This is a genomic window from Rhizobium ruizarguesonis (assembly GCF_012349115.1).
Taxonomy (GTDB): domain Bacteria; phylum Pseudomonadota; class Alphaproteobacteria; order Rhizobiales; family Rhizobiaceae; genus Rhizobium; species Rhizobium ruizarguesonis.
Genome location: NZ_PQIG01000133.1, coordinates 1 through 111,592, shown reverse-complemented (window position 1 = coordinate 111,592; position 111,592 = coordinate 1). Strand labels below are relative to the sequence as shown.

Sequence of the window (111,592 nt, the reverse complement as noted above, 5' to 3'; positions counted from 1 at the left end):
CTTCACGCTGGAGGAACGGCAGCTGCAATCATTGACCAAGCTCGAGAATATCGACGGCTTCGGCAAGGTCAGCGTCGGCAAGCTCTATGGCGCGATCAACGAGCGGCGCAGCATTGCGCTCCATCGCTTCATCTACGCGCTCGGCATCCGTCATGTCGGCGAGACCACGGCGAAGCTCTTGGCGCGCTCCTATGGCACCTACGAGGCATTCGAGACGGCGATGCGGGAGGCCGGGACACTTTCCGGCGACGCCTGGAACGATCTCAACGCCATTGACGGTATTGGCGAGGTCGTCGCCCGTGCCATGGTCGAATTCTACAAGGAGCCGCGCAACGTTGCGGTGATTTCGGAGTTGATCAGACAGGTAAAGCCGCAGGAGGCCGAACAGCCGGTGACGGCAGGCAGCCCGGTTGCCGGCAAGACCGTGGTCTTTACCGGTTCACTGGAAAAATTCACCCGCGACGAGGCGAAGGCGCGGGCGGAAACCCTCGGCGCCAAGGTGGCGGGATCGGTCTCGAAGAAGACCGACATCGTCGTCGCCGGCCCCGGCGCCGGCTCCAAGCTCGACAAGGCGCGCGAACTCGGTGTGCAGACGATGGACGAGGACGAATGGCTGGCACTGATCAGCGGGTGAGGGGCTGACGGCAAGCCGCCAGCCCCGTTTGCTCACAGCCTGAGCCGCGCCATCGTATAGGCGTCGACATATTCCCCCGATCGAAAGCCGAAAGCCCTTAGCAGGCCTTCCCGTTCGAAACCGAATTTCCGGTAGAGGCCGATGGCGACATCGTTGTCGGTATAGACGGTCAGTTCCAGCCGTTTGATATCGAGCCAGTCGTCGGCGGCGTCGACCATCGCCCCGAGCAGGATCCGTCCGAAGCCGCGGCCGGTGAAATCGTCATGAACGCCCATGCCGATGCTGGCGACGTGCTGCCTGCGACCGCCGAGGCGGTTAAGGCCGCCATTGCCAACGATTTTGCCGTCCTGGGTGACGACGAGGTTGAGTGCGCCCGGCGACGGGTTTTCCATGTGCTTGCGAACTTCCTCGACCCTCTGGTAGGGCGGCCGCAAGGTGCCGGCCCGGTAGCCCGGCAGATTTATGAGATCGGTGATCTCCTCGGCATCGGACAGGCGGACGGCGCGCACGAGGACGCCATCCGGCAGGCGCGCTCGGCCGCGAGGTTCATTCTCTTCGTTTTCGGACATTCATGCTCTCCATCTGTGTCGGGAGGAGAGCCGGTTTCCGAAAACCCTGCTCGCCTCGGCAGGGTTTCGGGATGATGATCGGATCGCTGCTAACGCGCCATCGCTCCCGCGTACCCTTCAAGGGTCGTGGTGTGATGGATAAGCGCTGCCATGGTTACGGAACCGATCATGGCGGCAAGTTTCGATATGCGGGTTAAAAAGTCAACCATGCGTCGTGTCGAATTTGCGCGGCCGGAAGCGGGGCGGTATTCCTGTTCCCGAAGAAACGATTCGGGTTGCTGATTTGAAGACCATCGCGATTGACTTCGAGACGGCGAACGAACAGCGCGGCAGCGCCTGCTCCGTCGGCCTTGCCTGGATCGAGGAGGGCAGGGTGACGCGCGTCGAGGAGCGGCTGATCCGGCCGCGGGAGATGCGCTTTTCCGGGATGAACATCGCAATCCATGGCATCCGGCCGGAGCATGTCGAAGATGCGCCCGAGTTTCCCGAGGTGATGGACGAGTTCGAGGAAGATTTTCGCGGCGCGACGATGATCGCGCACAATGCTGCCTTCGATTTCAGCGTCTGGCGGGCGAGCCTCGATCTCTACCGGCAATCCTATCCGGAGCTTACCTATCTCTGCAGCCTGAAGATGGCGCAGCGAATCTGGCCGCATTTCCTGTCGCACCGGCTGAACCTGATCGCCGAGCATCTCGGCCTGCGTTTCGTGCACCACAACGCTGCCGAGGATGCTGTGGTCTGCGCGGCCGCGGCGATCGAGATGGCGAAAGCCGTCAAGGCCAACGCCGTTCACGCGATACCGGCGCTGATCGGCATGAGGCCCGGCCGGCTGACGGCGCGGGCCTACGAGCCCTGCACCTGCCGGAAAGGCTGAGCCCTACAGCGAGCCCCATTTCTTGCAAAGCATGGGTGCATGCTTATCTAGAATGCGGATTATTCAGGGAGCCGCCATGTCCAGACTGCGCAATCTTCTCCTCGCCGCGTTTTCCTTCTCCGTCCTTTCCGCAGGTGCTGCCTCAGCCGAAGTCGTCGGCAAGGTCGGGGTCGACTGGATCGGCAACGACATCATTGTCGAGGCGGTCTCCGACCCTGAGGTCAAGGGCATCACCTGTCACGTCACCTATTTCGATCGCAGCCTGATCGACCGGTTCAAGAACGGCAACTGGTTCGAGGACCCATCCAATAATTCCATCGCCTGCCGGCAGACCGGGCCGATCGAGATCGGTAATATCGACCTGTCCAAGGATGGCAGCGAGGTGTTCCGCCAGGGCATGTCGCTGATCTGGAAGACGCTGGTCGTCAACCGCATTTACGACAAGACGAACGACACGCTGATCTATCTCGCCCATTCGCGCGAACTGACCGACGGTTCGGCGAAGATGTCGATCTCGACCATTCCGCTCTATGGCCAGAACGTTGTCTGGAAGAATGGGAAGCCGCAATAAGGCGGGGAGGTTCCGGGGTCTCTCGCGCTTGCGATGAAAGACCCCGCCCCAACCCCTCCCCACAAGGGGGAGGGGCTTAACTTGCCGCACCCGCTTTCCAGATCTTCGACGTTTCGAGATGAACGAGGCGGGCGCTCCGGGTAGTCCCTCCCCCTTGTGGGGAGGGGTTGGGGAGGGTCTTCCTAAAAGCTGATCCGATGCCGCTTTGCTCCTGCATCAAACGAAAAAGGCCCGGACGAGCCGGGCCTTCGAATTCTAGATATGAGTATTCCTCAGGCGGCCTGCGTCAGCTCGTCGGCAATGACCGTGTCGAGGTTCAAGAAGCACACCATGGTCTTTTCGAGCGCGACGATGCCGCGGCAGAAGGCGCGCTGGGCTTCCGGGATGATTTCCGGCGGCGGCTGCAGGTCTTCGCTCTTGATGGTCATCATGTCGGAAACCTGCTCGACCAGCAGGCCGACCAGCTTGCCGGCGATGTCGGTGACGATGATCGCCGAGCGCTCGGAGGGCTCGGTCATTTTCATGCCGAGGCGGCAGGCCATGTCGATGACGGGGATCACCGCACCGCGCAGGTTGATGAGACCCAGCACATAGGGCGGGGTGTGCGGCATCGGCGTCACTGGTGCCCAGCCGCGGATTTCGCGGATGGCCATGATGTCGATGCAGAATTCCTGATCGCCCAGGTGGAACGAAACGATTTCGAGATAAGCGCCCGACTGCTTGATGGCGTTATTGTTGTTCATGGTCAGAATTCTTCCCAGTTGTCCCCGGCGGGAGAGGCGATGCAGAACTGCTGTTAAATATAGATGTGACGGCTTAAGTCTTTCCTAACGATATGTATTTTCAGATTACCCGTCGCTCTAAAGGCAAGCTATTCACAAACATGCCATTTTTGATCCGCGCAGATTCCTGAGGTCGGATTTCGTTGCCGTTGCAGTTTCTATCGGTGAGACAATTTATCACCAGTCAGAAAACATATTCTTGAATTGCGCGCGTCCGGTCGAGGCTATAATCACGCGGGGCAAGGGGTGGGCAGCAGATATCCGCCTGGATCGAGGATCATGCCAATGAAGACATTCCGCATCGCCGTCTGGGTCGGTGTCCTGATACTGGCCGGGTTTCTCGGCGCGTACACGCTCAACCTGACGAAGTCGAAGGACGTGGTGGCGGAGGCTCCCTTCGGCGTGCCTTTCACCCTGGTCTCCCAAAGCGGACAGCCGATCACCGAGCAGGCGCTGCGCGGCAAGCCGACGGCGCTGTTCTTCGGCTTCACCCATTGCCCGGAAGTCTGCCCGACGACGCTTTTCGAGCTGAACGGCTGGATGGAGAAGGTCGATCCGAAGGGCGACAAGCTGCAGGCCTATTTCGTGACCGTCGATCCGGAGCGCGACACGCCTGAGATCATGAACGAATACGTCTCCAACGTTTCCAAGCGCATCATCGGCATTTCAGGCCCGCCTGACAAGATCGCCGAGGTTATCAAGGGGTTCCGCGTCTACGCCAAGAAGGTGCCGGTCGACGAGAAGGATCCGAACGGCGACTATACGATGGATCACACCGCCTCGGTCTTCCTGCTCGATTCGGCCGGGCGGTTTTCCGGAACAATCGCCTATGGCGAAAACCCGGACACGGCGGTAAAGAAGCTGGAGAATCTCGTCAACAAGGGGTGATGGTTTCAGCGTGATGGGGCGTTGGCTCGACCGATGGCGGGCAACGGAAACGGGAAAGACCGCCTATCGTGAGTGAAATCCGCCTTTACGTGACGACGACCGAAAGCAAGGCCGAAGAGATCCTCGACCTTCTGAGCGCGGTCTTCGGTGAAGAAGACTTTGCCATCGGCACCACCGAGATCGATGAGAAGAAGGATATCTGGGAAGCCTCGATCTACATGATGGCCGAGGACGAGGCTGAGGTGCAATCCCGCGTCGAGGACGCATTGAAGGCCTCTTTCCCTGATGCCCGGCTGGAGCGGGAAGTCATCCCCGAGATCGACTGGGTGGTGAAATCGCTGGAGGGGCTGAAGCCCGTCCGGGCAGGGCGCTTCCTGGTGCATGGCTCGCATGACCGCGACAAGATCCGCCCCGGCGACATCGCCATCGAGATCGATGCCGGCCAGGCCTTCGGCACCGGCCATCATGGCACGACGGCGGGCTGCCTCGAGGTGATCGATGCCGTGGTGCGCTCGCGCCCGGTTCGCAACGCGCTCGATCTCGGCACCGGCAGCGGCGTGCTGGCGATTGCGGTGCGCAAGCTCAAGAACATACCGGTGCTGGCGACCGACATCGATCCGATCGCGACGAAGGTGGCGGCGGAAAACGTACGCCGCAACGGCATCGCCTCGGGCATCGTCACCAGGACGGCGCCGGGCTTTCATTCGACGGCTTTTTCCGAGCACGGTCCCTTCGATCTCATCATCGCCAACATTCTCGCGCGGCCGCTGATCCGCATGGCGCCGAAGCTTGCGACGCATCTTGCGCCTGGTGGATCGGTCATTCTCTCCGGCATCCTTGCCGGGCAACGCTGGAAGGTGATCGCAGCCTATAGTGGCGCGAGGCTTCGCCATGTCAGAACCATCTGGCGCAACGGCTGGGTGACCATCCATCTCGACCGCCCCTAATGCGCGTCGCATAGAATTTGATTCATGCGACGCGGTTAGCTCCTTGTTTTTATACAAGTCATCCCCAAACCGCTGCACAGTTTTGGGCGGTATGCATCGGATCCCAAAACGGCAAAAAGAAAAAGGCGGTGCCGATGGCACCGCCTTGGACCGGTCTATCCGGCCAATGCCCGCGAGCTCAAGGGGAGGAGCGCTCAAGCGGGCTCTACTGCATTCCAATAGGCCAGTCCGGGAGGGAGGAGACGGACTGGCTTTCAGGCTTAGAACGCGTAGCTGGGGGCGCCCTTGTGGCGTGTGGCCCGCTGGCCGGCGCCGAGCAGCTTGAGGCTGTCCTCGTTCTGCGGGCGGCGGGCGCCGATCACGTGACGCACGGTCTGGCGTTCGCCAGCCTGCACCGGGCTGCTATATGCGAAGCGCGAGAGAGAGGCGGTCATTTCAAGAATTCCTTTGTTATAGGTTCATCGCGAACCGTTCGATGACGCGTATATAGCTATTCTGAAATGCGGAGGCAGAGGGTTTCGCTCATGGGAGCCATGCGGCCAATGCATAAAGCGTGCCAAATTAACTTTTGGCGTCACAGTTCTGTCAAAATGTTGAGCGGCACCAGAGGTTTCGACTCGTTTGGTCGCTTTTTCTCCCCATCAGTTGAAATTTCGCTAACATGGCCGGCATCCCATTAACCGGATTCGTCTCAATCATTCGGGTTTCCAGCATGTTTCAGTCTTTCGAGGTCACTTCCACGCCGCAATTCGGCAGGGATCGCGTATCGGCGCTGCGCGCCGGTTTCGATTCGCTCGGCATTGACGCCTTTCTCGTGCCGCGCGCAGACGAGTTCAACGGCGAATATGTTCCTGCAGGTTCCGAGCGTCTCGCGTGGCTGACGGGCTTTACCGGTTCCGCGGGTATTGCGCTCATCCTGCGCACGCAGGCGATCGTCTTTGTCGACGGGCGCTATGTGACGCAGCTTGCCGAACAGGTCGACGGTTCGGTTTTTTCGGGCGGCGATCTCGTCAACGAACCGCCGCATCTCTGGCTTGCCGCAAACGGCGGTAAGGGCCTGCGGCTCGGCATCGACCCCTGGCTGCATGCGGGTGCCGAGGTGCGCCGGCTGGAAAGAGCCCTTTCCCAGATCGGCGGCACGCTGGTCTTCCTGCCGCACAATCCGCTCGACAGGCTTTGGAGCGACCGGCCGGCCGAGCCGCTCGGCGCGGTTAGCATCCAGAACGTCGCGCAGGCCGGCGTGCTGGCGAGAGAGAAGATCGCGACGATCGCCGCCGATCTTTCGAAGAAGAATCTTGCGGCGGTGTTGATCGCCGATCCCTCTTCTGTCGCCTGGACCTTCAATATCCGCGGCGCCGACGTGCCGCACACGCCGCATCCGCTGGCGCGCGCCATCATCCATGCCGACGGCCGGGCCGAGCTCTTCCTCGACAAGCGCAAGACCGGCATCGAGCCGGAGGCCTATCTCGCGCAGATCTGCACGCAGCTGCCGCCCTCGGCGTTGGAGGAGAGGTTGGCTGCCGTTTCGAGAGATGGCGGCCGCGTGCTGATCGACCCTGATATCGCCGCCTATGCGCTGGCGGAGATCATCCGCAAGGCGGGCGGCGAAGTGGTGGAGGGCGCCGATCCCGCCAAGTTGCCGCGCGCAGTGAAGAACGACGTCGAGATCAACGGCTCGGCCGCCGCGCATCTGCAGGACGGGGCGGCGATGGTGGAATTCCTCTATTGGCTGTCGCAGACAAAGCCCGGCACGGTGAGCGAGATCGCCGCCGCCGATCATCTCGAAGCGGCGCGTGCCCGCGTCGGCCAGAGCATGCAGAACCCGCTGAAGGACATTTCCTTCGACACGATTTCGGGAGCCGGCGAACATGCAGCGATCATGCATTACCGCGTGACGACCGAGACCAACCGGATGATCGAGGCCGGCGAACTCTTTCTGATCGATTCCGGCGCGCAATATATCAACGGCACGACCGACATCACCCGCACTGTCGGCATCGGCGCGGTATCGGAGGAGCATCGGCGCTTCTTCACGCTGGTGCTGAAGGGGATGATAGAGATCAGCACGGCACGTTTTCCGAAGGGCACGCGCGGCTGCGACCTCGATCCGCTGGCGCGCATCGCGCTGTGGCGGGCCGGCGCCGATTTCGCTCACGGCACGGGCCACGGCGTCGGCTCCTATCTCTCGGTGCATGAGGGGCCGCAGCGCATCTCCAGGCTTTCGACGCAGGAACTGCTGCCCGGCATGATCCTTTCGAACGAGCCGGGTTATTATCGGCCCGGCAGTTTCGGCATCCGCATCGAGAACCTGATCTATGTGCGCGGGGCCGAGGAGATCGAGGGCGGCGATGCGCCGATGCTCGGATTCGAGACGCTGACTTTCTGCCCGATCGACCGCAGCCTCGTCATTCCCGAGCTTCTGACCCATGACGAGCTGCACTGGTTCAACGACTATCATCGCCGCACATGCGAGGCGCTGATGCCGCTCATCCACGATCACGATGTCAGGGCGTGGCTCGAAAACGCGACGCTGCCGCTGGAATATTGAGAAAACGGCATTACAGCGTCGGCGACGCTGTAGCACCTTGAATTTCTGCGCCGGCTTCGGGCCGGCGCTCAGGCGCCGATCGTGTGGCGCCAAGTCATCACGACGATCCAGGCGGCGACCAGCATCCATGTATGGGTGAAGCGCAGGCCGATGAAGAGGGCGACGATCAGCGCCAGCTTCGATTCCCAGCCGCCGATGAAGAAGGCGGGTGCGACGAGTGTCGTCAGCACGGCCGCCGGCACGGCATTCAGCGCCGCCTCCATGCGCGGGGGGATGCTTTTCATTCGGGTGATGAGGATATAGCCGCCGATGCGGGTGGCGAAGGTGGCGGCGGCTGCTGCGAGGATGACGAGCGCCATGTGAAGATCGAATTCCATGGCTCAGACCTCGTGCACTTCGGATTGGAGGGCGTCGGCTTCCAGATCCTGCGGTTGCGGCGGCAGCGGCAACAGGGCGGCGAGCACGATGCCAACGGCGGCACCGAGGCTGACATGCCAAGGCGAGCCGACGTAGCGGTAGGCGAACACGGATGCCACCGCACTGACGAGCGCCACAGGCAGGAAATTGTCTCGCTTGCGGAAGCCGAGGACGATGCCGAGGAAATAAGCCGGCAGCAGGATGTCGAGGCCGATGGCCTTGGGATCGCCGATGAAGCCGCCGAGCATGCCGCCGGCGATGCTGATCAGCACCCAGGGAATGTAGATGATGATGGCAAAGCCGAAATACCAGGCGAAGGTGAGTCGCCGGCCGGCCTCGGCGCGCTTGACCGCTTCGGCGAATTGTGGATCGACGAGCAGGAAAAAGGTAAAGAATTTCTGCACCGGCGTGAAATGGCCGATGTAGCGAGCCAGTGCCGCCGAATAGAGCACGTGGCGGAAATTGACGGCGAGGATCGACAGCACGATCAGCCAGGCGTGGACATTGTGACCGAAGAGTTCGATGCCGACCATCTGGCTGGCGCCGGCATAGACGGTGGCGCTCATGAAGGCGGCTTCGGAAAGCGACATGCCATTTTCGACCGCCAGCGCTCCGAAGAGAGCGCCAAAGGGCGCCGATGCCAGCGCAACGGCGGAGCCGCCCCGCAAACCTTCAACAAAGTCGGCGCGATTCATGTGATCTTGTCCAGTTGGAATTCAAGTTTTCCCTTATGGTCTACGGCTTGCGACGGCAATTGAATTTCCTTGATTGACCAATCGATTTTGCTGAACCATCAAGGTCCCGATCGCATTCGGCAAAGAGGCAACCATGAAAAAGATCGAATTTTCCAAGGAAGAAAAGGCTGAGATCGTTTCGCGCATCCGCGCTTATTTCGGCCGGGAACTCGATCCCATCGGCGCATTGCCGGCCGAATTCCTGCTTGACTTCTTCGCCGAGGAGATCGGGCCGTATTTCTACAATCGAGGGCTGAGAGATGCCCAGGCCGCCTTATCGACGAGAATGGAACACCTGGCCGAAGATATTCATCTTCTTGAGAGGGAGCAAAAATTCTAAAGCGCGTCGCGATCTTTCAGATTCGCTCCCTGCACTTTAAGTCTTTGTTTTTACGCATGCCGTTGTCGCAAAACCGCTGCACATTTTTGCGCGACATGTTTTAGCGCCTTAAAATCAAATCGGCCTTCACTTAACGGCAAATTATTTCTGCGCCGATATGGTCGTGACGCTTTTGTTCACCGGATTGCGTGTTATTTGGCCTTGATTGTCTCCGTTATCGATGAACCTCGATCCGCCAAGCTCGGCAAGGCGTTGATCTTTATGGTCTGGCTTGCGCTGGCGTCTGCGCTTTGCTGGTCCGAAACGGTCTGGCGTGACGAGGTTCGTGCATTGTCACTCGCCCTTCAAGGGGACAATTTCATCGATATGCTTCGCCAGATGCATGGTGAGGGCCATCCTGCTGTCTGGTATATTCTGCTGCGCGCCGCCTATGCCGTGGTCGGCTCACCTGTCGTCCTGAAGATCGTCGCACTGACGATTGCAGCGACTGCGGCCTATCTTCTTGTTTTCAGGCTGAAACTGCCGCTTTCCATCATGCTGTTGGCGCTGTTCAGTAGCTTTTCGATTTTCGATTATGCCGCGATGTCGCGAAATTACGGCATCAGCATGCTGGTGATTTTCCTTATCGTCCTGAGTTGGGAGAAAGGAGCGCGCAACGGGATATTGCTCGGCCTGTTGTTTGCCTTGCTGGCAAATACGAACGTCCATTCGGTCGTCCTCGTCGGCGGCTTCCTTGCCTATTGGTTTTTCGATTTAATTCTGGCCCGGCCAAGGCCGCCTTTGGCGGCATATCGGGCGTTTGTGACAGCCGCTGCCATTGCCGCAGTTGGAATTATTCTATGTTTCGTAACAGTCTATCCGACCTTCAATGATACGGGGCAGAACGATCTCAGCGGCGAGAATTTCGCTTTGCTTGTCCTTCGTGCTCTTGCCCTGACCAGTTCGCATTTTATGGCGTTCTATCCCAACAGCGTCCTTGAACTGGTCGTGGCGTATCCGTTGGCCGCCCAGATTTTCGCAGCGTTGATGTCCGTGCTCATCTACGGCAGCCTGTTGGCGCTGGCGAACCGGTGGCCGGCGATGATCGCAACGGGACTGGTTCTCTTGGGGCTTTCGCTGCTTTTTACGCTTGTCTATCCCGGCGGATACAGACATCAGGCGCTCTGGCTGGTTTTCATGATCGCGATCACCGCCTTGACCATAGACTCTCAGCGCGACGGGGCGGGCGTTGCCGGCATCGAGGCTGCTGGCGGCATCGTAACGTTCGGGCGCCTGTGCTTCCTGATATTGCTGGCGCTACAGGTCGTGTCCGGCATGGAAAAGGTCCATCAGGCCTTCATAGCCGAAATACCCCTGAGCCGAAGCAAGGATCTCGGTGCGTTCATTCAATCGCGCCCCGATCTCAAGGATGCGGTCATTATGGCGGATCCCGACTATCTGGTGGAAGCCTTGCCCTATTACGTCCCCAACCGCACCTATCTTCTGCGGGAGGAGCGGTTCGGCGCGATCGTGCGATATACCCGGAATGCGCGGCTTTCGCTCAGCCTTGCCGATATTCTGCAAACGGCACATCGATTGCAGCAGAGTGAGCATGTCCCTGTTGTCATCCTTCTTTCACAGCGGCTTGATCAGATTACTGCGCCCGTTTCCCTGCGTGAAAGCTACGTTTGGCGGTTGTCTCTGACGCCGGAAGACATTTCTGCTTTCCAGAGCGCGACAAGCCTCGTCAAGCGCTTCGGCACGGTTGCCGGAAGCGATGAGACGTTCGACGTCTACGTCCTGAAATAAGATGCCAGCCAGCAGGTTATTTGCACACGTCCACGCATTTGATCATTGTGACATGCGTCCGCATTCCGTCGATTGCGGCGGTAACACCTTCAGGAGTGGTGCCACCGTTGCAGCGCGACCAGACGAACAAGGGCCCGAGCCTATAAACGGGACGCGACGGCGCCTGCGGCCCCGCAATCGCAAAGGCACGGTCAGCCTTCGCGCTTCATCCGCTCCCGGCGTTCGATCTCAGCCTCCGAGGGCTGCGCCAGCTCGAATGTGCCTGTCTTGATTGCGCCGGCACGCTCGTAGACGCTCATGATGACGCCCGTCGTCGAGATCGTGTTGGCGGTGAGCTTCAGCGCCTCTGGCTTGGCGCCTTGACCGAACAGGCGTTTGCCCGGGCCGAGGACGAGCGGAAAAGTCAGAAGCCGGAATTCGTCGATCAGGTCATGCGCCAATAGGGTCTGCAACAGGCCGCTGCTGCCCTGTGTCAGGAGGACGGGACCGTCCTGTTGCTTCAACCGGGCGATTTCGGCGGCGGCGTCGCCACGCAGGGCGACGGAATTTGCCCAGGTGAGCGGCTCCGTGGAAGTGGTCGCGACATATTTGGTCACGGCGTTGAAGACCTTGCCGATTGGATCGTCTTTCCCGACGAAGGGCCAGTGCGCGGCGAAGATTTCGTAGGTCTTGCGGCCAAGCAGCAGTTCGAAGGGATCGGTAAAGATCCCGCCCATGAACTGGCCCATCGGCTCGTCCCAATAATTGACGGTCCAGCCGCCCTGCGTGAAACCGCCGGTCGGATCCTCCCGCGGCCCGCCCGGCGCCTGCATGACACCGTCCAAACTGACGAAGGCTGCAGCAACAAGCTTTCTCATCTCTCAACTCCCATTGTTGGTGTGTTCAGAGCCAAGGACGGATTAGCTTACATTGATCCGACATCCGACGCGGTTTTTTCGGGCGGTATCCGAGCTGAACTAGCCGGCCAAGGCCTTGGCGCTGTCAATGATCGTGATGCCATGCGCCCGCATCTCCTCGATGGCGGCGACGACGCCTTCGCGCGTGATGCCGCGGCTTGCGTCCTCGATGAAGCGCACGTGGATACCAGGCATCATCTCCAGCGCGTCGAGCGCGGAAAACTTGACGCAATAGTCGGTCGCCAGCCCGCAGACGTCGAGGTCGGTGACGCCCTGATCCTCGAGGAAATCGGAAAGTCCGGTCGAGGCATCGCGGTCATTGTCGCGGAAGGCCGAATAGCTGTCGATATAGGGATTCTCGCCCTTCTGCTGGATCAGGTCGATCTCTTCGGATTTGAGTTCGGGATGCAGTTCGGCATCGAGCGTACCCTGAATGCAGTGGTCGGGCCACATCATCTGCGGCTTGCCCGACAGTTCGCCCATCTCGAAGGGGGCGGCACCCGGATGGGCGGAGGCAAAGCTGCCGTGGCCCGACGGGTGCCAGTCCTGCGAAGCGACGATCAGGTCGTATTTGCCGCTGTCGATCAGTCTGTTTGCGACGGGAACCACCTTGTCGCCGTCAGGCACCGGCAGATTGCCGCCTGGACAGAAGCCGTTCTGAATATCGACGAGCAGCAGCGCTTTCATCAAGGCCAATCCCTTCGCTTTATTGCAGTGTAAGACGCCATGCACACTGAATGGATCAACTAGTGGATTTCCAGGCGCGGACGCGCAAGTGCTAATTCTGGCGCTAGCGGTAGTAAGTCGTCGAAACAGAATGCTCTAATGCAATCATTGCGATAGCTGGCGGCGGTTCTCGTGTTGAAATGGAACGGAGGGGGAAGGCGCGTGCATGATTTCCGGATCGCAGACACGGCCCGCGACGGCGGCAATTGTCGGCAAATCGATCGGCCTGCGTAGGACGCTTTTGTGCGGCATCGATGGATCGAGGCTCCCCCGGCAGAGCCCGGATCTCGGCCGGCTAGACCGCCGCCACGTCTTCGGCTGCGGAGTCACCTGCTGCGGCGGAAGTGCCGTAGGTATTACGGTAGGCCTGGAGGGCCGTCTGCATGTCGCTCAGCACCTTGGTGAGGAGCGGATCGCTGTCGCCTGAAGTCTTGATGCTGTTCGGATCGGCGGCAAGAAACTCGGACTCGGTTAACTTGCCGTCGCCATTCGTATCCATCGCGGCGAAGACACCCTTGGAAGCGTCGTCGCTCTGATCGCTGCCGTCGCCCTGATCGTCACTGCCGTCGGTCTTCTGCATGGACAGCATCAGCGACAGGATGTCGGCGGTGATCTTCTTGACGATGTCGGTGCTGCTGTCGTCGCTGTCGGTCGACGCCGTGGCTGATGTCGAGGACTGCGAGGCGGCGGCCAACTCGTCCGCCGAAACGACGCCGTCGCCATTCTTGTCCAGACTGGAAAGCGGAGACTGATATTGAGTTAATGTGCTGCCGAGAGATGAAACACTGGTCACTTGAACCTCCTTCGAAAAGTTCGTCGTGAAGCCCGCCTTTCATGGGTGGGCAGCCTCTGGGCTAAGCTGATTTGCGCAAGGCGTCAAAGCGACGTTTTGACAGGGCAGAAGTGCGATTGACGGCGCGGGGCGACGCACGTTAACCTTTGGGTTACCAAAGTTTTTTCATTGGAATTATTGGCTTTTTTAGCGATTTCTTCGTCTGGGCGCGATCAAATCCATGCCCATGTTTGTCTGAAATTGCCGTAACGCTGCGTGCGGAGGAGCCATGGGCGGAGTGCCCGGGTTTGCGCGGCTGCGACATTTCGTCTGCTTCCTGTGAGGGCGATGTCAGGCCGAGCTTGCTCCGGATCATGATTTCTGCCTTTCTTACCCTCAGCAGCAAGCCGGAACCGAAGCCATGTCCGAGCCCGATCCAGACGAAAAGATCGATGCGACGTTTCGCAACGGGTCGCTGACAGCGGCCGGGATCATCCTCGGTTTCTCGCTCAATTTCATCAGCGTCTGGGTTTCCAACCCCAATGACTGGAGCCGCATCGATATTCTGCCGATGCTGTTCCTGACCTTGGGCATCGCCGTCCAGGTGAAGGTCTTTGCCGATCTGCTGGCGCGAGACTCCCTGATTGCCACCAAATATGACCGCTCTCGCCGGCTCTTTCTGATCGGACTGGGGATCGTCGCGGCGGGAATGGGCATCGCGCTCGTCAACGATATTCTTGGGCTCGGAAAGATGCGGATGCTCGGGTAAACGTTCTCGCGTCGTGCCGAGGTGAGATCACACGCGCTCGACGAACCCGTCCAAGACCCGCTTCTGTCCGGCCCGGTCGAACTCGATCGTCAGCTTGTTGCCTTCGATGCCGGTGATGTTGCCGTTGCCGAATTTCAGGTGGAACACGCGGTCGCCGAGGGTGAATCTCGACGGTTCCGACGAGGTCGATTTCGCCACCAGTTCGCCCTCGATCGTGCGTCCCTTCGGGCCGCTCTCGCCGTAGCCGATGCGTTCGACGGCGTGGCCGGAGCGAGTGCCCCAGTTGTCGCGTGTGGCGTCGGTTTTGTTGGCCTGGGCGCGTTTCCAGCCGGGAGTGGAATAGGAGTTGGCGAAGGGCTCGGCCTTGTCGAAGCGGGACTGGCCGTAGCCGCCGCGGCCGTACCCGCCGTAGCTCTGCTCCATTTCGGCGACCTCGACATGGGTTTCCGGCAGTTCGTCGAGGAAGCGTGAGGGCAGGGTGGATTGCCAGAGGCCATGGATGCGTCGGTTGGAGACGAACCAGATGTGGCAGCGGTGCTTGGCGCGGGTGATGCCGACATAGGCGAGGCGGCGTTCCTCCTCCAGGCCGGCGCGGCCGCTCTCATCCAGCGAGCGCTGGTGCGGGAAGAGGCCTTCCTCCCAGCCGGGCAGGAAAACGGTGTCGAATTCCAGGCCCTTGGCCGAGTGCAGCGTCATGATCGAGACAGCGTCGAGGTTCTCGTTGGTCTCGGCATCCATCACCAGGGAGACGTGTTCGAGGAAGCCGCGCATCGACTCGAAGCTTTCCATCGAGCGGATCAGTTCCTTGAGGTTCTCAAGGCGGCCCGGCGCTTCGGCGCTCTTGTCGTTCTTCCACATGTCGGTATAGCCCGACTCTTCGAGGATCTGCTCGGCAAGTTCGGTATGCGGCGTGTTTTCAAGCAGCTCCTGCCATCGGCGGAAAGATTGAATCACGTCGAAGAGCGCCTTTCGCGCCTTCGGCTTCAGCTCGTCGGTCTCGATGATGTCGGCGGCTGCCGCAAGCATCGGAATATCGCGGGCACGCGCATAGTCGTGCAGCGCGCGCACCGTCGTATCGCCGAGGCCGCGCTTCGGCGTGTTGATGATGCGCTCAAAAGCGAGGTCGTCGGAGGCTTGCGCGACAAGGCGGAAATAGGCCATGGCATCGCGGATTTCCAGGCGCTCGTAGAAGCGTGGGCCACCGATGACGCGGTAATTGAGGCCGAGAGTGACGAAGCGGTCTTCGAATTCGCGCATCTGGAAGGATGCACGTACGAGGATCGCCATGTCGTTCAACCGATGCTTGCCGCGCTGAAGCTGCTCGATCTCCTCGCCGATGGCGCGGGCTTCCTCCTCCGAATCCCAGGAGGCGTGGACTTGGACCTTGACGTCGTCGGGATCGGAGCGGTCGGTGAACAGCGTCTTGCCGAGGCGGCCTTCATTATGGGCGATCAGATGGGCGGCGGCGCCGAGGATATGTTCGGTCGAACGGTAGTTGCGCTCAAGCTTGATGACCTTGGCGCCGGGAAAATCCTTTTCAAAGCGCAGGATATTGTCGACCTCCGCGCCGCGCCAGCCATAGATCGACTGGTCGTCGTCGCCGACGCAGCAGACGTTCTGCAGCTCGCCCTTGGGGCGCTGGGCGAGAAGCCTGAGCCACATGTATTGAGCGGTGTTGGTGTCCTGGTATTCGTCGACGAGGATATAACGGAAGCGGCCGTGATATTCCTTCAAGAGATCGGGGTTCTTGCGGAAGATCGCGATCGGATGCATCAGCAGGTCGCCGAAATCGCAGGCGTTCAGCGTCGTCAGGCGCGCCTGATAGGCAAAATAGAGATCGCGGCCGCGGCCATTGGCAAAGGCGCGGGCGTCGCCCTCGGGGATATCGGCGGGGCCGAGACCCTTGTTCTTCCAGGTATCGATCATGCCGGCGAACTGCTTGGCCGGCCAGCGCTTGTCGTCGAGGCCCTCGGCCTGGATGATCTGCTTGATCAGGCGGACGACGTCGTCGGTATCGAGAATGGTAAAATCGGAGCGCAGGCCGACGAGCTCGCCGTGGCGGCGCAGAAGTTTGACGCCGATCGAATGGAAGGTGCCGAGCCAGGGCATGCCTTCGACGGCGCCGCCGACGAGCAGCGCGATGCGCTCCTTCATCTCGCGGGCGGCCTTGTTGGTGAAGGTGACGGCGAGGATCTGCGAGGGGAAGGCGCGGCCGGTGTTGAGAATATGGGCAATGCGGGTGGTGAGCACCCGCGTCTTGCCGGTGCCAGCGCCGGCCAGCACGAGGACGGGGCCTTCCAGCGTTTCGACGGCTTCGGTCTGCTCGGGGTTCAGCCCGGCGAGGTAATCCGGCCGCTTGCCGCCGTCGCGAGCCGCCATGGCGCGGGCGGCGATGCCGCCACCGGCGGCGGGCGCGCTTTCGGCGGGGGCGGCAGGCGGCTGCGGCTTGCGCGCCATCTCGCCCGGCTCTTCGTCGAAGAAGGGCATATCGTCGAAACTATTGCTCATGGCGCGTAATGTAGTGATTCGGGAAGGAAAGACCAGAAAAGATGTTCTGCTTTCATTCCTGAGCCGGCGCTATTCCAGGCGGTATGTTGCGGGCGGCAAGGCCGCCGCCGAGCCCGGCTGCGGTCGCCATGCGGGCGAGCGGGCTAAAAATTTCCGATCGGAGTGTGTCGGAACCGGTGCCGGTGGGGCGTCTTTGGGTCATCGGACAGCAGTCCGGATCAACACCCGTCAACAAGGAGGCCGTTTCATGCCGAAGGTCGTTTCAAATCTCTGGTTCGCCGAGGAAGCGCGCGAAGCCGTCGAATTCTACGTGTCTGTTATCCCGGACTCCAGGATCGGCCGCACTACTATATTGCCGGCGGAAACGCCGAGCGGGCCTCCCGGCAGCGTCGAGCTGATCGAGTTCACGCTCGCCGACCAGGCCTTCCTGGCGATGAAGGCCGGCCCGCTCGATAGCTTCAACCATTCCTTCTCGATCGCAATTCTCGTGGAAAGCCAGGCCGAGATCAATCGGGTATGGGAGGCCTTCCTCGCCAATGGCGGCACGCCGGAGGCCTGCGGCTGGCTGAAGGACCGCTGGGGCCTTTCCTGGCAGATCGTGCCGCGCATGCTGTCCGAGATGATCGCCGACAGCAACCGCGAGCGGGCCAGGCGCGTGACCGAGGTGATGCTCGGCATGGTCAAGATCGATGTCGCTGCATTGGAGAAGGCGTTCAACGGTTGATTCGCGCCGGTGGCATATAATTACGATGCCGGGCGCATGGCCGCGTCGCGCTCGTCGCCATCATGTCGGTAACGGACCGACACGACGCGCTGCCCAGCATCGGCTTTTGCCCTTATTGGCCGCCGATTGTCGATTTTTCCAAGGCTCGAATCACGGGCGACATTGCACACCCTTTTCATCTTTCTGTCACGTCGCGAAATGTGCTGATACCGCAACGGCCCTTTTCTCAACTACAATAAGAGACAGTTTCGTAGAGTAAAAAATAACCGGTGCATGCACGTTTTTGTGCATTGCCAGAAACAGCCGGTGAGCGTGGAATATACCTGTGAAACTATTGATTCTTAGGAATGTCGTGGCCATCTCCTTTGGTATGACGACCTAGAGCCTGTGGCATTAACCTTGAATGGAGGGCCCATGCTGAGTGAATCCGTATTTGATGCGTTCACCCGCAGCTATGATGCGCGTCGCGAAACCGATATGTCGATCACGGAATATCTCGACCTTTGCAAAAAGGAACCGCTTGCCTATGCCAATGCGACCGAGCGCCTGCTCGCCGCGATAGGCGAGCCGCAGATGGTCGACACCGCCAGGGACACCCGCCTCGGCCGGATCTTCATGAACCGGACCATCCGGATCTATCCGGCCTTTGCTGGCTTCCACGGCATGGAAGAGACAATCGAACGCATCGTTTCCTTCTTCCGGCACGCGGCGCAGGGGCTCGAGGAGCGCAAGCAGATCCTCTATCTGCTTGGCCCGGTCGGCGGCGGCAAGTCATCGCTGGCGGAGCGGCTGAAGCTGCTGATGGAGGTTCATCCGATCTACGTGCTGAAGGCGGGTGAAGAGATAAGCCCCGTTTTCGAAAGTCCGCTCAACCTGTTCGACCCGGACACGATGGGATCGCTCCTCCAGGAGCAATACGGTATTCCCTTGCGACGCCTGAACGGACTGATGAGCCCGTGGTGCCTGAAACGGCTCGACGATTTTGGAGGCGATATTTCCCGCTTCCGCGTCGTCAGAGTACAGCCTTCGCGGTTGCGCCAGATCGCCATCGCCAAGACCGAGCCTGGAGACGAGAACAATCAAGATATCTCGTCCTTGGTCGGCAAGGTCGATATCCGCAAGCTGGAGACCTATTCCCAGAACGATCCCGATGCCTACAGCTATTCGGGCGGGCTCAACCGCGCCAATCAGGGCGTGCTCGAATTCGTCGAGATGTTCAAGGCGCCGATCAAGATGCTGCATCCGCTGCTGACGGCGACGCAGGAGGGGAACTATATCGGCTCCGAGAATATCGGCGCCATACCCTTCTCCGGTATCGTCCTAGCGCATTCGAACGAAGCGGAATGGCAAACCTTCAAGGCCAACAAGAACAACGAGGCCTTCATCGACCGTATTTGCGTGATCAAGGTGCCCTATTGCCTGCGCGTCACGGAAGAGCAGAAGATCTACGAAAAGCTGATCGAGGGATCGGAATTGGCCGATGCGCCATGCGCTCCCGCGACGCTCGAAATGCTGGCCCGCTTCTCCGTGCTTTCGCGTCTGCGCAAACATGAGAATTCGACATACTTCTCGAAGATGCGCACCTATGACGGCGAGAGCCTGAAGGAGACGGATCCGCGCGCTCGCAGTGTCCAGGAATATCGGGATGCCGCTGGCATCGACGAGGGCATGGACGGCATATCGACCCGCTTCGCCTTCAAGGTGCTCGCCTCCACCTTCAATCACGACACCACGGATATCGGCGCCGATCCGGTTCATCTGATGTATGTGCTGGAGCAGTCGATCCGTCGCGAGCAGTTTTCCGACGATGTCGAGAAGCGCTACATGGAGTTCATCAAGGCCGATCTTGCGCCACGTTACGCAGAGTTCATTGGCAATGAGATTCAGAAGGCCTATCTTGAGTCCTATGCGGATTACGGACAGAATTTGTTCGACCGCTACGTGGATTATGCCGATGCCTGGATCGAAGACGTGGACTTCAAGGATCCCGATACCGGCCAGCTTCTCGATCGCGAGCTCCTCAACCAGGAACTGACGAAAATCGAAAAGCCGGCGGGAATTGCCAATCCGAAGGATTTCCGCAACGAAATCGTCAAGTTCTGCTTGAGATCGCGGGCAGCCAACGGCGGAAAGAATCCGTCATGGACGAGCTACGAGAAAATCCGGGAAGTCATCGAGAAGCGAATGTTCTCGCAGGTCGAGGATCTTTTGCCGGTCATTTCCTTCGGTTCGAAGAAGGATTCGGAAACAGAAAAGAAACACAGCGAGTTTGTCTCGCGCATGGCTGCGCGGGGCTACACGGAGAGGCAGGTTCGGCGCCTCGTCGAATGGTACATGCGCGTCAAACAGGCAAGTTAATGTGGAGCCAATATGCACATTGTCGACCGTCGGCTAAATCCGCGCGGTAAAAGTCTGGAAAATCGGCAACGGTTTCTTCGGCGCATGAAAGGCGCCGTGCAGCAGGCGGTAAAACGTTCTCTGCAAAACCGGAACATTCGCGATGTGCTCGACGGCGGGGAAATCAGCCTGCCGATCGATGGAATGGCCGAGCCGAACTTGAGAAGGGGCGACGGCGGCATTCGCGACCATATCCTGCCTGGAAACAGGGCCTTCGTCGAAGGCGACATTCTTCCGCGCCCGCCGGGGAGTAGGGGCGGTAAACCCAAGGATGCGGGCGAAGGCGACGGCGAGGACGGCTTCCGTTTTGTGCTGACGCGCGAGGAATTCCTCGATGTGTTCCTGGACGATCTGGAGCTGCCCGACCTTGCCAAGCGGCGTCTGGCCGAAACCGAGGAGGAAACTCCCTTCCGTGCCGGCTATTCCGTGTCGGGATCGCCGTCCAACATCGCCGTCGGTCGCACGACCAGGCTCGCGATGATGCGCCGTGTCGCGCTTCACCGTCCGCGCCGCGAAGAAATCGAAGCCCTGCAGCGGCAGATCGAGGAATGCGAAGACGACGAGAGCCGGCTGGCGCTTGAGGCAAAACTCAAATCCCTGACGGAAAAAAGCCGGCGCATTCCCTATATCGATCCGCTCGACGTGCGGTATCGCCGCTTCGAAAACGAGCCGAAGCCTGTGGCGAAGGCCGTGATGTTCTGCCTGATGGACGTCTCCGGCTCGATGTCGGAACACATGAAGGATCTGGCCAAGCGGTTTTACCTGCTGCTCTACCTTTTCCTGTCGAAGCGCTACAAGAAAGTGGAGATCGTCTTCATCCGCCATACCGACAAGGCCGAGGAAGTCGACGAGGAAACCTTCTTCTATGGTCCGGCAACCGGCGGCACGCTGGTCTCCAGTGCGCTAGCGGCAATGCGGGCGATCATCGCGGCACGTTTCGATCCGGCGGAATGGAATATCTATGGCGCCCAGGCCTCGGATGGCGACAACGCCCATTCGGACGGGAACCTGAGCGGACAGCTGCTGCGCGAGATTTTGCCGCTGTGCCAGTATTTCGCCTATATCGAGGTCGGCGAAGAAGGCGGTGACTCCTCTGTATCCCGCTCACCGCTTTGGATGCTCTATGACGGGCTCCGTCCCGAGCTGCTGCCGCTTTCGATGCGCAAGGTCTGCCGGCGAAACGAAATATTCCCTGTTTTCCACGATCTCTTCCAGAAACGTGACGCACAGTCGAAGGTGACGCCATGACCATGACGATGAGGCCAAGAGAGCGGCTGTTGTTCGAGGGGGCCGACTGGGATTTCGCAACCCTCCAGCGCATCCACGATGCCTGCGAGGAGATCGCGCTCGGCGAACTCGGCCTCGACGTCTACCCGAACCAGATCGAAGTCATCACCTCGGAGCAGATGCTGGATGCCTATTCCTCGACCGGCATGCCGCTCTTCTACCGCCATTGGTCCTTCGGTAAACACTTCGCGCATCATGAAACCTTCTACCGCCGCGGGATGCGCGACCTTGCCTATGAGATCGTCATCAACAGCTCGCCCTGCATCTCCTACCTGATGGAGGAGAACACAGCGACGATGCAGACGCTCGTCACCGCGCATGCGGCCTTCGGCCACAACCATTTCTTCAAGAACAACTATCTCTTCAAGCTCTGGACCGATGCGGAGGGCATCCTCGATTACCTCGATTTCGCCAAGGGCTATATCACCCGCTGTGAGGAACGTTACGGCGAGACGGCTGTCGAGCGCACGCTGGATGCAGCCCATGCGCTGATGTCGCACGGGGTGCATCGATACGCGGGCAAGACCACGATCGATCTTCGCCAGGAGGAAAAGCGGCAGCAGGAGCGCCGCGCCCACGAGGAGCAGATGTTCAACGATCTGTGGCGCACGGTTCCCGTCGGTAAGGCCCGAAAGGCGGGTGACATCGGCCTGGAAAAGCGCCGCGCCGCCCTCGGTCTTCCGCAGGACAACATCCTTTATTTTCTTGAAAAGTCGGCACCGCGGCTGCAGCCGTGGCAGCGCGAGATCCTTCGCATCGTCCGCCACGTCGCACAATATTTCCATCCCCAGCGGCAGACCAAGGTGATGAACGAGGGAACCGCCACCTTTGTCCACTACCAGATCATGACCCGCCTTCACGAGCGGGGGCAGATCAGCGACGGAAACTTCCTCGAATTCCTGAAGTCGCACGCCAACGTCGTGTTTCAGCCAAGCTATGACGACCGGCGGTTCTCGGGCTTCAACCCCTATGCGCTCGGTTTTGCGATGATGCAGGATATTGAGAGGATCGTCACGAAGCCGACGGAAGAGGACCGCGCATGGTTCCCCGATATCGCTGGACGAGGCGATGCGATGGCCGTCTTGCGCGACATCTGGGCCAATTACCGGGACGAGAGCTTCATCAGCCAGTTCCTGAGCCCCAACCTGATCCGGCAGTTGCGGCTGTTCCATCTCTACGACGATCCGGAGCAGACCGAGGGAGTGCTGGTTTCGGCGATCCACAATGAGCGCGGATACCTGCGCATCCGCCGCCAGCTCTCCCGCGAATATGATATCGGCTGGACCGATCCGGCAATCGATATCGTCGACGTCGATCTCGCCGGCGACCGCCGGCTGTTGCTGCAGCACATCGTTATGAATGGCTGCTATCTTCAGGAAAATGACACGAAGCTCGTCCTGCAGCATCTCGCCGATCTCTGGGGCTATGACGTATTGCTTCAGGAAATCGATAGTTCCAGCACGGTGGCGAGAGAACACGCGGCGAGCCCGCGCAAGATCGTTCAATAATCACCGGTTATGCTGACGGGCGATAATGAGCAATTATCGGTGGCAACAAACACAAAGCCTTAGTAGTTTACCACCGTTGCAATCGCCCACTTGATCTCGACCAGTTTCAGCCTTTGCAGCGATCTTTCCGGAGGTCGATAGCGCGGAGACGAGAGACGATGAGTGAAACGCGGCGCAAGCTGACGACGATCTTCTGTGCTGACGTGCAGGACTATACGCGGCTGATGGGGACTGACGAGGAGGGGACGCTTGCGAGCCTGAAGCGCTGCCGGGAGGCGATGGGGCGGCTGATCGAAAGCCATGGCGGCCGCGTCATCAATACCTGGGGCGATGGGCTGATCGCCGATTTCCCGAGCGTGGTCGAAGCGGTGCGTGCGGCCGTCGACACCCAGAATGAACTCGCGGGCTTCAACGCCCGCCGCCCGGCCGACGGGCGCATGCTCTTCCGTATCGGCATCAATCTCGGCGATGTGATCGTCGAAGGCGACGACATCTACGGCGACGGCGTCAATATTGCGGCGCGGCTGCAGGCGTCGGCTGCAGCCGGCGGCATCGTCATATCAAGTTCCGTTTACGACCAGGTCCGCAACAAGGTGGCGGTCGGCTTCGAGTTTCTCGGACCGTTGATGGTGAAGAACGTCGATGAAGGCGTGCCGAGCTACGCGGTGAAGATCGGCGACGCCAAGGACGAGACGCCGCCTGCTCAACGATCCGGCTCCGCGCGTCCGCAGCCGCAGCCGGCGGCGGTTATTGCGGCTGATATGGCCGAGGCAAGCCCGGCACCGCGTGGACGCAGGCTGTACGGCGTGCTCGCCGTCATCGCCGCTGTCCTGATCGGCATCAATCTGCTGTCATGGCAGGGCGTTTTCTGGGCGCGCTTTCCCGTGCTTGCGCTGGCCGTCGTCGCGGCGCTCGCCTGGAACCGCGACCAGACACTGTTCAACCGCAAGATCACCTCGCTGGCGATCGTGGCGCTCGGCATTGCCGGCATCAACCTCTTCACCTGGACGGGGCAGTTCTGGGCGGTGTGGCCGATGCTGGGGATCGCGGCCGTCATGGGCGTGCGGTGGTCGATGCGCCGGTAGACATCCAACCCGCATCGTCGGAGATTTGTACGATATCTCGCCCGATAATCGGCGGTGTCAAAGACATGGGCGAGTGTCCGTTCAAGCAAAAGTGAGCGGCCGGGTTATTTCCATTCTTTGCTGATATTACAAATCGGTAATGCCGGCTGCTTATGCTTGCCGGTAAGCTGTAAACGCGCGATATTGTCGCATCAGACGGGAATCTTCATCCCGCAGCGCCTCTTTCGACCGACCCTGGTCCAACCTCGAGTCCCTCTGGAGACGTGAATGGCCTTTTGGAAGCAGTTTATACTGTCGCTCATCGTCATTGTTGCCGGCTTTGCCGCGTGGGTTTTCTTTGTGCCCGGCGCCGGCGATACGATGCGCGACGCAGGTATTCCAGACAGCATCGTTTCCAAGATCGCGCCGAAGGCTGAGGAGACGGCGGATGCCGACGCTCCCGCCCGGGCGCAAGGGCAGCAGCGTGGCGAGGGACAAGGTCAGGGGCAGGGACAGAACCGCCGCAATGGCGGCGGGCGCAACAGTGCCATTCTCGTCGCGACGCAGGCTGTCGTCCAGGGCGTCGTCAACGACCGGCTGAACGCCATCGGCACGGGCGACGCGATCCGCTCGGTGGCGGTTACGCCGCAGGCATCGGGCACGATCCGCGAAATCCTCATCAAGTCGGGCGACAGGGTGAACGCCGGGCAGGTGCTCGCCAAGCTCGACAGCGAGGAGCAGGTGATCGCTCGCGGCCAGGCTGATGTGGCGGTCAAGGCCGCCGTCGAAAAATCCAATCTCTATCACAACATCAAGTCCAGCGTGTCGCGCATGGACGTCTTCGATTCCGAGATCGCCGAGCAGGGCGCACGGCTGCAACTGCAGGCCGCCGAGCTCAATCTCGCACGGCGCAATATCACCGCGCCGATCGACGGCATCGTCGGCATCGTACCGGTCAATATCGGCGACAACGTCACGACGAGTATCCCGATCGTCACGCTCGACGACCGTTCGGAAATCCTCGTCGATTACTGGGTGCCGGAGCGCTTCGCCAATACGGTGTCGGTCGGTCAGCCGGTCGAGGCGATGTCGGTGGCACGGCCGGGACAGGTCTTTTCGGGCGTGGTCGAAGCCGTCGACAACCGCATCGACGCGGCAAGCCGCACGCTTCGCCTGCGCGCCAAGATCGACAATAGTTCGGATGAACTGCGCGCCGGCATGTCCTTCAACGTCAGCATGAAATTTGCCGGCGACAAATATCCGGCGGTCGATCCGGTCTCCGTGCAGTGGGACTCGCAGGGCTCCTTCGTCTGGCAGGTCAACGACGACAAGTCACGCAAGGTGCGGGTCAGCATCGTGCAGCGCAACCCGGATTTCGTGCTCGTCAAAGCCGACCTCAAGGACGGCGACGTGATCGTCACACAGGGACTGCAGCGCGTGCGTGAGGGTGGGGCGGTGCGTGTGAGCGCCGATGTCGCCGCGAATGCGGAGGTCGTCACCCGATGAGCGTGACCGAGATTCATCAGGACAGAGCCTCGGGCAAGCAGAGCTTCACCGCACTTTTCGTTCGCCGGCCGATCCTGGCGCTGGTGTTCAACACGCTGATGGTTGTCGCCGGCCTTGCCGCCTATGTCGGCGTCGAGGTGCGCGAACTGCCGGATGTCGACCGTCCCGTCGTCACCGTGCGCACCACCTTCGATGGCGCATCGCCGCAGACGATCGACCAGGAACTGACCAAGGTGATCGAGGGGGCGGTCGCGCGCGTCAGCGGCCTGAAATCGATTTCGTCTACTTCTTCCTTCGGTCAGAGCCGGGTGACGCTGGAATTCTCGGATGCGATCGATCTCTCGGTCGCCGCCAACGACGTGCGCGACGCGATCGGCCGTATTACCCAGAACCTGCCCGACGAAGCGGATGCGCCGCAGATCGTCAAGGCGGATTCGGATTCCTCGGCGATCATGCGCCTTGCCGTCACCTCCACCAATCTCAACATGGACGACCTGACCCAGCTCGTCGAGAATGAGGTGATCGATCGCCTTGCCTCCGTCGACGGCGTTGCCGACGTCGAGGAATATGGCGACCAGGAGAAGGTCTTCCGCGTCGACGTCGACCAGGGCGCGCTTGCCAGCCGCGGACTTACCATCGGCGACCTGACGAAGGCGCTCGACAACGCCGCACTCGACGTGCCGGCCGGCTCGCTGAAGAGCAATACGCAGGATATCGTAGTGCGCGCCACCGCCAACCTGCAGACGCCGGCGGATTTTTCCAATGTCATCCTGCAGGATCGCGTTCGGCTCGGCGACGTCGCGACGGTGATGCTTGGGCCACGCGATGGCGAAACGGCGCTACGCTCCAACGGCAAGCCGGGCATCGGCCTCGGCATCATCCGCCAGGCGCAGTCGAATACGCTGAACATCTCGACCGGCATCAAGGCGGCCGTCGACCACCTGTCGAAGACGTTGCCCGAGGGCACGACGATCGCCATCACCAGCGACGATGCCGTCTTCATCCAGGGCGCGATCCACGAGGTGGTGCTGGCGCTGATACTCGCCGCCGTCATCGTCACCGCCGTCATCTATCTCTTCCTGCGCGATTGGCGGGCGACGCTGATCCCGGCGGTCAGCATGCCGGTGGCGCTGATCGGCACGCTGGCGGCAATCTATATGGTCGGCTTCTCGATCAACATCCTGACGCTGCTCGCGATCGTGCTGGCGACCGGCCTCGTCGTCGACGATGCGATCGTGGTGCTCGAAAATATCGTGCGCCGGCGCGCCGAAGGCATGGGGCCGCGCGCGGCTGCGGTGCTCGGTACGCGTGAGGTGTTCTTCGCCGTGATCGCCACGACGGCGACGTTGGCGGCGGTGTTCATTCCGCTCTCCTTCCTGCCGGGACAGGTCGGTGGTCTCTTCCGCGAATTCGGCTTCGTGCTCGCCTTCTCGGTCGGTCTGTCGTCGATCGTGGCGCTGACGCTGTGTCCGATGCTTGCCTCGCGCATGCTGACGAAGCCGATGCTCGAAGATCACGGCGCGCTCGGCCGCTTCGGCGGGGCGCTTGCCAATCTCTACAAATGGGCTCTGCACGGCTGTCTCAACGCGCCCTTCGTCGTCATCCTCTTCTCGGTGATCTTTGCCGGTGCGGCACTCGTTGCCTTCTCGACGGTCAAGAGCGAGCTGACGCCCGAAGAGGACCGCTCGATGGTGATGATGCGGCTGACGACGCCGCAGGGATCGAGCCTCGAATATACCCGCGACAAGATGCAGCTCGTCGAGGAATATCTGCAGCCGCTGGTCGACAGCGGTGACATCCGCAACGTCTTCTCGATCTCCGGGCAGGGCGGTTCGCTGAACAGCGGCTTCATGGTGCTGACGCTCGCCCCTTGGGGAGAACGTGATAGGACGCAGACGGAGATCGTCGGCGATATCAACCAGGCAGCCTCCAGGGTGCCGGCGCTGCGCGGCAATGCCATCTCCTCCAACAGCCTGCGCATCCGCGGTGCCGGCAGTGGTCTGCAGATGGCGCTGATCGGCAACGATCACGAGGCGCTGACGGCGGCGGCCGCCAAGCTGGTTCGGGCCCTAGAGGCCACTGGCCAGTATGATACGCCGCGCCTGACCAACGAGCCCAGCCAGGCGCAGGTATCGGTGGCGATCGATCGCGAGCGTGCATCCGATCTCGGCATCGACATAACCGGGCTCTCGACGGCGATCCAGTCACTGCTCGAAGGGCGCTCGGTGGTCGACGTCTTCGTCGACGGCGAATCCTATCCCGTGCTTCTGACCTCGACGACGCGGCCGATCGACGATCCGACCGACCTCGAGAACGTGTTCCTGAAGACAGGCGACGGCAAGATCGTGCCGATGTCGGTCATTGCCACGATGAAGGAAGGGTCGGTCGCGCCGCAGCTCAACCGCGAGCAACAGCTCGCCTCCGTCGCGATCACCGCCGGCCTCAGGAACGGCATGTCGCTCGGCGATGCCGTCAGCCAAGTGACGACGCTTGCCGAGCCGCTGCTGCCGCCAGGCTCTCGCTTGCTGCCGCTGGCGGAAGCGGCGACTCTCGAAGAGAATTCGAGCGGCATGGCGCTGACCTTCGGCTTCGCCATCGTCATCATCTTCCTGGTGCTGGCCGCGCAGTTCGAAAGCGTGCTGTCCTCGCTGATCATCATGTCGACGGTGCCGCTTGGTCTTGCCTGCGCCGTCTTCGCGCTTGTTATCACCGGCTCCAGCCTCAACATCTACAGCCAGATCGGCCTGGTGCTCCTGGTCGGCGTCATGGCGAAGAACGGCATCCTGATCGTCGAATTCGCCAATCAGCTGCGCGACCGGGGCGAGGATGTCCGGTCCTCGATCGAGAAGGCCTGCGCGCTACGCCTTCGCCCTGTGATGATGACGATGATCGCCACCATCCTCGGCGGCGTGCCACTGGTCTTTGCCCATGGCGCTGGTGCCGAAGCGCGTATTGCACTCGGCTGGGTGATCGTCGGCGGTCTCGGTTTCGCGACGCTGGTCACGTTGTTCATCACGCCGGTCGCCTATCTGCTGCTTGCCCGCTTCGCCAAGCCGTACGCCCATGAGGAGGCGCGCCTGCACGAAGAGATGTCGGTCGCCACGCGGCCGCGCGCTGCGCCCGACGACGAGCAGCTACAGGCCGCCGAATAAGGCCTTCATCCGATTTCGAACGCTGCCGGACCTGCTGCATCGTGCCTTAAATCGCAATCGATTTAAGGACAAAATTATGCGGCAATTCGAAGTGCTGCAGCGTCCTTTGCGGGCCTGACAAGACGCGCGACGCCGCAATCCGGCGGCGTTTCTCTTGGTGTATGAAACCTTGTAAAATAAGCTAAATTACTTCTGAAGTTTAGTCGTTTATTAAGCATAAACGGCAATGATTGTTACCAGTAACCGACTGGTCTTCTTCGTTTCTTGGAGGCCGCAACGCGCTGGAACTCCAGCGACCCCGGACATGAGAGTCCGTGCGGACGGTTCATTTCTTGTGCAGTTTGCGTCCTGTTGTGTTTTTGGAGCTTAGTTTCGTGAGTATTTATCAGCGCGTCTCGGTGGATGCGGCGCTTCATGTGCTGCGCGATATCAACCGTAATATGGCGGTCACGCAAAACCACATCACCACCGGCATGCGTGTCGCGGAGGCCAGAGACAATTCCGTCTACTGGTCGATCGCCACCACTGCTCGAACCGACAACAAGGCGGTTTCGGCGATCCAGGATGCACTCGGTATGGCAGCGGCGACGATGGGAACGGCCTATACCGGCGTTCAGAATGTCATCGACGTCGTCTCCGAAATCAAGGCCAAGCTCGTTGCCGCGACCGAAGACGGCATCGACAAGAACAAGGTCAACGAAGAGATCAAACAGCTGCAGGAGCAACTGCGCAGCGTTTCGGAATCGGCTACCTTCAACAGCGACAACTGGGTGGTCCTCACCAACGATGCGACGCCGACGCAGCCGCGCCAGATCCCGGCCTCCTTCATCCGCAACGCCGACGGCACGATCTCGGTCGGCATGCTGAGCTACCATATCGACACGACGCCGAGCGGGAGCACGACCTCCAAGGACGCGCGCTACCTGATCGACGATCGCGCCACCGGTTCGGGTGAATACGGCGTGCTGACATCGGCCTATTTCGCCACCGAGCTCGGCGCCTCGCAGGACTATGTGCTGATGCAGAGCAAGAACGGCACCACCACCGGGCAGGTGGTGATTTCGCTCTCGGCCAGCACGACGAAAGGACAGGTCAGCGAAATGATCAGCGTCGTCGATGCAGCGCTGACGCAGCTGACGACGGTCGGTTCGGCTTTTGGCGCGCTGGAAAAACGCATCAATCTGCAGAACGACTTCGCCACGAAACTGCATGACAACATCACAGCCGGCATCGGCCGGCTCGTCGATGCCGACATGGAGGAGGAGTCGAGCAGGCTGCGGGCGCTGCAGACGCAGCAGCAACTCGGCCTGCAATCGCTTAACATCGCCAACGCAACTTACGATACCGTGCGGCAGTTGTTCCAGAATTTCTGAGGCCAGACTCTCTTCATCCGAAACGCGTGACATCGAACTCCGCAGGCGGGAAGTGCTTCCCGCCTGCGGAGTTTTCACAAATTCCCGTGGAGGCTCAGGGACGGTGTCCACCAAAACTGGTGATAATCAGCGCATTCCGGCAACATGGCTGTGTTTCGACGTCCGAATTTGCCGTATCAGGAGAACATCTTCATTTTCTTGCCGCAATCCTTGCCATTTGCTCGGATCAGTCGAACGGAGACCGTCCTGTCCATGATCAAGAAATTCCTACTTCTAGCTATTGCCGCAAGCTATCTCAGCGCCTGCACGACGACCGATCCCTATACCGGTGAACAGAAGGTTTCCAATACGGCCGGCGGCGCCGCGCTTGGCGCCCTTGGGGGCGCGCTCGTCGGCGTGGCTGTCGGCGGCGGCGGCCACGGCAAGCGCAATGCGGCGTTGATCGGCGCAGGCGTCGGCGCTCTCGCCGGCGGTGCGATCGGCAATTACATGGACCAGCAGGAATCCGAGCTTCGCGCCCAGCTCGAAGGCACCGGCATTTCGGTGACCCGTAACGGCGACAACATCATCCTCAACATGCCCTCGAATATCACCTTCGACGTCGATCAGGACGCGGTAAAGCCGGGCTTCTATCCGACGCTGAATTCGGTGGCGATCGTGCTGCGTAAGTTCAACCGCACGCTGATCGACGTCAACGGCCATACGGATTCGACCGGCAGCCTGCAGCATAATCAGGACCTGTCGCAGCGCCGTGCGTTGTCGGTTGCCGATTATCTCGGCGGCCAAGGCATCGACCAGCGCCGCGTCTCCGCCGTCGGTTTCGGCCCGTCCCAGCCGGTCGCCTCCAATGCGAACGAGGCCGGCCGCGCGCAGAACCGCCGCGTCGAGATCCAGATCGCGCCGATCACACAGGGCTGATTCCGGCTCGTATGCGTTTGCGGAAAGGCCGGGTCACTCCCGGCCTTTTTCGTCAGTGCTGCATCGTCGCACCCTTGGTGATTTTGTCGACGATCTTCTTTTCGGCGCGCAGCGCGATGCCGATCACCTTAGCATCTTCGGGCGCAAATTCTGCGAAGACGGCGCGGTTGGCTGCGTCGTGGCCGGTTGCAAACATTTCCTCGATAAAGAGCGAGCTGGTGATATCGCGCTCCAGCGCGCGGCGATGAATGGCTGATATGGTCGCCTCGTCTGCAGAAAGCACGATGATCGGCTGGATCGATAGCGGATTGTAGAGATTGCCGGCGCGGTCCCTGTAGGCTTCACCGATGATCTCCGGATGCCCGCCGGCGATGCCTGTCATCAGGAAGGCGGTGACGTTCAGCTTCTGCCAGCCGGCAAGATTGTTTCGCAGGACGACGGCAATTTTGGTATCAAACATCAGACGGTCTTTCACCTATCTACGGGTTATGGAGTATCGGCGCGTTGAACCAGGATTTACATCCGCAGATCTCCGAAGGTCTTGAACGTTTGTGCGCGGGATCATCCGGCAATGGCATCCTTGCCGCACCGGCCTTTCCCGGCATCGAGCGCATCGAGGCGCAGTTCTCCGGCAATGCCTTCGAGCCGCACCGGCACGACACCTATGCTCTGGGCGTGACGCTGAAAGGCGTACAGACCTTCCGCTATCGCGGCGAGCGGCGCTTCAGCCTGCCGGGGCAGGTGATCGTGCTGCATCCCGATGAGGAGCATGATGGCGGGGCGGGGACGGAGGACGGGTTGCAGTACCGCATGCTCTATCTGGAGCCATCGTTGCTGCTCGAATGCCTGGAAGCCGATGGCGTCGGCCTGCCTTTTGTCGATGAACCTGTTATCGGCGATCCCGCGCTGGCGGGCGTGCTGCTGGCAGCACTCGGCGAACTCGACCGCGAACTGGACGCGCTTTTCGTCGACGATTTCGTATCGCGGGTCACCGGCGGGCTGTCCCGGCATGCGCGCATGCCGCGCCGGCCGCTGGGTCTCGTCGCCTGGCGGCAGGCGCGGGCGGCGCGCGACTATCTCGAGGCGCATGCGACGCGGGCAGTACGCTCCGGCGAGCTGGAGGCGGTGACGGGGCTCGACCGTTTCGCGCTATCGCGGCATTTCCGGGCGGCCTTTGCCACCAGTCCGCATCGCTACCTGCTGATGCGGCGGCTGCAGCGGGCGCGGGCGATGATCGGCGCGGGCGAGGGGATTTCCGATGTGGCGGCGGCAACGGGCTTTGCCGACCAGAGCCATCTCAACCGTCATTTCAAGAAGGCCTACGGCATGACGCCTGGCCAGTGGGTAGCGCTCGCGCATAACTCCGCGCCGCGCTCTGGATTCATGCGACGCGCTTTAAGTCTTTGATTTATGCATGTCGTTATCCCAAAACCGCTGCACATTTTTGGGCGATATGCATCAAGCGGGATTTTCCGCAAGGCCGGAACGGCGCGCGATGAAACGGGCGAGCATCGGGCCGATCATCAGGATCACCAGGAAACGGCCGGTCTGCATCGCCATGACGAAGGGCACGTCAACATCGCTGGAGGCGGCGATGATGGCGACGGAATCGGCGCCGCCGGGGCTGGTGGCGAGATAGGCCGTTAGCGGGTCTATGCCGGCGAAGACGTGAAGCGCCACGGCCATGCAGCCGCAGAGCGCCATCAGCAGCACGATGCATGCCGATACCCTCGGCAGGGCGCGCGCCACGTGCTCGATGATCGAGCGGGTGAAACGAAGGCCGATGCTCCAGCCGACCAGTGCATAGGCGATGGCGAGCAGCCACATCGGCAACTCAATTTTCAGCAGGCCCATGCCCTGCAGCAGGGCGCCGAGAAAGAGCGGCACGATGATTGAGCCGCCCTGGAGGCGCAGGCGCCGGACGCCATAGGCGCAAAAGGCGGCAAAAGCCATCGTCGCCGCGAAGGCCGGCCAGTCGATCTCGGGAAAGAGGACAAGCGGCGGCTCGGCGCCGTCGGCTGCCACCCACAGGCGCGAGATCACCGAGGCGCCGACGGCGACGAAGACGACGCGCAGATACTGCATGAAGGCGACGAGACGGGCATCGGCGCCATAAGCTTCCGACATGATGACCATGGCGGAGGCGCCGCCCGGCGAGGAGCCCCAGACCGCGGTTGTTCCCGGCAGCACCTGCCAGCGCGTCAGCAGCCAGCCGAGGCCGGTGGCAATGGCGATGACCGAGAAGATGAACAGCAGAAAGAGCGGCGCGTCTTTCGCCATGGTGCCGAGAATATTGGGAGTGATGGTGCGCGCCATCATCAGGCCGACGAGGACCTGGCCGAATTGCAGCGGCCAGAAGGGCACACGAAGCTTTCCCTTGCCGACGGTCAGCGCCAGCGCGATTGCCGCGACCATCGGCCCGATCAGCAGCGAGGCCGGCAGGGCGAAGAGTTCGAGGAAGACGACGAGAGCTGTGGAAAGCGCGAGCAACAGCGCCCATTTCGGCAGGCCGGCATCCCGCAGCAGGCGGCTTGCGTCGCTGAATGGCATGGATTCCCGTATCTTTCCTGGCCGGTGCCAAGCCCTGAGGCTGAAGGTAGGGGAAGCTCCGGCATGACGAAGAGAGGCCGGCTGCAGGAGCCGGCCGGCGCGGGTCCGGTATAGGTGGGTGGCACGGCGGCGGTCAATTGCGAAATCTGGCTTCCTGGCGTCTTGGAATGCGAAACTGATTCATGCGGCCGCTTCAAGTCGTTGTTTTCATGCAGATCGTCCTCCAAAGCCATTGAACGGTTCTGAACGAGATGCACTAGAAATGCACATGGCTGACGAGAAAATCGAGCAGCGCGCGTACGCGCGCCGGCAGCGGGCCACCCTGGCCCATATAGAGGGCGTAGAACTCTTCGAGATCGCCGGGATTGGCCTCTTCAAGCACCGGCACCAGGCGCCCGGCATCGATATCGGCGCGCACGGTGAAGTCGGCAAGGCGGGCAAGGCCGGCGCCTGACAAAGCGAGGTGGCGCATGGCTTCGCCGTCTCCCACCTGCACGCCCGGTGTGATCGGGATGGTCACCGTCTGGCCGTCCTCGCGCAGCGGCCAGCCCTCGATGGCGCGGGCATAGGAAAAGCCGATGCGGCAATGGCGGCGGAGATCGGCGGTCGTGCGTGGTTTGCCGTGACGCGAGAGATAATCAGGCGACGCGACGATGATCTTGCCGGTGGCGCCAAGCTTGCGGGCGATCAGGCTGGAATTCTTCAACGGGCCGGCGCGGATCGCGACATCGGCGCGCTCTTCCATCAGGTCAACTATCCTGTCGGTATGGGAAATATCCAGCGTCACGGCCGGATGAAGCGCCATGAAGGCAGGCACGAGCGGCGCCAGCAGATGGTTGCCGAAGGAGCCGCTGGTGTTGATGCGGATGCGGCCTGAGGCTTGTTCGCCCGTCGAGGCTTGATGTTCGGCCTCGGTGATATCGGCAAGGATGGCGATGCTGCGCTCGTAGAAGGCGCAGCCTTCCGGCGTTAGCTGCAGCCTTCGCGTGGAGCGGTTGACGAGGCGGGCGCCGAGGCGTGTCTCCAGCCGGGCGACGAGCTTGCTGACGGCCGACGGCGTCATGCGCCGGGCCGTGGCGGCCGCGGAAAAGCCACCGCGCTCGACGACACTGACGAAGACTTCCATTTCGCCGGAGCGATTGATGTCCTGACGGCTCATGATGAATTCAAGTCACAAATGTTTTGCCGGTGGGCAATCTATATCATCGAACCGCTAAGGTCTATCTCATAGGAAAGACAGGAGACAGGTCCATGGACTACAGAAATCTCGGCGCATCCGGCCTCAGAGTACCGGTCTTAAGCTTCGGCGCGGGCACATTCGGCGGCAGCGGCCCGCTGTTCGGCGCCTGGGGCAATACCGATGCCGAGGAAGCGCGGCGCCTCGTCGACATCTGCCTGGAAGCCGGTGTCAATCTCTTCGACACGGCCGACGTCTATTCGGCCGGCGCTTCCGAAGAGGTGCTCGGCCAGGCGATCCGCGGCCGGCGAGACGCTGTGCTGATCTCGACGAAGACGGCACTGCCGATGGGCGAGGGGCCGCAGGACTGGGGAACGTCGCGGGCGCGGCTGATCCGCGCCACCGAGGATGCGCTGCGCCGGCTCGGGACCGACTATATCGACCTGCTGCAGCTTCATGCTTTCGATGCCTCGACGCCGGTCGAGGAGGTGCTGTCGACGCTCGATGGGCTCGTTGCAGCAGGCAAGATCCGCTATGTCGGCGTTTCCAATTTTGCCGGCTGGGAACTGATGAAGTCGCTCGCCGCCGCCGAGCGCCACGGCTATCCGCGTTATGTCGCCCATCAGGTCTATTATTCGCTGGCAGGGCGCGATTACGAATGGGAGCTGATGCCGCTTGGCGCCGACCAGGGGGTCGGAGCCTTCGTCTGGAGCCCGCTTGCCTGGGGACGGCTGACCGGCAAGATCCGCCGCGGCCAGCCGCTGCCCAAGTCAAGCCGGCTGCACGAGACGGCGCAATACGGCCCGCCCGTCGACGACGAGAAGCTGTTCGACATCGTTGAGGTGCTGGCCACCGTCGCAGCCGAGACCGGCCGGACGGTGCCGCAGATCGCCATCAACTGGCTGCTTAACCGGCCAACGGTGTCGAGCGTTATCATCGGCGCCCGCAACGAGGAGCAGCTCAGGCAGAACCTCGGCGCAGTCGGCTGGAGCCTGTCGAAGGAGCAGATCGAAAGGCTCGACGCCGTCAGCACCCTGACGGCGCCCTACCCCTATTTCCCCTATCGGCGGCAGGAGGGTTTTGCGCGGCTCAATCCGCCGATCGTCTGAGGCGCCGGGGGCGGCGGGTTTGGCTATAACAAGCGGCCTACAACAAAAGGGGAATGAAATCTTCTGCCAATCTTAACTGGACAGCCGCTTTGACTTGCCGCATACCCAGCTAACCTGCGGAACACGATATGGTTTCCGCGGAATAGCAGGGAGATCAAAGGGATGGCGCTGAAGGACGCAAAGGCCGGCACACGCAACGAGGTGGGTATCGCCGCCGTGCTTGGTATTCTCAAGCAGAGCTTCGGCGAGCGCTTCCAGACAGGCCAGTCCTTCCGCGAACAGCATGCCCATACGACCACCTATATCCCAGCGCAGCTGCCGGACGGCGTGCTCTTTGCCGAGAGTGCCGAGGATGTGAAGGCGGCGGTCAGGGCGTGTGCGACCCACAAGGTGCCGGTCATCGGATTCGGCACCGGCACCTCGCTGGAGGGGCAGATCAATGCCGCCCATGGCGGTATTTCGATCGATTTCAGCCGCATGAACCGGGTGCTCGAGGTCAATCCCGAAGATCTCGACTGTACCGTCGAGCCGGGTGTGACACGCGAAGCGCTGAACATCCACCTGCGCGATACGGGCCTGTTCTTCCCGATCGATCCCGGCGCCAACGCCTCGATCGGCGGCATGGCCTCGACGCGGGCGTCCGGCACCAATGCCGTGCGCTACGGAACGATGAAGGACAATGTGCTTGCCGTCACCGCGGTCACCGCCAATGGTGAAGAGATCCGCACGGCCCGGCGCGCCCGCAAATCTTCGGCGGGCTACGACCTGACGCGGCTCTTCGTCGGCGCCGAGGGCACGCTCGGCATCCTGACCTCGGTGACGTTGCGCCTGCAGGCGATCCCGCAGAAGATCGCCGGAGGGGCCTGTGCCTTTCCGAGCATCAAGGCCGCTTGCGATGCCGTCATCCTGACGATCCAGATGGGCATTCCGGTGGCGCGCATCGAGATCCTCGACACGGTGCAGATGCGGGCCTGCAATGCTTATTCCGGGCTTTCCTATGCCGAAAGCCCGACACTCTTCCTCGAATTCCACGGCACCGACGAGACGGTGCCGCTGCAATCGGCAGCCTTTGCCGAGATCGCGGCGGAATGTGGGGGCGGCGAATTCCTGTGGACCGCCAATGCCGAGGAACGGACAAAACTCTGGAAGGCGCGCCACGACGCCTATTGGGCCGCAAGGGCGCTGGCGCCCGGGCTTGCCGCACTTTCGACCGATGTTTGTGTTCCGATATCGAGGCTCGCCGATTGCGTTTCCGCTACACAGGCGGATATCGAGGAGCACGGGCTGCTGGGGCCGATCGTCGGCCATGCCGGAGACGGGAACTTCCATGTGCTGCTGTTGTTCGACGACAGAAGTGCCGAAGACATCGCCATGGCTGAGAGCTTCGTGCAGCGACTCAACCAGCGGGCGCTCGACCTGGACGGGACATGCACCGGCGAACACGGGATCGGGCAAGGCAAGATGGCGTTTCTGGAACAGGAGCTTGGCGGCGCTGTGGATCTGATGCGACAGGTGAAACAGGCGCTCGATCCGGACGACATCTTCAATCCCGGCAAGATTTTCCACCATGGCTGAAAACGGAATATTCTCATGAACTTGGGCCTTGCCCCCGGCATGAATAGCGCTAGAACAGGATGATGTTGGGCCGGCTCAACCTAAAATCTGAATCCTGTTCTCAAATAAAGAGTTAGAGCATGATGTCGTCCGAAAACCGCTCACACTTTTCGGCATCATGCTCTAGTGTCGGCAACAGAATCCCGAATGGAGACGCTTTGCATTGGTAGGCCGGTTCCTCGTCTTTCTGGGGGGAGTGATCGTCGTAGTGCTGTTTGTGGCGCTGCTTGCGCCGCTGTTCATCGACTGGACGGATTTCCGCAAGAATTTCGAGGATCAGGCAAGCCGCATTATCGGCAAGAAAGTCACGGTCTACGGGACGGTGGATGCGCGCCTGCTGCCGTTTCCATCGGTGACGCTGCATGACGTGCGCGTCGGCCAGGAGGCGGACGGCACGCCGATCGTCAAGGTCGAGCAGTTCTCCATGGATGCGGAGCTCGCACCTTTCCTGTCGGGTGAAGCGCTGATCTTCGACATGCGCATCGTCAATCCGAAGGTGCGCTTGAGATTGCTCAAGGACGGCACGCTCGACTGGATGCGCGGCAGCCGCGCGGAAATACCGGCAAGGACCGTCGTACTCGAAAACGTGCATGTCAGCGGCGGCGAGGTCGAATTCATCGACGACCAGTCGGGCCGCTCGCGTCGCATCACCGGCCTCAATGCGGAAATGTCGGCAAAGTCGCTGGCCGGTCCCTGGCGCATCGAGGGCGACGCTGCGCTCGACGGCGAGCATGGCGGCTTCTCGATCTCGAGCAGTCAGCCGGACGAGAAGGGCGTGCTGCGCATGCGCACGAGGCTCTCGCCGGACAAGCATCCCGTCAGCGTCGATCTCGACGGCGAACTGAAGCTCGTCGACAGCAAGCCGAACTATCAGGGCCAGCTTTCGGCCGCGATCGAAATCCGCAACAGCGCCAAGCCTGCCAACAAAAAAGAGCAGCCGCCGCGCGTCAAGGGCCGCTTCGAGCTCACCAATGAACGCATCCGCATTCCTGAATACCGGATGGAGATCGGCCCGACGGACGATCCCTATGTCATAACCGGCGAGGCGACGCTCGATACCGGCAATGCACCGGAATTCCTGTTGACCGCTGATGGGCAGCAGATCGACGTCAACCGCATCGGCAATCAGGGCGCGTCGGGCAAGACGACACGGGATCCCGCTGTTTCGGCGCGCCAACGGCTGAATTCGCTGATCGATATCGTCCGGCAGGTGCCGATCCCGCAGGTGCCGGGCAAGGCGAGCGTCAAACTGCCGGCGATCGTCGCCGGCGATACGACGCTGCGCGACGTACAGCTGGAGCTCGAACCGGCCGGCACCGGCTGGATGATCGACAGCGCCACCGGCACGCTGCCGGGGCGCACGCAGGTGGAAGGCAAGGGCAAGCTCCTGCTTGAGGGCGAAGCTTCGTTCAATGGCCAGATCGTGGTGGCCTCCAGCCAGCCGACGGGGCTTGCCTCCTGGCTTGCCGGCTCGGTCGATCCGGCCATCCGGCAATTGCGGCAGGCTGGCTTTTCCGCCAATGTCAGCCTGACGCACGAATTGCAGCGTTTTGAAAATCTCGAGATTGCCATCGGACCGGCGACGCTGAAGGGTCGGCTGGAGCGCCAGGCGATCTCCGGCCAGACGCCGACGTTGTCGGTGGCGCTGAACGGCGATACGCTCGATCTGGACGCGCTGCAGGCGCTGAGCGGGCTCATGACCGGCCCGGATGCCGGCGATAACGTGCTCGACCACAAGATCGCCGCCCAGCTCAAGGCCGATAAGTTCACGGCCTTCGGCGTCGACGCCGAGAATGTCGAGACCACCTTTACGATCGCCGATGGGGCGCTTGCCGTCGACCGGCTGTCGATCAAGAACATCGCAGGCGCCGAGCTGACGGCGACGGGCAGGGCGGAGGGCTCGCTGCTCGACTACAAGGGCGCCGGCGAAATCACCTTCAAATCGGCCGATCCCGGCGGGTTCTTCACCATGCTGCGCGAGCACCTGCCGCATCACCCGGTGCTCGACCGGCTGGTGCGCAATGCCGGCTGGTACGGCAATACGGCGCTACGCGGCGCACTGACGCTCGGCGGCGACGAGGGCAACGCGCTGACCGTGACGCTTGCCGGCGTGGCGAACGGCAGCCGCGTCAATCTCGACTACCGCATGTCCGACCTCTTGGCGTTGACCGGCAACGGCACGACGAGCCTCGAGGCGACGCTCGAAAACGCCGTGCCGTCCATCCTGTTCGGTCAGGCCGGGCTCGACCCGCTGCCGGTCGATGTCGGGGCCAATGGCCGTCTGACGCTCAAGGTGAAGGCATCGGGCAACGATCCCGCCGATGCGGCGCTGAGCTTTGCGACCGACCGGACCTCGCTCACCGCCAACGGCAAGGTCGATGTCCGGCCGGAGAGCTTCATGAACGGCCACATCGCACTGTCGCTCGACAGCGCCGATATCGACCCCTATCTCATCATGAACGGCATCGCCCTGCCGCAGACCGGAACCGGGTTGCCGCTCGGCCTGCAAGTCAATGCAGCGGTCGATAGCGACAAGATCGTCCTTTCGGATCTTAAGGGGCATGCGGCCGACAACGAATTTTCAGGTGCGCTGACCGTCGACCGGAAGGCTGCGAAGACGACCGCGAGCGGCGGCCTGACGCTCTCTAAGGCCGATGCCGGCTGGCTCGGCGAGGCGTTATTCGGCCAGATCGTCGATCCCGCCAACGGTCAGCTGACGACGGCGCCGCTGGGGCTGCCCGTCTTCAAGGATCTCGACGTCAACGTGAAGCTGACGGCCAAGCAGTTCTGGCCGGGCCTGCCCGAAACGGCGGTGTCGGACTTCACCAGCAACGTCGCCTACAAGGGCGACGAGCTGCAGCTCAACGACATGGCCGGCAACTGGGACGGGGGAAAGCTTTCCGGCAACCTGCTCTTCACCAATGCCAACGGCACCGGCTTCCTGCAGACGAAGCTTGCGCTTGCCGATTCCGATCTTTCCGGCGTCGTCTGGCTGCGCGACGGCGCGCCGATCGCCAACGGCAAGTTCGGATTGTCGCTGTCGATGGAGGCCTCGGGCAAGACGATCGGCGAGATCGCCAGCTCGCTCAATGGTTCCGGCGAACTGAGGCTCGGCGATACCAGCATTCGCGGGCTGAACCTTGCCATCCTTCCGCCGCTGCTTGCCGCGACCGATACGATGCAGGAGCAGATCAACGCCGGCAAGGTGCATCCGATCATCGAAACGCTGCTCAGCAACGGCGAGGCGAAGCTGCCGCCGCTCGGCGTTCCCTTCAACATCACCGACGGAACGCTGAGGGTGCAGAATGTCACCGTCGCCAACGATCTCGCCCGCATCACCGCCGATGCGCAGATCGCGCTGCCGGAAGAGCGGGTCAGCGCGACGCTGGGTGTCGGGTTCAATCCGGGCACGGAAGCGCTTTCCGGCGCCGAGCCGGCGCTCAAGCTGAATTTTTCGGGCATGCTGCCGTCACCCGGCAAGACGATGGATGTGACCGATATCACCAGCTATCTGTCGCTGCGCGCCTTTGAGCGCGAGCGTCGGCGGGTCGAGCGACTGCAGGCGATCGTGCTCGAAAAACAGCGGCTGCGCCGCGAGGTGGCGCTCTATCGGTTCAACGACGCCGAGCGCATCAAGGCGGTCGAGATCGAGCAACAACGGCAGGCGGAGGAAGAGCGGCTGCGTGCACTGGCGCAGCAAGCAGCCGCCGAGAAGGCCGCTGCCGAGGCAGAGGCTGCACGCGCGGCGGAAGCCAAAGCGAAGGCAGATGCGCAAGCGAGGGCTGCCGCTGAGGCGGAAGCGGCACGGCGCGGTGGGCAAGCGCAGCCCGGTCCGCTCAATTTCGACCAGTTACCGGGCGTTCAGGCGCAGTGAGATTGCATAGAGCGCCGCGCGTCTTTTCAGACGCGCTAAGGACGCTCTATCACTTTGAATCTGCGCATAATCCTTTCCGAAAATCGATTCCGATTTTCGGGGTTATGCGCTAGAATTTGATTCATGCAAGGCGCTCAGATCTTTGTTTTCATTGATTTCGCGCCCCAAATCGCCCCACGGTTTTGTGCAATATGCATGAGGCCCGTGTCACGGCTGGCGGTCGCCGCCGGCCTTCAGCCATGAAAGCACATGCAGCCGCAGCGCCGAGGACAGGTTGCTTTCAGCAGGACGGTGGTCGTCGATCTCGGAGATCAGGGCGGCGAACGGCATCGAACGGCTTGCGGCGATCGTCTTCAGCTCGGCCCAGAACTCATCCTCCAGCGAGAAACTGGTGCGATGGCCGTGCAATGTCGCCGAATGCTTGCGGATCATGAAGCGGTTTCACATCCCGGTTAGAGCGCCGTGCGTCCGAGAGGACGCGCTAGGGGCGTTCCATCAAATCATGCGTGGGTTGGCGGATCGATTCAAGGAAAGCACGCAAGTGGCTGATCGCAGAATCTATTCCGGTTTTCAAGCTTTGCGTGAAACCATCACGCGCCGTCGTCATCCGTTTCGATTCGACCGTCGCGATGGGCTTTGTCAGCCTTGTCGTTCAGGCTGCGGGTCAGTTGCTTTTCGGCCTTGGTGCGGCCGAAGGAGATGCGGTTCTGCTCGGCCTGCTGCTCCTTTTCGGAGCGGGCCTGCTTCTTGCGGAACTGGCGCAGATTGATGATTTCGGCGCTCATGCGGTTGCCTGATTTCCCCATGAAAAAGGGAGGCTTGGCCTCCCTTTAAATCACTGCTTCTTGCGGAAGGAGTCGAGTGAGACGACGGAGCCCGGTTTTTTCTCCTCGCCGTCGGTGGGTTTTGCGCCCGCGGCGTCGTCGGGCTTTCCAACAGCATCCACCGGATAAGCGGTGATTTCACCGGACGGCAATTCCTCGCCGTCGGCGAGAGGCACATCGAATTCGAGCTCGAAGTTGACGGAGGGATCGTAGAAACCACGGATCGCATTGAATGGGATGACCAGCTTTTCCGGAACGTCCGAGAAGGAAAGGCCGATCTCGAAATGCGTTTCAGTGATCTTCATATCCCAGAACTGGTGCTGGATGACGATGGTCATCTGCTCGGGGTATTTCGACTTCAGGTGCTGGGAGATCCGCACGCCGGTCGCGCCGGTGAGGAAGGTGATGAAGAAGTGATGATCACCGGGCAGGCGGCCCGTAGCTGCGACTTCCGCCAAAACCTTGCGGATGACGCCGCGAAGTGCATCCTGTGCCAGAATGTCGTAGCGGATATGATCCTGCCCCATGCTTTTCCTGTCTTTCGTCGGTTCGGAGTCTTTTCACAAGGTTGTATGCCACGTCCGGGCGCCTTGGGAAAGACCGGAGCCGAGTCACGTTTTTAAGCAGCATACATGATTTCGGCGGCAGGGAGAAGGTGAAGGCTTCTGTTGCCAGGTGCCTTCGGACCCCGCCTAGAGGTGCGAACCACTAGGACTTTGATTGAAGTGTCACACCGCGATTAAGCAGCGAGACGAGCTTCCGCATAGTTGTCGTTTGCAACTACAATTTTAGCCCGATAACGGCGGTACAATGCCGAGCAAAAAGACGATCTTTACACCCTTGTCGATCCTGTTTCGCCCCCATCAAAAGCCGGCCTTTAAGACCGCCGGTTTTTGGTGGAGGCGCCGGGTACCGCCCCCGGGTCCAATAGGTTTATTACACCGCTCATTTATCGCCATAGCCGGCCCGAAAGCCGACAGGGGTGATATAGTGGTTTCCTCAGCCCAAGGAAAGGGCAAACGTCATAAAAGCGTTATGCGTCCCATCAGAAACATTGGGAAAATGCCCGCCGGTGATTGGTTTCCCGGTTCCGAAGGCTTAAATTAGCCGAAACGGAATCAGCGCGACATGAAGCAATATCTCGATCTCTTGAATCATGTGATGGAAAAGGGCTCCGACCGGGGCGACCGTACCGGCACCGGCACGCGTTCGGTCTTCGGCCATCAGATGCGCTTCGACCTCGAAGAGGGCTTCCCCGTCCTCACCACGAAGAAGCTGCATCTGCGCTCGATCATCCACGAGCTTCTCTGGTTCCTGAAGGGCGAGACGAACATCCGCTATCTCAAGGAGAACGGCGTTTCGATCTGGGACGAATGGGCCGACGAAAACGGCGATCTCGGGCCGGTCTACGGCGCCCAGTGGCGCTCCTGGCCAGCGCCCGACGGCGGCCATATCGACCAGATCGCCAATCTGGTCAAAGGCATCGTCAACAACCCGAATTCGCGCCGCCACATCGTTTCGGCCTGGAATCCGGCCGAGGTGGACGAAATGGCGCTGCCGCCCTGCCATTGCCTGTTCCAGTTCTATGTGGCTGACGGCAAGCTTTCCTGCCAGCTCTACCAGCGCTCGGCCGATATCTTCCTCGGCGTGCCGTTCAACATCGCCTCCTATGCGCTGCTGACGATGATGGTGGCTCAGGTGACCGGACTGAAGCCTGGCGATTTCGTCCACACGCTCGGCGACGCCCATCTCTATCACAACCACTTCGACCAGGCGAAGCTGCAGCTGGCGCGCCGGCCGAAACCGCTGCCGTTCATGCGCATCAATCCTGATGTGAAGGATATTTTCGGCTTCACCTTCGACGATTTCGAGCTGATCGGCTACGAGGCCGATGCCAGCATCAAGGCGCCGATCGCCGTCTGATCCGGGACATTTCATGGCTGACATCCGCAGGACCATTATCGCCGCCGTTGCTCGCAACGGCATTATCGGCCGCGACGGCGACATGCCGTGGCGGCTTTCGAGCGATCTCAAGCGCTTCAAGGCGCTGACATTGGGCAAGCCTGTGGTGATGGGCCGCAAGACTTACGATTCGATCGGCAAGCCACTGCCGGGACGACCGAACGTCGTCATTTCGCGGCAGGCGGCGATAGACCATGCTGATGTGAGCATGACACATTCGCTGCCCGAGGCGATAAAGGCGGCCGAAAGGCTGGCGCTCGAAACCGGCGTCGACGAGATCTGCATTCTCGGCGGTGGGCAGGTTTATGCCCAGGCGATCGGTCTTGCCGACCGGATGTGCATCACGCATGTCGAGGCCGATCTTGACGGAGACGCGTCGTTTCCCGCGATCGATCCCGATATCTGGCAGGCAGGGGAGGCGATCGCGGTTCCAGCCGGCGAGAAGGACAGCTATCCCACGCGTTTCATCGTCTACGAACGCCGACACGCCTGAAAATGAACTATTTTCCAATTAAATTGACCAAGTTTCTCACGCTGCGTTGAAAGCCGATGCGGCGATACCTATAACGGTCACCAACGCGTCCGCCGGTCAGCCCCCACGGTTTCGGATGCGTGGAGACTTAACGAACAACGAGGTTTTGATGCCCTGGAGCAATCAGAATGGCGGCGGCGGCCCTTGGGGCGGCGGCGGCGGTAATAATCAGGGACCATGGGGACAGGGGCCGAACCGGCCGCGCGGTGGCGGCGGCAAGGGCGGACCGCCCGATCTGGAAGATATCATCCGGCGCGGCCAGGACCAGCTGCGCAACATCATTCCCGGCGGCTTCAACGGCGGCGTGGCGGTGATCGTCGCGGCGATCGTCGCCGTCTTCTGGCTGATCCAGTGCATCTACGTCGTGCAACCGGACGAACGCGGCGTCGAGCTGCGGTTCGGCAAGCCGAAGGACGAGATTTCGATGCCGGGCCTGCATTTCCACCTGTGGCCGATGGAAACCGTGGAAACGGTCAAGGTGACCGTGCAGCAGCTGAATATCGGGGCGACTTCGGCATCGTCTTCGAATGGCCTGATGCTGTCCAGCGACAAGAGCGTCATTAACGTGCAGTTCGCCGTCTTTTACACGGTGAGTGACCCGAAGGCCTATCTCTTCAATGTCGAAAATCCGGCAGAGACCCTGCAGCAGGTTTCCGACAGTGCCATGCGTGAAATCGTCGGCCGGCGTCCGGCGCAGGACGCCTTCCGCAGCAATCGCCAGCCGATCGAAGTGGATGTGCTCAATATCCTGCAGGACACGATGAACCGCTACGGTGCAGGCGTGACCGTGACCGGCGTGACGATCCAGAACGTGGCGCCGCCGCGCGAAGTCGCCGATGCCTTCGAAGAAGTGCAGCGTGCCGGCCGTGACCGCGACAGCACGATCGAAGAGGCCAATCGCTATACCAACCAGAAACTCGGCCAGGCGCGAGGCGATGCGGCGCGAATCCGTGAAGATGCCGCCGCCTACAAGGACCGTGTCGTGAAGGAGGCCGAAGGTGAAGCGCAGCGTTTCACGGCGATCAACGACGAATATTCCAAGGCGCCTGACGTGACCCGCAAGCGGTTGTACCTCGAAACGATGGAGCAGGTGCTGAAGAATTCCCGGAAGGTCATCATCGATGAGAAACAGGGCGTCCTGCCCTATCTGCCGCTCAATGAGCTCGGCAAGCCGGCGCAGCAGGGAGGTTGAGTCATGACATCGAACAGACTTCCCATCATTCTCCTCATCCTCGCCTTCGTGCTGGTCGGGCTCTATTCGTCCATCTTCGTGGTGAATGCGCGCGAGCAGGCCATCGTCGTCCGTTTCGGACAGATTCAGACGGTCAAGACCGAGCCTGGCATTTACTTCAAGCTGCCTTTCGGCTTCATGGATGCCGACCGCGTTCAGCTGGTCGAAAAGCAGGCGCTGCGGCTCGATCTCGACAATATCCGGGTTCAGGTCCAGGACGGCCAAACCTTCGATGTCGATGCCTTCGTGATCTATAACATCTCGGATGTCCGCCGCTTCCGCGAAACGGTATCGGGCGATCGCGAAGCCGCGGAAGCGCGGTTGAGAGCGCAGCTCGATTCATCGCTTCGCCGCGTCTACGGTCTGCGTGACTACAATGCCGCGCTCTCGGAAGAGCGTGTCGCGATGATGCTGGAGATTCGCGACGATCTGCGCACAGATGCCGAAAATCTCGGTCTGCATATAGACGACGTTCGCATCCGCCGCACCGACCTTTCACCGGAAGTTGCTCCCAACACCTATAATGCCATGCGTTCGGAACGCCTCGCTGAGGCCGAGCGTATCCGTGCGGAGGGCAATGAGGAAGGCCAGCGGCGCCGGGCCATCGCCGACCGTCAGGTCGTCGAGCTCACCGCAGGCGCCCAGCGCGATGCGGAAATCCTTCGAGGCCAGGGCGATGCGGACCGCAACCGCGTCTTCGCCGAAGTCTTCAGCAAGGATCCAGCCTTCTTCGAGTTCTATCGCTCGATGGCGGCCTATTCCTCTGCTCTCTCGTCGCAGGACACGACGCTGGTGCTGTCGCCGAATTCGGAATTCTTCCGCTATTTCGACAATGCCGCCGGCACCCTGCAGTCGTCGCCAGCAAGCCCGGCAGTACCGGCTCCGGCAGCGCCTGGGGCACCTGCCCAGCGGACGAATTGAAGCAGGGGATTCCCCGACAATCATGAAAGGGCCGGCCCGAGTGCCGGCCCTTTTTTCGTGGAATGGGCGAGATAATTTGGCTTTTGCGAGGCCACGTCACATTGCACGGGGATTTCGCGAAAAGGTGATTTCGCCCTCCATCATTCCGCCTTATGCTGGTGCTCAATGTGCGCATGTACCCCTTATGAGGAAGCTTGATGGCCCCCACGATTCGCTCGCCCTTCAGACGAACGCTCGCGCTTATGGCCAGCGCTGCAATTCTTGCGCATGCCGGCATGAACGGGGTCGCCTATGCGCAAGCCGCGCCTCAGACGATCACACCCGGGGTTACGACACCCGCTCCGGCTACTCCGGAAACGACTGCTCCCGCACCCACACCGCCGGCCGCGGCTGCACCGGAAACGGCTGCTCCCGCACCGCAGCAGGCCGCCCCGATCCAGGCCGTCGTGCCCAACAGCGGTCCGGCTTCGGTCGCCGATCTCGCAGAGGGGCTGCTCGATGCCGTGGTCAACATCTCGACCTCGCAGAATGTGAAGGACGACGAGGGTGCAGGCCCGGCGCCGCGCGCGCCTGACGGCTCACCTTTCCAGGAATTCTTCAACGATTTCTTCAACAAGCAGCAGGGTAACAAGGGCGGCAATCACAATGTCAGTTCGCTCGGCTCCGGCTTTGTCATCGATCCCGCCGGCTATATCGTCACCAATAACCACGTGATCGAGGGCGCCGACGATATCGAGATCAATTTCGCCAATGGTTCGAAGCTCAAGGCGAAGCTGATCGGCACCGATACGAAAACCGATCTTTCGGTGCTGAAGGTCGAGCCGAAGACGCCGCTGAAATCCGTGAAATTCGGCGATTCCAGCACCATGCGCATCGGCGACTGGGTGATGGCGATCGGCAACCCGTTCGGCTTCGGCGGGTCGGTGACGGTCGGCATCATTTCCGGGCGCGGGCGCAACATCAATGCCGGCCCCTACGACAACTTCATCCAGACGGATGCGGCGATCAACAAAGGCAATTCCGGCGGTCCGCTTTTCAACATGAAGGGTGAAGTGATTGGTATCAATACGGCGATCATTTCGCCGAGCGGCGGCTCGATCGGTATCGGCTTCTCGGTGCCGTCGGAGCTTGCTTCCGGCGTCGTCGACCAGCTGCGCGAATATGGCGAGACGCGGCGCGGCTGGCTCGGCGTGCGCATCCAGCCGGTGACCGACGATATCGCCGACAGCCTCGGGCTCGACACAGCAAAGGGAGCGCTGGTCGCCGGCGTCATCAAGGGTGGACCGGTTGATGACGGCTCGATCAAGGCGGGCGACGTCATTTTGAAATTTGACGGCAAGACCGTCAGCGAAATGCGCGACCTGCCGCGCGTCGTGGCGGAAAGCACGGTCGGCAAGGAAGTCGACGTGGTGGTGCTGCGCGACGGCAAGGAGCAGACCGTCAAGGTGAAGCTCGGCCGGCTCGAGGACAGCGATCAGGCGGCAGCATCCGACGATTCAGGACCCGATGGTTCGCAGGATGACGGCGTGATCACCCCGGATCCTAGCGAGAACAACGACATGGACCAGCCTGACACCGGCGATCAGGTCCAACCAGCGCCGGGTACGCCCGACCAGCATAAGGGCCAGGTGTCGCCGGATGCGGCAACGCCGAAGAACGTGCTCGGGCTGTCGCTGTCGCTGTTGAGCGCCGAGACGCGCAAGGCCTTCGGCATCGCCGAGAGCGTCGACGGCGTCGTCGTGACAGAGGTGACGCCCGGCTCGGCCTCGGCCGAAAAGGGGTTGAAGCCCGGCGACGTGATCGTCGAGGTGGCGCAGGAGTTCATGAAGTCACCGGATGCGGTCGCCGCCAAGGTGCAGGCGCTGAAACAGGAAGGGCGCCGCAACGCCCAGCTGATGATCGCATCGGCGAATGGCGATCTGCGGTTCGTTGCGGTGCCGATGGAATAAGCGAAAAAGGAGCGGTCAGCCGCTCTTTTTTGATTTCCAGGCCGGTACAGATTGCCTTTGCGCGCAATTCGCTACGGTTCGTCGGTCACCTCAGAAATCCGCTGATGTCGATATTCTCGTCGTGACGCTTTTCCAGCGCCTGGAGTTCGTCCAACTGCTTATCAATCAAAGGTCGTCCGACCGGTTTACCTGGAAACGAAGTCCGTCTTCCGGTAGCCCTGGATGTAGAGCAGCGCGGTCAGATCGCCGTGGTTGATGCGCATCTGCGCCTCGGCGGCGACGGCCGGCTTGGCGTGGAGGGCGACGCCGGCGCCGGCGAGGTGCAGCATGCCGAGATCGTTGGCGCCGTCACCGACGGCGATCGCTTCTTCCGGCGAAATGCCGAGGCGGGCCGAAATCTCGTTCAGCGCATCGACCTTCGCCTGCTTGCCGAGGATCGGTTCGGCGACGAAGCCGGAGAGAATGCCGCCGTCTTCGAGCAGCGTGTTGGCGCGGTTCTCGTCGAAACCGAGGGTGGCGGCGATGCGGCTGGTGAAAACCGTGAAACCGCCGGAGACAAGCGCCGTGTAATGGCCTTTCGACTTCATGGTGGCGATCAGTTCCGGGCCGCCCGGGGTGAGCGTGATGCGCTTGGCGATCACCTCGTCGACGACGGATATCGGCAAGCCCTTCAGCAGGGCGACACGCTCACGCAGGGCAGGCTCGAAGGCGATCTCGCCGTTCATGGCGCGGGCGGTGATGGTGGCGACCTTCTCCTTCAGGCCGACTTCGGCGGCGAGCTCGTCGATGCATTCCTGGCCGATCATCGTCGAATCCATGTCGGCGATCAGCAGCTTCTTGCGGCGGGTCTCCTGCTCCTGGATGACGAGGTCGATCGGCGCGCTTGATATGACGGCAAGGATATTGGCCTCGGCCGTTTGCACGTCCGTGCCGTCACGCAGCGCGATATCGCAGGCGATGCCGTCGGCCAGCCAGTAGAGACCGGAAGCGTTCACGGCCTTGGCCGCCTGCTCGGCGATTTCGGGTGTCAGCACGGGATTTGACGGATTGGCAACAAGCGTGGCAACGAGGGCCATGATGGAAAACCTTCTGAGCACAGTGAATGCGATCCTGATAACCGGGCCGACCGCCAGCGGCAAGTCCGCGCTCGCCGTCGAATTGGCCAGGCGCCATGACGGCGCAGTCGTCAACGCCGACAGCATGCAGGTCTACGACACGCTGCGGGTGCTCACTGCGCGCCCGTCGGAGGAGGAGATGCAGGGCGTGCCGCATCATCTCTACGGCCACGTGCCCGCCGGTGCGGCCTATTCCACCGGCGCCTGGCTGCGGGATGTCTCGGCATTGCTGCCGGCGCTCAGGGCCGCCGGGCGGCTGCCGGTCTTCGTCGGCGGCACAGGGCTTTATTTCAAGGCGTTGACCGGTGGTCTCTCCGATATGCCCGCGATACCGGAGGCGCTGCGGGAGACCCTCAGGACGCGGCTGCTGGAGGAGGGCCTGGACGGGCTCTATGGCGAACTCGCCGCGGCCGATCCCGCCATGGCGGCAAGCCTCAACCGCCAGGACGGGCAGCGGATCGTCCGGGCGCTGGAGGTGGTGAAGGCGACGGGGCGGTCGATCGCCGATTTCCAGGGCCAGTCGGGACCGGTGATCATCGACGCCGATGAGGCCCGCAAGATCGTCGTGCTGCCGGATAGGGCGGTACTGCATCAGCGCATCAACGGGCGTTTCGAAAAGATGCTGCAGCAAGGTGCGGAAGATGAGGTAAGGGCGCTGCTTGCGCTCGATCTGCCGGCCGAGGCGCCTGTGATGAAGGCAATCGGCGTGTCGCAGATTACGGCGATGGTCCGGGGCGAGATGACGCGCGACGAGGTGCTGGAGAAGGGGGCTGCGGCGACGCGGCAATATGCCAAGCGGCAAATGACATGGTTTCGCAACCAGATGGACGATAGCTGGGAGCGGCTGACGGTTTAGGCTTCAGCTCGTTGCGGGCCTCCTGCTTGAAACATCTGCTGGCTCAGCAGTTTGACGAGTTCGCTAACCGCCGCCTGCAGCTGTTCCGGCAGAAATCCGCCGAAGCCCAGCATCAGGCCGGGGCGCGCCGGCCGCGTGGCATACATCGGGGAGATCGCCCGCACGGCGAGGCCGGCCGAGAGGGCGCGGGCTGCGAGTTGCACGTCGTCGACTTCGTCGGGCAGCCATAGAAGTATATGCATGCCCTGGTCGCTCTCCTGGACGCGGCAGCCCTCAGGCAAGGGCCGATCGAGCGCCGAGAGCAGAACAGCGCGGCGTTCGGCATAGAGGCCGCGGATGCGCCGGATATGCGCTTCGAAATAACCTTCCCGCATATAGGCCGCCAGAACGTGCTGTTCGGCGATCGGCGAATGCCGGTCGAGAATGGCACGGGCGCCGGCAAAGGCTTCTGCGAGCGGAGAAGGGGCGATGACGTAGCCGAGGCGCAGGGAAGGAAAGAGCACCTTGCTGAACGTGCCGAGATAGATGACGCGTGACGGACGCAATCCCTGCATCGAGGGAAATGGGTGTCCGGCATAACGCAGCTCACTGTCGTAGTCGTCCTCGACGATCCAGGCGCGATTTTGGTCAGCCCAGGCGATCAAGGCATTACGCCGCGCCATGCTGAGCGGCATCCCGATCGGATATTGGTGCGAAGGGGTGACGAATGCGGCGCGGGCCTGCGGACATAGCTCGAGGCCGCGTTCCACGTTCATTCCCTGTGCGTCGACCGGCAGGCGGTGCATTCGTACGCCGAGATCGTCGAGCACTGCCGTCAAGCCGGGATAGGCCGGGTCCTCAGCCCATACCGGATCGTCACGCGAGAGAAGGACCCGGCCCGCCATATAGAGGCCTTGCTGGGTGCCTGACGTGACGATGACCTGTTCCGGCTCGCAATGAACGGCCCGCGCGCGCCGGACGTGGTCGGCAATGGCAAGCCTGAGTTCGAGCAAGCCCATGGGGTCGTGATAACCCGAGGGTGCGGCCTGTCGCGACGCGCGGACGCGATTGCCGAGACGGCGCCAGTTGTCGTCGGGCGCAATACCGCAAGCCGGGACGGCGATGGCAAAGGGAACGGCCGGGTGCGGGGTGAGCGCACGGGCGATGGCGATCAGCCGGGCAGCCTGGGAAGGCAGATCGACAGTCTCCGCGCCTGGCGGCACTGGCGGTGCAGATGGGAGCGCTGGCGTGGCGTCGATCAGGTCAGCGGCAACATGGGTTCCGGCACCGACCCGCGCTTCGACATAACCTTCGGCGGTCAACTGATCGAACACCTCGACGACAGTGCCGCGTGCGATTTTCAGCGAAGTCGCAAGGCTACGCGTCGAAGGAAGGCGTTCTCCCGACCTCAGCTCACCGCGGGCGATTCCGTTCCGCAGGGCCTGCGCAAGCTGGCGACCGACATTAGCCGTTCGATCGATCGCGTTCAGCGATGGTATCTCGATGATGCTGCGCCGTTTGGACATCGCAAAATGGTCTATTGAAATTCTTCAAAATGGCGCTTCATGATGGACCAATTATTGAGGAAAAGGAAGCGAATTGGTGGCTTCGCGATGGCGCACTCTTCGTCTTCGGGTGTGCCGTGCGTGTGCGCAAACTTCTGGAAACAGGTAAATGCAGGATCTTCTCGTCGTCTACATCGCCTACGCAATCGCTGCAGGCAGTCCTGGACCAAGCAACATGGCCATCATGAACGTGGCGATGCGGCAGGGGCGTCGACCGGCGCTGGTTCTTGCCGCCGGGGTTATCACGATGTCGACATGCTGGGGGTTGGTCGCGGTCACCGGCATCTCGACACTCCTGGTCCGCTATGCTCATGCCCTGCTGCTTCTCAAAATCGGAGGTGGGCTGTACCTCCTCTGGCTCGCCTGGAGGGCGGCTCGCTCGGCAACCATGTCTGATATGCCGGCAAGCGAGGTCGTTCGACCCGCCGTGCAACTCGGCATGCTCTATCGTCGCGGCGTCCTGATGCATCTCGGCAATCCGAAGGCGGTTCTGGCCTGGGTCGCGATCATGTCGCTCGGCCTCAAGCCCGGCGCTTCGCTGGAGATGGCCGTCACAGCTTTCGGCGGCTGCGTGCTTCTCGGGATCTTGATATTTACCGGCTATGCCATGCTCTTCTCGACGGCACCGATGGTGCGCGGCTACACCCGTGCGCGGCGATGGATCGAGGGAAGTCTCGCCGTCTTTTTCGCGGGCGCCGGATCGCGCCTGCTGTTCTCACATTGACCAGATTTTCAGGATCGCATGATGTCTGTCGCCTCTCCGTTTCATGGTCTTTCGGCCTTTCCGCCAACTCCCGCCGATAGGGATGGCCGGGTCGACACCGAAGCTCTCTGCCGCCTGCTGGAACCCCTGTGCGATGCAGGCGTCGCTTCGATAGGCCTTCTTGGCAGCACTGGGATCTACGCCTTTCTCGCACGCGAGGAGCGACGGCGAGCCGTTGAGGCCGCGGTCGAGTGCGTTCGCGGTCGTGTTCCGATCGTCGTCGGTGTCGGTGCTCTGAGGACAGACCACGCCCGGACCCTGGCGAGGGATGCGGATGCGGCTGGTGCGGATGCGCTTCTGCTTGCGCCGGTGTCCTACACGCCGCTTACTCAGGAAGAGGCCTATCAGCATTTCCTTGCCGTCACGGATGCGGCGAAGCTGCCGCTTTGCATCTACAACAATCCCGGCACGACCCACTTCACCTTCAGCCGGGACCTTCTGCAGCGCCTGTCTGACATCGAGACGATCAGGGCAGTGAAGATGCCTCTGCCAGTTGACGGCGATTTCGCAGGCGAACTGGCGACATTGCGTGAGAAGACCAAGCTTGCGATCGGCTACAGCGGCGACTGGGGCGCTGCCGAAGCGCTGCTTTCAGGTGCCGACGCCTGGTACAGCGTCATCGGCGGCTTGCTTCCGCGCGTCGCAGTTGCCCTGACCAAGGCCGCGACTGCAGGCGAGGATGGGGAAGTGCGTCGGCTCGATGGTCTTCTCGAGCCGCTCTGGCAAACGTTCAAGGCGTTCGGAAGCCTTCGTGTGATCTATACGCTGATCGACCTTCTCTCACTCGCCAGGGCAGAGCTCCCACGCCCTCTCTTGCCGCTCGGACCGATGGACCGGCAAAGGGTGCTCGAGGCCGTCGAGCCTCTGATCGCACTGGAGAGCGAGTGGAAGGCTTATTCCTTGTTGTAAAGGCTGCTCAGCGGTTTTTTCAGAATGCTTTCGCGCAGCGACGTGCCGGGCTCCCGGCGGGAGATCGCTGGCTGATCCGCCGGTGGTGCCGGCCGGGGAAAGACTGGCTCATCGCGGCGCATCTCGCGGCGAAGCGCGTCCAGCCGGGGATCGATCGCGGGTGACGTGGCCGGGTCCAGCCGCGGCGTCTGCGGCAGCAGTTCGCGGCGGTAGGATTCGAGCGGCGCGGAGGCGGGCGGCGCGGCGGAAGAGGCGGGCGGCGTGTATGGCTTCGCGTCAAGATCCTCGTCGGCTGCGTCAGTCTCGTCGAAACCTGCCGCGGACGCGGCATAGCTCTGCTGGAAATTCGAAATGTCGGGTCCGACGGTCACCGCCCGCATGCGGGTGACGATCTTGCGCAGATCGACCGTATCCGGATCTTCCTCGCTGTTCTTGCTGTTGGCGCTGCTCGCCTTCGGCAGGAGCTTTTCGTCGACGCGAGAAAAGCGCATGCGCATCGGCACGCTGATCGCCTCGCCGAAGGCGATCGCCTCGCCGTTGCCGATCGAGGAGATGAAGCTGGTCGTCGAGATCGACGAGTTCGGAATGGCCGAGCGGATGATTTCCTGGTCTCGGTCGTTGGCGAGGCGCATGGCAAAGAGCGTCGAACATTGCGACAGGATCGTCTGATCGAGCTCGCCCGGCCGCTGGGTGATGATGCCGAGCGAGACGCCGTATTTGCGGCCCTCCTTGGCGATGCGGGCGATCGCCTGGCGCGTCGGCACGAAGCCGAGGCTTGGATCGGAGGGGATATAGCGGTGAGCTTCCTCGCAGACGACGAGCATGTGGATGGCGCCGTCGCTCCACAGCGCCACCTCGAAGGCCATGCGGCAGAGTACGGAGGCGACAGAATTGACGACCTCGGAGGGGATGCCGGCAAGCTGGAAAGTGCAGATCGGCCGGTTCTCGCCGGGGATGCGGAAGATCTGCGCGATGGTTTCGGTGATCGTGTCGCTGATCGTGTTGTTGGAGAACATGAAGTGATAGCGCGGATCGTTGATCGCAGCGATGAGGCGCATCTTCAGCGACCGCAGGAAGGGCTTTTCCGAGCGGCCTTCCAGGCGGCCGATGCGCTCGTCGATCAGCGCCAGTAGATCGGCCATGCGGTAGGGAACCGGCGTGTCGGCGGTGATCGAACTCTTTTCCGTCGTGCGGCGCACCAGCGAGTTGTCGCTGCCGCGGAAGGCGCGCTTGGCCTCCGGCAGGATATCGCGCAACATGTCAAGCTCTTCGGGCACCGGCGGGCGGCCGCGAAACACGACCTCGGCAAATTCCTCCAGCCGCATCAGCCAGAAGGGCAGGTCGAGCGTATCGGTATCGATTGTGACGGCGTGCTCGGGAAAGGCGGCGGCGAATTCATTATGCGGATCGAGGATCAGGACGCGCAGCTTCGGATCCGCCGCGATTGCCTTGTGCAGGAGCAGCGACACGGCCGTCGACTTGCCGACGCCGGTGGAGCCGACGACGGCGAAATGCTTGGAGAGCATCGTGGGGATATGGATCGCCGCATCGATGCTTTCGTCCTGCGTCAGCTTGCCAATGACGGCGGTTGTACCTTCGCCGGCATCGTAGATGCGCATCAGGTCGGCGGATCGGATGCGGTGGGCGATGGCGCCGAGATAGGGATAACGCGAGATGCCGGTCGAGAATTCCTCGCGCCCGTCCTCGTCGACACGGACTTCGCCAAGCAGCTCGGTCTCGATCTTGAAAATATTGTCTTCGCCTTCGCCCCAGGCATGGCTGCCGGTGTTCATCTGATAGACGAGCGCGACGACGCGGTTGCGGCCGACGCTGATCGAAATCAACCGCCCCACGGACCAGAGTTCGGTCAGGTCGGTGCCGCCCTGTTCGGCAACGGCGGCAATCGTCGCCCGCGAACCGCTGCATGCGACGACGCGGCCGAGAAAGCGATTTCCCGGCGCATGGCCATCGCGGCGATCATGCTCGCCTGCCTTGCCAGGCGTGCGCAAGTCGTTGTTGAGCAAAGGGCTACTCCCTGCGGTAGCGTAGAAGAATAAAGTCGATCCTTTAACAAATCCTTCATCCTATCGATTTTCGGGGATGCAGGCGTGGGGCAGTTTTTTATTGCGGCATGCGTTGACGCTGCGAAATTTTCTGTCTATCACTTCCGACCATGAAAATCGCAACGGCTCTTATCGTGGTGGGAAAGCGCATGGGCAGGATGGTGTAACCATCCGGCGATAGCCACCCATGCGCTAGATGACAGGCTCCTCAGGGGCCTTTTTTTATGCCCGAAATTCGGGCTTCCGGCCACAAACGCAATCCCAGCATCAAACGGAACAGACAGATGAGCACGGACAATCAGGCGGCAGGCAATCGGATGACGGGAGCGGAGATCGTTCTCAAGGCGCTGAAGGACAACGGTGTCGAACATATTTTCGGCTATCCGGGCGGCGCGGTCCTGCCGATCTACGACGAGATCTTCCAGCAGGAGGATGTCAAGCACATCCTCGTCCGCCACGAGCAGGGGGCAGGCCATGCGGCCGAAGGTTACGCCCGCTCCACCGGCAAGGTCGGCGTCATGCTGGTGACCTCGGGTCCGGGCGCTACCAATGCGGTCACGCCGCTGCAGGACGCGCTGATGGATTCGATCCCGCTCGTCTGCCTGACCGGACAGGTTCCGACCCCACTGATCGGCTCCGACGCCTTCCAGGAATGCGATACGGTCGGCATCACCCGGCCCTGCACCAAGCACAACTGGCTGGTCAAGGATGTCAACCAGCTTGCCGCCGTCATTCACGAGGCCTTCCGCATCGCCCAGTCCGGCCGTCCGGGCCCCGTCGTCGTCGATATTCCGAAAGACGTGCAGTTTGCGACCGGCACCTACACACCGCCCGCCGATTACGCGATCCAGAAGAGCTACCAGCCGAAGATCCAGGGCGACCTCAACCAGATCCATGCCGCGATCGAACTGATGGCGAATGCGCGCCGTCCGATCATCTATTCCGGCGGAGGCGTCATCAATTCCGGCCCCGAGGCTTCCAAGCTGCTGCGCGAGCTGGTCGAGCTCACCGATTTCCCGATCACCTCGACGCTGATGGGCCTCGGCGCCTATCCTGCTTCAGGCAAGAACTGGCTGAAGATGCTCGGCATGCACGGCTCCTACGAGGCCAACATGGCGATGCACGACTGCGATGTCATGGTCTGCATCGGCGCCCGCTTCGACGACCGCATCACCGGCCGTCTCAATGCCTTTTCGCCGAATTCGAAGAAGATCCATATCGATATCGATCCGTCCTCGATCAACAAGAACGTCCGTGTTGATATCGGCATCCGCGGCGATGTCGGCCATGTCCTCGAAGACATGGTCCGCCTGTGGCGGGCGCTGCCGAAGAAGCCGGAGAAGGGTCGCCTGGAAGACTGGTGGACCGATATCGCCCGCTGGCGCGCGCGCAATTCCTTCGCCTATACGAAGAGCAGCGACGTCATCATGCCGCAATATGCGCTGGAGCGGCTCTTTGCGCATACCAAGGATCGCGACACCTACATCACCACCGAAGTCGGCCAGCACCAGATGTGGGCGGCGCAGTTCTTCGGTTTCGAGCAGCCGAACCGCTGGATGACCTCGGGCGGTCTCGGCACGATGGGTTACGGCCTGCCGGCAGCGCTCGGCGTGCAGATCGCCCACCCCGACAGCCTCGTCATCGACATTGCCGGCGACGCCTCGATCCAGATGTGCATCCAGGAAATGTCGGCGGCGATCCAGCACGATGCGCCGATCAAGATCTTCATCATGAACAACCAGTATATGGGCATGGTGCGCCAGTGGCAGCAGCTGCTTCACGGCAACCGCCTGTCGAATTCCTATACCGAGGCGATGCCCGACTTCGTCAAGCTGGCGGAAGCCTATGGCGCCGTCGGCCTGCGCTGCGAAAAGCCGGATGCGCTCGACGACACCATTCTGGAGATGATCGAGGTCAGAAAGCCTGTCATCTTCGATTGCCGCGTCGCCAATCTCGCCAATTGCTTCCCGATGATCCCCTCGGGCAAGGCCCATAACGAAATGCTGCTGCCGGACGAAGCCACCGACGAAGCGGTCGCCAATGCGATCGATGCCAAGGGTCGCGCGCTCGTCTGACATTTTTAATTTGCGCATAATCCTTTCCGAAAATCGTTTCCGATTTTCGGGGTTATGCGGCAGGGAAGAGGAAACTCAGGACCATGAACGCTCACCTACAGCCCACGGGCTCCGCTTACTTCATCTCGCCGGAAACGGCGGCCGTCGAAAGCCACACGCTTTCGGTTCTCGTCGACAACGAGCCGGGGGTTCTTGCCCGGGTCATCGGCCTATTTTCCGGCCGCGGCTACAATATCGAGAGCCTGACGGTCTCCGAGACCGAGCATCAGGCGCATCTTTCCCGCATCACCGTCGTCACACGCGGCACGCCGCAGGTGCTGGAACAGATCAAGGCGCAGCTCGAGCGCATCGTGCCGGTGCATCGCGTCGTCGACCTGACGGTGCGTGCCCGCGAGCTCGGCCAGGACCGGCCGATCGAGCGCGAGGTGGCGCTGGTCAAGGTGATCGGCGAGGGCGAGATGCGTGCCGAGACGCTGCGCCTTGCCGATGCCTTCCATGCCAAGGTAGTGGATGCGACGGTCGGTCACTTCATTCTGGAGATCACCGGCAAATCGTCGAAGATCGATCAATTCGTGGCGATCATGAAGCCGCTTGGCCTCATCGAGGTGTGCCGTACCGGGATTGCGGCGATGAACCGCGGCGTGCAGGGCATGTAAAGATACAGCCCGGGCATGTAAGATCACAGCCCGGGCATGTAAGATTACAGCCCGGGCATGTAGGATTACAGCCCGGGCATCTAAGCCCGATGCTGATAATTGGGAAAGCCGCTGAAGGTCAGAGCATCTCCAGCGGTTTTTTCTTTGTGGGCGGCGGAAAGGCGGCGTCGAGGGCATCCCAGTCGTCGTCGGTGATATCAAGCGAGACGCAGTCGCGGTTCTCCGCCGCGCGTTCGGCATTCGAGGTCTTCGGGATGACGATGACGCCGTCGCGTTCCAGCAGGAAGGCGAGCGCCAGTTGGGCAGGTGTTGCCTGATAGGCCTTGGCGATGTGGATCAGCTCGGGATGGTGCAGGATATTTCCCTGTTCGATCGGCGAATAGGCCATGACGGGAATGCCGCGGCTCTGGCACCAGGGCAGCAAATCGAATTCGATGCCGCGGCGGGAGAGATTGTAGAGCACCTGGTTGGCGGCGACATTGGCGCCATCGGGCACTCTAAGCAATTCCTCCATATCGTCGGTGTCGAAGTTGGAGACGCCCCAGGCGCCGATCTTGCCCGATGCCTTCAACGTTTCGAAGGCCGCGACAGTCTCAGTGAGCGGATAGTTGCCGCGCCAGTGCAGCAGATAGAGATCGATACGATCGGTGCCGAGCCGTTCGAGACTGCGCTCGCAGGCTTCGATCGTGCCTTTCAGGCTGGCATTCCAGGGATAGACTTTGCTGACGATGAAGACTTCGTCGCGCCGCCCCCTGATCGCCTGGCCGACGATCTCTTCAGCGCCACCGTCGCCGTACATTTCGGCGGTGTCGATCAGCGTCATGCCGAGATCGATGCCGGCCTTGAGGCTTTCGATTTCGGCCTTGGCATGGCCGGCATCCTCGCCCATGGCCCAGGTGCCCTGGCCGAGCGCCGGCACCTCAGTGCCGTTCGGAAATGTGATCGATGGAATCGGGTCGTTCTGCATGGGTTTCTTCCTACAGCGCCGCGCGTCCTTGAGACGGACGCTGTAGCACTTTGAATGGCTGCATGATTTTATCCTTAAATCGATGGCGATTTAGGGAATTATGCAGTCGGCAAGAGATTGGGCCGGGTCTCCATCTTTCAAGTAATCCTGTCACCATGACAATGATGCAATGGTATCGGCGGTTTAGGACAGTTATCCTGACCTAAATAAACGGGCCGCGGAAAAGCTGGCTTCGGGAGGTCGCATGCCGCTGGATACATTTCTCGCCCTCGTTCTGTTCGCCTTCACGACCTCGATCACGCCGGGGCCGAATAATATGATGCTCTTCGCATCGGGCGTGAATTTCGGCTTCCGCAGGACGATCCCGCATATGTTCGGCATCGGCGTCGGTTTCTTCTCACTGCTCATCGGCGTCGGCCTTGGGCTCGGCGCGCTGCTGCACACGGTGCCAATGGTCTATACGGCGCTGAAATTTGCGGGCGGTGCCTATCTCGTCTGGATCGCCTGGAAGATCGCCTCGTCGCGCTCACTCAGCGAAGGCAGGAGCGGCGTCGAGCCGATGTCCTTCTTCGCGGCGGCCGCCTTCCAGTGGGTCAACCCGAAAGCCTGGGTGATGGCGGTCACCGCGATGGCGACCTATACCAATCCGCAACTCTACCTCGTGAGCGTGCTGATCGTCGGTCTCGCCTTCGCGGCGGTCAATGTGCCCAGCGTTTCGACATGGGCAGGCTTCGGCTCGGCGCTGAGGGAGTGGCTTTCCGATCCGGTGCGGCTGAAATGGTTCAATATCAGCATGGCGACACTCTTGGTGCTAAGCCTCTGGCCGATGCTAAAATAGAGCGATCGACGGCTTCGTTAGCATCAGCCAGAGAATGCCGATGACGGCTGAGAAGGCCGGAAAGCCGCAGGCGAACCAGATGCGGTAGAGGCTGAAATAGGCCGGCGGCAGGGCTTTTCCCGCCGCCGCTGCGGCCCGGGCGAGATCGCGCAGCCGGATCTGGATCCAGACGACCGGCAGCCAGAACAGGCCGGTCACGACATAAAGCAGCAGCGACAGCGCAATCCATCCCTCCGACAGGTCCCAGCCGATCGACCGGGCCAACAGATAGCCGGTTGCCGGCTGGAGAAGGGCTGCGGTGGCGGTGAAGATCGTGTCAGCGATGACAACCGTGCTGGCGACATGGGCGATCAACCGGGGATCGCGCGTCCGGTGTGCCATCACCATGAAGAAGGCGATGCCGGCGCCGGTGCCGAAGAGCACCGTCGCGCCGATGACATGGGCAAGCAGCAGCCATTGCTCAAGCATCAGCGTTCATCCAGGGTGGCAAGTGCGGTGAGTGTCAGCAGGATCGACGGCAGCACCTTGACGAGGGGACCGAGCGGATCGAGCCAGAGTGCAGGTTCGAGCAGGCTGGCGCCGGCAAGATAGGTGAACGACACGGCCAGCATGCCGAGAAGGGCACGTTGCGCCAGCGGGCGAAGGAGGACGGCAGCACCGAGAGCGATGTCGATCAGGCAGGTTGCAAGCGTCAGCGCTGTTGCCGCGGCCTCAGGCATGAACGGCAGGAAGTGCGCGGACGTCTTCTCCAGCGCCAGCAGCGGGATCAAACCTGAGAGCAGCCAGAAAACGGACAGGCCAGATATGACGAGCGGCTTCAGAAGATACAGCCTGGCAAACCAGAGATCCTGTACGCCGGACGGATTGGCCGCGAGCGTTGCTCGGGCCGAGAGAGTCGGCAGGCCTGACGGTGTCGCGCGATCTATGCTGATACCTTCGGACATAACGGTTATGGCGGTGGAGCGCAGCGGCGAGCGCCAGCCGAGATGACCGGCCATATCCGCAAGCCATGTGACCGGCCTTGCAAGAATGGACGGAAGGGAAATGACTGGTGCATCCGGCAGGCCGAGCCAGGCGCGGTGGAGTTTGACGAGGCTCGCGAGCGAGTGCCGTTCCTCGGCCGCCAGTTCGATATCGCTGCCGGAGGGCAGCGTACCGGAGATTGCGGCTGAGACTCCGGCGGCGACATCTTCGACGGCGACGGTTTCGACCGGGCTGTCGGCGTGGACGAACGGCAGGACGAGGGGGAAGGCAGCGAGGGAACGCAGCAGCGCCGTACCGCCATGGGCGTTTCGGCCAAGCACTAGCGCCGGGCGCAGGATCACGTAGGGAATGCCGCTTGCGGCAAGCGCCAGATCGGCGGCGCGCTTGGTCGCCAGAAAGGGCCGGTCACGACCGGCGCCGTCGGTGCGCGCCGATATCTGTATGATCAACTTCAAGCCGGCCATGCGCGCTGCTCCCTGCAGCGCGATCATCGCCCGTTCCTGCGTGGCGGCAAGGTCGTCAGACAGGCCGTCTTGCAAGGCGCCAGCGCTGTTGACGACAATCTGTTGGCCTTCAAGCACCGTCGCCCAGTCGGCCGCGTCGGTCATCTTATCCAGATTTGCGCTGATCCAGCGGATGCCGGGCTGGCGGAAGCGCGCCCGGCCGGGATTGCGGCCAAGCCCGGTGATGACATGGCCGTCCTCTAGCAATCTTGCGGCGACCGCTGAACCGATAAAGCCTGTAGCACCGAGAATGAGGATATTCATAAGGAGGAGGTTATCGAAAAATCGGAGACGGTGTCTTTGAGGTCAGGAGTTGTCGTCATGCGCGGCAAGGACAATAACCCGTCTTGACCCTGATGCCTCAAGGAATTTTACGCGGATCGATTTTTGCCATGGGAACTGCACATTCGGTCACGACCTGCGCTGCCAGTAGCGGGTCTATCCTTTGCTCGTCGATCGCGAAAGCAAGCTCGATTGCCATGCCGATCGCCAGCGGCCGCCGCCGGACCGGGACATGGTTCATGTCCAGAATCTGCCGGACGATCGGCCAGAGGCGCCTGACATAGCTGATGGGCAGGGCGCCGGGCTGATCGTCATCCGCCAGCCGTGGCCTGCCGAACTGCTGATCGCCGATGGTGGCCGCGACATGGCGAAACGTACTGAGGACCGTCTCTTGCGGCAGGACCGCGCCCTGGTTTCTAGCGGCGCCATAGGTCAGCGCCAGCAGAGAATCATGGCCTTCCAGCAGAGAATCATGGCCTTCCAGCAGAAAAGCATTCGGCAGATTGCCGGCGTAGTAGCGAGATCCATCCCTTGTTTCCACGATGACTAGATCGGCGCCGTCGCGGCACTGTCCTGCTTCAGCAACATCGAGGGCGGCAATAACACAGGAAAATCCACCGATCGCTCCGAGCGCCGCCAGCAGATCGATCATCCGAAAACGGCCGTCTTCGGCGATTTCCTGATGAATCCGGTGGAGGAGGGCGCGGGCCACGAGCCTCGGGCCTTGCAAGGGATTGCCGGCTTCGCTCCGGCGCGGATCGTCCCGCACAGCGCTTTGCGCACGGGTCTTCATTTCCTCTGCGTGAGGCGAGGAGGCGGAGGCGGGCGGAGTGGTTCTTCGGCCGAATGTCGGAGTTTTCATGGCATGCAATCTGAAGATGAAGCCATTAACGTTTGGTTATATCGGCGGCGCGAAGGACGGCTTGCTTAACCAATCCCTATTCGTCTGGCCGCATCTTTACGAGAAACGCACTTGGCGGCCATCCGGCCAGCACCTAAGATCGAGCCGCCTATTCGGGAGGGAGTTATGCGGTACAGCGACGATCATGCGGGTCATGACCACGACGACCATCACCACGACAATCACTACTCCGACATGCAAGCCCGCGTGAAGGCGCTGGAAACGCTGCTGACGGAGAAGGGGCTGATCGATCCGGCGGCGATCGATGCGATCGTCGAGACCTACGAGACGAAGGTGGGACCGAGAAACGGCGCCCATGTCGTCGCCAGAGCCTGGAGCGATGCCGATTTCGCCGACTGGCTGAAGCGCGATGCGACGGCGGCGATATCAAGCCTCGGTTACACCGGCCGGCAGGGCGAGCACATGCGCGCCGTCTTCAACACGGCCGAGACCCATAACCTCGTCGTCTGCACGCTCTGCTCCTGTTATCCGTGGTCGGTGCTCGGCCTGCCGCCGGTCTGGTACAAGGCGCCGGCCTATCGCTCACGCGCCGTCATCGATCCACGCGGCGTGCTGGCCGAATTCGGGCTGACGCTGCCAGAGGACAAGAAGGTCCGCGTCTGGGATTCGACGGCGGAGCTGCGTTATCTCGTCATTCCCGAGCGGCCCGAAGGGACAGAGGGAATGGACGAGCAGACGCTCGCCGACCTCGTCAGCCGCGATGCGATGATCGGCACGGCCGTTGCCCGCAAGCCGGAGAGCGCCACATGAACGGACCGCACGATCTCGGCGGGCAGATGGGCTTCGGTCCTGTCGCGCCGGAAAAGGACGAGCCCTATTTCCATGCCGAATGGGAAAAGCGGGCGCTCGGAATTACCCTTTCCTGCGGCGCTTTCGGCGCATGGACGATCGATGAAAGCCGGCATGCGCGCGAGAATATTCCGCCGGCCGATTACCTCGCCGCCAGCTACTACGAGATCTGGATCCGCGGCATCGACAAGCTGCTCGAACGGCACGGCTTTGCGACGCATGAGGAGCTGCTTTCTGGGCGGAAGCTGCAAGACGGCGCGGTGCCGAAGCGGGTGCTGAAGGCGGACATGGTGCCCGCCGTGCTGGCCAAGGGTGGGCCTTGCGATCGTCCCGTCGAGGCAGCGCCGCTCTTCGTGGTCGGTGAGACGGTGAGGACGAAGAATTTCAATCCGGCGACGCATACGCGCCTGCCGCGTTATGCCAGGGCCAGGACCGGTGTGGTCGAGGCGGTGCAGGGTTCGTTCGTCTTTCCCGACGACAACGCGCATGGCAAGGGCGAGAGCCCGCAATGGCTCTATACGGTCGTTTTCGACGGCGCGGAGATCTGGGGCGAGGATGCCGATCGGACGCTGACCGTGTCGATCGATGCCTGGGAGAGCTATCTTGAGCCTGCATGAAATGTCGCCGCTGACTCAATCGCCCAGCCTGCCGAGGTCATTGGAGGGCGAGCCGGTCTTTCCCGAGCCATGGGCCGCCGAAGCCTTTGCCATGACCGTGCACCTGCATGCAAAGGGCCTGTTCAGCTGGAGCGAATGGGCTGAAACGCTTTCCGCGCAATTGCACAAGCCTGGCCGGGCTGAAGATGGCAGCGACTATTTTGACTGCTGGGTGGCGGCACTCTCCGACCTCATCGTCGACAACGGCATCGCCGATGTGGAAACGATCCTGGCACTGCAACAGAGTTGGCAGCGGGCGGCGGAAGCGACACCGCACGGACGGCCGATCGAGCTCGGCAACGATCCCTCGCGCGGATCCTCATGACGGGAATTGCTTGTAGCACTCCTCGGCTACCTCCCGCAGTGTCTCGCGGGAGATTTCGCCGGTGACGGCGTAGCCGAGTTCGCCGTCGATCCAGTAGAAGGTCTCGAGATTGTCGGATGAGGCGAAGCGGAAACTCGTCGTGCGATTTTCCGTGTTGCGGCCGACCAGGACGGTCAGTCGCTCGCCGGCCTGGTTTTCATACATGAACATGGCGCCCGGCCTGCCATCGACCGGCAGCAAGCGGCCGCCGACCAGCTTGAAGCCGAGCGACTGCAGGTTCGGGATCTTGAGATTCTCTATCGCCAGGCGTTTGCCGAGCCAGGTGGCCAGATGGGCCTCCTCGTTGGCGAAGACTTCGACGGGGTGGCGAACCTCGGCGGCATAGACCATGAAGGCGGTCTCAGCCTGTTTGGGCAGGGTTTCGGAGCCGGCAAGCTGCAGCTCCGGTTTTTCCAGAAGGGCCGGACCATAATGGCCGCTGACGGCGCCGAGCGCGAAGACGAGGAGGGCGGCTGCGGCGATCGCCGCGCGTTTCCGCCCGGAAGAGATGCCGCGGGGCGGCGAAACCAGGAGAGCGTCGGTTTCCTTTGTTTTTTCATAGCCTGCAAACAGCGATCGGATGCCTGTATTCTGCGCCTGCCATTCGGCGACCATCGCCGCCTCGTCGGGATTGTCTGCCAGGAAGGCATCGATGCGGGCGCGTGCCGTTTCCGGCAGCTGGCCGTCGGCATAGGCGTGGAGGTCGGCTTCGGTTACGCTCGGGTTGGTGTCGTTCATTTCGGTCTCCGGAGCGTAATGATATTGTCGGCTTTCAGCCGCTCGGCGACACGCTGGCGGGCGCGCGACAGGCGGGACATGACGGTGCCGATGGGGATATCGAGAGCGGCTGCGACCTCGCTGTAGGTGTATCCCTCAATAACGACAAGCATCAGCACGGCGCGGTATTCCTCCGAAAGGCTGTTCAGCGCATCGTCCAGCCGCGCGCGCTCCTGCGGATCGGCCGGCACTTCAGGCGCGGCCAGGTCCGTTGCGGCGTCGAGTTCGACGAGGCCGTCGCGGGTCTTGCCGCGCCGGCCGTTGCGATAGAGATTGGTCATGATGGTCAGGACCCAGCCGCGCAGGTTGAGGCCGCGCCACTGGCCGCGGCGCGTGAGAACCTTCTCGACGCAATCCTGGAGCAGATCCTCGCCATCCGCATCCGAGCGCGTCAGGCTGCGCGAATAGCGTCTGAGCGAGGGCAGGAGGGCCAGGATCTGGCCCTCGAAAGTTTCGGGTGCGGGTGTTTTCACGCCGGCAACTCGCTTGTGATCGGGATCTTGGCGATCAAGGCTTGGCGAGATCCCAGTTGCCGCCGACGCCATCGCCGGTGATGTCGCCCATCTTCTTGTCCTTGACCCAGAAATAGAGCGGCATGCCGTCCTTGGCCCATTGCTTCATGCCATCCTTGCGCTCGACGATCGAATATGCACCATCGGCCTTCGCATCGCCAGCAGCCATCAGCGGAGGCCAGTTCTTTGCGCAGTCGCCGTTGCAATTGGAAACGCCCTTCACGTCCTTCTTGAAGGTGTAGAGCGTCATGCCGTTTTCGCCGGCAAGCACCTTGCCCTTTTCGGATTCGACTGTTTTGACAGGAGGGGCGGCGAAAGCAGCGGTCGCGGCAAAGGCGGCAGCCGCCACGACGGACAGGAATTTCACGAATTTCATGGTGTCTCTCCTCAGATTGGGCACGCAGTCTTGCGGTACCTGACATGAGACACGAGCCGAGGCGCCTTTATTCCATGGGTGGGAAAAGTTTTTAAGACGAGTGAGGCGGATGGAAGCCCGTCGCACCTGATGCCATGCCGCAGATCAATGTGGCCGGTCTTGCCGCTATTCTCCGGTGGTGGACACTGCCGCCATGTCGACCCAGACCGCCTCGAACATATGGCCATCGGGATCCTCGAAGGCGCGGTTGTAGAGCCAGCCCATGTCGGTTGGGGCGCGCGGATCGGCCTTGCCGCCGGCGGTTGCTGCCGCTTCGACGATGGCGTCCACCGTTTCGCGGCTGTCCTGTGCCAGGGCTAACAGGACCTCGCTGGTCTTCTGCGCTTCGGCAACCGGCTTCGGCGTGAAGGTCGCGAAAAAATCGCGCGTCAGCAAGTGGAAGATGATGGCGTCGGACCACACCATGTTCGACGCCTGATGGTCGCTGAACTGTTCGTTCTTCGTGCATCCGATCGCTTCGTAGAAGCGGATCGCAGCAGCAATGTCTTTCACCGGCAGGTTCACAAAGATCATCTTGGGCATTGCAGTTTCCTCCTCTTCGGTTGTTTTCCAGGGGACAGTCTCGCCTCACAAGAACTCTTGCACGATCGTGTCACTGGCATGAATGCAGACGATTTCGAGCCGTCCCATGCCGACATTCTCGAAACGATGCGGAACGTTGGCGGCCACGACGACGATATCGCCCGGAAAGGCGCGAGTCGTGGTCTCACCCACGGTGAATTCGGCCTCGCCTTTCCTGACCGCCCAGGTCTCTGAATAGGGGTGGACATGCAGGCCCGGCCCCTGACCCGGTTCATTGTCAACAATGAAGAGCGAGATCTCGCCGCCGTAGTCGCGGCCCTCGAAGCGGACCGTCCGGCTCTGATCGGGTTGTGGCTCCTGGTGGCGAACTATCCTGAACATCACGTGCCTCCCGCTCGTGCCGTTTGCGAATGCAAAGTATCTTCGTGAGAAGATATATTCTTAAAAGTATCTTCCTGTCAAGATATCTTCCTTGACTCGAATGGAAGGTGTATGTCTCGGCTGTGGTGGCATATGAGGCAGAGAATGATGAATGGGATTGAAGGGGACCGCGACCGCCGGGGGGACGAGGACCGCCCCAGGGACAGTGACCGCTCCGGGGATGACCATGTCGACCGGCTGCGCCGGCAATGGGCGGTGGAACTGCCCGACCTCGATACGGAGCCGATGGCGATCCTGGGGCGGGCCTTCCGGCTGTCGAACCTGGTGCGCCCCAGCATCGAGGCGACATTTGCCGATTTTGGCCTCGACCGCGGCGAATTCGACGTGATCGCAACGCTTCGCCGTTCCGGAGCGCCTTACCGGCTGACCCCGACGGAGATGTATTCGGCGCTGATGATCTCCTCGGGAGGCCTGACCCACAGGCTTGACCGGCTGGAGAAGGCGGGACTGATCCGCCGGGAGAAATCACCACGCGATGGGCGCAGCGTGCTGGTGGCATTGAGCGAGGCGGGTGCGGCACTCGCCGAAAAGGCCTTCCGCACCGACATGGCGAGCGAAGCTTCGTTTCTGCAGGCTCTTGACGGAAACGAGCGCGAGGCGCTCGCAGCGCTGCTGCGCAAGCTGATCGCCGGAATTGAAAGTGAGCAGGCGCGGGGGGAGGACGAGAACGCGGGCTGAGGGGAGATCGGAGTCCGCATCGCCGTTCAGCTCGTTTACATCGAGTCGGTTTTCGGATATGATATATCCTTAATTCCACCGGCAGAGCCAGCCATCACACGAGTTGCTGAATGATCCTGAAAAGCCAGGTCGAGTGGGCGCTTCACTGCTGCGCCATTCTCGCGGGCCTGCCAAAGGGCAGGTATCTTTCCACCAAGGCGCTCGCGGAGCTTCATGGTCTGCCGAAGGAATATCTCTCCAAAGCACTGCAGAGCCTTTCGCAGGCATCGCTTGTCGAGACCACGCTCGGCCCGAGTGGCGGTTACAGGCTTGCCAAGCCCCCCTCGGACATCAATTTTCTCGAGATCGTGGAGGCGGTCGAAGGGAAGGCCCGCAGCTTCACCTGTACGAACATCCGGGCGAACAATCCCTGCCGACCGGAAGGATATTGCGACAGCAAGCCATGCGCGGTCGCGCGCATCATGTGGGAGGCCGACGAGGCCTGGCGGGATACGCTAAGGCGCGTCCGGCTTTCCGATCTGGTCGGCACCTTGTCCGAGGAAGTGCCGGCCGACATTTGGCGGAGCACGTTCGAATGGGTGCTCAAGCGCGCCGGCTGAGCGGGGGGTGCCGATCTCTACGCCTTGAAGATGGTCCTGATGGTCTTCAGGATGGCATGTGCACTGCGGGCATGTTCCGGGGGCAAAGAGGTGCCGTTGCGGAAACGCTCGGCGCGGCTGGCGAGGTGGTCGGCGATTTCTTCCGCCAGCGCGGGGCGTTCGCTTAGCAGCGGCGCGAAGGCCTCTTGATCGATCTCATACGCGGTCACGGGGGTCAGAGCCTCCAGGGTGCAGACTTCCCGCAGGCCGGCGAGTAGTCCGGTCTCTCCAAAAAAATCGCCCGGCGCGAGCCGTCCGCGTTCCTCATCTCCGTGCCGCGCCGCGACGATACCTGCCCGCACCATCATCAGCGACGGGAGCATCTCGCCCTCCCGCACGATGACATCGCCCTTGCGGAATTCCCGCACAGCCGTGGTCTCGGCGAGTTTCTGCTTTTCATCTGATGTCAGCGTCGCAAAGATTGGAATGGCCTCGATCAGTTCGAGCGGCGTCACACGGGGCGGCCGTGCGCTTTCTTCGGTCGGCAGATCGCCCGTCAGGATTGAGGCCGCCGCCGGAACAGCCAAAAGCAGGCCGGCTGATTTGCAGTGACGATAGACGAGATCGAGTACCTCGTTTCGTGCCGTCACCCGTTGGCTCGGGCTCGTCACCCGGAACTGCAACTCGAGCTCCAGCGCCGTGGCATCCAGCCCCTTCAGTGCCACGACCGGCGGCGGCTCGCGCACGATCGAATTGCAGCTCGCAAGCGCCGTTGCCATGACGTTCCGGACCGATGCCGGCATCCGCGTCGGGGCGATGCGGATGGTGAGGACCAGGAGATGGGTCTCGTCAGGCCGGCTTACATTCGTCAGGCCGAGCTTTGCCAGAAAACTGTTCGGCAGAACGACGACATTGTTTGCGCTGGTCAGAATGTGTGTCGCGCGCCAGTTGCTTTCGACGACGCGCCCCTCCGTGCCGTCGCTGAGAAGGATCCAGTCGCCGATGATGTATGGGCGGCCGAGTGTCAGCGCGATGCCGGAGAAGACGTCGGCCAGCGTATTCTGGAGCGCCAAACCGAGAATGATGGCGACCACGCCCGAGGTCGCGACGAGGGTGCCGATCGGCACACCGAAGACGAAGGCCATAACCGATAGGGCCATGCCGATATAGACGACCCCGATGACGAGATCCTGGAGCAGTCGGGCTTCTCGCGGACTACCCTCCAGTACCAGATACAGCCTGATGAAACCGATGACGGCCCATGCCAGATGGATCCACCAGAGCGATTTCGCGACGATGACGAGCAGGGCCTGCGGGTCCTCGGACTCATATCCTTGAAACCGGTGGGGTTCGATGCCGCTGATGACGAGGATCAACGTCATCACCGCAAAGAAGAGGATTTGCACCACCAGTCGCGTCGTCGGCCGTTGGCGGGAGAGAAGATGCCAAACGATGATCCCGGCGAATCCAACTGTAATGAGGGATATCAGAGGCTTGCCGAAGAGCACGTCGTCAATCATCACTCTGTCTCCGGGATAGGGCGGGCCGCACATGATTCAGCATCTCGGCCGCCCGCGCAAGCTCGGGGCTTGCGCGGGCGGTATAGGCGGATCATCACTTCTTGAGCGGATAGGTCAGCTCTTTCTGCTTGGTATCGACGACGAAGACGGCGAGCAGGCGGGCGGGCTTCGTCTCGCTACCGTTGGCGCTGACACCATGGCGGTCACCCGGCATTTCGGAGAAGCTCTCTCCGGCATGATAGACCTTGACGGGGCCGTCATTGACCTGGCTGCGGATCGCTCCTTCGAGCACGGTGGCGTAGATGAAGGCCGTATCGGGATGGGTGTGGCCGTCGGAGAAGCCGCCTGGGCCGTACTCGACCAGCACGCCCTTGATGCTCTTGCCCGGTACGTTCGGAAGTTCGTGTTCATAGACGAGCGTCACCTTGGCAGCTTTGCTGCTCTCATCGGCGCTGGCGCCCGTGGCAGCCAGAAGGGCGAGCGCAGCGGCGAGGAATGATGTTCGGATCATCGGAATCTCCATGGTTGCAGGGTTTGGGCAGGACGCGCCCGAGTGGCCGCGTCCTCAGGGCAAGTCGCATCACTTCGGCTGGGCGGACTTGGCGAACCACTGCTCGAAGGTGATCGAGCCGAGCCGCGGGTTATTGTCCGAAACAAGCGACTGGTCGTTGAGTCTCGCGCCGAAATATTTCGCCTCGGCATCGGCCTCGACGGTGCGCGGATCTTTCATGGCCTTCAAATACCGGGCGACGAGTTCGCTGAGGCGCGCCCGTTCCGGACCTGATATTTCGATCGTCGCATTAGCGGGCGGTGCGAGAGCCACATCCGCCATGACATCGGCGACGTCGTCGGAAACGATCGGCTGCACATAGGCCGGCGACAGGCGGACCGTCTGGCCGACCGTCCCCGATTGGGCGATGCCGCCGAGGAATTCCATGAATTGAGTCGAGTGAACGATGGTGTAGGGAACGCCGGATTGCTTGATCAGCTTTTCCTGGGCGAGCTTGCCGCGAAAATAGCCGCTTTCCTGCAGACGCTCGGTGCCGACCACCGAAAGGGCGATATGATGCTTCACGCCGGCCACTTTTTCGGCAGCGAGAAGATTGCGGCCCGAGGTCTCGAAGAATTCGAGCACGGCCTTGTCCTCGAAGGACGGAGAATTGGCGAGGTCGAGCACGACTTCGGCGCCCGAGAGCGCCTCCGCCAATCCTTCTCCGGTGATCGTGTTGACGCCGGAGTTCGGCGAGGCGGCGATCACTTCGTGGCCGTACTTGCGCAGGCGTTCGACAGTCTTCGAACCGATGAGGCCGGTTCCGCCGATGACAACGATTTTCATAACAGATCTCCGTTTACTGCCGCGGTGCGGCAGCGTCAAAGGTGAATCTTCTCAATGAATTGCGCGGTTTAGTTCAGGCCGGCCTTGTCGAGGCCATAAGCCTTGTCGGCCGCGCCGGGTACGGTCTTGAAGCCGACATTGACGCGGTTCCAGGCATTGATCGCCATGACGACGAAAGTCAGGTCCGAGATTTCCTTCTCGGAAAGCTGGCCGCGAACCCGTTCGTAAATCTCATCGGGAATGCCGCCTTCCGGCAACTTCGTCAGAGCTTCCGTCCAGGCAAGCGCTGCGCGCTCGCGGGGGATGAACAGGGTCGATTCCCGCCAGATGGCGACGTGATAAAGCCGGAGTTCGGTTTCGCCGAGGATCTTGGCCTGCTTCACATGCATGTCGAGGCAAAAGCCGCATCCATTGATCTGCGAAGCGCGGATCTCGACGAGGGCCTGCAGCTTCTCGTCGATCACGCTGCTCTTCAGCGCCATGCTGAATTCCATGAATTTCTTGAAAAGCTCGGGGGACTGCTGGGCGTAGTTCAGTCGCTGGGTCATGTAACTTCTCCTCTAATTAAGGATATCAAATATCCTTATGGATAAAAGATATCCTTAATTGCTAGACTGTAAAGCCATTCTCGCTTAGTCTGGCTGCATAAGGCCTATGCGCAAAAGTATGAGGGGGCGGGGATGGATATCGTATCGGCATTGCGGACGTTTCGGCGCGTCGTGGAGACGGGTTCGTTCTCGGCGGCGGCGCACGATCTCGACGTGACGCAGCCGGCGGTCTCGCGACAGGTCGCCGCCCTCGAAGGCCATTTCAACACCCGCCTGCTGCATCGCACGACGAGCGGCCTATCGCTGACGGCAGAGGGGGAGCGGATGCTGCCGATGGCGCTGCGGATTCTCGAAGCGGTTGAGGAGCTTGGCGATGCGGCCGGATCGGACGGAGCCATGGCCTCGGGAAAGGTCAGGCTCAGCGTTCCAGCACCACTCGGCCTCTGTCTCAGCGAGCGGCTCGGCGATCTTCTCGCCGCCCATCCAAAGCTCTCCGTCGAACTCATTTTCAGGGAGCAGGGCTCGGATATGATCGAGGAGCGCCTGGATCTCGAAGTGCGCTTGGGCCAGGTTGCCGACAGCAGCCTCGTCTGCCGGCGGATCGGCTGGACGACCGCCTTCCTCGTTGCATCTCCCGCTTATCTCGCGCGCAGGGCGGCTCCCCGCGCACCGAAGGAGATCAAGGACCATGAATGCCTGTGCTACAACAGGGCAGGTGAGGCCAATACCTGGTCCTTCTCGAACGGTTCGGAAGACATATCGGTCCGGATCTCACCGCGGCTGACCGCCTGCAATGCCGTCGCCATTCACCGGGCAGCCCTTGCTGGAGCGGGTCTTGCGGTGCTTTCGCACATCATCGCCATGCCCGATATCGCCGCCGGCCGGCTGGTCCCGGTGATGAAGGATTTCCAGCCGAGCCGGCTGCCGGTTACCGTCGTCTATCCCTCGCGGCGCAACATGCCGCTGCGCGTCAAGACGGTTCTGGATTTTCTCATCGACGCTATTGGGCAGGACCCGTCGATGTGCGCGAGCGGCGCGGACCCGCAGTGGAACTGATGATCGACTGGCCGGGCGATTTGCCGTTTTCCGCCTTGCCTAAATCCCGCGAATCCTGCCAAGTCCTGCGATCATGCAATTTGCGCCGCAACAAGACGAAGCCCTGAAGGCTGTTTCGAAATGGCTGAAGGAAGGGCGCTCGCCACTCTTTCGCCTGTTCGGCTATGCCGGGACAGGGAAGACGACGCTTGCCAAGCATTTCGCCGAAAATGTCGATGGCGACGTGTTGTTTGCCGCCTTCACCGGCAAGGCGGCGCAGGTGCTGCGCTCGCGCGGCGCCTCCAACGCCCGGACGATCCATTCGCTGATCTACCGGCCGCGCGGTGAGGAGGCGGTGGAAGACGAGGAAACAGGCAAGACGTCGATTGCGCCGATGTTTTCGATCAACCGGCAAAGCCCGGTCGCGAAAGCGGCGCTGATCATCGTCGACGAATGCTCGATGGTCGACGAAGCACTCGGCAAGGATCTGATGAGCTTCGGCACGCCGATCCTGGTGCTCGGTGATCCAGGCCAGCTGCCGCCGGTGACAGGTGGCGGCTACTTCACCAATCAGGAGCCGGACTACCTGCTCACCGATATCCACCGCCAGGCGCGCGACAATCCGATCATCAAGCTCGCCATGCAGGTGCGCGAAGGCAATGAGGTGATGTACGGCGACTACGGCACGGCCAAGGTGATCTCGAAGAACGAGGTGACGCAGCAACTGGTCCTCGACGCCGATCAGGTGCTCGTCGGCACCAATAGGACGCGTCGGCGCTACAATCAGCGCCTGCGCGAGCTGAAAGGCTTCAATGCCGATTATCCCCAGACCGGCGACAAGCTCGTCTGCCTGCGGAACGATCCGGCCAAGGGCCTGCTCAACGGTTCGCTCTGGCAGGTGATGACCTCATCCAAGGAAACGACGAAGCCCGGCATCAATCTGCTCGTCCGCCCCGAAGACGATGACATGGACCGGGGAGCTGCCAAGATCAAGCTGCTGAAACAGGCGTTCGAGGATGTCGAAGGTGAGATCCCCTGGAACACCCGCAAGCGCTATGACGAGTTCGACTACGGCTATGCGCTTACCGTTCACAAGGCGCAGGGTTCGCAATGGAATGATGTCGTGCTCTTCGACGAGAGCTGGGCGTTTCGCGATACCCGGGAACGCTGGCTTTACACTGCGATCACGCGCGCGGCGGAGACGCTGACGATCGTCCGCTGACCCGATCACATCCGGGATCTCGATCACACTCGTGATCCCGGTCGCACCCGCGACCAGATCGTATCTGCTGATCGGGCAGAAGAAAGAGGAGACGGTGGCGGCCGTCGGGGCGTGATTCAGGCCTGCACGATGCCGAGCAGAACTGCCTTGGCGATGGCCTGGAAGCGGTTGTTGGCGCGGAATTTCAGGATGATTCCGGCCTCCAGGTCACGGGTTTCGTCATGTTTCAGGTCGAGCGCCCGGGCGATGCGCTGGGTGGAATAACCCTCCGCCATCAGTTCCAGGCAACGCCGCTCCTGCGGGGTCAGGCTTGCGCTGTCCTGATTGTCGTTCAGCGGCGGCTCCTCGATGCTGCCGTCGTAATCCAGGAGGTCGCCGACCTGCTGGAGCTGGCGGTGCAGCGTCGACATCTCGGCCGTCAGTTCGCGCTTGCGCACCTGCAGGGCCTCGCGGAAGATCGTCTCGGCCGCTTCCTGCGAATCAGCGTTGCGGAGTTCGTCCATCAGTTCCTGGATGACGGCGATTGGCATGCCTGTATCGCGGCAGACCGTGATCACGGCCATGCGCATCACGTCGTCCTGTCCGTAGACCCGCATCAGACCGATGCGGTTGGCTGAAATCAACCCTTTCTCTTCATAGAAATGCAGTGTCCTGTGTGTGACGCCGAATGCGTTTGCCATCTCGGCAATGGGCACCGGACCGTCCGGTAGATCCGGCGGTAGCGCGGCCGAAGGCAGGAACCGATATTTCGATCGGGCCTCCGAAGCGATACCGGCGGTGGCAAACAGGCGTTTGGAACCGTCTGGCATGAACCCTCCTGGGGCATGTTGTTGCACCTCATGCGGTTTTGCCAGTTGCTTCCCATGCGCGGCGAGTGGGGTTTCCTCTAGGCGTTCTTCTCAGTGGGAAAGAAGCAGTACGCGGCGTACTCTACGCGATACGATGTCCACGTTATGCGTGAACGATCTTTTTTATAAGTGCTAAAAATAATCTCTTTTAAATGGGATAGCAACTTTACCTGCATATTTTGCCGGGTTCTTGGGTGTGTTGCACAAAAACATGTGCTGCACTGCGGGATCTCGCGGTCCTCTTCAAAGATGACGGGATTTACTATCTGCGGTACGCGTGCGGCAAATGCTCAGCGTAATTTCGGTGCCCATCAGCGATTGGCATCGCATCCATTTGTGAATCTCGTTGGCCATCGCGGAGCACTTGGCTTAAAAGCAGGCCTCCCATTTCCGTGACCGATGGATCTCGCCATGCCCGCCAAGCTCTCCGTGAACCTCAACGCCGTCGCCATGCTGCGCAACCGGCGCGACCTGCCCTGGCCGAGCGTCGAAGCGCTCGGGCGTATCGCGCTGAAATCCGGTGCGAGCGGGCTGACGGTGCATCCGCGCCCCGACCAGCGGCACATCCGCTTTTCCGACCTGCCCGTGATCCGCAACCTGATCGACGACGAATTCCCCAAGGCCGAGTTCAATATCGAGGGCTATCCCACAGAGGAATTCTTCGAACTCTGCGCCGGCGCGGCACCCGAGCAGGTGACGCTGGTGCCTGACGATCCCGCCCAGGCGACCTCCGATCACGGCTGGGATTTCCGCAAGCACCAGGCGTTCCTGACCGATGCCGTCGCGCGGCTGAAGACGATGGGATGCCGGGTGTCGCTGTTTGCCGATGGTGACGGGGACGCACAGGCGGTTGAGATCGCCAAGGCGGTCGGCGCCGATCGGATCGAACTCTATACCGGCCCCTATGGCGGTTGCTTCGATGCGCCGGAGCGGGCAGGCCCGATCCTTGAAGCGCTTGGACGGACGGCGGATGCAGCCGTCGCAATCGGCCTTGCCGTCAATGCCGGCCATGATCTGACAGTGGAAAACCTGCCAGCGCTGGTGAAGCGCATTCCCGCTCTTGCCGAGGTTTCGATCGGCCATGGGCTGACCGCCGATGCGCTGGAATACGGCATGGCGGAAACGGTGCGGCGCTTCTGCCGGGCCTGCGGTCAGACGATCTGATCATTGAAGAAAGCCCGCCCCTGATGTGCAAGGCGAGCTTTCCAGGCGGCCTTATCCCGCCTCAGGCGGTCAGAGCCGCCTTGTGTTCGACGAAGAAATCCTTCAGCGGCTGCGGCTGTTTGCCGGTCAGCTTGGTGAAGTCTTCGGTGACGATGTCGAACTTGCCGGCGCGGGTGTTGGCGTCGGCCGAAACCAGCATGTCGGCGACGAAACCGGGAAGGCCGGCGCCGCGCATGCCCTGGCCGAGCTGCTCATCATTGACGTCGATCACCTCGAGCGGCTTGTCGGCGACATCGGAAACGATGGCGGCGATCTGCCGGTTGTTCAGCGATTGCGCGCCGGTCAGCGTATAAGTGACGCTCTCCGAGGTGCCGGAGGCAAGGGCTGCGGCGATCGCCAGCGCGCAGTCGTCACGCGAGATCGTCGAGATCTTGCCGTCACCCGTGGCGCTATACCATTTGCCGCCCTGCAGGTTGTGCGGCATGCCGTGCAGGTAATTGTCGTGATACCAGGCGTCGCGAATGATCGTATGGGCGATGCCGCTTGCCTTGATGGCGTTTTCGCTGCCGAGATGATCGGGCGCGAAGGTGACAAGCGAATTGTCCGGCGCCGGCATTGAGGTGTAGGCGATGTGCTTGACGCCAGCCTTGACGGCCGCTGCAACGGCGCCCTTGTGCTGGGCGAGGCGCTTGCCGGGAGTGTCCAGCGCATCGGTGCTGATGATCAGCAGGCGAGCGACGCCGGCGAAAGCCTGCCCCAGGCCTGCCGCGTCATCGAAATCGGCCTTGCGGGTGACGACGCCCTTCTTTTCGAGTTCGGAGAGCTTTTCCGGGCTGCGTGTCGCCGCGACGATGTTGCCGGGGGCAACCTTGTAGGTCTCGATGAGGTGATGGATGACACGCTGGCCGAGCTGCCCCGCAGCGCCGGTGACCAGGATGATTTCGCTCATACGTCGTTTCCTTCCGTGTTGTGCAGGTAGTCTCGAAAAGAGAGTAACACTAGAATAGGAATTGACTAGGCTGTGTAAAGGAGGCAGTTTTTCAGCTCTACGTTACCAAAAGGGAACCAGCAGATGAGTGGTGCGGTCGTCAGTCTGAAGAACAGGGTGCCGGGGGCGCGGCGCGAGATCGATCTCGCCGGCCTCGATTTCGGCAATTGCCCGGTCAGGGACATGATGCAGCAGATCGGCGGCAAATGGTCGACGTTGCTGCTCGAGGTGCTGGCGGATCGGCCTTATCGCTTCGGCGAGCTGCGGCGGATGATCCCCGATATTTCGCAGCGCATGCTGACGCAGACGCTGCGCGACCTGCAGAGGGATGGTTATATCGACCGCGAGGTATTCCCGACCAAGCCGCCGAGCGTCGAATATTCGATGACCGAACTTGGACGTTCGCTCTACCAACCGCTGTCGCAGCTTCTGAATTGGGCGGAAGCGAACCATGATGCCGTTCGCGCCGCCCGTTCGCATTTCGATTCCGTCAGCGGCTAGTGCCGTTGATAAAAGCGAATTCCGCCTTTCTGGAAACGGAAACAGCAATTATTTGGTTGGCCGCATGAACAGAGCGCGGAACAATTCCTCCGATCTTCGCAAACCTTCGTCGCTCAGAACGACAGACTTGGTCTTGCCTGCGGGATTTGCAATCAGACCCTTCTGATGCAAACGGTCCATCACGCCCCAGTCAAAACCCTTCCAGGCGCGGTCTCCGTCATGTAGCGTCAGCCATAACAATGCGAGTACAGCATCGTCGATTTTTTCTTCGTCTATCTCCATGCCAGAATCCCATGTAAAAAGGCGAAAATTCTGCAGCTCTCAAACGGATGCATACGCTGCTTCCTGGATGTGGGCATCCATAAGTTGGCTCTGTCAAGGTTTTAGACGTTCGATCCTGGATTGATGGCGCCTTACTCACCGCGTCCTTCCGTCAGGAACAGCAGAAAGGCCAGCGCCGGGAAGCAGAAGCCGATCCAGGCCGTCATCGTCCAGCCGCCGGTCGCATAGGCCCAGCCGCCGAGTGCTGAGCCCAGCGCACCGCCGGCAAAGAAGGTCGCCATGAACAGGCCGTTGAGCCGGCTGCGGTGTTCCGGGTTTAGCGCATAGATGGCGCGCTGGCCGCAGACGAGATTGGTGGTCACGCCGAAATCGAGGAGGATCGCCGCTGCCGTCAAAAGCAGCAGCGCGGTGAGCGAGCCGTCTACGGCGAAATGGCTGATCAGGAAGGCGGCCATGCCGAGCAGCATGGCAAGCGTCGAGGCGATCTTTGTCATGCCGCGATCGGCAAGCCGGCCGGCGATCGGCGAAGCGACGGCGCCGGCAGCACCTGCGAGGGCGAAGAGGGCAATGCCGTTCTGCGTCAGGCCGAAGGCCGGGCTTGCGAGCAGCAGCGGCGTCGTCGTCCAGAACAGGCTGAAGGCACCGAACATGCCGGCCTGATAGAGCGCCCGGCGCTGCAGCACGCGGGAGGTGAGCGCCAGATGGCCCATAGAAGCGAGCAACTCGCCATAGCGCAGCTTCGTCTTCGGCACGCGAACCGGCAGGTTGATGCGCAAGACGACGGCGAGCACGAGCATGAGCGCTGCGGTGACGTAATAGACCACGTGCCAGGAGGAGGCCTCGGCGACGAAGCTTGCGAAGGGGCGGGCGAGCATGATGCCGCAGAGCAGGCCGCTCATGACGTTGCCGACGACCTGGCCGCGCGTGGCATCCGGCGCCATGTTGGCAGCGAAAGGAACCAGGACCTGAACTGCGACAGATGAAAGACCAATAGAGAGCGAAGCGACGAGGAAGGCCGTGGGCGTCGACGACAGCGCCGCGCCGATGAGCGCAACGGCGGAGACGGCGATCAGCATCAACACCAGACGGCGGTTTTCGGTGAGATCGCCGAGCGGCACGATCAGCAGCAGGCCGAGGCCGTAGCCGATCTGCGTCAACGTGACGATCAGGCCGGTGGCGGCAGGCGTGAAGCCGAGATCGGCACTGATCGGACCGGCCAGCGGCTGGCCATAGTAGAGATTGGCGGCCACCAGCCCGCAGGCGGCGGCGAAAAGGAAGGTTAGCCAGGGGGATAGCGCCCTGGGAATGGCCTTATCCGGCGTGGTGGCTGAAATGCTCATCAGAAACTCCGGTATTCAAAGATTGAAAGGATTGAATGCAAAAATGCTGGCTGCGGCCACCCGATCCTTGACCGAATGCCGGTATTTCTCTCGTCCACGGTGTGGACTGTTCAGGTCACGAGCTTCATCGCGGCCTCGGCCGCGGACTGCATCTCTTCCCTGCTGCGCCCTGTTTTGCCGATGACGCGCAGGCCTTTGGTAAAGCAGAGGAAGGCGAGGGCGGCGGCATCCGGGTCTGCCGTCTTCGGAATGCTGCCGTCTTCCTGGCCGATGCGGATGAGATCGGCCATCAGCTTTTCGTCCGCGGTAAAGGCAGTCACGACGTGGGCAGCGGCTTCCTCGTCAAGCAGGGCGAAGTCGTTGGCGCCGCCGACGACGAGACAGCCTTTGCGGCCGGCCTCGCCATAGGAGAGCTCGGTATAATACATCACCATCTGGAAGACCTTCTCGCGACCGGTCTTCGCAGACGCGATCATCGCTTCCAGACGCCGTCGGCCGAGTTTTCGATAATGGGCGAAAGCAGCAAGAAAGATGCCGCGCTTATCCTTGAATGCCTTGTAGATGCTCCCCGAAGCAAGGCCCATTGCTTCGGTCAACTCGCTGATGGAGGTGGCGTGATAGCCGCGTTCGGAAAAGACGCGGAGCGCCGCATCCAGTGCTGCGTCCATATCGAACTCGCGCGGACGGCCACGGCTGCGGGTCTTTGCTTCTGGTGTGAGATTGGCAACGGTCATTGCGCCTAATTAGGGAATGAACGTTTCCAAATCAAGTGAAATTTCTGCGACGCAGCAAATTCAGAGATCGAGCACCCAGTTCTGGCCGTTCGCTTCGGGGCCGAACATGCGATGTCTCTCCTCGGAGACAAGTCGGAGACCCGCCTTGACGTAGATGGCGCGGGCGGTCTCCAGCATATCGTTGGTCCAGAGCGAAAGCTCGCGGTAGCCCTTCTGTTTTGAGAAGCGGATGCATTCATCGACCAGCAGCTTGCCGAGACCGAGGCCGCGGGCTGATTTGTCGACATAGAGCAGGCGGAGCTTGGCGACGCCGTCGCCGCCATTGGTGACGAGGACCGAACCGACATTGACCCCGCCGCGCTCGGCGATCCAGCAATATTCTTTGACCGGATCGAAATTGGCGAGGAATTTGCCGGCGACCTCGGCGACCAGCGCCTCGAAGCGCAGATCCCAGCCATATTCCTCGGCATAGAAGCGGCCCTGGCTCTGGACAATCCAGCCTATATCGCCGGCCCGGTGAGCGCGGATGATTGCCGGCGCAGGTTTTGCCGCCGGGTCGAGCAGGGCGCGGATCGTGCACATGGCGGAGACGGCCGCCTCCGGCTCGCCGCTCGCCAGGCGGTCGAAACGGGCGGCGATCTGCGCATTGGAGCGCCGGCCGAGTTCCTCGAACGTCCCGCGTCCCTGGTCAGTGACAATGATGACCTGGCTGCGAAGATCGGCCGGATCGGGGCTGGTCTCGATCAACCCCTCGGCGCGGAAACGCTTGAGGATGCGGCTGAGATAGGCCGGGTCGAGCTGCAGGTCGCGGACAAGGGCGGCGGCGGTGACGCCATCATGCGAGCCGACCTCGAAGAGGATGCGGGCATCGGTCAGCGTGAAGGGGGTGTCGAGATAGGCCTTGTTCAAGAGGCCGAGGAAGTTCGTATAGAACCGGTTGAAATCGCGAGCGGTTTCGAGGAGGGCGATATCGGGCATGGCAAGAATCTCCAGATGGAGATTCTTGCGAGACGAAGTCGGCCAACTCCTCCTTCGTCATGCTCGGGCTGTCCCGAGCATCTGCGTCCCGTCGATGCGTGGCAGATCCTCGGCACAAGGCCGAGGATGACGCCGAGGAGAGAACGAGGTGTCAGCAAACTGGCAAAAATCTCCGAACAGAGACTTTGTCGTGCATTTGGTTGACTGGGTCAACTAAATTGTCCGTAGGCCTTCAGGCCGCTTCCTCTTCTGCCTCTTCGTCTGCACCGAGCGCGAAATCGACCGCCGCCCGCGCATGGATCGCGGTGGTGTCGAAGCCCGGCAACGGCAGGTGGTCGGGATCGAGGATCAGACAGATTTCGGTGCAGCCGAGGATGATGCTGTCGGCGCCGTTATTGATGGCGCGTGATATCACCGCCATCAGCTTGTCGCGCGAACTGTCGAGCACCTTGCCGGCGCAGAGCTCGTTGAAGATGATGTCGTGCACGGTGGTGCGGTCGCCGGCATCGGGCACCATGATGTCGAGGCCTAGGCCCTTCATGCGGTCGCCGTAGAAGCCGTGCTCCATCGTGTAGCGGGTGGCAAGCAGCAGCGGGCGCTTGCGGCCGCTCGCATGCAGCGATTTTGCCGTCTCGTCGATGATGTGGATCAGCGGCACGGAGATCTTGTCTGCGACCTTGTCGGCGATCAGGTGCATGGTGTTGGTGCAGATGAGGATGCAGCGGGCGCCGGCGATCTGCAGGCGCAGCGCCACGTCGCCGAGGCGCGAGGCGGCCATATCCCAGTCGCCGGCCTTCTGGAGCGCGACGATCTCTTCGAAATTGACCGAATGCAGGATGAGTTCAGCCGAGGCGAGGCCACCCTTGCGGTCGCGCACCATCTCGTTGACGAGGCGATAATAGACCGCCGAACTTTCGAAACTCATGCCGCCGATCAGTCCGATCATTTCCATTTCTTCAAGCTCCCATGCTTCTCAACTGTCGGGAATGATGCCGCGATTCCGGCGCGACGTGTTTGCGTTGTTTGTCATCTCTGTGAAATACGTGATATTATTTTGCGTGGTTTTACGAGTTTATGCAAAAATTCGGCGAGAGGTTCAGTTTAGACACATGCTTGACGATCGCGATAGGCGCATTCTCGACATGCTGCAGAAGGATGCAGGCATATCCGTGACCGATCTTGCCGAGCGTGTGGCGCTTTCGGTGTCGGCCTGTTCCCGGCGCATCCAGCGGCTGGAGGAGAGCGGCCATATCGCCCGGCGGATCATCGTGCTCGACCGGGAAAAAATGGGCGTACCGACGACGGTCTTCGCACTCATCAAGACGGCGCACCATTCCGACGACTGGACGGAGACCTTCCGCAGGATCATCAGCGACATTCCGGAGATCGTCGAGGCGCACCGGCTGACCGGCAATCACGATTACATCCTGAAGATCGTCCTGCCGCGCGTCGAGCACTACGATGTGATCTACAAGCAGATCGTTCGCCGGCTCGAACTCTTTGATGTCTCCGCGTCGATTTCGATGGAAGAATTGAAACATGGAATGGCGATACCCGTGGGCTATGCCGATTGAGTCGGTTCCACCGACCGGGATGCAGGGGAGGTATGCCGAAACGGCGGTTGCAACCATCGCGGCGAAGGCCACATTGGCTTTGAGCGAAATGGCGCAAAGGGGTAGGTCATGAGCGATCATCATGTCGTCGTTGTCGGCGGCGGTTTCGGTGGACTGCAGCTCGTCAACGGCTTGAAAGGCGCGGGTGTCAGGATCACGCTGGTCGACCGGCGCAATCACCATCTCTTCCAGCCGCTGCTCTATCAGGTGGCGACCACCATTCTGTCCACCTCCGAGATCGCCTGGCCGATCCGTCGTCTCTATGCCGACCGGCCTGACGTGACCGTGCTGCTCGGCGAGGTCACGGGCGTCGACAGCGGCGCCAAGACGGTTTCCCTACGCAACGGCATGACTCTCAGTTATGACACGCTGGTGCTGGCGACGGGGGCGACGCATGCCTATTTCGGCCATGACGAATGGGAGCCGGTGGCGCCGGGCCTGAAGACGCTGGAGGACGCGACGACGATTCGCCGGCGCGTGCTGCTCGCCTTCGAGCGAGCGGAGATGGAGAGCGATCCCGCCGTGCGCGACGCGCTGCTGACCTTCACCATCGTCGGGGCCGGGCCGACCGGCGTCGAGTTGGCCGGCATCATTGCCGAGCTCGCGCATTTCACGCTGCCCAAGGAGTTCCGCAACATCGACACGCGCAAGACCCGCGTCGTGCTGGTCGAGGCCGGCCCGCGGGTGCTGCCGACCTTCGCCGAAGAGCTTTCGGCCTATGCGCAGAAGGCGCTGGAGAAGCTCGGGGTCGAGATCCATCTCGGCAAGCCGGTGACCGAGTGCACCGCCGACGGCGTGAAGATCGGCGAGACCTTCGTTGCCAGCCGGACGATCGTCTGGGCAGCCGGCGTCACCGCCTCGCCGGCGGCGCAGTGGCTGGGTGTTACGGCCGACCGGGCAGGGCGCGTCGTGGTCGAGAAAGATCTCAGCGCGCCGGGGCTGCCCGAGGTCTTCGTCGTCGGCGATACCGCATCGGTCATGCGCGAGGACGGCAAGCCGGTGCCGGGCATTGCGCCCGCCGCCAAGCAGCAGGGCGGATACGTCGCCAAGGTGATCCGCGCCCGCATATCCGGCAAGCCGGCGCCGGCGCCCTTCCGCTACTGGCATCAGGGCAGCTTGGCGACGATCGGCAAGAGTGCTGCGATCATCGATTTCGGCCGGATCAAGCTGAAGGGCTGGCTCGCCTGGTGGATCTGGGGACTTGCCCATATCTACTTCCTGATCGGCACCCGCTCGCGCTTCTCCGTCGCCTGGAGCTGGCTGTGGATCTATCTGAGCGGCCAGCACAGCGCCCGGCTAATCACCCAGCGAGAGACGATGCGGGAGGAGGGGTAACTCTTCTCCCGTCCTTCAGAGGCCAAGCCTCGAAGCAGCGATGTAGCCAAACTTGACATATCTTCGGATCCGCCCTTAGGGTTTGCCCCGCGTCTTCCGAAAACCACCAGGGTTACGCATCCAGCCGTAGCTACAGCGAGTAGAGGTTCCAATGCGCCGATTCACTTCTCACGAAAATCACATTCGAAATTCTGAGAAGTTGGTGGTTCATGCGCACTTTGAATCTGGGCATCCTCGCCCATGTGGATGCAGGCAAGACTAGCCTTACCGAAAGACTGCTTTTTGACGCCGGCGTCATCGACAAGCTCGGCAGCGTCGATACCGGCAATACACAGACGGACACTCTCGAACTCGAACGGCAACGTGGCATCACGATCAGAGCCGCGGTGGTGTCGTTCACGATCGGCGACAGGATCGTCAATCTCATCGACACGCCCGGTCACCCGGATTTCATTGCCGAGGTCGAGCGGGTGCTCGGATTGCTGGATGCCGCTGTCGTCGTCGTTTCGGCGGTCGAAGGCGTACAGGCCCAGTCGCGGGTGCTGGTGCGGGCGCTGCGGCGGCTTGGCGTTCCCTTCATCTTCTTCGTCAACAAGGTCGATCGTCTCGGCGCGCGATATCAAGAGGTTGTCGAGGCCCTTGCCGCGCAGCTGGCGGTCCGCCCCATCGCCATGTCTTCGGTCATCGATGCGGGAGCCAAGCTTGTCCGGGTGGAGACGCTTGCTCTGGGAGACGAGCCACTCTTTTCGGCGCTCTGCGAGACCCTCGGGGAAAACGATGAGGCGCTGCTCGATGACTATGTACTCGCTCCCGATTGGCTGACGGAGGAAAGGCTCGGGCGCTGCCTAGCCGATCAGGTGGCGAGCGGCCTCGTGCATCCCGTCTTCGCAGGAGCCGCGATGACCGGCGTCGGCATCCCCGCCCTGGCATCGGCCATTGCGAAGATCCTGCCCGAGCGGCGCCCCAATCCGGATGGTCCGGTCGCGGGCAAGATCTTCAAGATCGAACGCGGCTGGGGCGGGGAAAAGCTCTCCTACATCTACCTGGCCTCAGGCACGGTGCGGCTCCGGCAATATCTGGACCTGCCCAGAGGCCCGGAACGGGTGACCGCCATCCATGTGTTCGAGGCCGGCCGGGTTCATGGCGCCGAGAGCCTCCGCGCCGGGCAGATTGCGCGCATCAGCGGCCTTGTCGGTGCCCGCATCGGGGATGCGGTGGGCGGAGATCCCGCGGGCGGGTGGGCTCATTTCGCGCCACCTACGCTCGAAACCCGGGTTCTTGCCCGGCGGCCTTCCGGCAAGGCGGCGCTCTGGCTGGCGCTGAACCAGATGGCCGAACAGGATCCCTTGATCAATCTGCGCCGGAACGAGGAGGCGGACGAAGTCTTCGTGTCGCTCTACGGCGAGGTGCAGAAGGAGGTTATCCAATCGACCCTGCTGATGGATTTCAACCTTGAGGCAAGGTTCGAGAAAAGCACTGTCATCCTGGTCGAGAGGCCCGCCGGGACCGGGGCCGGCCTGCAGATCCTTTTCAAGGAACCCAATCCCTTCCTGGCAACCGTCGGCCTGCGCGTCGAGCCGCGCCCTCCCGGGGCGGGCAACAGCTTTGCGCTCGAAGTGGATGTCGGCCAGATGCCCGCCAGCTTTTACAGGGCAGTCGAAGAAACCGTGTTCGAAACGTTGAAGCAGGGCGTTTTCGGCTGGCAGGTCATCGATTGCCACGTGGCGATGACGGCAGCCCGGCACAGCTCGCCTGCAAGCACTACCGCCGATTTCCGGCAGCTCACGCCTTGGGTGCTGGCAGATGCACTGTCGGCCGCGCAAACCGTCCTCTGCGAGCCGATCGACCGCTTTCATCTCGAAACGCCCATGGAGAGCTTGAGCGGTGTGCTCACTTTGCTTGCGAAATCGGCAGCGGCGACGATGGATTCGGTGATCGCCGATGGCGTCGCCCGGCTCGAGGGCACCATGGCGTCTCAGGTGATCCAAAGCGTTCAGCAGCAATTGCCGGGCCTGACGAGCGGGGCCGGAACCATGGAAACCTCTTTCGATCACTACGCCCCGGTTGCCGGCCAGCCGCGCTTGCGTGGGCGCTCCGGCCCCGATCCGTTTAACGGTGCCGAATATCTGCTGCGTCTGCGGGGTGTCCCCATTTGAGTACAGCCCTGATCTGGAGGTGGTCCGGCGGTGTATAGTGAACGTTGATGCAGAGTTATTTCCTCGCCAAAGGTCTCTGCATCGAATAATGGTAGCTCGCTGTCTTGGAATAGAGCGTGAGATGTTTGCATGACAATTGACGTAGACGCTGATGGAAAGCATCGTTTCTGGATGCTCGATTTGTTGCGTGGGGCGTCTGCAATACTCGTACTCGTCTATCATTCCAGTAATATATTTCCCGTCGCTTATGCTGCTGTCGATCTTTTCTTCATGTTAAGCGGCTTCGTTTTGGCGGAAAGATACGGCGAGAGCCTGTTACAGGAGGACGGCCGCCGAAATTTCATTAGTCACCGTATTGCGCGATTGTATCCTGTCTACCTGGTTTGCACATTGCTAGGCGCTGTTTCGGTTTTCCCGTTGATTGGTCATCTTGAGAACTGGAGCGTCAGCGCTTTTGCCGTTTCCTCGATTACCAGCCTGCTCGTCCTTCCCGCGCCGTCGGACACCGTTCTCGGCATTCTGCCCTTGAACGGCCCGGCATGGTCGTTGTTCTTTGAAGTCGTGGCCAACGCAGTCTTTCTATTCACCGCGGCTCGTCTTCGGCTGGCCGTTTCTATCGTTGTGCTATCGGCGCCAGCGTTCGTCGTTGCGTTGTGGTACTTTCGGTACCCGCCGGGCTCCGTTTGGGGCGATATTGTCGGGGGCTTTCCCCGGGTGCTGGCATCTTTCTATGGCGGAGTGCTTATCAGTTGTCTTTGGCGACGAGGCTTGCGCATCAGGCTTGCTGCCTGGCCCGGCTGGATTTTGGTGGCCGCTCTCACGGCGCTTTATTCGGAATTCGTTCTCACCGAGAGAAAATACTATCTGCTCCTGACATTTGCCGCTCACCCAATGATTATCTGGTTTGGCTTGGGTCTGGCAAGAAATGCACAGTTGGAACGCATCGCCACTTGGATGGGTGAGATATCCTATCCTCTCTACCTCGTGCACGTCCCGCTGCTTATTCTTCTCGCAACGTACGGAGTGGGCGATTGCTTTGCTTTGCGTAATTATCTAGGGCTCGGAAACACCTCTTGGGGCGGTGAATGCCACCGAGATGCAATTCCCTTGGTGGTATTCGTTCTGCCCCTGTCATTGTTGATGGCGCACCTTATTGCCATCTCGATACAGTCCCCTGGCCGAAAGTTGTGGCTTCGTTGGAGGCCTATCTAGTCGCCCAAGATTGACAACAGGGGACTACGCGCACTTCGACACGGCCGATGTCACGGGCACCTTGCGCCGGAGCAGGTGGGCGGCCCCCGAAAGAGCCGCCTGTCGTTTTCTTAAGCCGCCAGCGAGGCGATGTCGATGACGAAGCGGTAGCGGACGTCGCTTTTCAGGACGCGTTCATAGGCTTCGTTGACCTGCTGGATGTTGATCTTCTCGATCTCGGAGACGATGTTGTGCTCGCCGCAGAAGTCGAGCATTTCCTGGGTTTCCTTGATCGAGCCGATCATCGAGCCGGATATGCTCTTGCGGCCGGGGATGATCGAGAAGGCATGCACGGGGATCGGGTTTTCCGGCGCGCCGACCACCACGAAGGAACCATCCACCTTCAGGAGGCCGAGATAGGCATTCCAGTCGATCTCGGCGCTGACGGTGCAGATGATCAGGTCGAAAGTGCCGGCAAGCTTCGTGAAGGTTTCCGGGTCGTTGGTGGCGTAATATTCCTTGGCGCCGAGCTTCAGCCCGTCTTCCTTCTTGGAAAGGCTCTGGGAGAGAACGGTGATATCGGCGCCCATGGCGGCGCCGAGCTTGACGCCCATGTGGCCGAGGCCGCCCATGCCGACGATCGCAACCTTCTTGCCGGGGCCGGCATTCCAGTGGCGCAGCGGCGAGTAGAGCGTGATGCCGGCGCAGAGCAGCGGCGCGGAGGCATCGAGCGGCAGATTGTCCGGAATGGACATGACATAGCCTTCCCTGACGACGATCGAGTCGGAATAGCCGCCCTGGGTCCGTGTCTTGCGGTCGGCTTCGAAGTCATTGTAGGTGCCGGCGAGCCCCGGCATATACTGTTCCCGATCGAGGTCGCGCTCGGCGCAGCCGATGCAGGAATCGACGAAGCAGCCGACGCCGACGCGATCGCCGACCTTGAATTTGGTCACATCGGAACCGACAGCCGAGACGATGCCGGCGATCTCATGGCCGGGCACGATCGGATAAACGGCGTTCTTCCATTCGTTGCGGACAGTGTGGATGTCCGAATGGCAGATGCCGGCAAACTTGATGTCGATAACGACGTCGTCGGGGTTCGGGTTACGGCGTTCGAAGGTGAAAGGGGTCAGCGGCTTGGAAGCGTCGGTCGCGGCGTAGCCTCTTGCAATAGGCATGGGAACCATCCTTTTCGATTGTGGTGGGGGTTGAAAGAGATGGTGGACTATTGCCCGGAACTGCGTCAGAGGGTTAGAGCGATCCTCTCAGCTTTTTGCACGATCCTGCAAAAGTGAGGCGCCGGCCTGTTTGCGAAATGGCCAAGGCACTCTAGATAGAGCGGTATCGCTGGCGTCAGACAGTTGACAGAAAGAGTTGCCGCATGACTTTGCCTTTCAGCCCCTATCAGGAAATTGTCGATATCGCGATGCGCTTCGCGGCTGGTGACGGTGAGTTCGCGACTGATATCGGCAATCTTCACATCAGCCGTCGGTCCAAGCCCAGCGATCCGCTGCATAGCAGCTACCGGCCCTGTTTTGCCTTTGTACTGCAGGGCGCCAAGAGCTTGCGCCTCGGCACTGAACTTATCAGCTACGGGACTGGTGACTATCTGCTGACCTCGCTCGACCTGCCGGTCGCCTGGCGCGTCACGGAGGCGAGCCCTGAGGTTCCGCATCTCTGCCTGGGGCTGGCAATCGATTCCGAAAAGCTGCTGGAGTTGCTCAGTCGCATCGATATTCCGCGCCCGGCCGCGGATACCGACGGGCAGCGCGGGATGGCGGTGAACGTCGCTCCGCCGGAGCTCCTGGATGCTGCCGTCCGCCTGCTGCGCTTGCTCGATCGTCCAGGCGACATTCCTGCCATGGCGCCGCTGATCGAGCAGGAAATCCTCTACCGGGTGCTGACCGGGCCGGATGGCGCGCGGCTGATCAATATTGCCACTGCAGACAGCCACAGCAACAGGGTCGCGCGCGCCGTCGCATGGCTGAAGGAGAATTTCGCGCGGCCACTGCGCATCGAAGACCTTGCCGACCGCGTCAGCATGAGCGTGTCGTCCTTCCATCATCACTTTAAATCGGTCACGGCGATGACGCCGGTGCAGTATCAGAAGCAGCTTCGCCTGCACGAGGCACGCCGTCTGATGCTCGTGGAGCGCCTCGATGCGGGCACGGCCGGCCACCGCGTCGGTTATCTAAGCCCGTCGCAGTTCAGCCGTGAATACAGCCGCCTCTACGGCGCCTCGCCGGCCCGTGATGTCGACGGCGCCCGCGACGTCATGGCGGCGGAATAGAGCAGCGCACGTCTGGAAGCCATGTATTGTCGAGTTTTGTCGTCTGATCGGTCGAAGCAAGCTACAGTCCGATGGCTGCGGAGGGAGAGGTGGCCCTGCGACAGGCATCCAATCGTTAAAGGATGTTTGACCTTTCGTCGCTAGTCTGGCGCCAAACATCAAGCAGGCACCGACGTCAGCATGACGCAAGTACCCTTTCTTTCCATCGTCGCACCTTGTCACAACGAGGAAGAAGGGCTGCGCGAGTTCTGCCGCCGCTCCGCCGCCGCGGCTCATAGCGTTGCCGGCGATGCCTTCGAGCTCATTCTCGTCGATGACGGCTCGTCCGACCGCACCTGGGAGATCATTTCGAACCTGGCGGCTGATGTGCCGCAGGTGCTCGGTATTCGTCTTCTGCGCAATCATGGCCACCAGCTGGCATCGACGGCGGGTCTTGCCGCATCGCGGGGCGAGCGCGTGCTTTTGATCGATGCCGATCTTCAGGATCCGCCCGAGCTGCTTTTGATGATGATGCCGATCATGGAGCGCGGCGCCGACGTTGTTTACGGCCAGCGCACGCGCCGCCAGGGCGAAACCTGGTTCAAACTCGCCTCCGCTTCGCTTTTCTATCGCGCCCTGTCCAAGCTCGCTTCCGTGACCATCCCGCGCGATAGCGGTGATTTCCGGCTGATGCGCCGGCGTGTCGTCGATATCCTGCTGGCGATGCCGGAGCGCGATCGCTTTATCCGTGGCATGGTCAGCTGGATCGGCGGCAGGCAGGTGGCTCTTCCCTACGAGCGTGACGCCCGTTTTGCCGGCACGACGAAATATCCTCTGCGCAAGATGATCAATTTTGCCCTGGATGCGATCACCAGCTTTTCAACGACACCGCTGCGTATAGCCACATGGCTTGGCATGATGAGCGCGGGCGTCGCGATCTCGTTGCTCGTCTACACCTTCGTTCGCTGGCTGCAGGGCGAGACGGTGACCGGCTGGTCGTCGATCATGGCCGCGGTCAGCGCCTTCAGCGCCATCCAGCTGATCTGCATCGGCATCATCGGCGAGTATCTTGGCCGTCTGGTGCAGGAGAGCAAGAGGCGGCCGATGTTCATGGTCGAGACGATCGTGCGCGGCAGTGAACACGCGGAACTGTCGATCGCTTTCTCGGAGATGAGCGCCAGCGACAGGCGCACGGCGCTGGATGCGGCCTTTGCATCCGAAGAGCCACCGCGCTCGCAAAAGAACAGCCGGATCGGATAATGGACCGGATCGCCGCTCCTGCCTTGGCCGCAGCCGGGCCTGAGAAATTGATTGCCAGACAGGACTCCACCGTTGCGATCGTCGCTTTCGTCGGACTTGCCGCGGCTTTGGTTCTCCTGTTTCCCTTTCCGCCAATTCTCGATTACCCCAATCATTACGCCCGTATCTGGCTCCTTTCAGGCGGGATCGGCGAGCAGCCGTTTCCTGAGATCTATGCGGTCGATTGGAACCGCACCTTCACCAATGTCGGGATCGATCTTCTAGCCACCTGGCTGGGGCCGCTTGTCGGTGCCGACAGGCTTGCGCGGGCTTTGCTTTTCCTGGCGATCGTGCTGCCGCCACTGGGCGCGATCGGCCTGCACCGCGCGCTTTTCGGTGGCCGGCACCACTGGCAGACCGCCATGCTGTCGCTTAGCTGGTGCGCCACCATGATCGGCGGCTTCATCAACTTCCAGATCGGCCTCGGCATGGCGCTCGGCTTTGCCTGCATCGATCTCCGGCTGCAGGGTAGAAATCCCGCCCTGGTCTTTGCCTGGCGGCTCGCCGCCGCGCTGCTGCTGACGGTGATGCATCTCTTCGCGCTTGGCTTCTATATGGCGATCGTCTGCGGCCTCGAATTTTCCTGGCGCATCGATATAGTGCGATCGAAGGCGGGTCTGATGCGGCTCGCCGGCCGGTTGGCGCTGGCGCTTGGCGCCTGCGTCCTGCCGCCGTTCGCGCTCTATCTCCATACGGCGGCTTTGCCCAACGCCGGTGGCAACGGCCTTGGCCTTGCCTGGAACGACGGCATCGTCCTGATCGCCCTGAATCTGCTCTCCGCCATCACGACCTATGTTCCGGTGGTGGATGTCGTGCTGGTTCTGCCACTGATCCTCATCTGCATGCGTGCCGTCCGCGCGGGCGATATCCGCATGCATGCCGGGCTTGCCGTCGCCGCCTGCGGCCTGCTGCTTCTGTCCTGTGTTTCGCCTCGCCACATGCTCGGCACCGGATGGATCAGTTGGCGCTTTCCGATCATGACGGCGCTCGTCGCCATGGCGATGGTGTGCCCCTTCGCCAATCTCACGCGCCGGCAGGCGATTCTGCTGGCGCTCATCATCAATCTCGCGGTCTTCGGCCGCACCGGCTGGGTCGGCTGGAACTGGTGGCTGGCACAGAAGGACGTTGCAGCCGTCGAGACTGTGCTTAAAAAGGTGCCTGCCGGCGCGGCCGTGCTGCCCTTGGGACACGAACCCGAGACAGTGAGCGGTCTTGCCCACTCCAACCGCCATTTTTCCTGGGGATTGGATACTTTCCGGCACCTGCCGACGCTTGCTGTGCCGTTCTCGCGAGCTTTCGTGCCGACGCTCTTCACGGCAAAAGGCAAGCAGCCGCTATCCGTTCTGTCGCCATGGTCTGAGATCGCGGTTCCCGAGGGCAATCTGCTGTCGATCGGCGTGCTTTCATGCCCGGCAATGATGCAGGAATATAAAGGCTTCACGCCCTATCTGTCGGACTGGCGCAGACGCTTCGATTTCATCCTTGTCGCCAACGCCGATATCCCCGACCGCTATGTCGGCACCTTGATGCCGGCGGGCCTGACGCTGGTCGAGGATGCCGGTTTCGCGAAGCTTTACGCGATCGACAAGGCGATGCCGGCAGAGCCTCTCTTGATCCCCGCTGGTTGCGCTACGGCGTCATAGGCTGCGGCTCTTCGCGGATCAACTGCCTCCGGACGATTGGCTCATGATCGCGGCCGCCATCCGGTATGGCGATGAGTTGGTCAGCCGGGGAATTTCAGCGCCTTGTCGGCACGGCATTTGGCGAGCTTTAGCTGGCGGAAGGAGAGGATGCGGGTGATGCGGTCCTTGCCATCAGTTTCCACACTCATGCATGCGCAGGCATAGCCGTAATTGCCGTTGGTCTTGACATAATCATGTTCGGAGATGTCGGAGATCAGCTCCATGCCTTCCACCTCGCCGGCATCGTCGCCTTGGGTCATGATCGTCCAGGTGTTCTCCGCGTCCTCCAGCCACCAGTTGGCGGGCGTCGGATTCTCGATCCAGCCGCAGCGCATTTCGGCGGCCTGTGCGTTTGCGGCGATGGCGAGAGCTGCGGTGATGACTGCGGCGGCTATCCGGTATTTCATCGGCTTTTCCTCGTCGCCAGATTTTAATTGTTGATCGCGATGATCGCCCAGTGACTCGCCTCGCAGGCGTTGTCCTCGCAGATCGCGCCCATCCAGACGGCGCCGCCGGCGAGCATGACGCCGTCACTATTGACGAAGAGATCCTCGTATTGCTGGCGTCCGACGGCGCGGCGCGTTTCCGGCGTCACGAGATCGTCGAAATTGTCGATGAAATCTTCAGCGCTCTCGACGTCGTAGGTCTCGCCGTTGGCCTTGACCGTCAGTGGGTATTCGGCAAGGCCGGCGATGGTCTCGGCGTCGCCTGAGCGCATCGCCCGAACAAGTTGGCGCAGCGACCGGTCGAAGCTTGCGGCATCGCCGTGCAGTTCCTCGATGCGGTTATAGACGTCGCTGTCGGACTGCGCGAGAGCGCTTGAGCCGCCAAGGAGAATTGCTCCGAGCAGGAGAAGAGCTGCAGACAGGCGTGACATCGAAGCCTCCGGGCAAATGGCGTAGCGCGACATTATGCGATCGCCGAGGATTCGCGCCTATCCCATTCTGGTGTTTCATCGCGGTTTCCCGTATTAAAAAAATCTATCTGGACTTCTTGACGACCTGATCGGTTTATCGCATAAACCTCACGAACCGTACCGTACGGTACGTATATGGGAGCCATGATCGTGTCCGTCGATACCGCAGAGCCGAGCGAATTTTCGCCGCGCCAGAACGCCGTTCTGGAGCAGGCGCTGCAGTTGCTCGTCGATGGCGGCGAGAAGGCGCTGACGACTTCGGGCGTTGCGCGCGCCGCCAATTGTTCGAAGGAAAGCCTCTATAAGTGGTTTGGTGATCGCGACGGGCTGCTGTCTGCGATGATCGCCTATCAGGCAAGCAAGGTGCGCACCTTCGAACGCAACGGCGAGCGGCTGACGGCGGCGAGCCTGCACGACCATGTCGTCATTTTTGCGCGTGACTTGCTGGAAGTGCTCGCCGGCGACGTCTCGCTGGCCCTGAACCGGCTGGCGATTGGCCAGTCGAACCGCGACGGCTCGAAACTCGGCAAGCTGCTGCTCGAGCGCGGCCGCCGCCAGATCGACCGGCGCGCCATGGCGCTGATCGATGCCGGGAAGAGGGCAGGGCTCCTGCGTTTTTCCGATGCCGACGAGGCTTATCACACGCTTTACGGCCTTGTTGTTTCCGACCTGCATGTGCGCATGCTGCTCGGCGAACCGGGCCTCAAGGATACCGCACGCCAGGCGGAGAGGGCGGTCACCGCCTTCCTCAGGCTCTATGGCACGGACAAGGTTCTGGCGGAGATGCCGGTTCTCGGCTGATTCCGCTTTAATGACAGTCAACAAGACAAGCAAAGGGAAGGAACTTCAAATGCGCGTCTATTACGATCGTGATGCCGATCTCAACCTCATCAAGTCCAAGAAGGTCGCCATCATCGGCTACGGTTCGCAGGGCCGTGCCCATGCGCTGAACCTCAAGGACAGCGGCGCCCAGAACGTCGTCATCGCGCTGAAGGCCGGTTCGCCGACCGTCAAGAAGGCCGAAGCCGATGGCTTCAAGGTCATGACGGTTGCCGAAGCTGCCGCCTGGGCAGACCTGATGATGATGGCCACCCCGGACGAACTGCAGGCCGACATCTACAAGGCTGACATCGCCGGCAACATCCGTGACGGCGCGGCAATCGCCTTCGCTCACGGCCTCAACGTTCATTTCGGCCTCATCGAGCCGAAGGCTTCGGTCGACGTCGTCATGATCGCACCGAAGGGCCCGGGCCACACGGTTCGCGGCGAATACCAGAAGGGCGGCGGCGTTCCCTGCCTCGTTGCCGTTCACCAGAACGCGTCCGGCAATGCGCTTGAACTTGCTCTCTCCTACGCCTGCGGCGTCGGCGGCGGCCGTTCGGGCATCATCGAAACCAACTTCCGCGAAGAGTGCGAAACCGACCTCTTCGGCGAACAGGTCGTTCTCTGCGGCGGTCTGGTCGAGCTCATCCGCGCCGGTTTCGAAACGCTGGTTGAAGCCGGTTACGCTCCTGAGATGGCCTATTTCGAGTGCCTGCACGAAGTGAAGCTGATCGTCGACCTGATCTATGAAGGCGGGATCGCCAACATGAACTACTCGATCTCGAACACGGCCGAGTGGGGCGAATATGTCTCCGGTCCGCGCATCATCACCGCCGAGACCAAGGCCGAGATGAAGCGCGTCCTCAAGGACATCCAGACCGGCAAGTTCACGTCCGATTGGATGCAGGAATACCGCGCCGGCGGCTCGCGCTTCAAGGGCATCCGCCGCCTGAACGACAGCCACCAGATCGAGGAAGTCGGCGCCAAGCTGCGCGGCATGATGCCCTGGATCGGCAAGAACAAGCTGGTCGACAAGTCGGTCAACTAAGCACTTTCTGTGCTGTTGCAGTTTAAGGCCGGGGCGAAAGCTCCGGCCTTTACCGTTCTGCGCTGACGGTCAGCCAGCGGGTTGGCTTGCCGTCGTAGCCGCCGCCGTCGCTCTCGCTGATGGCGATGTTCCGCCAGCCGCCTTTCGTCAAAAGCTCCGACAGCCATTCGGCGGAGGGGTAGTTGTAATAACGACCGAAGCCGTCATGGCCTTCCGCATCGCCTGCCTTGAAGGTCGCATGAATGATGCCGCCCGTCCTTAGGGCGCGCCGGATGCGGGCGAAGACATCGGGCAGCTCGGGCCTCGGGACGTGGAGTAGGCTTGCCTGCGCCCAGACTCCGTCGAAGGCGCTGTCGGCGTCGAGCTCTTGGAACAGCATGACCCTGACCGGCCTGCCGATCAGCGCTTCGGCCTGTCTTGCAAGCTCGGCCGAGCCATCCGTCGGCATAACTTCGAAACCCTGCGACAGCATGTAGGCGCTGTCCTGCCCGCCGCCGCAGCCGAGTTCGAGGATTGCAGCACCCGGGGCAAGCCCGGCGAGGAAGGCATCGAGCCGCTGCTTCGGCAGGCTGCGCGCCCGGTTGGCATATGTCTCGGCATTTTCCTCATAGAAGGCGGAGGTGCGCTCAAGAGGCATGCTGTTCGGCCGATCGGGGGCGTCGGTTGGATTGAAGATGTCTTTCGGGAAGCCGGTCCGCGTCGATGATGTCAATGACGACAATCCCTTCCGATGTCACCCGGTAGAAGGCGACGTGGCGCATGTGGAGGAGGCGGCGAAGGCCAGCGCCGAGTTCGTCGCACTCTTCTCCCATGGAGGGAGCGTGGGAAAGAAGCACGAAAATCCTGTCCCAGTCGAGAAGATAGGCGTCTGCCTGCGCCTCGCCGAAGTTGAGGCAAGCATATTCGTCGATGCCTGATAGCACGGCGTCCGCGGTTCGGGTCAGCCTATAGGTTGTTGTCACGCAGCTTCGCCTTCGTTTCCGACAGGATGTCGGGAATGCGTCGATCGCTCGGGCCGCTTTCCTCAGCCTGTCTCAGGATGTTGCGCAGTTCTTCGTCGTCAAGTTTGTGATGGAGCTGATCCTTCAGAATGAGCTCTGCCAGGAATGCGTCAGCACTGCTGTATCTGCCGCTTGCGACACGGTTTTCGACATATTCCGCCAGATTATCCGGAAGCGAGATCGTCATTTTCGCCATTGGATTCGGTGCCGCCCGCCCACGCCGGTTTTCAGCCATTTCAGATGCCAGATTACCATTTCCCAGTTTGTGATAGAAGCGTTGTGCTGCGCCGTCGAGGGCTTGGGTCACATGCGGATCAGTCTTTTTATCGATGTGGACGGCGCATTCGAGATCCTTGAAATGGCGTCGCAAGTCAGGATATCGGCATCATGGCGCTCCGCGGTCGCAGAAATGATCGCGTCGGTGGTGGCGAGTTTATGAGTTGCCGCGGCGAGGGCGGAATAGATCGCCGGCCCGACGGCTTTGCGGGCGAGGCGGAGAGCCGCGCGCCCCCACCATGTCGGTGCTGACGCCGCCGTTCGTGTGGAACGTCCGGATTTCAGGCCGGGATGAGGCGCGTCCAGCCGTGCTCATCGTTCGTTACGCCCTTCTGCAGACTGACGAGCTGCTGGCGCAGTTCGCTGGTCAATTTGCCGGTCTGTCCGTCTCCGACTGGAAATTCGCCGCCGGCATGTCGAACCAGGCCGATGCCGGCGAGGACCGCGGCCGTGCCGCAAGCGAAGGCTTCGACGAGCCTGCCACTGGCAGCGTCGTCTTGCCATTCCGCGAACGAGTAGGGGCGCTGCTCGACGCGCAAGCCCCTTTCTTCGGCAAGCACGATCACTGAGGCCCGGGTGATGCCCGGCAGAATCGTGCCGCCAAGGGGCGGGGTCACCACTGATCCATCGTTCATCACGAAGAAGACGTTCATGCCGCCGAGTTCTTCGACCCAGCGATGCTCTGCGGCGTCCAGGAAGACGACCTGATCGCAACCCTTCTTCGACGCCTCGGCTTGCGCCACGAGGCTGGCTGCGTAGTTTCCGCCGCATTTTGCCGCGCCAGTACCGCCGCTGGCTGCACGGGTGTATTCGGTCTCGACCCAAAGGGAGACGGCCTTCGCGCCGCCCTTGAAGTAGGCGCCGACCGGAGAGGCGATGATGCAGAAGACATATTCCTGAGCCGGACGAACGCCGAGAAACGCCTCGTTGGCGAACATGAAGGGGCGAAGGTACAGGCTGGCGTCGCCGGACGGAATCCAGTCCTTGTCAACGCGGACCAGTTCTTCGACCGCCTTCAGGAAGAGTTCTTCGGGCACAGGAGGCATCGCCATGCGGGTCGCCGACTGCGCAAAGCGGCGTGCGTTCTCTTCAGGCCGAAAGAGCAGAATCCGGCCATCATCTGCCTTGTAGGCTTTCATGCCCTCGAAGATTTCCTGAGCGTAGTGCAGCACGGCGCTCGCTGGATCGAGCTCCAGGGGGCGCCTCGGCGTAACCTTCGCATCGTGCCAGCCCTTGTCGGCAGTCCATCGTGCCAGGACCATATGATCCGTGAAGACCTTGCCGAAGCCGGGCGTCTCCAGTGCCTGAATGCGGTCGGCGTCGGAGACGGGAGACTTGTGGAGTTCGATTTTGATTTCAGGAGAGGCCGACGTCACGGTCATTGCTGGCACCTTGATAGTAAATTGAATAGTGGCGGCGACACTACCGCCGTCGAGCTGGTCTTGGAAAGGTCTGAATCAGCCGGTTTCGGCTTTGATCAGCGGAATAATCGCTGGATGTGGCTGACGTCGAGCAGCAAAATCGGGATCGAGCGCCTTCGATATTGGATGGCCCCTACATCAAGTGAATCCCGAACATCGGCGGTACTGAAAAGCATTCGGTTGGTTCGGGAAATTTCATCCTTATCGGGAAAGGCGGTCGCCAATCCCGCACTAGGGCTTTGGGATATAAGATCTCCAACTTGTCACCATGACAAGAAAATAGGTCAGTATTATTGACATAATTTTCCCCGCATGGTTTGTCGGCGGTATAGAAAATATGAGGAAACCCCATGCTGAACTGGGACACCATGTTTGCGTCGCGCTCGTCGCGCATGCGCGCATCCGAAATCCGCGAGCTCCTGAAGCTCCTCGACCGCCCCGACATCATCTCCTTTGCCGGCGGCATTCCTGATCCGGCGCTGTTTCCGGATCAGGAATTCAAGCAGGCCTATGCCGATATCTTCGACGGCGCCGCCGTCAATTCGGCGCTGCAATATTCGGTCAGCGAAGGCTACAAGCCGCTGCGCGAATGGCTGGTCGGGCAGATGGCGGCTCTCGGCATCCCTTGCGAGCTCGACAATGTCTTCATCGTGTCCGGTTCGCAGCAGGGCCTCGACTATCTCGGCAAGCTCTTCCTGTCGCCTGATGACACCGCACTCGTGACATGGCCGACCTATCTCGGCGCGCTGCAGGCCTTCAATGCCTATGAACCAGCCTACGATCAGCTGACGCCGAACGGCAACCGGACGCCCGAATCCTACCGTGCGGCCGCTTCCGCTGCCGGCGGCAAGGTGAAGTTCGCCTATCTTTCCGCCGACTTCTCCAACCCGACCGGCGAGACCGTCGATCTCGACGGCCGCAAAAAGGTCCTGGCACTGGCAGAAGATCTCGACATCGCCGTCATCGAGGATGCGGCCTACCAGTCGCTGCGTTACGACGGCGATCCGCTCCCGCCGATCCTGGCGCTCGAGATCGCCGAGAAGGGCCATATCAACGATACGCGCACGATCTATTGCGGCAGCTTCTCGAAGACGCTGGCACCCGGTCTTCGCGTCGGCTTCATCGTCGCCAACGCGCCCGTCATCCGCAAGCTGGTGCTGATGAAGCAGGCGGCCGACCTGCATTCTTCGACGATCAACCAGATGGCGATATCAGATGTCGCCGAGCGCGGGTTCGATGCGCAGGTCGCCAGGATCAAGGCCGCCTACAGCCAACGCCGCGACTGCATGCTGGCCGCACTTGAGAAATACATGCCGGAAGGCACCAGTTGGACGAAGCCGGAAGGCGGCATGTTCATCTGGATCACGCTGCCGGAGGGCATGGACGGCGCCAAGCTGCTGGCGAAATCGCTCGAAACCGCCAAGGTCGCCTTCGTGCCCGGCAAGGCGTTCTTCGCCGATGGTTCGGGCGCCAACACCTTCCGCGTCAGCTTCTCCTGCGCCAACGAGCAGATGATCGAGGACGGCATTGGCCGCCTGAGCGCGCTGATCTCGGCCGAAATCGGCGGCTGATTCCAGCCGCCCGGCTGACGGATCAAGGGCAGGGCGCCGATCAGAAGATCGTCGTCCAGCCTTCGTTCGCCGTCTCGCTCTTGCCGTAGCCGACCCGGTCGGCCACGGCGCCGTCGGCGTTGCGAAGGATGATGTCGCCGCCCCTGTTGGCAAGCTGCGGGCCGCCGACTGCGGCATCGAGCGCTATGGTGCGCAGCTCGCCTGCGCTCAGCGATCCCGACAGCGTATGGGTCCTGCCGTTTTCGTCCTCCAGCTTCCAGCCGTCGAGCGATGCCTCCATGTCGGAGCGGTTGATGATCGTCACCGTTTCGGCCTCGGTGCCGCCTTCACCGTTCACCGGGTTGATCAGCGCGGCGACGATGCGCAGCGACGAGGCGACGATCGGCTGCGGCCGGCGTGTGCCTTCGCCGCGGCCCTGGCCGCCGCGACTGTCGGAAACCGGATGGCCGGTCGCCGCATCGGTGTTCCAGTTCTGCGACTGGAAGCAGAGAAAGATCGCCGCCCATTCGTCGGTATCGTTGAAATGGACGAGCAGGGCGCCGTCCTGGTTCGGCCCGTTGGTGGCCTTGAAGCTGCCGCCGTCGCCTTGGTTCATGTGGATGTCGTGAATGCCGTTGCCCGGCTCGAAACGAAAATATTGGTCGGGCTTGTTGTTCTCGGCCCCCCAGGCCTCGCCGAAGGCGTAGAAATGCACGTCGGAATCGGCAATGCCTTCCTGGACGATCGGCTCGATGAAGTCACGCAGGTCATTCTTCGGCCCGGAGAGCTGGAAGGGCGCGACATTCATGTCTTCGCGCTCGATCAACCCGCCGCGGACATAATCGATTGCGAGCTCCGGACGGTCCTTGCGGATGTCGGTCAGGCCCATCGGCAGAGCTTCGAGCGCCTCCGTCAGCGCCGGATGCTTGAAATCGACGATATCGGCGTAGAGCAGGTCGTGCGGCGATTCCTTGGAGCGGACGTTGAGCGCGATGCGGTAGCTGACGCCATTCGCCTCGATGCGGATTTCGATATGGGGATCATTGTCGTCGTCGAGGGCAAGGGCGCTCGCCGTACCCTTCAGGACCTTGTAATTCTTCAGCATGGAGAACCTCGCGGCGGGTGGCGGGGTTTGACGATAACACGGCGAAAGTGCATCTTTTGTGACGCCTGTCTTCGCCGTGCAATGCCGGATCCGCTATCGCCTATTGCTGGAGATGCGGGCCGAAAAGCTCGAGGTCGGCTTCACCAAGCCTGTCGCTAACCGTGTTCAGCTGGTGCCAATAGGGATAGATCACCGGCGGCAGGCTGACCGCGTCGAGGCGCTTGCGTTCGTCGTCCGTGAGTTTCAGCTCGGCGGCGGCGATGTTGTCGCGGAACTGGGCTTCGGTGCGGCCGCCGATGATGACCGAGGTCACGGCCTTGCGGCCGATCAGCCAGGCGAGCGCCACCTGTGCCGCCGAAACGCCGCGCTCTTCGCCGATCGCGACCAACGTCTCGACGATGTTCCAAAGGCGGTTCTCATCGCGGATCGGCGGTTCGGTCCAGCCGGCGAACTGGCGCGTGCCTTCGGGGGCTGCCTGGTTGCGGCGATGCTTGCCGGAGAGCAGGCCGCCGGCGAGCGGGCTCCAGACCAGCACGCCGAGGCCCTGGTCGATCGAGATCGGCAGCAACTCATATTCGGCGTCGCGGGCCTCCAGCGTATAGTGGATCTGCTGGCTGACGAAGCGCTGGTATCTGTGCTCGTTGGCGATGCCGAGCGCCTTCATGATGTGCCAGCCGGAATAATTCGAGCAGCCGACGTAACGCACCTTGCCCTGCCTGATCAGGGTGTCGAGCGCTTCCATCGTCTCTTCCAGCGGCGTCTGGCCGTCCCATTCATGCACCTGGTAGAGGTCGATGACATCGGTCTTCAGCCGCTTGAGGCTCGCCTCGCATTCGCGGATCAGGTGGTAGCGCGACAGGCCCTGGTCGTTCGGGCCGTCGCCCATGCTGAAGCGGGCCTTGGTGGCGAGCAACACGCCCTGCGGCCGCTTGCCGCCGAGCACATCGCCGATGATGTTTTCGCATTCGCCTGATGAATAGGCGTTGGCGGTGTCGATCAGGTTGATGCCGGCATCGATGCACATGTCGATCATCTTGCGTGCCTCTGCAACGCCGAGGTCGCCGACGGTCTTTGCCCAGCCGACGCCACCGAAGGTCATCGTGCCCATGGTCAAAGTCGAAATCTTCAGGCCGGAACGGCCGAGCAGACGATATTCCATTGAAATTCCTCCCTCATCCAAATGTGAGTGACGTAGCGCAAAGCCCGGCAATGGCAAATCGCCGCGCGTTCACGCCTGCGTGAACTCGCTTGCGCGAGCTCCCACGCTCGCTTGCGTGTGAACTTTCACACGCGGGTTCACTGGCGGGCGAGGATGATCAGGCGATCGGCCTCGGCAAAGGCCAGAAGATCCGATTTCCCGGGATTGACGACGACGCCGGAAAGATTGCGGGCGTCGGCTTCTCCCTGCCGCTGCCGTTGATAGCCGATCGCGACCTCGCCGCGGCGCAGCGCCGCAAGGCAGATCGTATAGAAGGTCAGCGGCTTGTCCATCGAAACATAGTCGGTGACGGGGCGCATGTAGATTTCCGAGCCGTCCTCGTCGAGCAGTTCGTCGAAGATCGCCGCCATCTGGCCGTTCTCGGAGGCCTGCGCCAGCATCAGGCTGACGAGCTTGTTGCTGACGACGAAATCGTCGGCGCGGGTGACGGCGGCAAGCTCACGGTTGCGCACGTCGATCATCTCGCTGACGATGCCGATGTGGCGGCCGGTTTTCTCGGCGATCCGGCGTAGCTGCAAAAGGGTGACGAGCGTGCGGGTGTCGGCGGGCTGTGCGGCCATGTGGTCGGAGTAGCCGAGCACAAGCACGTGGTCGTAGGCGGGAATATCGAGGTCGTCGAGTTCGGCGCGGCTGCTGGTATCGGTGACGCGGCAGGTGACCGCCATGTTGTCGCTCGCAAGCGTCAGGCCACGAACCTCCTCTTCGATATCGGGCGTATCGGCGGCGATGGTGAGTTGCGAACCAGGGGCGACATAACGCGACAGCTCGCGGGCGATGATCGGGCCGCGGCGGTTCCAGCCGAGCATCAGCGTGCGCTCCGCCTTTGTCTCGCGTGTCACTGGAGCCCGGATCGCCTCCTTGTCGATACGCATCTCGGCGGCGGCGCTTTTGATCGCGGCATCGTCTTCGGCGATGATGATGGCGCGCTCGCCGGGCAGGAAGATGCGGTTTGCCGGCGGGTTGAGATGTACCGCGCCCTCGTTGTCGCAGAAGCCGATCAGCGTCGAGCTCTCGTACATCATCACGGCGGCGCCGAAGCTTTTACCGGAGAGTTCGGGCTGCTCGAGCGTATAGATCTCGCAGCCTTCGAAATCGAGCAGTTCGGAATAGACGCCAGACAGTCCCGACTGGCGGCTGGAATGGGCGACAATGCGCGAGATCAGGTCGTCGGCAAGCACCAGTTGCAATTCCTTGCCGCCGACGATGCGCGCCACCTCTGCATTCCTGGTGTCGCGGATTTCGGCGGCGATCTGGTAGGGCTCCTTGCGGCGACCGGGATCGTTGACGAGGGCGAGCACCGTCTTGATGACCTCGGAATCGGCATGGTCGCCTTCCGGCGACAGCACGATGATCGAGCGCGAGGTGTGCGGGTTGACGATGTTGATGTCGTAAAGATCAGTCGGATCGCCGCTGCGACAGATGATACGGGTGTTCCTGAGATTTTCGATCTTGTCGGCAAGCTCGTCCTCCATCTCCACCTTGTCCTTGGCGGCCATGATGACAATGCGCGGGCGGCGCCGGCTGGTGTTGGCAATGACGAGTTCGGAGATGACGTCGAAGATTGAGGGCGACCAGTTGAAGATGATCGTATGGTCGTTTTCGAGCACCTGCGAGCGGCCCTTGCGCAGGTCGTCCAGCTTTTCCTCGAGGCCGGAACTCAGCACGCCGATCAGGGCCGAGAAGACGAAGATGCCCGATATGGTGACGACAAGGGAGACGCCGCGGAAGGGCCAGCCGATATCGCCGCCCATCGTGCCGGCATCCATGGTGCGCATCAGCGATTCCCAGGCGCCCTCGACGAAGCTCAGATGCTCGCCGCCATCAGGCGCAATGCCAGTCAGCGCCAGCACCAGGCCGGCAGCGATGATGGCGACCAGCGATATCACCGCCAGCCAGCCGATCAGGGCGATCGGGCCGGCGGCCATGCTCTTGTCGAACTGGTAGCGCAGGCGCGCGCGCCAAGATGCCCGTCTCATTCTTGCCATCCCCTCGAATCGGCCAGGATCAGGCCGCGTCCACAGGCGATTCCAGAAATCGGAAGGGCGATCAACTGTATTGTCGGCAGGGCGGGCGAACCACCAAGGAAGGTTGTGGGAATGGCGCCGCGGCGGCTGCGGCGCGCTGTCACATCTCTGTAAAGGACCCCTAATAAGGGAGGGGTATCGAAATCGAGGATCCCTCCCATGAAAACGATCGTTTCCGCCGCAACACTTGTCGCTGCGAGCCTCTTTGCCATTCCGGCTTCGGCCGCAAACCTCGTTCTCTACACCAGTCAGCCGAACGAAGACGCACAGGCGACGGTCGACGGCTTCATGGCCGCCAATCCCGATATCAAGGTCGACTGGGTGCGCGACGGAACGCCGAAGATCATGGCGAAGCTCCAGGCCGAGATCCAGGCCGGCAACCCGGTCGCCGACGTTCTCCTCATTGCCGACGTGGTGACGCTGGAGCGCCTCAAGGAAGACGGCAAACTCCTGGCCTACAAGTCGCCGGAAGCCGCAGGGTACGACGCCGCCCTCTATGACGCCGACGGCTATTACTACTCGACCAAGCTGATCACCACCGGCATCATGTATAACGCTTCGGCCGCGATGAAGCCTGCGAGCTGGAAGGACCTGACGAAGCCGGAAGCCAAGGGCCTGGTCACCATGCCGAGCCCGCTTGCCTCGGGTGCGGCCCTTATCCACGCCCAGACGCTTGCCGCCGTTCCCGGCCTCGGCTGGGACTTCTACAAGTCGCTTGCCGAAAACGGTGCGATCGCCGCCGGCGGCAACGGCGCCGTGCTGAAGTCGGTTGCCTCGGGCGAAAAGGCTTATGGCATGGTCGTCGATTACCTGCCGATCCGCGAGAAGGCCAAGGGCGCTCCGGTCGAGTTCGTCTTCCCGAGCGAAGGCGTTTCGGCCGTCACCGAGCCGGTCGGCATCCTCGCCAGCACCAAGAACGCCGATGCCGCCAGGAAGTTCGTCGATTACGTGCTCTCCGAAAAGGGCCAGGAAGGCTTCCTGAAGCTCGGCTACATCCCGGCCCGCAACGGCATGAAGCTGCCGGAAGGCTTTCCGGCGCGCGACACCATCAAGGTCCTGCCGATCAAGGCGGCCGAAGCATTGAAGAATACCGACCAGGATCTCAAGACCTTCTCGGGCATCTACGGCTCGAACTGATCCTTTCATGCACGGATACATCAAAACCGGAAACAGCCAGCCCGCCTGGCTGTTTCCTTTTGTCGTCATCATCGTCCTGATCCTCAGCGTGCTGCCGCTCGCCCGCCTGGCTATGGTCGGGATCGCGGCCTTTGCCGACGGCGGGGTGATGACGGTTCTCGGCGACGCCTCGCTGTGGTCGTCAACCTATTACACGGTCGTCACCGCCATTCTGGGCACAATCATCTCGCTCATCATCGGCTGCCTCTTTGCCTTCCTGCTGACGCTGACCGATATCCGCGCCAAGGGGGCGCTGAGCTTCTTCTTCGTGCTGCCGATGATGATCCCACCGCAGGTGACGGCGCTGGCCTGGGTGCAGATGTCCGGCCCCTCCAGCCCGTTGTTGAAGGCGCTGCATATCGCCCCGCCGCTGGGTTCGCCGCAGCCGCTCTATTCTGTCGGGGGCATCGCGCTGCTTTACGGCGTGCAGCATGCGCCGCTGGTCTACCTGGCGCTGCGGGCTGGGCTTATGACGCTGCCCCGCGACGGCGTCGAGGCAGCACGGCTTTCAGGCGCTACCAGCCTGCGGGTGTTCCGCGACATCATCCTGCCGCTGTCGCTGCCCGGCATCATCGCGGGTGCGGCGATCTCCTTCGTCTCCTGCACCGGCAATTTCGGCATTCCCGCCATTCTCGGCATTCCTGCCTCGATCTTCACGTTGCCGACGTTGATCTTCACCAAGTTTTCCGCTTTCACCAACCGCACTTTCGGCGACGTCGCCGTGCTCTCGGCAATCATCGCCATCATCTCGATCGTCGGGCTGATGATCCAGGACCGAGCGCTGCGCGGCCGCGACTACCGTGTCATCGGGTTATCCGGGGCGAGTGCCGCCTTCGAGCTCGGCGCCTGGCGTTTCGTGTTCACGCCACTCGTCTGGACTATCCTGTTCTTCATGCTGGCCGCGCCCTTTTTCGCGCTGATCGCCGGCGCGCTGGTGCCGGCCTATGGCGTGCCGCTCACCTTCAAGACCATGTCACTGCATGCTTTTCAGGAGATCCTGTTCCGGCAGGCGGTGACGCGCACCGCCTTCATCAACTCGCTGTCACTTGCCGCCGCCATCGCGCTTTGTCTCCTCGTGGTGACAGTGCTTGCGGCCTATGCGCTGACGCGGCGCAGGGATCTGGCTTCCCGCATCGTCTCCAGCCTGATCGAAATACCCTATTCGCTGCCCGGCATCGTCATGGCTGTTTCCTTCATCCTGGTGTTCGCTGCACCGATCCCGATCCTGCACGTCTCGCTTTACGGCACGATCTGGATCATCCTGATCGCCTATTTCTCCTCGTTCTTCGCCGTCAGCCTGAAGCCGGTGGTCAGCGCTTTCCATCAGCTCGATCCGGCGCTGGAAGAGGCCGCACGGCTTTCCGGGGCCGGCTTCTTCCGCCGGCTTGCCGATATCATCGTGCCGCTGATTGCGCCGGCCGCGGGCGCCTCCGTTATCCTTGTCTTCCTGATTGCCTGCAACGAGCTGACGATCTCGGCGCTGCTCTGGTCTGCCGGCACGCAGACGCTCGGTGTTGCCATCTACAATCTCGACGACAGCGGCAGCTCCGACCTTGCCTCGGCGCTGTCGGTGCTCGTCGTGCTCATGGTCGTCGTGCTGATGCTGCTGCTCGAACTTCTGGCGAAACGACTGCCGAAAGGAGTGGTCCCATGGCGAGGCTGACCCTCAACCAGCTCGGCAAGGATTTTGGTACCGGGCGCGCCGCCGTCAGCGGTTTTTCGCTCGATGTGCGCGAGGGCGGCTTCCTGGCGTTGCTCGGGCCTTCCGGCTGCGGCAAGACGACGGTGCTGCGCATGATCGCCGGTTTCGAGACGCCCTCCGACGGCTCGATCCATCTCGGCGAGCGCCTGCTGGCCGATGCCGCGCAGTCGCTGTCGCCGGAAAGACGCAACATGGCGATGGTCTTCCAGTCCTATGCGCTCTGGCCGCATATGAGCGTCGCCGACAATGTCGGTTATCCCCTCAAGGTGCGCGGCATCTCGGGCGAGGCTTACCGGGCGAAGGTGCGCGACGCGCTTTCCACCGTGCGGCTTGCCGATTATGCCGAGCGGCGCCCGGCTGATCTCTCCGGCGGCCAGCGCCAGCGCGTGGCGCTCGCCCGCTGCCTGGTGACATCGCCTGACGTGGTATTGCTCGACGAGCCGCTCGCCAATCTTGACCGGCACCTGAAACAGGAGATGGAAGAGACTTTTCGCGAGTTCCACCAGCGCTCGGGCGCAACGATGATTTATGTCACCCACGACCAGAGCGAAGCGATGGCGCTCGCGACTGACGTTGCCGTGATGTCGGAGGGCCGGCTGCTGCAGGTGGCGGCTCCCGCCGAGATCTACGCGCGGCCGGAAGGGCGCATCGTCGGCGGGCTGATCGGGCGAGGCGCGATCGTGACGCTGCCGCGTCCCGCCGGCGATGGCAGGGCGCTCGACTGGCCTGCGCTGGAGCCGCTGTTTGCCGGTGCTGCCGCCGGGGCAGCCAGCGGCGACAGGGTGGACGTCCTCGTCCGGCCGGAGGATGTCATCGTCTCCGGCGAGAATATCGCCGCCGGCGAGGGGATTGCGGCGACGGTCGAATCCATTCTCTTCGAGGGCGAGCGATATGCGCTGAAGTTCATCCTCGCCGATAGTCAGGTACTGCGGGCCTATACCCGTTTTCCCGTCCGGACGGGTGACGGCCTCAGGCTATCGGTGCGCTCGGCATGGCGGCTTTGAGACGCCGCACTCAGCCAGAATCATTCACTGCCGGAACATTGCCAGCGGATGACGCGGCAGCTGCCGGTTTGTTTTCTACAGCTGCGGATTGCCTGGCGCTGGGCCTCACGATTGTCGTAACCCCAGCCGGAGCCCCAGCCGCCGCGATGGCCGACGGCCAGCGCGCCGCAGCCATTGCGGAACCAGATGGCGATCCGGCAGTCATTGGCGCTGCTGTCGCAATTGCGCCGGGCAACGGTTTCGGCGTCGCCGCGATTGTCATAAGCATAGGACCAGCCGATAGCGCTGGTCGACGGCGAATAGGCGATGGCGCCGTAGGTGTCGGCAAGGGCCGAGCCGGCGAGGGACGTCAGAACCGCAAGCGATGCAAGAACCCGCTTCATGAAATGCCCCCGCGCCGGAACGGCGATTGTCCTCTGCGAAGAACTATTCGAGGCTTGCGGCGGAATGTCTGCGGCCGAAGTCACAGGTAATCGCGTCCGGGGCTGTAAGAGGGGTGGTTGTCCGCATATTTCTTGGCTCCGCCATCTTTTCCTGCGGCTTCTGCTGGTTAAGGTACTCCCCGCAACCGGATCCTTCCCATGTCGCTTCGCCTCGCCACCTTCAATGTCGAAAATCTCCTGACCCGTTTCGATTTCACCGGCTTCCGCAATCAACTGCGCCAGGACCGCGTCATCAAGCTTTTCCAGGTGTCGAGCGAGGGCGTCTACCAGCAGCTCGAGCAGGCCCGCGTCATCGCGGCGACCGACGACACCAGGCAGATGACCGCGCTCGCAATCGCCGACGCGGATGCCGATATCCTCTGCCTGCAGGAAATCGACAACATGGCTGCCCTTCAGGCCTTCGAATACGGCTATCTCTTCCGCATGGTCGGAAACGGTTACCGGCAGAAATACCTGGTCGAGGGCAATGACAGTCGCGGCATCGATGTTGCTGTGCTGATGCGCGAGGAAACGCGCGACGGCCAGAAAATCGAGCTCAGGGACATCAAAAGCCATGCGATGACGACCTATCGCGATCTCGATCTCTTCGACGAAGAGCTGGCGCTCACCAACCGCATCGACGACAAGATCTTCAAGCGCGATTGTCTGGAGCTCGATCTTCTGATCGGCGGCCGGCCTTTTTCGCTCTACGTCGTACATTTCAAGTCCATGGGCAATCCGCGCGACGGGCTGGACGGGCGGCAATCGACCATGCCGATCCGCCGCGCCGAGGCGCGCGCCGTTCGCCGCATCATCGAGGATCGCTTCGGGGCGGATCAAGCCGGCACGAAGAGCTTCGCTATCTGTGGCGACATGAATGATTATCAGGAGCGCGTCGATGTCATCGGCCGCCGCGGCGCCGGCTATCGTTTCGAGCATCAGGATGAGGCCGAAAGCGCACTCGACGTTTTCAGCCGCGATGGCTTTGCCGAAAATGTGGTGCGCCGCCGCGCAGTCCTCGACCGCTGGACGCTCTATCACGCGCGCGGGCCGCAGGAGCAGTGGCTCTGCCAGCTCGATTATCTCTGGCTTTCGCCAGCACTCGCCGCCCACAATGTCGGCCGCCTGCCGGAAATCATCCGCAGCGGCCAGCCTTACCGCACCATCTTCCCGCCGGGGCAGGAGGTGGAGCGTTATCCGCGCACCGGCTGGGACAGGCCGAAGGCGTCCGATCACTGCCCCGTCGTCATGACACTGGATCTCCCATGAATGCGAATTTGAACGCGAATTTCACAAACAGCAATTTTTCTGACGATTTCGCCGGCTGGCCGCCGGAGGCCACGGTCTTCCCGATTGCCGGCGTGGATCTGCGCATCCTGCCCGGTCCCCATCCTTTGGTCGTCGCCGACGAAACGGCGATCCGGGAGAACTGGGCCAGAGAGACTGCCGCCAATCCGGCGCTGTTCGACGGGCGCATGGTGTTCCAGCGGCTGGTATCACTCAGTGAAGACGGGATTGCAGGCGAGGGCCACGTCATTCCCTTTTCCGCCTTCATGTGGTGGCGCCGCCAGCCGCAGCGCCAGGGCGGCCTCCATCTCTTCGCCTATCCCGTGCTCGAAACCTCCGACGGTGCGCTGGTGGCGATCCGCATGGGCGCGCATACGGCCAATCCCGGCCAGGTCTATTTCGCGGCCGGCTCGCTGGAGCCCGAGGATGTCGTCGACGGACGCTGTGACATTGAGGCAAACATGCGCCGCGAAGTCCAGGAGGAGACCGGGCTCGATCTTGCCGAATCCGTGGCGGGGCAGGGGCTGTTCGCCACCCGTAACAAGCGCACGGTAACGCTGCTGCGGCTCTACCGCTTCGAGATGACGGCTGACGAGATGATCGCGCGGATCGAGAGCCACATGCTCGTCGCCGAGGACCAGGAGATCGCGGGCGCCGTGGCGATCCGCTCGGCCGATCCTTCGGCCCATCCCTATAACATCGCCATGCTGCCCGTGATCGACTGGTATTTTGGCAAGGCCGAGCGGAGTTGATGTATGCCGCCTAAAACCGTGTAGCGTTTCGGGATAACGGCATCCATCACCCAAAGATCGAAAGCGCGTCATGTGAATCCGGTTGGCATGACGCGTTTTAGCGCCTTGCACTCGCTCGCCCGGTCGGGCAGGTTGGCGGCGCGATGACGATTCAAGGAGGCTGATGTGGCGCGAAGCTACAGCGTCTATGACGTGTTCACCGATCGAAAGCTTGCGGGCAACCCGCTGGCGGTGATCTTCGACGGAGACAATCTCAGCGACGAGGCGATGCAGGCGATCACCCGGGAGATCAATCTCTCGGAGACGGTCTTCGTGCAGCCTTCGGCCAACCCCGCCTATGCGGCGCGTCTGAGGATATTCACGCCGGGGCGCGAGCTGCCGTTTGCCGGCCATCCGACGGTCGGCACGGCGGTGGCGCTGGCCGAACGGGCGCATGGTGCTGCGACGCGCGATCTCGTCACGGTGCTCGAGGAAAATGTCGGGCCGGTGCGTTGCGCGGTGCGGCTGAGAGAGGGTGAGGCGAGCTTTGCCGAATTCGACCTGCCGCGCAAATCGCAGCCGGCCATCATGCCGCTCGACAAGCTCGGCATCGCCGATGCGCTGTCGCTGAAGGTGACCGAGATCGGCTTCGAAAATCACGTCCCGTCGGTCTGGAGCGCCGGCGTTCCCTTCCTGCTCATTCCGGTGCACGATGTTGGAGCCACGCAGCGGGTGGAATTCGATCCGCAGCTCTGGGAAAAGATCGTGCCCTTCGTCGATGGCGCGCTTGCCTCGGCCTATGTCTATTGCCGTGGCGGCGTCAACCACGTGGCAAAGTTTCACGCGCGCATGTTCGCAAGCGGCATGGGCATCGTCGAAGATCCGGCCACCGGCTCGGCGGCGGCCGCACTCTCCGGCGCCATCCATCATTTCGACCGGCTGACGGACGGGCATCACCCGATCATGATCGAGCAGGGCGTCGAGATGGGCCGGCCGTCCTTCATTCACCTGCATATCGATGTCGACGGCGGGGCGATCTCCAACGCGCGGATCGGCGGCCAGGCGGTGCGGCTGGCCAGCGGCACGCTCGACCTTTGATTTCACTGGAGCGCCGCGCGTCCGATAGGACGCGCTAGGACGCTCTATCACTTTGAATCTGCGCATAATCCTTTCCAAAAATCG

General features: G+C 61.7%; 108 protein-coding genes, 1 other RNA gene and 1 pseudogene (1 of these 110 cut by a window edge). 58 read left to right on the top strand and 52 right to left on the bottom strand.

Features of this window, described 5'->3' with window-relative positions:
* A protein-coding gene (gene ligA, locus C3Y91_RS35300) for an NAD-dependent DNA ligase LigA (RefSeq protein ID WP_168576359.1) crosses the window boundary here: on the top strand, positions 1-634 show its end. 1,523 nt of this gene lie to the left of the window's left edge; only the last 634 of its 2,157 coding nucleotides appear in the window; the start codon falls outside the window, past its left edge; it ends in the stop codon at positions 632-634.
* Between the two features lie 32 nt (positions 635-666).
* On the opposite strand, the gene C3Y91_RS35295 is transcribed toward ligA, so the two are convergent.
* Positions 667-1,203 carry a GNAT family N-acetyltransferase gene (locus C3Y91_RS35295; RefSeq protein WP_168576358.1) on the bottom strand — a complete coding sequence of 179 codons (537 nt, stop codon included), beginning with the start codon at positions 1,201-1,203 and terminating at the stop codon, positions 667-669.
* A gap of 283 nt (positions 1,204-1,486) precedes the next feature.
* On the opposite strand from C3Y91_RS35295, the gene C3Y91_RS35290 reads away from it, so the two are divergent.
* The gene (locus C3Y91_RS35290; RefSeq protein ID WP_018494798.1) at positions 1,487-2,077 is read left to right on the top strand and encodes a 3'-5' exonuclease; all 591 of its coding nucleotides are present in this window, start codon (positions 1,487-1,489) and stop codon (positions 2,075-2,077) included.
* Positions 2,078-2,153: 76 nt separating this feature from the next.
* The gene (locus tag C3Y91_RS35285) at positions 2,154-2,648 is read left to right on the top strand and encodes a CreA family protein (protein WP_027683758.1); all 495 of its coding nucleotides are present in this window, start codon (positions 2,154-2,156) and stop codon (positions 2,646-2,648) included.
* 272 nt (positions 2,649-2,920) lie between these two features.
* Here the strand turns inward: C3Y91_RS35285 and C3Y91_RS35280 are convergent, their stop codons facing one another.
* Positions 2,921-3,391, bottom strand: coding sequence for a chemotaxis protein CheW (locus C3Y91_RS35280; RefSeq protein WP_003541378.1), 471 nt, complete (start codon positions 3,389-3,391; stop codon positions 2,921-2,923).
* Between the two features lie 324 nt (positions 3,392-3,715).
* Between C3Y91_RS35280 and C3Y91_RS35275 the strand changes: the two genes are divergently transcribed.
* Together C3Y91_RS35275 and C3Y91_RS35270 are read left to right on the top strand one after the other, a co-directional pair.
* Positions 3,716-4,318 (top strand): SCO family protein, encoded by a 603-nt coding sequence (locus C3Y91_RS35275; RefSeq protein WP_130664852.1) that lies wholly within the window; start codon positions 3,716-3,718, stop codon positions 4,316-4,318.
* 68 nt (positions 4,319-4,386) lie between these two features.
* Positions 4,387-5,265 carry a 50S ribosomal protein L11 methyltransferase gene (locus C3Y91_RS35270; protein ID WP_168576357.1) on the top strand — a complete coding sequence of 293 codons (879 nt, stop codon included), beginning with the start codon at positions 4,387-4,389 and terminating at the stop codon, positions 5,263-5,265.
* Positions 5,266-5,525: 260 nt separating this feature from the next.
* Here the strand turns inward: C3Y91_RS35270 and C3Y91_RS35265 are convergent, their stop codons facing one another.
* On the bottom strand, positions 5,526-5,699 hold the full coding sequence (locus C3Y91_RS35265; protein ID WP_003541368.1) for a hypothetical protein: 174 nt from the start codon (positions 5,697-5,699) through the stop codon (positions 5,526-5,528).
* Positions 5,700-5,977: 278 nt separating this feature from the next.
* On the opposite strand from C3Y91_RS35265, the gene C3Y91_RS35260 reads away from it, so the two are divergent.
* The gene (locus C3Y91_RS35260) at positions 5,978-7,813 is read left to right on the top strand and encodes an aminopeptidase P family protein (RefSeq protein WP_130661945.1); all 1,836 of its coding nucleotides are present in this window, start codon (positions 5,978-5,980) and stop codon (positions 7,811-7,813) included.
* A gap of 68 nt (positions 7,814-7,881) precedes the next feature.
* On the opposite strand, the gene C3Y91_RS35255 is transcribed toward C3Y91_RS35260, so the two are convergent.
* Positions 7,882-8,190 (bottom strand): AzlD family protein, encoded by a 309-nt coding sequence (locus C3Y91_RS35255; RefSeq protein WP_018074162.1) that lies wholly within the window; start codon positions 8,188-8,190, stop codon positions 7,882-7,884.
* 3 nt (positions 8,191-8,193) lie between these two features.
* Entirely contained in the window at positions 8,194-8,925 is a 732-nt protein-coding gene (locus tag C3Y91_RS35250) for an AzlC family ABC transporter permease (RefSeq protein ID WP_024320798.1), read from the bottom strand.
* A gap of 133 nt (positions 8,926-9,058) precedes the next feature.
* Between C3Y91_RS35250 and C3Y91_RS35245 the strand changes: the two genes are divergently transcribed.
* Positions 9,059-9,304 carry a DUF2164 domain-containing protein gene (locus C3Y91_RS35245; RefSeq protein WP_018074164.1) on the top strand — a complete coding sequence of 82 codons (246 nt, stop codon included), beginning with the start codon at positions 9,059-9,061 and terminating at the stop codon, positions 9,302-9,304.
* A gap of 195 nt (positions 9,305-9,499) precedes the next feature.
* Complete coding sequence (locus tag C3Y91_RS35240) at positions 9,500-11,092, top strand: hypothetical protein (protein WP_130664851.1); 1,593 nt, start codon at positions 9,500-9,502, stop codon at positions 11,090-11,092.
* A 191-nt stretch (positions 11,093-11,283) separates the two neighbouring features.
* On the opposite strand, the gene C3Y91_RS35235 is transcribed toward C3Y91_RS35240, so the two are convergent.
* The 3 genes from C3Y91_RS35235 to C3Y91_RS35225 all read right to left on the bottom strand — a co-directional run bounded on the left by C3Y91_RS35235 (position 11,284) and on the right by C3Y91_RS35225 (position 13,507).
* On the bottom strand, positions 11,284-11,949 hold the full coding sequence (locus tag C3Y91_RS35235) for a dihydrofolate reductase family protein (RefSeq protein WP_130655894.1): 666 nt from the start codon (positions 11,947-11,949) through the stop codon (positions 11,284-11,286).
* A 99-nt stretch (positions 11,950-12,048) separates the two neighbouring features.
* Positions 12,049-12,675, bottom strand: coding sequence for a bifunctional nicotinamidase/pyrazinamidase (pncA, locus tag C3Y91_RS35230; RefSeq protein ID WP_168576356.1), 627 nt, complete (start codon positions 12,673-12,675; stop codon positions 12,049-12,051).
* A 334-nt stretch (positions 12,676-13,009) separates the two neighbouring features.
* Positions 13,010-13,507, bottom strand: a complete 498-nt coding sequence (locus C3Y91_RS35225; protein ID WP_018074168.1) for an EF-hand domain-containing protein — start codon at positions 13,505-13,507, stop codon at positions 13,010-13,012.
* A gap of 400 nt (positions 13,508-13,907) precedes the next feature.
* On the opposite strand from C3Y91_RS35225, the gene C3Y91_RS35220 reads away from it, so the two are divergent.
* A complete protein-coding gene (locus tag C3Y91_RS35220) occupies positions 13,908-14,255 on the top strand; it encodes a hypothetical protein (protein ID WP_018074169.1) in 348 nt (115 codons plus the stop codon).
* 27 nt (positions 14,256-14,282) lie between these two features.
* Here C3Y91_RS35220 and C3Y91_RS35215 read toward each other — a convergent pair whose 3' ends face one another.
* Positions 14,283-16,763, bottom strand: a complete 2,481-nt coding sequence (locus C3Y91_RS35215) for an ATP-dependent helicase (protein WP_018074170.1) — start codon at positions 16,761-16,763, stop codon at positions 14,283-14,285.
* Positions 16,764-16,815: 52 nt separating this feature from the next.
* Entirely contained in the window at positions 16,816-16,965 is a 150-nt protein-coding gene (locus tag C3Y91_RS35210) for a hypothetical protein (protein ID WP_155249521.1), read from the bottom strand.
* A 45-nt stretch (positions 16,966-17,010) separates the two neighbouring features.
* On the opposite strand from C3Y91_RS35210, the gene C3Y91_RS35205 reads away from it, so the two are divergent.
* From C3Y91_RS35205 to C3Y91_RS35165, 9 genes are all read left to right on the top strand, one after another.
* Positions 17,011-17,487 carry a VOC family protein gene (locus C3Y91_RS35205; RefSeq protein WP_018074171.1) on the top strand — a complete coding sequence of 159 codons (477 nt, stop codon included), beginning with the start codon at positions 17,011-17,013 and terminating at the stop codon, positions 17,485-17,487.
* A 414-nt stretch (positions 17,488-17,901) separates the two neighbouring features.
* On the top strand, positions 17,902-19,845 hold the full coding sequence (locus C3Y91_RS35200) for a PrkA family serine protein kinase (RefSeq protein ID WP_130655892.1): 1,944 nt from the start codon (positions 17,902-17,904) through the stop codon (positions 19,843-19,845).
* 12 nt (positions 19,846-19,857) lie between these two features.
* Complete coding sequence (locus tag C3Y91_RS35195) at positions 19,858-21,132, top strand: YeaH/YhbH family protein (protein ID WP_018074173.1); 1,275 nt, start codon at positions 19,858-19,860, stop codon at positions 21,130-21,132.
* Positions 21,129-22,679, top strand: a complete 1,551-nt coding sequence (locus C3Y91_RS35190; RefSeq protein ID WP_018074174.1) for a SpoVR family protein — start codon at positions 21,129-21,131, stop codon at positions 22,677-22,679. The genes C3Y91_RS35195 and C3Y91_RS35190 overlap by 4 nt, the downstream gene beginning before the upstream one ends.
* A 158-nt stretch (positions 22,680-22,837) precedes the next feature.
* Positions 22,838-23,764 (top strand): adenylate/guanylate cyclase domain-containing protein, encoded by a 927-nt coding sequence (locus tag C3Y91_RS35185; protein ID WP_018074175.1) that lies wholly within the window; start codon positions 22,838-22,840, stop codon positions 23,762-23,764.
* A gap of 267 nt (positions 23,765-24,031) precedes the next feature.
* On the top strand, positions 24,032-25,249 hold the full coding sequence (locus tag C3Y91_RS35180; protein WP_018074176.1) for an efflux RND transporter periplasmic adaptor subunit: 1,218 nt from the start codon (positions 24,032-24,034) through the stop codon (positions 25,247-25,249).
* Entirely contained in the window at positions 25,246-28,401 is a 3,156-nt protein-coding gene (locus C3Y91_RS35175) for an efflux RND transporter permease subunit (protein WP_130655890.1), read from the top strand. Before C3Y91_RS35180 ends, C3Y91_RS35175 begins: the two co-directional genes overlap by 4 nt.
* 374 nt (positions 28,402-28,775) lie before the next feature.
* On the top strand, positions 28,776-29,774 hold the full coding sequence (locus tag C3Y91_RS35170; protein ID WP_024320809.1) for a flagellin N-terminal helical domain-containing protein: 999 nt from the start codon (positions 28,776-28,778) through the stop codon (positions 29,772-29,774).
* A gap of 252 nt (positions 29,775-30,026) precedes the next feature.
* On the top strand, positions 30,027-30,692 hold the full coding sequence (locus tag C3Y91_RS35165; RefSeq protein WP_018483828.1) for a YiaD family glycine zipper/OmpA-like lipoprotein: 666 nt from the start codon (positions 30,027-30,029) through the stop codon (positions 30,690-30,692).
* 52 nt (positions 30,693-30,744) lie between these two features.
* On the opposite strand, the gene C3Y91_RS35160 is transcribed toward C3Y91_RS35165, so the two are convergent.
* Complete coding sequence (locus C3Y91_RS35160) at positions 30,745-31,152, bottom strand: DUF2000 family protein (RefSeq protein ID WP_130655888.1); 408 nt, start codon at positions 31,150-31,152, stop codon at positions 30,745-30,747.
* A gap of 44 nt (positions 31,153-31,196) precedes the next feature.
* Between C3Y91_RS35160 and C3Y91_RS35155 the strand changes: the two genes are divergently transcribed.
* Positions 31,197-32,099: an AraC family transcriptional regulator gene (locus C3Y91_RS35155; protein WP_130721941.1), complete on the top strand. Its 903-nt coding sequence runs from the start codon at positions 31,197-31,199 to the stop codon at positions 32,097-32,099.
* A gap of 51 nt (positions 32,100-32,150) precedes the next feature.
* Here the strand turns inward: C3Y91_RS35155 and C3Y91_RS35150 are convergent, their stop codons facing one another.
* Together C3Y91_RS35150 and C3Y91_RS35145 are read right to left on the bottom strand one after the other, a co-directional pair.
* Positions 32,151-33,242, bottom strand: a complete 1,092-nt coding sequence (locus C3Y91_RS35150; RefSeq protein WP_130655886.1) for an AbrB family transcriptional regulator — start codon at positions 33,240-33,242, stop codon at positions 32,151-32,153.
* Between the two features lie 256 nt (positions 33,243-33,498).
* Positions 33,499-34,401, bottom strand: a complete 903-nt coding sequence (locus C3Y91_RS35145; protein ID WP_018074182.1) for a LysR family transcriptional regulator — start codon at positions 34,399-34,401, stop codon at positions 33,499-33,501.
* 92 nt (positions 34,402-34,493) lie between these two features.
* Between C3Y91_RS35145 and C3Y91_RS35140 the strand changes: the two genes are divergently transcribed.
* The 3 genes from C3Y91_RS35140 (at position 34,494) to C3Y91_RS35130 (ending at position 41,016) form a co-directional block, all read left to right on the top strand.
* A complete protein-coding gene (locus tag C3Y91_RS35140) occupies positions 34,494-35,528 on the top strand; it encodes an aldo/keto reductase (RefSeq protein WP_130655885.1) in 1,035 nt (344 codons plus the stop codon).
* A 162-nt stretch (positions 35,529-35,690) separates the two neighbouring features.
* The gene (locus tag C3Y91_RS35135) at positions 35,691-37,103 is read left to right on the top strand and encodes an FAD-binding oxidoreductase (protein WP_130655884.1); all 1,413 of its coding nucleotides are present in this window, start codon (positions 35,691-35,693) and stop codon (positions 37,101-37,103) included.
* 202 nt (positions 37,104-37,305) lie between these two features.
* Positions 37,306-41,016, top strand: a complete 3,711-nt coding sequence (locus C3Y91_RS35130; RefSeq protein ID WP_018074185.1) for an AsmA family protein — start codon at positions 37,306-37,308, stop codon at positions 41,014-41,016.
* Between the two features lie 207 nt (positions 41,017-41,223).
* On the opposite strand, the gene C3Y91_RS35125 is transcribed toward C3Y91_RS35130, so the two are convergent.
* The 4 genes from C3Y91_RS35125 to ssrA form a co-directional block, all read right to left on the bottom strand.
* Complete coding sequence (locus C3Y91_RS35125) at positions 41,224-41,448, bottom strand: ribbon-helix-helix domain-containing protein (protein WP_018074186.1); 225 nt, start codon at positions 41,446-41,448, stop codon at positions 41,224-41,226.
* Between the two features lie 158 nt (positions 41,449-41,606).
* Positions 41,607-41,801, bottom strand: coding sequence for a DUF4169 family protein (locus C3Y91_RS35120; RefSeq protein ID WP_018074187.1), 195 nt, complete (start codon positions 41,799-41,801; stop codon positions 41,607-41,609).
* Positions 41,802-41,851: 50 nt separating this feature from the next.
* Positions 41,852-42,367 carry an SspB family protein gene (locus tag C3Y91_RS35115; RefSeq protein ID WP_018074188.1) on the bottom strand — a complete coding sequence of 172 codons (516 nt, stop codon included), beginning with the start codon at positions 42,365-42,367 and terminating at the stop codon, positions 41,852-41,854.
* A 127-nt stretch (positions 42,368-42,494) separates the two neighbouring features.
* Positions 42,495-42,857, bottom strand: a transfer-messenger RNA (tmRNA) gene (gene ssrA, locus C3Y91_RS35110).
* A gap of 111 nt (positions 42,858-42,968) precedes the next feature.
* Between ssrA and C3Y91_RS35105 the strand changes: the two genes are divergently transcribed.
* The 5 genes from C3Y91_RS35105 to C3Y91_RS35085 all read left to right on the top strand — a co-directional run bounded on the left by C3Y91_RS35105 (position 42,969) and on the right by C3Y91_RS35085 (position 48,435).
* Positions 42,969-43,763, top strand: coding sequence for a thymidylate synthase (locus C3Y91_RS35105; RefSeq protein ID WP_018074189.1), 795 nt, complete (start codon positions 42,969-42,971; stop codon positions 43,761-43,763).
* 13 nt (positions 43,764-43,776) lie between these two features.
* On the top strand, positions 43,777-44,295 hold the full coding sequence (locus C3Y91_RS35100) for a dihydrofolate reductase (RefSeq protein ID WP_018074190.1): 519 nt from the start codon (positions 43,777-43,779) through the stop codon (positions 44,293-44,295).
* A gap of 148 nt (positions 44,296-44,443) precedes the next feature.
* Positions 44,444-45,526 (top strand): FtsH protease activity modulator HflK, encoded by a 1,083-nt coding sequence (gene hflK, locus C3Y91_RS35095; RefSeq protein ID WP_003560923.1) that lies wholly within the window; start codon positions 44,444-44,446, stop codon positions 45,524-45,526.
* Positions 45,527-45,529: 3 nt separating this feature from the next.
* On the top strand, positions 45,530-46,486 hold the full coding sequence (gene hflC, locus C3Y91_RS35090) for a protease modulator HflC (RefSeq protein WP_018074191.1): 957 nt from the start codon (positions 45,530-45,532) through the stop codon (positions 46,484-46,486).
* 197 nt (positions 46,487-46,683) lie between these two features.
* Entirely contained in the window at positions 46,684-48,435 is a 1,752-nt protein-coding gene (locus C3Y91_RS35085) for a Do family serine endopeptidase (protein ID WP_018074192.1), read from the top strand.
* A gap of 185 nt (positions 48,436-48,620) precedes the next feature.
* Here C3Y91_RS35085 and serB read toward each other — a convergent pair whose 3' ends face one another.
* On the bottom strand, positions 48,621-49,511 hold the full coding sequence (serB, locus tag C3Y91_RS35080; protein WP_018482826.1) for a phosphoserine phosphatase SerB: 891 nt from the start codon (positions 49,509-49,511) through the stop codon (positions 48,621-48,623).
* Here serB and miaA point away from each other — a divergent pair.
* Positions 49,510-50,406, top strand: coding sequence for a tRNA (adenosine(37)-N6)-dimethylallyltransferase MiaA (gene miaA / locus C3Y91_RS35075; protein ID WP_130661931.1), 897 nt, complete (start codon positions 49,510-49,512; stop codon positions 50,404-50,406). The two genes, serB and miaA, sit on opposite strands and share 2 nt — an antisense overlap.
* Here the strand turns inward: miaA and pdxR are convergent.
* The gene (pdxR, locus tag C3Y91_RS35070; protein WP_130697148.1) at positions 50,403-51,911 is read right to left on the bottom strand and encodes a MocR-like pyridoxine biosynthesis transcription factor PdxR; all 1,509 of its coding nucleotides are present in this window, start codon (positions 51,909-51,911) and stop codon (positions 50,403-50,405) included. The genes miaA and pdxR overlap by 4 nt on opposite strands.
* A 148-nt stretch (positions 51,912-52,059) precedes the next feature.
* Between pdxR and C3Y91_RS35065 the strand changes: the two genes are divergently transcribed.
* Together C3Y91_RS35065 and C3Y91_RS35060 are read left to right on the top strand one after the other, a co-directional pair.
* Positions 52,060-52,674 (top strand): LysE family translocator, encoded by a 615-nt coding sequence (locus C3Y91_RS35065; RefSeq protein WP_018074196.1) that lies wholly within the window; start codon positions 52,060-52,062, stop codon positions 52,672-52,674.
* A 21-nt stretch (positions 52,675-52,695) separates the two neighbouring features.
* Positions 52,696-53,622 (top strand): dihydrodipicolinate synthase family protein, encoded by a 927-nt coding sequence (locus C3Y91_RS35060; RefSeq protein ID WP_130687143.1) that lies wholly within the window; start codon positions 52,696-52,698, stop codon positions 53,620-53,622.
* Here the strand turns inward: C3Y91_RS35060 and C3Y91_RS35055 are convergent.
* Positions 53,607-55,646, bottom strand: a complete 2,040-nt coding sequence (locus C3Y91_RS35055; RefSeq protein ID WP_130692201.1) for an ATP-binding protein — start codon at positions 55,644-55,646, stop codon at positions 53,607-53,609. The two genes, C3Y91_RS35060 and C3Y91_RS35055, sit on opposite strands and share 16 nt — an antisense overlap.
* Positions 55,647-55,969: 323 nt before the next feature.
* Here C3Y91_RS35055 and C3Y91_RS35050 point away from each other — a divergent pair, with 323 nt between their 5' ends.
* Positions 55,970-57,760 carry an acetolactate synthase 3 large subunit gene (locus C3Y91_RS35050; RefSeq protein ID WP_018074198.1) on the top strand — a complete coding sequence of 597 codons (1,791 nt, stop codon included), beginning with the start codon at positions 55,970-55,972 and terminating at the stop codon, positions 57,758-57,760.
* 83 nt (positions 57,761-57,843) lie between these two features.
* Positions 57,844-58,416 carry an acetolactate synthase small subunit gene (gene ilvN, locus C3Y91_RS35045; protein ID WP_003560902.1) on the top strand — a complete coding sequence of 191 codons (573 nt, stop codon included), beginning with the start codon at positions 57,844-57,846 and terminating at the stop codon, positions 58,414-58,416.
* A gap of 118 nt (positions 58,417-58,534) precedes the next feature.
* Here the strand turns inward: ilvN and C3Y91_RS35040 are convergent, their stop codons facing one another.
* Positions 58,535-59,383 (bottom strand): aldo/keto reductase, encoded by an 849-nt coding sequence (locus C3Y91_RS35040; protein ID WP_018074199.1) that lies wholly within the window; start codon positions 59,381-59,383, stop codon positions 58,535-58,537.
* 244 nt (positions 59,384-59,627) lie between these two features.
* Between C3Y91_RS35040 and C3Y91_RS35035 the strand changes: the two genes are divergently transcribed.
* A complete protein-coding gene (locus tag C3Y91_RS35035; protein WP_018074200.1) occupies positions 59,628-60,221 on the top strand; it encodes a LysE family translocator in 594 nt (197 codons plus the stop codon).
* Here C3Y91_RS35035 and C3Y91_RS35030 read toward each other — a convergent pair.
* The 3 genes from C3Y91_RS35030 to C3Y91_RS35020 form a co-directional block, all read right to left on the bottom strand.
* Complete coding sequence (locus C3Y91_RS35030; RefSeq protein ID WP_024320821.1) at positions 60,213-60,689, bottom strand: DUF2269 family protein; 477 nt, start codon at positions 60,687-60,689, stop codon at positions 60,213-60,215. The two genes, C3Y91_RS35035 and C3Y91_RS35030, sit on opposite strands and share 9 nt — an antisense overlap.
* The gene (locus C3Y91_RS35025; RefSeq protein ID WP_130661924.1) at positions 60,689-61,972 is read right to left on the bottom strand and encodes an SDR family oxidoreductase; all 1,284 of its coding nucleotides are present in this window, start codon (positions 61,970-61,972) and stop codon (positions 60,689-60,691) included. The genes C3Y91_RS35030 and C3Y91_RS35025 overlap by 1 nt, the downstream gene beginning before the upstream one ends.
* 97 nt (positions 61,973-62,069) lie before the next feature.
* Complete coding sequence (locus tag C3Y91_RS35020) at positions 62,070-62,783, bottom strand: hypothetical protein (protein WP_130692197.1); 714 nt, start codon at positions 62,781-62,783, stop codon at positions 62,070-62,072.
* A 234-nt stretch (positions 62,784-63,017) separates the two neighbouring features.
* Here C3Y91_RS35020 and nthA point away from each other — a divergent pair, with 234 nt between their 5' ends.
* From nthA to C3Y91_RS35005, 3 genes are read left to right on the top strand one after another with little or no spacing between them, the layout of a single operon-like run.
* On the top strand, positions 63,018-63,662 hold the full coding sequence (nthA, locus tag C3Y91_RS35015) for a nitrile hydratase subunit alpha (protein ID WP_018074204.1): 645 nt from the start codon (positions 63,018-63,020) through the stop codon (positions 63,660-63,662).
* A complete protein-coding gene (gene nthB / locus C3Y91_RS35010; protein ID WP_003541276.1) occupies positions 63,659-64,318 on the top strand; it encodes a nitrile hydratase subunit beta in 660 nt (219 codons plus the stop codon). The genes nthA and nthB overlap by 4 nt, the downstream gene beginning before the upstream one ends.
* Positions 64,305-64,682, top strand: coding sequence for a nitrile hydratase accessory protein (locus C3Y91_RS35005; RefSeq protein ID WP_168576355.1), 378 nt, complete (start codon positions 64,305-64,307; stop codon positions 64,680-64,682). Before nthB ends, C3Y91_RS35005 begins: the two co-directional genes overlap by 14 nt.
* Here C3Y91_RS35005 and C3Y91_RS35000 read toward each other — a convergent pair.
* The 5 genes from C3Y91_RS35000 to C3Y91_RS34980 all read right to left on the bottom strand — a co-directional run bounded on the left by C3Y91_RS35000 (position 64,677) and on the right by C3Y91_RS34980 (position 67,349).
* Positions 64,677-65,459 (bottom strand): anti-sigma factor family protein, encoded by a 783-nt coding sequence (locus C3Y91_RS35000; RefSeq protein WP_003541272.1) that lies wholly within the window; start codon positions 65,457-65,459, stop codon positions 64,677-64,679. The two genes, C3Y91_RS35005 and C3Y91_RS35000, sit on opposite strands and share 6 nt — an antisense overlap.
* Positions 65,456-65,971, bottom strand: coding sequence for an RNA polymerase sigma factor (locus C3Y91_RS34995; RefSeq protein ID WP_033181030.1), 516 nt, complete (start codon positions 65,969-65,971; stop codon positions 65,456-65,458). Before C3Y91_RS34995 ends, C3Y91_RS35000 begins: the two co-directional genes overlap by 4 nt.
* Positions 65,972-66,005: 34 nt before the next feature.
* On the bottom strand, positions 66,006-66,386 hold the full coding sequence (locus tag C3Y91_RS34990; RefSeq protein ID WP_003560881.1) for a COG4315 family predicted lipoprotein: 381 nt from the start codon (positions 66,384-66,386) through the stop codon (positions 66,006-66,008).
* A gap of 165 nt (positions 66,387-66,551) precedes the next feature.
* Positions 66,552-66,968, bottom strand: a complete 417-nt coding sequence (locus C3Y91_RS34985) for a VOC family protein (protein WP_130763624.1) — start codon at positions 66,966-66,968, stop codon at positions 66,552-66,554.
* A 45-nt stretch (positions 66,969-67,013) separates the two neighbouring features.
* The gene (locus C3Y91_RS34980; RefSeq protein ID WP_029767744.1) at positions 67,014-67,349 is read right to left on the bottom strand and encodes a cupin domain-containing protein; all 336 of its coding nucleotides are present in this window, start codon (positions 67,347-67,349) and stop codon (positions 67,014-67,016) included.
* Between the two features lie 111 nt (positions 67,350-67,460).
* Between C3Y91_RS34980 and C3Y91_RS34975 the strand changes: the two genes are divergently transcribed.
* Positions 67,461-68,087 (top strand): MarR family winged helix-turn-helix transcriptional regulator, encoded by a 627-nt coding sequence (locus C3Y91_RS34975; RefSeq protein ID WP_174827207.1) that lies wholly within the window; start codon positions 67,461-67,463, stop codon positions 68,085-68,087.
* A 110-nt stretch (positions 68,088-68,197) separates the two neighbouring features.
* Positions 68,198-68,686, top strand: a complete 489-nt coding sequence (locus C3Y91_RS34970; RefSeq protein WP_018074210.1) for an RrF2 family transcriptional regulator — start codon at positions 68,198-68,200, stop codon at positions 68,684-68,686.
* 17 nt (positions 68,687-68,703) lie between these two features.
* On the opposite strand, the gene C3Y91_RS34965 is transcribed toward C3Y91_RS34970, so the two are convergent.
* The 4 genes from C3Y91_RS34965 to C3Y91_RS34950 all read right to left on the bottom strand — a co-directional run bounded on the left by C3Y91_RS34965 (position 68,704) and on the right by C3Y91_RS34950 (position 72,069).
* Positions 68,704-70,185, bottom strand: a complete 1,482-nt coding sequence (locus tag C3Y91_RS34965; RefSeq protein ID WP_130655879.1) for a mechanosensitive ion channel family protein — start codon at positions 70,183-70,185, stop codon at positions 68,704-68,706.
* A gap of 94 nt (positions 70,186-70,279) precedes the next feature.
* Positions 70,280-70,696 (bottom strand): cupin domain-containing protein, encoded by a 417-nt coding sequence (locus C3Y91_RS34960; RefSeq protein ID WP_018074212.1) that lies wholly within the window; start codon positions 70,694-70,696, stop codon positions 70,280-70,282.
* Positions 70,697-70,765: 69 nt separating this feature from the next.
* Positions 70,766-71,521: an SDR family oxidoreductase gene (locus C3Y91_RS34955; protein ID WP_018074213.1), complete on the bottom strand. Its 756-nt coding sequence runs from the start codon at positions 71,519-71,521 to the stop codon at positions 70,766-70,768.
* A gap of 68 nt (positions 71,522-71,589) precedes the next feature.
* The gene (locus C3Y91_RS34950) at positions 71,590-72,069 is read right to left on the bottom strand and encodes a carboxymuconolactone decarboxylase family protein (protein ID WP_018074214.1); all 480 of its coding nucleotides are present in this window, start codon (positions 72,067-72,069) and stop codon (positions 71,590-71,592) included.
* 132 nt (positions 72,070-72,201) lie between these two features.
* On the opposite strand from C3Y91_RS34950, the gene C3Y91_RS34945 reads away from it, so the two are divergent.
* Complete coding sequence (locus tag C3Y91_RS34945) at positions 72,202-73,125, top strand: LysR family transcriptional regulator (RefSeq protein WP_024320827.1); 924 nt, start codon at positions 72,202-72,204, stop codon at positions 73,123-73,125.
* Between the two features lie 73 nt (positions 73,126-73,198).
* On the top strand, positions 73,199-74,326 hold the full coding sequence (locus C3Y91_RS34940; RefSeq protein ID WP_018074216.1) for an ATP-dependent DNA helicase: 1,128 nt from the start codon (positions 73,199-73,201) through the stop codon (positions 74,324-74,326).
* Positions 74,327-74,442: 116 nt separating this feature from the next.
* On the opposite strand, the gene C3Y91_RS34935 is transcribed toward C3Y91_RS34940, so the two are convergent.
* Positions 74,443-75,135 (bottom strand): MerR family transcriptional regulator, encoded by a 693-nt coding sequence (locus C3Y91_RS34935; RefSeq protein WP_024320828.1) that lies wholly within the window; start codon positions 75,133-75,135, stop codon positions 74,443-74,445.
* A 450-nt stretch (positions 75,136-75,585) separates the two neighbouring features.
* On the opposite strand from C3Y91_RS34935, the gene C3Y91_RS34930 reads away from it, so the two are divergent.
* Positions 75,586-76,338: a pyridoxine 5'-phosphate synthase gene (locus tag C3Y91_RS34930; RefSeq protein WP_020397661.1), complete on the top strand. Its 753-nt coding sequence runs from the start codon at positions 75,586-75,588 to the stop codon at positions 76,336-76,338.
* A 61-nt stretch (positions 76,339-76,399) separates the two neighbouring features.
* Here the strand turns inward: C3Y91_RS34930 and C3Y91_RS34925 are convergent, their stop codons facing one another.
* Positions 76,400-77,287, bottom strand: coding sequence for an SDR family oxidoreductase (locus C3Y91_RS34925; protein WP_018074219.1), 888 nt, complete (start codon positions 77,285-77,287; stop codon positions 76,400-76,402).
* Positions 77,288-77,410: 123 nt separating this feature from the next.
* Between C3Y91_RS34925 and C3Y91_RS34920 the strand changes: the two genes are divergently transcribed.
* On the top strand, positions 77,411-77,827 hold the full coding sequence (locus tag C3Y91_RS34920; protein WP_018074220.1) for a winged helix-turn-helix transcriptional regulator: 417 nt from the start codon (positions 77,411-77,413) through the stop codon (positions 77,825-77,827).
* Between the two features lie 48 nt (positions 77,828-77,875).
* Here C3Y91_RS34920 and C3Y91_RS34915 read toward each other — a convergent pair whose 3' ends face one another.
* From C3Y91_RS34915 to C3Y91_RS34895, 5 genes are all read right to left on the bottom strand, one after another.
* On the bottom strand, positions 77,876-78,109 hold the full coding sequence (locus C3Y91_RS34915) for a DUF6429 family protein (protein ID WP_018074221.1): 234 nt from the start codon (positions 78,107-78,109) through the stop codon (positions 77,876-77,878).
* A gap of 131 nt (positions 78,110-78,240) precedes the next feature.
* Positions 78,241-79,449, bottom strand: coding sequence for an MFS transporter (locus C3Y91_RS34910; RefSeq protein WP_018074222.1), 1,209 nt, complete (start codon positions 79,447-79,449; stop codon positions 78,241-78,243).
* A 110-nt stretch (positions 79,450-79,559) separates the two neighbouring features.
* Positions 79,560-80,183, bottom strand: coding sequence for a TetR/AcrR family transcriptional regulator (locus tag C3Y91_RS34905; RefSeq protein ID WP_018074223.1), 624 nt, complete (start codon positions 80,181-80,183; stop codon positions 79,560-79,562).
* Between the two features lie 60 nt (positions 80,184-80,243).
* Entirely contained in the window at positions 80,244-81,161 is a 918-nt protein-coding gene (locus tag C3Y91_RS34900) for a bifunctional helix-turn-helix transcriptional regulator/GNAT family N-acetyltransferase (protein ID WP_024320829.1), read from the bottom strand.
* A 232-nt stretch (positions 81,162-81,393) separates the two neighbouring features.
* Positions 81,394-82,113 (bottom strand): aspartate/glutamate racemase family protein, encoded by a 720-nt coding sequence (locus C3Y91_RS34895; RefSeq protein ID WP_024320830.1) that lies wholly within the window; start codon positions 82,111-82,113, stop codon positions 81,394-81,396.
* A 157-nt stretch (positions 82,114-82,270) separates the two neighbouring features.
* Between C3Y91_RS34895 and C3Y91_RS34890 the strand changes: the two genes are divergently transcribed.
* The 4 genes from C3Y91_RS34890 (at position 82,271) to C3Y91_RS34875 (ending at position 87,477) form a co-directional block, all read left to right on the top strand.
* Positions 82,271-82,735 carry an Lrp/AsnC family transcriptional regulator gene (locus tag C3Y91_RS34890; protein ID WP_018074226.1) on the top strand — a complete coding sequence of 155 codons (465 nt, stop codon included), beginning with the start codon at positions 82,271-82,273 and terminating at the stop codon, positions 82,733-82,735.
* A 108-nt stretch (positions 82,736-82,843) separates the two neighbouring features.
* Positions 82,844-84,109 carry an NAD(P)/FAD-dependent oxidoreductase gene (locus tag C3Y91_RS34885; protein ID WP_018074228.1) on the top strand — a complete coding sequence of 422 codons (1,266 nt, stop codon included), beginning with the start codon at positions 82,844-82,846 and terminating at the stop codon, positions 84,107-84,109.
* 209 nt (positions 84,110-84,318) lie between these two features.
* Positions 84,319-86,265 (top strand): elongation factor G, encoded by a 1,947-nt coding sequence (locus tag C3Y91_RS34880; protein ID WP_168576354.1) that lies wholly within the window; start codon positions 84,319-84,321, stop codon positions 86,263-86,265.
* Between the two features lie 129 nt (positions 86,266-86,394).
* Entirely contained in the window at positions 86,395-87,477 is a 1,083-nt protein-coding gene (locus C3Y91_RS34875; RefSeq protein ID WP_018074230.1) for an acyltransferase family protein, read from the top strand.
* A 110-nt stretch (positions 87,478-87,587) separates the two neighbouring features.
* On the opposite strand, the gene C3Y91_RS34870 is transcribed toward C3Y91_RS34875, so the two are convergent.
* Positions 87,588-88,634 carry an NAD(P)-dependent alcohol dehydrogenase gene (locus C3Y91_RS34870; RefSeq protein ID WP_011652713.1) on the bottom strand — a complete coding sequence of 349 codons (1,047 nt, stop codon included), beginning with the start codon at positions 88,632-88,634 and terminating at the stop codon, positions 87,588-87,590.
* A 203-nt stretch (positions 88,635-88,837) separates the two neighbouring features.
* Between C3Y91_RS34870 and C3Y91_RS34865 the strand changes: the two genes are divergently transcribed.
* The 3 genes from C3Y91_RS34865 to C3Y91_RS34855 all read left to right on the top strand — a co-directional run bounded on the left by C3Y91_RS34865 (position 88,838) and on the right by C3Y91_RS34855 (position 92,667).
* On the top strand, positions 88,838-89,746 hold the full coding sequence (locus C3Y91_RS34865) for an AraC family transcriptional regulator (protein WP_018074232.1): 909 nt from the start codon (positions 88,838-88,840) through the stop codon (positions 89,744-89,746).
* A gap of 180 nt (positions 89,747-89,926) precedes the next feature.
* Positions 89,927-90,985, top strand: a complete 1,059-nt coding sequence (locus C3Y91_RS34860) for a glycosyltransferase family 2 protein (protein WP_075224067.1) — start codon at positions 89,927-89,929, stop codon at positions 90,983-90,985.
* Complete coding sequence (locus C3Y91_RS34855; RefSeq protein WP_075224066.1) at positions 90,985-92,667, top strand: hypothetical protein; 1,683 nt, start codon at positions 90,985-90,987, stop codon at positions 92,665-92,667. The genes C3Y91_RS34860 and C3Y91_RS34855 overlap by 1 nt, the downstream gene beginning before the upstream one ends.
* An 80-nt stretch (positions 92,668-92,747) precedes the next feature.
* Here C3Y91_RS34855 and C3Y91_RS34850 read toward each other — a convergent pair whose 3' ends face one another.
* Complete coding sequence (locus C3Y91_RS34850) at positions 92,748-93,113, bottom strand: DUF4087 domain-containing protein (RefSeq protein WP_075224065.1); 366 nt, start codon at positions 93,111-93,113, stop codon at positions 92,748-92,750.
* A 23-nt stretch (positions 93,114-93,136) separates the two neighbouring features.
* Entirely contained in the window at positions 93,137-93,616 is a 480-nt protein-coding gene (locus C3Y91_RS34845) for a hypothetical protein (protein ID WP_174826507.1), read from the bottom strand.
* A gap of 141 nt (positions 93,617-93,757) precedes the next feature.
* Between C3Y91_RS34845 and C3Y91_RS34840 the strand changes: the two genes are divergently transcribed.
* Both C3Y91_RS34840 and ilvC read left to right on the top strand, forming a co-directional pair.
* The gene (locus C3Y91_RS34840) at positions 93,758-94,423 is read left to right on the top strand and encodes a TetR/AcrR family transcriptional regulator (RefSeq protein ID WP_018074237.1); all 666 of its coding nucleotides are present in this window, start codon (positions 93,758-93,760) and stop codon (positions 94,421-94,423) included.
* Positions 94,424-94,433: 10 nt separating this feature from the next.
* The gene (gene ilvC, locus C3Y91_RS34835) at positions 94,434-95,492 is read left to right on the top strand and encodes a ketol-acid reductoisomerase (protein ID WP_018482866.1); all 1,059 of its coding nucleotides are present in this window, start codon (positions 94,434-94,436) and stop codon (positions 95,490-95,492) included.
* Between the two features lie 49 nt (positions 95,493-95,541).
* Here ilvC and C3Y91_RS34830 read toward each other — a convergent pair whose 3' ends face one another.
* The 5 genes and pseudogenes from C3Y91_RS34830 to C3Y91_RS34810 form a co-directional block, all read right to left on the bottom strand.
* Positions 95,542-96,129 (bottom strand): class I SAM-dependent methyltransferase, encoded by a 588-nt coding sequence (locus C3Y91_RS34830; RefSeq protein WP_164020921.1) that lies wholly within the window; start codon positions 96,127-96,129, stop codon positions 95,542-95,544.
* Positions 96,119-96,454: a type II toxin-antitoxin system RelE/ParE family toxin gene (locus tag C3Y91_RS34825; protein WP_024320838.1), complete on the bottom strand. Its 336-nt coding sequence runs from the start codon at positions 96,452-96,454 to the stop codon at positions 96,119-96,121. The genes C3Y91_RS34830 and C3Y91_RS34825 overlap by 11 nt, the downstream gene beginning before the upstream one ends.
* Positions 96,438-96,689 carry a ribbon-helix-helix domain-containing protein gene (locus C3Y91_RS34820; RefSeq protein ID WP_018074241.1) on the bottom strand — a complete coding sequence of 84 codons (252 nt, stop codon included), beginning with the start codon at positions 96,687-96,689 and terminating at the stop codon, positions 96,438-96,440. The genes C3Y91_RS34825 and C3Y91_RS34820 overlap by 17 nt, the downstream gene beginning before the upstream one ends.
* Positions 96,690-96,812: 123 nt before the next feature.
* A pseudogene (locus C3Y91_RS38635) lies at positions 96,813-96,943 on the bottom strand (PIN domain-containing protein); the annotation flags it as partial.
* A 107-nt stretch (positions 96,944-97,050) separates the two neighbouring features.
* Positions 97,051-98,151 (bottom strand): branched-chain amino acid aminotransferase, encoded by a 1,101-nt coding sequence (locus C3Y91_RS34810; protein ID WP_075224063.1) that lies wholly within the window; start codon positions 98,149-98,151, stop codon positions 97,051-97,053.
* Positions 98,152-98,540: 389 nt separating this feature from the next.
* On the opposite strand from C3Y91_RS34810, the gene C3Y91_RS34805 reads away from it, so the two are divergent.
* Positions 98,541-99,761 carry an aminotransferase-like domain-containing protein gene (locus C3Y91_RS34805; protein WP_024320841.1) on the top strand — a complete coding sequence of 407 codons (1,221 nt, stop codon included), beginning with the start codon at positions 98,541-98,543 and terminating at the stop codon, positions 99,759-99,761.
* Between the two features lie 40 nt (positions 99,762-99,801).
* Here C3Y91_RS34805 and C3Y91_RS34800 read toward each other — a convergent pair whose 3' ends face one another.
* From C3Y91_RS34800 to C3Y91_RS34790, 3 genes are all read right to left on the bottom strand, one after another.
* On the bottom strand, positions 99,802-100,845 hold the full coding sequence (locus C3Y91_RS34800; protein WP_075224062.1) for a DUF2278 family protein: 1,044 nt from the start codon (positions 100,843-100,845) through the stop codon (positions 99,802-99,804).
* Between the two features lie 100 nt (positions 100,846-100,945).
* Positions 100,946-102,004, bottom strand: coding sequence for an aldo/keto reductase (locus tag C3Y91_RS34795; RefSeq protein WP_018074245.1), 1,059 nt, complete (start codon positions 102,002-102,004; stop codon positions 100,946-100,948).
* 137 nt (positions 102,005-102,141) lie between these two features.
* On the bottom strand, positions 102,142-104,040 hold the full coding sequence (locus C3Y91_RS34790; protein WP_024320842.1) for a CASTOR/POLLUX-related putative ion channel: 1,899 nt from the start codon (positions 104,038-104,040) through the stop codon (positions 102,142-102,144).
* A gap of 207 nt (positions 104,041-104,247) precedes the next feature.
* Here C3Y91_RS34790 and C3Y91_RS34785 point away from each other — a divergent pair, with 207 nt between their 5' ends.
* The 3 genes from C3Y91_RS34785 to C3Y91_RS34775 are packed head-to-tail and all read left to right on the top strand — an operon-like array spanning position 104,248 to position 107,970.
* Entirely contained in the window at positions 104,248-105,225 is a 978-nt protein-coding gene (locus C3Y91_RS34785) for an ABC transporter substrate-binding protein (protein ID WP_168576353.1), read from the top strand.
* Positions 105,226-105,232: 7 nt separating this feature from the next.
* Complete coding sequence (locus tag C3Y91_RS34780; RefSeq protein ID WP_168576352.1) at positions 105,233-106,927, top strand: ABC transporter permease; 1,695 nt, start codon at positions 105,233-105,235, stop codon at positions 106,925-106,927.
* On the top strand, positions 106,915-107,970 hold the full coding sequence (locus C3Y91_RS34775) for an ABC transporter ATP-binding protein (RefSeq protein ID WP_018074249.1): 1,056 nt from the start codon (positions 106,915-106,917) through the stop codon (positions 107,968-107,970). Before C3Y91_RS34780 ends, C3Y91_RS34775 begins: the two co-directional genes overlap by 13 nt.
* A 20-nt stretch (positions 107,971-107,990) precedes the next feature.
* Here the strand turns inward: C3Y91_RS34775 and C3Y91_RS34770 are convergent, their stop codons facing one another.
* On the bottom strand, positions 107,991-108,353 hold the full coding sequence (locus C3Y91_RS34770; protein WP_018074250.1) for a DUF4189 domain-containing protein: 363 nt from the start codon (positions 108,351-108,353) through the stop codon (positions 107,991-107,993).
* A 198-nt stretch (positions 108,354-108,551) separates the two neighbouring features.
* Here C3Y91_RS34770 and C3Y91_RS34765 point away from each other — a divergent pair, with 198 nt between their 5' ends.
* From C3Y91_RS34765 to C3Y91_RS34755, 3 genes are all read left to right on the top strand, one after another.
* Complete coding sequence (locus C3Y91_RS34765) at positions 108,552-109,661, top strand: endonuclease/exonuclease/phosphatase family protein (protein WP_018074251.1); 1,110 nt, start codon at positions 108,552-108,554, stop codon at positions 109,659-109,661.
* Positions 109,658-110,431 carry an NUDIX hydrolase gene (locus C3Y91_RS34760; RefSeq protein ID WP_168576351.1) on the top strand — a complete coding sequence of 258 codons (774 nt, stop codon included), beginning with the start codon at positions 109,658-109,660 and terminating at the stop codon, positions 110,429-110,431. The genes C3Y91_RS34765 and C3Y91_RS34760 overlap by 4 nt, the downstream gene beginning before the upstream one ends.
* Positions 110,432-110,596: 165 nt before the next feature.
* Positions 110,597-111,508 (top strand): PhzF family phenazine biosynthesis protein, encoded by a 912-nt coding sequence (locus tag C3Y91_RS34755; RefSeq protein ID WP_018074253.1) that lies wholly within the window; start codon positions 110,597-110,599, stop codon positions 111,506-111,508.
* The last annotated feature ends 84 nt before the right edge of the window (positions 111,509-111,592 follow it).

Excerpts from the sequence above, each read along its gene's own strand:
- C3Y91_RS35295 (WP_168576358.1), bottom strand. The coding sequence starts at position 1,203 with ATGTCCGAAAACGAAGAGAATGAACCTCGCGGCCGAGCGCGCCTGCCG.
- C3Y91_RS35285 (WP_027683758.1), top strand. The coding sequence starts at position 2,154 with ATGTCCAGACTGCGCAATCTTCTCCTCGCCGCGTTTTCCTTCTCCGTC.
- C3Y91_RS35280 (WP_003541378.1), bottom strand. The coding sequence starts at position 3,391 with ATGAACAACAATAACGCCATCAAGCAGTCGGGCGCTTATCTCGAAATC.
- C3Y91_RS35275 (WP_130664852.1), top strand. The coding sequence starts at position 3,716 with ATGAAGACATTCCGCATCGCCGTCTGGGTCGGTGTCCTGATACTGGCC.
- C3Y91_RS35265 (WP_003541368.1), bottom strand. The coding sequence starts at position 5,699 with ATGACCGCCTCTCTCTCGCGCTTCGCATATAGCAGCCCGGTGCAGGCT.
- C3Y91_RS35260 (WP_130661945.1), top strand. The coding sequence starts at position 5,978 with ATGTTTCAGTCTTTCGAGGTCACTTCCACGCCGCAATTCGGCAGGGAT.
- C3Y91_RS35255 (WP_018074162.1), bottom strand. The coding sequence starts at position 8,190 with ATGGAATTCGATCTTCACATGGCGCTCGTCATCCTCGCAGCAGCCGCC.
- C3Y91_RS35250 (WP_024320798.1), bottom strand. The coding sequence starts at position 8,925 with ATGAATCGCGCCGACTTTGTTGAAGGTTTGCGGGGCGGCTCCGCCGTT.
- C3Y91_RS35245 (WP_018074164.1), top strand. The coding sequence starts at position 9,059 with ATGAAAAAGATCGAATTTTCCAAGGAAGAAAAGGCTGAGATCGTTTCG.
- C3Y91_RS35235 (WP_130655894.1), bottom strand. The coding sequence starts at position 11,949 with ATGAGAAAGCTTGTTGCTGCAGCCTTCGTCAGTTTGGACGGTGTCATG.
- pncA (WP_168576356.1), bottom strand. The coding sequence starts at position 12,675 with ATGAAAGCGCTGCTGCTCGTCGATATTCAGAACGGCTTCTGTCCAGGC.
- C3Y91_RS35220 (WP_018074169.1), top strand. The coding sequence starts at position 13,908 with ATGTCCGAGCCCGATCCAGACGAAAAGATCGATGCGACGTTTCGCAAC.
- C3Y91_RS35215 (WP_018074170.1), bottom strand. The coding sequence starts at position 16,763 with ATGAGCAATAGTTTCGACGATATGCCCTTCTTCGACGAAGAGCCGGGC.
- C3Y91_RS35210 (WP_155249521.1), bottom strand. The coding sequence starts at position 16,965 with ATGACCCAAAGACGCCCCACCGGCACCGGTTCCGACACACTCCGATCG.
- C3Y91_RS35205 (WP_018074171.1), top strand. The coding sequence starts at position 17,011 with ATGCCGAAGGTCGTTTCAAATCTCTGGTTCGCCGAGGAAGCGCGCGAA.
- C3Y91_RS35200 (WP_130655892.1), top strand. The coding sequence starts at position 17,902 with ATGCTGAGTGAATCCGTATTTGATGCGTTCACCCGCAGCTATGATGCG.
- C3Y91_RS35195 (WP_018074173.1), top strand. The coding sequence starts at position 19,858 with ATGCACATTGTCGACCGTCGGCTAAATCCGCGCGGTAAAAGTCTGGAA.
- C3Y91_RS35190 (WP_018074174.1), top strand. The coding sequence starts at position 21,129 with ATGACCATGACGATGAGGCCAAGAGAGCGGCTGTTGTTCGAGGGGGCC.
- C3Y91_RS35185 (WP_018074175.1), top strand. The coding sequence starts at position 22,838 with ATGAGTGAAACGCGGCGCAAGCTGACGACGATCTTCTGTGCTGACGTG.
- C3Y91_RS35180 (WP_018074176.1), top strand. The coding sequence starts at position 24,032 with ATGGCCTTTTGGAAGCAGTTTATACTGTCGCTCATCGTCATTGTTGCC.
- C3Y91_RS35175 (WP_130655890.1), top strand. The coding sequence starts at position 25,246 with ATGAGCGTGACCGAGATTCATCAGGACAGAGCCTCGGGCAAGCAGAGC.
- C3Y91_RS35165 (WP_018483828.1), top strand. The coding sequence starts at position 30,027 with ATGATCAAGAAATTCCTACTTCTAGCTATTGCCGCAAGCTATCTCAGC.
- C3Y91_RS35160 (WP_130655888.1), bottom strand. The coding sequence starts at position 31,152 with ATGTTTGATACCAAAATTGCCGTCGTCCTGCGAAACAATCTTGCCGGC.
- C3Y91_RS35150 (WP_130655886.1), bottom strand. The coding sequence starts at position 33,242 with ATGCCATTCAGCGACGCAAGCCGCCTGCTGCGGGATGCCGGCCTGCCG.
- C3Y91_RS35145 (WP_018074182.1), bottom strand. The coding sequence starts at position 34,401 with ATGAGCCGTCAGGACATCAATCGCTCCGGCGAAATGGAAGTCTTCGTC.
- C3Y91_RS35140 (WP_130655885.1), top strand. The coding sequence starts at position 34,494 with ATGGACTACAGAAATCTCGGCGCATCCGGCCTCAGAGTACCGGTCTTA.
- C3Y91_RS35135 (WP_130655884.1), top strand. The coding sequence starts at position 35,691 with ATGGCGCTGAAGGACGCAAAGGCCGGCACACGCAACGAGGTGGGTATC.
- C3Y91_RS35125 (WP_018074186.1), bottom strand. The coding sequence starts at position 41,448 with ATGATCCGCAAGCATTCGGCGACATTGCACGGCCATCGCACCAGTTTC.
- C3Y91_RS35120 (WP_018074187.1), bottom strand. The coding sequence starts at position 41,801 with ATGAGCGCCGAAATCATCAATCTGCGCCAGTTCCGCAAGAAGCAGGCC.
- C3Y91_RS35115 (WP_018074188.1), bottom strand. The coding sequence starts at position 42,367 with ATGGGGCAGGATCATATCCGCTACGACATTCTGGCACAGGATGCACTT.
- C3Y91_RS35105 (WP_018074189.1), top strand. The coding sequence starts at position 42,969 with ATGAAGCAATATCTCGATCTCTTGAATCATGTGATGGAAAAGGGCTCC.
- C3Y91_RS35100 (WP_018074190.1), top strand. The coding sequence starts at position 43,777 with ATGGCTGACATCCGCAGGACCATTATCGCCGCCGTTGCTCGCAACGGC.
- hflK (WP_003560923.1), top strand. The coding sequence starts at position 44,444 with ATGCCCTGGAGCAATCAGAATGGCGGCGGCGGCCCTTGGGGCGGCGGC.
- hflC (WP_018074191.1), top strand. The coding sequence starts at position 45,530 with ATGACATCGAACAGACTTCCCATCATTCTCCTCATCCTCGCCTTCGTG.
- C3Y91_RS35085 (WP_018074192.1), top strand. The coding sequence starts at position 46,684 with ATGGCCCCCACGATTCGCTCGCCCTTCAGACGAACGCTCGCGCTTATG.
- miaA (WP_130661931.1), top strand. The coding sequence starts at position 49,510 with ATGATGGAAAACCTTCTGAGCACAGTGAATGCGATCCTGATAACCGGG.
- serB (WP_018482826.1), bottom strand. The coding sequence starts at position 49,511 with ATGGCCCTCGTTGCCACGCTTGTTGCCAATCCGTCAAATCCCGTGCTG.
- pdxR (WP_130697148.1), bottom strand. The coding sequence starts at position 51,911 with ATGTCCAAACGGCGCAGCATCATCGAGATACCATCGCTGAACGCGATC.
- C3Y91_RS35065 (WP_018074196.1), top strand. The coding sequence starts at position 52,060 with ATGCAGGATCTTCTCGTCGTCTACATCGCCTACGCAATCGCTGCAGGC.
- C3Y91_RS35060 (WP_130687143.1), top strand. The coding sequence starts at position 52,696 with ATGTCTGTCGCCTCTCCGTTTCATGGTCTTTCGGCCTTTCCGCCAACT.
- C3Y91_RS35050 (WP_018074198.1), top strand. The coding sequence starts at position 55,970 with ATGAGCACGGACAATCAGGCGGCAGGCAATCGGATGACGGGAGCGGAG.
- ilvN (WP_003560902.1), top strand. The coding sequence starts at position 57,844 with ATGAACGCTCACCTACAGCCCACGGGCTCCGCTTACTTCATCTCGCCG.
- C3Y91_RS35040 (WP_018074199.1), bottom strand. The coding sequence starts at position 59,383 with ATGCAGAACGACCCGATTCCATCGATCACATTTCCGAACGGCACTGAG.
- C3Y91_RS35035 (WP_018074200.1), top strand. The coding sequence starts at position 59,628 with ATGCCGCTGGATACATTTCTCGCCCTCGTTCTGTTCGCCTTCACGACC.
- C3Y91_RS35030 (WP_024320821.1), bottom strand. The coding sequence starts at position 60,689 with ATGCTTGAGCAATGGCTGCTGCTTGCCCATGTCATCGGCGCGACGGTG.
- C3Y91_RS35025 (WP_130661924.1), bottom strand. The coding sequence starts at position 61,972 with ATGAATATCCTCATTCTCGGTGCTACAGGCTTTATCGGTTCAGCGGTC.
- C3Y91_RS35020 (WP_130692197.1), bottom strand. The coding sequence starts at position 62,783 with ATGAAGACCCGTGCGCAAAGCGCTGTGCGGGACGATCCGCGCCGGAGC.
- nthA (WP_018074204.1), top strand. The coding sequence starts at position 63,018 with ATGCGGTACAGCGACGATCATGCGGGTCATGACCACGACGACCATCAC.
- nthB (WP_003541276.1), top strand. The coding sequence starts at position 63,659 with ATGAACGGACCGCACGATCTCGGCGGGCAGATGGGCTTCGGTCCTGTC.
- C3Y91_RS35000 (WP_003541272.1), bottom strand. The coding sequence starts at position 65,459 with ATGAACGACACCAACCCGAGCGTAACCGAAGCCGACCTCCACGCCTAT.
- C3Y91_RS34990 (WP_003560881.1), bottom strand. The coding sequence starts at position 66,386 with ATGAAATTCGTGAAATTCCTGTCCGTCGTGGCGGCTGCCGCCTTTGCC.
- C3Y91_RS34985 (WP_130763624.1), bottom strand. The coding sequence starts at position 66,968 with ATGCCCAAGATGATCTTTGTGAACCTGCCGGTGAAAGACATTGCTGCT.
- C3Y91_RS34980 (WP_029767744.1), bottom strand. The coding sequence starts at position 67,349 with ATGTTCAGGATAGTTCGCCACCAGGAGCCACAACCCGATCAGAGCCGG.
- C3Y91_RS34975 (WP_174827207.1), top strand. The coding sequence starts at position 67,461 with ATGTCTCGGCTGTGGTGGCATATGAGGCAGAGAATGATGAATGGGATT.
- C3Y91_RS34970 (WP_018074210.1), top strand. The coding sequence starts at position 68,198 with ATGATCCTGAAAAGCCAGGTCGAGTGGGCGCTTCACTGCTGCGCCATT.
- C3Y91_RS34965 (WP_130655879.1), bottom strand. The coding sequence starts at position 70,185 with ATGATTGACGACGTGCTCTTCGGCAAGCCTCTGATATCCCTCATTACA.
- C3Y91_RS34960 (WP_018074212.1), bottom strand. The coding sequence starts at position 70,696 with ATGATCCGAACATCATTCCTCGCCGCTGCGCTCGCCCTTCTGGCTGCC.
- C3Y91_RS34955 (WP_018074213.1), bottom strand. The coding sequence starts at position 71,521 with ATGAAAATCGTTGTCATCGGCGGAACCGGCCTCATCGGTTCGAAGACT.
- C3Y91_RS34950 (WP_018074214.1), bottom strand. The coding sequence starts at position 72,069 with ATGACCCAGCGACTGAACTACGCCCAGCAGTCCCCCGAGCTTTTCAAG.
- C3Y91_RS34945 (WP_024320827.1), top strand. The coding sequence starts at position 72,202 with ATGGATATCGTATCGGCATTGCGGACGTTTCGGCGCGTCGTGGAGACG.
- C3Y91_RS34940 (WP_018074216.1), top strand. The coding sequence starts at position 73,199 with ATGCAATTTGCGCCGCAACAAGACGAAGCCCTGAAGGCTGTTTCGAAA.
- C3Y91_RS34935 (WP_024320828.1), bottom strand. The coding sequence starts at position 75,135 with ATGCCAGACGGTTCCAAACGCCTGTTTGCCACCGCCGGTATCGCTTCG.
- C3Y91_RS34930 (WP_020397661.1), top strand. The coding sequence starts at position 75,586 with ATGCCCGCCAAGCTCTCCGTGAACCTCAACGCCGTCGCCATGCTGCGC.
- C3Y91_RS34925 (WP_018074219.1), bottom strand. The coding sequence starts at position 77,287 with ATGAGCGAAATCATCCTGGTCACCGGCGCTGCGGGGCAGCTCGGCCAG.
- C3Y91_RS34920 (WP_018074220.1), top strand. The coding sequence starts at position 77,411 with ATGAGTGGTGCGGTCGTCAGTCTGAAGAACAGGGTGCCGGGGGCGCGG.
- C3Y91_RS34915 (WP_018074221.1), bottom strand. The coding sequence starts at position 78,109 with ATGGAGATAGACGAAGAAAAAATCGACGATGCTGTACTCGCATTGTTA.
- C3Y91_RS34910 (WP_018074222.1), bottom strand. The coding sequence starts at position 79,449 with ATGAGCATTTCAGCCACCACGCCGGATAAGGCCATTCCCAGGGCGCTA.
- C3Y91_RS34905 (WP_018074223.1), bottom strand. The coding sequence starts at position 80,183 with ATGACCGTTGCCAATCTCACACCAGAAGCAAAGACCCGCAGCCGTGGC.
- C3Y91_RS34900 (WP_024320829.1), bottom strand. The coding sequence starts at position 81,161 with ATGCCCGATATCGCCCTCCTCGAAACCGCTCGCGATTTCAACCGGTTC.
- C3Y91_RS34895 (WP_024320830.1), bottom strand. The coding sequence starts at position 82,113 with ATGGAAATGATCGGACTGATCGGCGGCATGAGTTTCGAAAGTTCGGCG.
- C3Y91_RS34890 (WP_018074226.1), top strand. The coding sequence starts at position 82,271 with ATGCTTGACGATCGCGATAGGCGCATTCTCGACATGCTGCAGAAGGAT.
- C3Y91_RS34885 (WP_018074228.1), top strand. The coding sequence starts at position 82,844 with ATGAGCGATCATCATGTCGTCGTTGTCGGCGGCGGTTTCGGTGGACTG.
- C3Y91_RS34880 (WP_168576354.1), top strand. The coding sequence starts at position 84,319 with ATGCGCACTTTGAATCTGGGCATCCTCGCCCATGTGGATGCAGGCAAG.
- C3Y91_RS34875 (WP_018074230.1), top strand. The coding sequence starts at position 86,395 with ATGACAATTGACGTAGACGCTGATGGAAAGCATCGTTTCTGGATGCTC.
- C3Y91_RS34870 (WP_011652713.1), bottom strand. The coding sequence starts at position 88,634 with ATGCCTATTGCAAGAGGCTACGCCGCGACCGACGCTTCCAAGCCGCTG.
- C3Y91_RS34865 (WP_018074232.1), top strand. The coding sequence starts at position 88,838 with ATGACTTTGCCTTTCAGCCCCTATCAGGAAATTGTCGATATCGCGATG.
- C3Y91_RS34860 (WP_075224067.1), top strand. The coding sequence starts at position 89,927 with ATGACGCAAGTACCCTTTCTTTCCATCGTCGCACCTTGTCACAACGAG.
- C3Y91_RS34855 (WP_075224066.1), top strand. The coding sequence starts at position 90,985 with ATGGACCGGATCGCCGCTCCTGCCTTGGCCGCAGCCGGGCCTGAGAAA.
- C3Y91_RS34850 (WP_075224065.1), bottom strand. The coding sequence starts at position 93,113 with ATGAAATACCGGATAGCCGCCGCAGTCATCACCGCAGCTCTCGCCATC.
- C3Y91_RS34845 (WP_174826507.1), bottom strand. The coding sequence starts at position 93,616 with ATGTCGCGCTACGCCATTTGCCCGGAGGCTTCGATGTCACGCCTGTCT.
- C3Y91_RS34840 (WP_018074237.1), top strand. The coding sequence starts at position 93,758 with ATGGGAGCCATGATCGTGTCCGTCGATACCGCAGAGCCGAGCGAATTT.
- ilvC (WP_018482866.1), top strand. The coding sequence starts at position 94,434 with ATGACAGTCAACAAGACAAGCAAAGGGAAGGAACTTCAAATGCGCGTC.
- C3Y91_RS34830 (WP_164020921.1), bottom strand. The coding sequence starts at position 96,129 with ATGCCTCTTGAGCGCACCTCCGCCTTCTATGAGGAAAATGCCGAGACA.
- C3Y91_RS34820 (WP_018074241.1), bottom strand. The coding sequence starts at position 96,689 with ATGGCGAAAATGACGATCTCGCTTCCGGATAATCTGGCGGAATATGTC.
- C3Y91_RS34810 (WP_075224063.1), bottom strand. The coding sequence starts at position 98,151 with ATGACCGTGACGTCGGCCTCTCCTGAAATCAAAATCGAACTCCACAAG.
- C3Y91_RS34805 (WP_024320841.1), top strand. The coding sequence starts at position 98,541 with ATGCTGAACTGGGACACCATGTTTGCGTCGCGCTCGTCGCGCATGCGC.
- C3Y91_RS34800 (WP_075224062.1), bottom strand. The coding sequence starts at position 100,845 with ATGCTGAAGAATTACAAGGTCCTGAAGGGTACGGCGAGCGCCCTTGCC.
- C3Y91_RS34795 (WP_018074245.1), bottom strand. The coding sequence starts at position 102,004 with ATGGAATATCGTCTGCTCGGCCGTTCCGGCCTGAAGATTTCGACTTTG.
- C3Y91_RS34790 (WP_024320842.1), bottom strand. The coding sequence starts at position 104,040 with ATGAGACGGGCATCTTGGCGCGCGCGCCTGCGCTACCAGTTCGACAAG.
- C3Y91_RS34785 (WP_168576353.1), top strand. The coding sequence starts at position 104,248 with ATGAAAACGATCGTTTCCGCCGCAACACTTGTCGCTGCGAGCCTCTTT.
- C3Y91_RS34780 (WP_168576352.1), top strand. The coding sequence starts at position 105,233 with ATGCACGGATACATCAAAACCGGAAACAGCCAGCCCGCCTGGCTGTTT.
- C3Y91_RS34775 (WP_018074249.1), top strand. The coding sequence starts at position 106,915 with ATGGCGAGGCTGACCCTCAACCAGCTCGGCAAGGATTTTGGTACCGGG.
- C3Y91_RS34770 (WP_018074250.1), bottom strand. The coding sequence starts at position 108,353 with ATGAAGCGGGTTCTTGCATCGCTTGCGGTTCTGACGTCCCTCGCCGGC.
- C3Y91_RS34765 (WP_018074251.1), top strand. The coding sequence starts at position 108,552 with ATGTCGCTTCGCCTCGCCACCTTCAATGTCGAAAATCTCCTGACCCGT.
- C3Y91_RS34760 (WP_168576351.1), top strand. The coding sequence starts at position 109,658 with ATGAATGCGAATTTGAACGCGAATTTCACAAACAGCAATTTTTCTGAC.